105 protein-coding genes, 4 tRNA genes, 2 rRNA genes, 1 pseudogene and 2 riboswitches (2 of these 114 running past the window's edge) are annotated in these 114,856 nt (G+C 64.8%); of the genes and pseudogenes, 69 read left to right on the forward strand and 43 right to left on the reverse strand.

The genetic code is table 11. The annotated features are described in order from the left end of the window. A 23S ribosomal RNA gene (locus tag LWC34_RS44515) occupies window positions 1–977 on the forward strand; it begins 2,143 nt to the left of the window's first position. A 66-nt stretch (window positions 978–1,043) separates the two neighbouring features. Next, a 5S ribosomal RNA gene (rrf, locus tag LWC34_RS44520) occupies window positions 1,044–1,160 on the forward strand. Between the two features lie 174 nt (window positions 1,161–1,334). Here rrf and LWC34_RS44525 read toward each other — a convergent pair. After that, window positions 1,335–2,654, reverse strand: a complete 1,320-nt coding sequence (locus LWC34_RS44525; protein ID WP_233731341.1) for a hypothetical protein — start codon at window positions 2,652–2,654, stop codon at window positions 1,335–1,337. Window positions 2,655–2,840: 186 nt separating this feature from the next. Here LWC34_RS44525 and LWC34_RS44530 point away from each other — a divergent pair, with 186 nt between their 5' ends. The 10 genes from LWC34_RS44530 (at window position 2,841) to LWC34_RS44575 (ending at window position 13,126) form a co-directional block, all read left to right on the forward strand. Then, window positions 2,841–3,587 carry a tetratricopeptide repeat protein gene (locus LWC34_RS44530; protein ID WP_233731342.1) on the forward strand — a complete coding sequence of 249 codons (747 nt, stop codon included), beginning with the start codon at window positions 2,841–2,843 and terminating at the stop codon, window positions 3,585–3,587. Further along, on the forward strand, window positions 3,584–4,609 hold the full coding sequence (locus tag LWC34_RS44535) for an HAD-IIA family hydrolase (RefSeq protein WP_233731343.1): 1,026 nt from the start codon (window positions 3,584–3,586) through the stop codon (window positions 4,607–4,609). The genes LWC34_RS44530 and LWC34_RS44535 overlap by 4 nt, the downstream gene beginning before the upstream one ends. Before the next feature lie 4 nt (window positions 4,610–4,613). After that, window positions 4,614–4,805: a hypothetical protein gene (locus LWC34_RS44540; protein ID WP_037272132.1), complete on the forward strand. Its 192-nt coding sequence runs from the start codon at window positions 4,614–4,616 to the stop codon at window positions 4,803–4,805. 10 nt (window positions 4,806–4,815) lie between these two features. Next, on the forward strand, window positions 4,816–5,631 hold the full coding sequence (locus LWC34_RS44545; RefSeq protein ID WP_233731344.1) for a TlyA family RNA methyltransferase: 816 nt from the start codon (window positions 4,816–4,818) through the stop codon (window positions 5,629–5,631). Continuing rightward, window positions 5,628–6,521 carry an NAD kinase gene (locus LWC34_RS44550; protein WP_233731345.1) on the forward strand — a complete coding sequence of 298 codons (894 nt, stop codon included), beginning with the start codon at window positions 5,628–5,630 and terminating at the stop codon, window positions 6,519–6,521. Before LWC34_RS44545 ends, LWC34_RS44550 begins: the two co-directional genes overlap by 4 nt. 30 nt (window positions 6,522–6,551) lie before the next feature. Further along, window positions 6,552–8,336, forward strand: coding sequence for a DNA repair protein RecN (recN, locus tag LWC34_RS44555; RefSeq protein ID WP_233731346.1), 1,785 nt, complete (start codon window positions 6,552–6,554; stop codon window positions 8,334–8,336). Between the two features lie 257 nt (window positions 8,337–8,593). Then, window positions 8,594–9,778 carry a putative cytokinetic ring protein SteA gene (gene steA / locus LWC34_RS44560; RefSeq protein WP_233731347.1) on the forward strand — a complete coding sequence of 395 codons (1,185 nt, stop codon included), beginning with the start codon at window positions 8,594–8,596 and terminating at the stop codon, window positions 9,776–9,778. Further along, window positions 9,775–10,701 carry a copper transporter gene (locus LWC34_RS44565; protein ID WP_233731348.1) on the forward strand — a complete coding sequence of 309 codons (927 nt, stop codon included), beginning with the start codon at window positions 9,775–9,777 and terminating at the stop codon, window positions 10,699–10,701. Before steA ends, LWC34_RS44565 begins: the two co-directional genes overlap by 4 nt. 98 nt (window positions 10,702–10,799) lie before the next feature. Then, window positions 10,800–12,506 (forward strand): CTP synthase, encoded by a 1,707-nt coding sequence (gene pyrG, locus LWC34_RS44570; protein ID WP_233734055.1) that lies wholly within the window; start codon window positions 10,800–10,802, stop codon window positions 12,504–12,506. Further along, entirely contained in the window at window positions 12,503–13,126 is a 624-nt protein-coding gene (locus LWC34_RS44575) for an NUDIX domain-containing protein (protein WP_233731349.1), read from the forward strand. The genes pyrG and LWC34_RS44575 overlap by 4 nt, the downstream gene beginning before the upstream one ends. A 55-nt stretch (window positions 13,127–13,181) precedes the next feature. Here LWC34_RS44575 and LWC34_RS44580 read toward each other — a convergent pair whose 3' ends face one another. From LWC34_RS44580 to eat, 3 genes are read right to left on the reverse strand one after another with little or no spacing between them, the layout of a single operon-like run. After that, window positions 13,182–13,829: an anti-sigma factor family protein gene (locus LWC34_RS44580; RefSeq protein WP_233731350.1), complete on the reverse strand. Its 648-nt coding sequence runs from the start codon at window positions 13,827–13,829 to the stop codon at window positions 13,182–13,184. Continuing rightward, window positions 13,826–14,224: a sigma factor-like helix-turn-helix DNA-binding protein gene (locus LWC34_RS44585; RefSeq protein WP_308200235.1), complete on the reverse strand. Its 399-nt coding sequence runs from the start codon at window positions 14,222–14,224 to the stop codon at window positions 13,826–13,828. The genes LWC34_RS44580 and LWC34_RS44585 overlap by 4 nt, the downstream gene beginning before the upstream one ends. A gap of 46 nt (window positions 14,225–14,270) precedes the next feature. Beyond that, entirely contained in the window at window positions 14,271–15,698 is a 1,428-nt protein-coding gene (gene eat, locus LWC34_RS44590) for an ethanolamine permease (RefSeq protein WP_233731351.1), read from the reverse strand. Between the two features lie 189 nt (window positions 15,699–15,887). Between eat and LWC34_RS44595 the strand changes: the two genes are divergently transcribed. The 11 genes from LWC34_RS44595 to LWC34_RS44640 all read left to right on the forward strand — a co-directional run bounded on the left by LWC34_RS44595 (window position 15,888) and on the right by LWC34_RS44640 (window position 23,314). Beyond that, window positions 15,888–17,252, forward strand: coding sequence for a glutamine synthetase family protein (locus LWC34_RS44595; RefSeq protein WP_233731352.1), 1,365 nt, complete (start codon window positions 15,888–15,890; stop codon window positions 17,250–17,252). After that, the gene (locus LWC34_RS44600; protein WP_233731353.1) at window positions 17,233–17,958 is read left to right on the forward strand and encodes a gamma-glutamyl-gamma-aminobutyrate hydrolase family protein; all 726 of its coding nucleotides are present in this window, start codon (window positions 17,233–17,235) and stop codon (window positions 17,956–17,958) included. Before LWC34_RS44595 ends, LWC34_RS44600 begins: the two co-directional genes overlap by 20 nt. Further along, window positions 17,955–19,319 (forward strand): aldehyde dehydrogenase family protein, encoded by a 1,365-nt coding sequence (locus LWC34_RS44605; protein WP_233731354.1) that lies wholly within the window; start codon window positions 17,955–17,957, stop codon window positions 19,317–19,319. The genes LWC34_RS44600 and LWC34_RS44605 overlap by 4 nt, the downstream gene beginning before the upstream one ends. 9 nt (window positions 19,320–19,328) lie before the next feature. Then, window positions 19,329–20,090, forward strand: a complete 762-nt coding sequence (locus LWC34_RS44610) for a 3-oxoacyl-ACP reductase (RefSeq protein ID WP_233731355.1) — start codon at window positions 19,329–19,331, stop codon at window positions 20,088–20,090. A gap of 13 nt (window positions 20,091–20,103) precedes the next feature. Then, a tRNA-Asp gene (locus LWC34_RS44615) sits at window positions 20,104–20,176 on the forward strand. 42 nt (window positions 20,177–20,218) lie between these two features. Continuing rightward, window positions 20,219–20,287 (forward strand) — tRNA-Gly (locus LWC34_RS44620). 1 nt (window position 20,288) lies between these two features. Next, the gene (locus tag LWC34_RS44625; RefSeq protein ID WP_308200236.1) at window positions 20,289–21,173 is read left to right on the forward strand and encodes an SDR family NAD(P)-dependent oxidoreductase; all 885 of its coding nucleotides are present in this window, start codon (window positions 20,289–20,291) and stop codon (window positions 21,171–21,173) included. 19 nt (window positions 21,174–21,192) lie between these two features. Beyond that, entirely contained in the window at window positions 21,193–21,504 is a 312-nt protein-coding gene (locus LWC34_RS58390) for a Rossmann-fold NAD(P)-binding domain-containing protein (protein ID WP_308200237.1), read from the forward strand. Further along, window positions 21,501–21,776, forward strand: coding sequence for a hypothetical protein (locus tag LWC34_RS44630; protein WP_233731356.1), 276 nt, complete (start codon window positions 21,501–21,503; stop codon window positions 21,774–21,776). Before LWC34_RS58390 ends, LWC34_RS44630 begins: the two co-directional genes overlap by 4 nt. 77 nt (window positions 21,777–21,853) lie before the next feature. Continuing rightward, window positions 21,854–22,564, forward strand: a complete 711-nt coding sequence (locus LWC34_RS44635) for a leucine-rich repeat domain-containing protein (RefSeq protein WP_233731357.1) — start codon at window positions 21,854–21,856, stop codon at window positions 22,562–22,564. Between the two features lie 12 nt (window positions 22,565–22,576). Continuing rightward, on the forward strand, window positions 22,577–23,314 hold the full coding sequence (locus LWC34_RS44640; RefSeq protein ID WP_233731358.1) for an SDR family NAD(P)-dependent oxidoreductase: 738 nt from the start codon (window positions 22,577–22,579) through the stop codon (window positions 23,312–23,314). Here LWC34_RS44640 and LWC34_RS44645 read toward each other — a convergent pair whose 3' ends face one another. Then, window positions 23,315–23,722, reverse strand: a complete 408-nt coding sequence (locus LWC34_RS44645; protein WP_233731359.1) for an OsmC family protein — start codon at window positions 23,720–23,722, stop codon at window positions 23,315–23,317. 87 nt (window positions 23,723–23,809) lie between these two features. On the opposite strand from LWC34_RS44645, the gene LWC34_RS44650 reads away from it, so the two are divergent. Beyond that, window positions 23,810–25,102 (forward strand): APC family permease, encoded by a 1,293-nt coding sequence (locus LWC34_RS44650; RefSeq protein WP_233731360.1) that lies wholly within the window; start codon window positions 23,810–23,812, stop codon window positions 25,100–25,102. On the opposite strand, the gene LWC34_RS44655 is transcribed toward LWC34_RS44650, so the two are convergent. After that, a complete protein-coding gene (locus LWC34_RS44655) occupies window positions 25,083–25,739 on the reverse strand; it encodes a response regulator (protein WP_233731361.1) in 657 nt (218 codons plus the stop codon). The two genes, LWC34_RS44650 and LWC34_RS44655, sit on opposite strands and share 20 nt — an antisense overlap. Before the next feature lie 546 nt (window positions 25,740–26,285). Further along, window positions 26,286–27,461 carry a sensor histidine kinase gene (locus LWC34_RS44660; protein WP_233731362.1) on the reverse strand — a complete coding sequence of 392 codons (1,176 nt, stop codon included), beginning with the start codon at window positions 27,459–27,461 and terminating at the stop codon, window positions 26,286–26,288. Window positions 27,462–27,587: 126 nt separating this feature from the next. Beyond that, window positions 27,588–27,674, forward strand: a riboswitch (glycine riboswitch). Next, a riboswitch (glycine riboswitch) is annotated at window positions 27,675–27,769 on the forward strand. A gap of 27 nt (window positions 27,770–27,796) precedes the next feature. On the opposite strand from LWC34_RS44660, the gene glyA reads away from it, so the two are divergent. Genes glyA through LWC34_RS44675 form a run of 3 tightly spaced genes read left to right on the forward strand, consistent with a single transcriptional unit; the run spans window position 27,797 to window position 31,153 of the window. After that, a complete protein-coding gene (glyA, locus tag LWC34_RS44665; protein ID WP_233731363.1) occupies window positions 27,797–29,038 on the forward strand; it encodes a serine hydroxymethyltransferase in 1,242 nt (413 codons plus the stop codon). Beyond that, entirely contained in the window at window positions 29,035–30,408 is a 1,374-nt protein-coding gene (locus LWC34_RS44670; RefSeq protein ID WP_233731364.1) for an L-serine ammonia-lyase, read from the forward strand. The genes glyA and LWC34_RS44670 overlap by 4 nt, the downstream gene beginning before the upstream one ends. 16 nt (window positions 30,409–30,424) lie before the next feature. Continuing rightward, complete coding sequence (locus LWC34_RS44675) at window positions 30,425–31,153, forward strand: FadR/GntR family transcriptional regulator (protein ID WP_233731365.1); 729 nt, start codon at window positions 30,425–30,427, stop codon at window positions 31,151–31,153. A 12-nt stretch (window positions 31,154–31,165) separates the two neighbouring features. Here the strand turns inward: LWC34_RS44675 and LWC34_RS44680 are convergent, their stop codons facing one another. From LWC34_RS44680 to LWC34_RS44690, 3 genes are read right to left on the reverse strand one after another with little or no spacing between them, the layout of a single operon-like run. Next, complete coding sequence (locus LWC34_RS44680) at window positions 31,166–32,605, reverse strand: DUF4153 domain-containing protein (RefSeq protein ID WP_233731366.1); 1,440 nt, start codon at window positions 32,603–32,605, stop codon at window positions 31,166–31,168. 58 nt (window positions 32,606–32,663) lie between these two features. Next, window positions 32,664–33,647 (reverse strand): HAMP domain-containing sensor histidine kinase, encoded by a 984-nt coding sequence (locus tag LWC34_RS44685; RefSeq protein ID WP_233731367.1) that lies wholly within the window; start codon window positions 33,645–33,647, stop codon window positions 32,664–32,666. Continuing rightward, entirely contained in the window at window positions 33,644–34,324 is a 681-nt protein-coding gene (locus LWC34_RS44690) for a response regulator transcription factor (protein ID WP_233731368.1), read from the reverse strand. The genes LWC34_RS44685 and LWC34_RS44690 overlap by 4 nt, the downstream gene beginning before the upstream one ends. Before the next feature lie 157 nt (window positions 34,325–34,481). On the opposite strand from LWC34_RS44690, the gene LWC34_RS44695 reads away from it, so the two are divergent. Then, complete coding sequence (locus tag LWC34_RS44695) at window positions 34,482–35,423, forward strand: SMP-30/gluconolactonase/LRE family protein (protein WP_233731369.1); 942 nt, start codon at window positions 34,482–34,484, stop codon at window positions 35,421–35,423. Here the strand turns inward: LWC34_RS44695 and LWC34_RS44700 are convergent. Together LWC34_RS44700 and ilvD are read right to left on the reverse strand one after the other, a co-directional pair. Then, a complete protein-coding gene (locus tag LWC34_RS44700; protein WP_233731370.1) occupies window positions 35,420–36,235 on the reverse strand; it encodes an IS5 family transposase in 816 nt (271 codons plus the stop codon). The genes LWC34_RS44695 and LWC34_RS44700 overlap by 4 nt on opposite strands. A 66-nt stretch (window positions 36,236–36,301) precedes the next feature. Continuing rightward, window positions 36,302–37,966: a dihydroxy-acid dehydratase gene (gene ilvD, locus LWC34_RS44705; RefSeq protein WP_233731371.1), complete on the reverse strand. Its 1,665-nt coding sequence runs from the start codon at window positions 37,964–37,966 to the stop codon at window positions 36,302–36,304. Between the two features lie 66 nt (window positions 37,967–38,032). Here ilvD and LWC34_RS44710 point away from each other — a divergent pair. The 11 genes from LWC34_RS44710 (at window position 38,033) to LWC34_RS44760 (ending at window position 46,899) form a co-directional block, all read left to right on the forward strand. After that, window positions 38,033–38,107 (forward strand) — tRNA-Phe (locus LWC34_RS44710). A gap of 64 nt (window positions 38,108–38,171) precedes the next feature. Beyond that, window positions 38,172–38,759 carry a hypothetical protein gene (locus LWC34_RS44715; protein WP_233731372.1) on the forward strand — a complete coding sequence of 196 codons (588 nt, stop codon included), beginning with the start codon at window positions 38,172–38,174 and terminating at the stop codon, window positions 38,757–38,759. A 19-nt stretch (window positions 38,760–38,778) separates the two neighbouring features. Further along, complete coding sequence (gene xerD, locus LWC34_RS44720; protein ID WP_233731373.1) at window positions 38,779–39,678, forward strand: site-specific tyrosine recombinase XerD; 900 nt, start codon at window positions 38,779–38,781, stop codon at window positions 39,676–39,678. 38 nt (window positions 39,679–39,716) lie between these two features. Beyond that, a complete protein-coding gene (locus tag LWC34_RS44725; RefSeq protein ID WP_233731374.1) occupies window positions 39,717–40,040 on the forward strand; it encodes an ArsR/SmtB family transcription factor in 324 nt (107 codons plus the stop codon). Window positions 40,041–40,394: 354 nt separating this feature from the next. Further along, the gene (locus LWC34_RS44730; protein ID WP_372496834.1) at window positions 40,395–41,219 is read left to right on the forward strand and encodes a ParA family protein; all 825 of its coding nucleotides are present in this window, start codon (window positions 40,395–40,397) and stop codon (window positions 41,217–41,219) included. After that, on the forward strand, window positions 41,216–41,533 hold the full coding sequence (locus LWC34_RS44735) for a hypothetical protein (RefSeq protein ID WP_233731376.1): 318 nt from the start codon (window positions 41,216–41,218) through the stop codon (window positions 41,531–41,533). The genes LWC34_RS44730 and LWC34_RS44735 overlap by 4 nt, the downstream gene beginning before the upstream one ends. Next, window positions 41,530–42,366, forward strand: a complete 837-nt coding sequence (locus LWC34_RS44740; protein WP_233731377.1) for a segregation and condensation protein A — start codon at window positions 41,530–41,532, stop codon at window positions 42,364–42,366. The genes LWC34_RS44735 and LWC34_RS44740 overlap by 4 nt, the downstream gene beginning before the upstream one ends. A gap of 188 nt (window positions 42,367–42,554) precedes the next feature. Beyond that, complete coding sequence (gene scpB / locus LWC34_RS44745) at window positions 42,555–43,385, forward strand: SMC-Scp complex subunit ScpB (protein WP_233734059.1); 831 nt, start codon at window positions 42,555–42,557, stop codon at window positions 43,383–43,385. Then, window positions 43,378–44,127: a pseudouridine synthase gene (locus LWC34_RS44750; protein ID WP_233731378.1), complete on the forward strand. Its 750-nt coding sequence runs from the start codon at window positions 43,378–43,380 to the stop codon at window positions 44,125–44,127. Before scpB ends, LWC34_RS44750 begins: the two co-directional genes overlap by 8 nt. After that, a complete protein-coding gene (locus LWC34_RS44755; protein WP_308200238.1) occupies window positions 44,124–45,149 on the forward strand; it encodes a dihydrofolate reductase family protein in 1,026 nt (341 codons plus the stop codon). The genes LWC34_RS44750 and LWC34_RS44755 overlap by 4 nt, the downstream gene beginning before the upstream one ends. Before the next feature lie 148 nt (window positions 45,150–45,297). After that, complete coding sequence (locus LWC34_RS44760) at window positions 45,298–46,899, forward strand: glycosyl hydrolase family 18 protein (RefSeq protein WP_233731379.1); 1,602 nt, start codon at window positions 45,298–45,300, stop codon at window positions 46,897–46,899. Here the strand turns inward: LWC34_RS44760 and LWC34_RS44765 are convergent. Then, complete coding sequence (locus LWC34_RS44765; RefSeq protein ID WP_233731380.1) at window positions 46,892–47,734, reverse strand: AfsR/SARP family transcriptional regulator; 843 nt, start codon at window positions 47,732–47,734, stop codon at window positions 46,892–46,894. The two genes, LWC34_RS44760 and LWC34_RS44765, sit on opposite strands and share 8 nt — an antisense overlap. Before the next feature lie 258 nt (window positions 47,735–47,992). Between LWC34_RS44765 and LWC34_RS58395 the strand changes: the two genes are divergently transcribed. Continuing rightward, window positions 47,993–49,471 (forward strand): GMC family oxidoreductase, encoded by a 1,479-nt coding sequence (locus tag LWC34_RS58395; RefSeq protein WP_233731381.1) that lies wholly within the window; start codon window positions 47,993–47,995, stop codon window positions 49,469–49,471. Here LWC34_RS58395 and LWC34_RS44775 read toward each other — a convergent pair. Genes LWC34_RS44775 through LWC34_RS44785 form a run of 3 tightly spaced genes read right to left on the reverse strand, consistent with a single transcriptional unit; the run spans window position 49,461 to window position 52,358 of the window. Then, entirely contained in the window at window positions 49,461–51,812 is a 2,352-nt protein-coding gene (locus LWC34_RS44775; RefSeq protein ID WP_233731382.1) for a LuxR C-terminal-related transcriptional regulator, read from the reverse strand. The two genes, LWC34_RS58395 and LWC34_RS44775, sit on opposite strands and share 11 nt — an antisense overlap. A gap of 18 nt (window positions 51,813–51,830) precedes the next feature. Further along, window positions 51,831–51,992 (reverse strand): hypothetical protein, encoded by a 162-nt coding sequence (locus LWC34_RS44780; protein WP_233731383.1) that lies wholly within the window; start codon window positions 51,990–51,992, stop codon window positions 51,831–51,833. A 39-nt stretch (window positions 51,993–52,031) separates the two neighbouring features. After that, entirely contained in the window at window positions 52,032–52,358 is a 327-nt protein-coding gene (locus tag LWC34_RS44785) for a hypothetical protein (protein ID WP_233731384.1), read from the reverse strand. Between the two features lie 3 nt (window positions 52,359–52,361). On the opposite strand from LWC34_RS44785, the gene LWC34_RS44790 reads away from it, so the two are divergent. The 3 genes from LWC34_RS44790 to LWC34_RS44800 all read left to right on the forward strand — a co-directional run bounded on the left by LWC34_RS44790 (window position 52,362) and on the right by LWC34_RS44800 (window position 56,242). Continuing rightward, entirely contained in the window at window positions 52,362–52,550 is a 189-nt protein-coding gene (locus LWC34_RS44790; RefSeq protein WP_233731385.1) for a hypothetical protein, read from the forward strand. Window positions 52,551–52,677: 127 nt separating this feature from the next. Further along, window positions 52,678–55,392: an ATP-binding protein gene (locus LWC34_RS44795; RefSeq protein WP_233731386.1), complete on the forward strand. Its 2,715-nt coding sequence runs from the start codon at window positions 52,678–52,680 to the stop codon at window positions 55,390–55,392. 100 nt (window positions 55,393–55,492) lie between these two features. Continuing rightward, complete coding sequence (locus tag LWC34_RS44800) at window positions 55,493–56,242, forward strand: SDR family NAD(P)-dependent oxidoreductase (protein ID WP_233731387.1); 750 nt, start codon at window positions 55,493–55,495, stop codon at window positions 56,240–56,242. On the opposite strand, the gene LWC34_RS44805 is transcribed toward LWC34_RS44800, so the two are convergent. After that, window positions 56,233–57,018 carry a GAF and ANTAR domain-containing protein gene (locus tag LWC34_RS44805; RefSeq protein ID WP_233731388.1) on the reverse strand — a complete coding sequence of 262 codons (786 nt, stop codon included), beginning with the start codon at window positions 57,016–57,018 and terminating at the stop codon, window positions 56,233–56,235. The genes LWC34_RS44800 and LWC34_RS44805 overlap by 10 nt on opposite strands. Window positions 57,019–57,126: 108 nt before the next feature. Between LWC34_RS44805 and LWC34_RS44810 the strand changes: the two genes are divergently transcribed. Further along, entirely contained in the window at window positions 57,127–58,215 is a 1,089-nt protein-coding gene (locus tag LWC34_RS44810; protein WP_233731389.1) for an NAD(P)/FAD-dependent oxidoreductase, read from the forward strand. Here LWC34_RS44810 and LWC34_RS44815 read toward each other — a convergent pair. Continuing rightward, complete coding sequence (locus LWC34_RS44815; RefSeq protein ID WP_233731390.1) at window positions 58,182–58,667, reverse strand: GNAT family N-acetyltransferase; 486 nt, start codon at window positions 58,665–58,667, stop codon at window positions 58,182–58,184. The two genes, LWC34_RS44810 and LWC34_RS44815, sit on opposite strands and share 34 nt — an antisense overlap. Before the next feature lie 118 nt (window positions 58,668–58,785). Here LWC34_RS44815 and cmk point away from each other — a divergent pair, with 118 nt between their 5' ends. The 4 genes from cmk to LWC34_RS44835 all read left to right on the forward strand — a co-directional run bounded on the left by cmk (window position 58,786) and on the right by LWC34_RS44835 (window position 61,666). Beyond that, window positions 58,786–59,490 carry a (d)CMP kinase gene (gene cmk, locus LWC34_RS44820; protein ID WP_233731391.1) on the forward strand — a complete coding sequence of 235 codons (705 nt, stop codon included), beginning with the start codon at window positions 58,786–58,788 and terminating at the stop codon, window positions 59,488–59,490. Further along, the gene (locus LWC34_RS44825; protein ID WP_233731392.1) at window positions 59,487–60,134 is read left to right on the forward strand and encodes a lysophospholipid acyltransferase family protein; all 648 of its coding nucleotides are present in this window, start codon (window positions 59,487–59,489) and stop codon (window positions 60,132–60,134) included. Before cmk ends, LWC34_RS44825 begins: the two co-directional genes overlap by 4 nt. Beyond that, window positions 60,131–61,528 (forward strand): ribosome biogenesis GTPase Der, encoded by a 1,398-nt coding sequence (der, locus tag LWC34_RS44830; protein ID WP_233731393.1) that lies wholly within the window; start codon window positions 60,131–60,133, stop codon window positions 61,526–61,528. Before LWC34_RS44825 ends, der begins: the two co-directional genes overlap by 4 nt. A 64-nt stretch (window positions 61,529–61,592) precedes the next feature. Beyond that, window positions 61,593–61,666: transfer RNA gene (locus LWC34_RS44835), tRNA-Pro, on the forward strand. A 644-nt stretch (window positions 61,667–62,310) separates the two neighbouring features. Here LWC34_RS44835 and LWC34_RS44840 read toward each other — a convergent pair. From LWC34_RS44840 to LWC34_RS44850, 3 genes are all read right to left on the reverse strand, one after another. Next, window positions 62,311–63,303 (reverse strand): hypothetical protein, encoded by a 993-nt coding sequence (locus tag LWC34_RS44840; protein ID WP_233731394.1) that lies wholly within the window; start codon window positions 63,301–63,303, stop codon window positions 62,311–62,313. A gap of 233 nt (window positions 63,304–63,536) precedes the next feature. Next, window positions 63,537–64,541, reverse strand: coding sequence for an IS3 family transposase (locus LWC34_RS44845; protein ID WP_233723014.1), 1,005 nt, complete (start codon window positions 64,539–64,541; stop codon window positions 63,537–63,539). Further along, window positions 64,538–64,969: a hypothetical protein gene (locus tag LWC34_RS44850; RefSeq protein ID WP_233723013.1), complete on the reverse strand. Its 432-nt coding sequence runs from the start codon at window positions 64,967–64,969 to the stop codon at window positions 64,538–64,540. Before LWC34_RS44850 ends, LWC34_RS44845 begins: the two co-directional genes overlap by 4 nt. Window positions 64,970–65,672: 703 nt before the next feature. Here LWC34_RS44850 and LWC34_RS44855 point away from each other — a divergent pair. The 6 genes from LWC34_RS44855 to LWC34_RS44880 all read left to right on the forward strand — a co-directional run bounded on the left by LWC34_RS44855 (window position 65,673) and on the right by LWC34_RS44880 (window position 73,673). Then, complete coding sequence (locus LWC34_RS44855) at window positions 65,673–66,581, forward strand: hypothetical protein (protein WP_233731395.1); 909 nt, start codon at window positions 65,673–65,675, stop codon at window positions 66,579–66,581. A 60-nt stretch (window positions 66,582–66,641) separates the two neighbouring features. Further along, the gene (locus LWC34_RS44860; protein ID WP_233723013.1) at window positions 66,642–67,073 is read left to right on the forward strand and encodes a hypothetical protein; all 432 of its coding nucleotides are present in this window, start codon (window positions 66,642–66,644) and stop codon (window positions 67,071–67,073) included. After that, a complete protein-coding gene (locus tag LWC34_RS44865) occupies window positions 67,070–68,074 on the forward strand; it encodes an IS3 family transposase (protein ID WP_233723014.1) in 1,005 nt (334 codons plus the stop codon). Before LWC34_RS44860 ends, LWC34_RS44865 begins: the two co-directional genes overlap by 4 nt. A 363-nt stretch (window positions 68,075–68,437) precedes the next feature. Continuing rightward, window positions 68,438–70,168: a hypothetical protein gene (locus LWC34_RS44870; protein ID WP_233731396.1), complete on the forward strand. Its 1,731-nt coding sequence runs from the start codon at window positions 68,438–68,440 to the stop codon at window positions 70,166–70,168. 225 nt (window positions 70,169–70,393) lie between these two features. Next, window positions 70,394–72,205, forward strand: a complete 1,812-nt coding sequence (locus LWC34_RS44875; RefSeq protein ID WP_233731397.1) for an ATP-dependent nuclease — start codon at window positions 70,394–70,396, stop codon at window positions 72,203–72,205. Beyond that, a complete protein-coding gene (locus tag LWC34_RS44880; RefSeq protein ID WP_233731398.1) occupies window positions 72,177–73,673 on the forward strand; it encodes a UvrD-helicase domain-containing protein in 1,497 nt (498 codons plus the stop codon). The genes LWC34_RS44875 and LWC34_RS44880 overlap by 29 nt, the downstream gene beginning before the upstream one ends. 221 nt (window positions 73,674–73,894) lie before the next feature. Here LWC34_RS44880 and LWC34_RS44885 read toward each other — a convergent pair whose 3' ends face one another. The 6 genes from LWC34_RS44885 to LWC34_RS44905 form a co-directional block, all read right to left on the reverse strand. After that, a complete protein-coding gene (locus tag LWC34_RS44885) occupies window positions 73,895–74,890 on the reverse strand; it encodes a DUF4192 domain-containing protein (RefSeq protein ID WP_233731399.1) in 996 nt (331 codons plus the stop codon). An 86-nt stretch (window positions 74,891–74,976) separates the two neighbouring features. Then, window positions 74,977–76,200: a tyrosine-type recombinase/integrase gene (locus LWC34_RS44890; RefSeq protein ID WP_233731400.1), complete on the reverse strand. Its 1,224-nt coding sequence runs from the start codon at window positions 76,198–76,200 to the stop codon at window positions 74,977–74,979. 107 nt (window positions 76,201–76,307) lie between these two features. Next, a complete protein-coding gene (locus LWC34_RS59145; RefSeq protein WP_372496772.1) occupies window positions 76,308–76,595 on the reverse strand; it encodes a helix-turn-helix domain-containing protein in 288 nt (95 codons plus the stop codon). Window positions 76,596–76,979: 384 nt separating this feature from the next. Next, on the reverse strand, window positions 76,980–77,714 hold the full coding sequence (locus tag LWC34_RS44895; protein WP_233731401.1) for a DNA cytosine methyltransferase: 735 nt from the start codon (window positions 77,712–77,714) through the stop codon (window positions 76,980–76,982). Continuing rightward, window positions 77,711–78,631, reverse strand: a complete 921-nt coding sequence (locus LWC34_RS44900) for a TRM11 family SAM-dependent methyltransferase (protein ID WP_233731402.1) — start codon at window positions 78,629–78,631, stop codon at window positions 77,711–77,713. Before LWC34_RS44900 ends, LWC34_RS44895 begins: the two co-directional genes overlap by 4 nt. Next, complete coding sequence (locus LWC34_RS44905; RefSeq protein ID WP_233731403.1) at window positions 78,628–79,425, reverse strand: hypothetical protein; 798 nt, start codon at window positions 79,423–79,425, stop codon at window positions 78,628–78,630. Before LWC34_RS44905 ends, LWC34_RS44900 begins: the two co-directional genes overlap by 4 nt. Window positions 79,426–80,088: 663 nt before the next feature. Between LWC34_RS44905 and LWC34_RS44910 the strand changes: the two genes are divergently transcribed. From LWC34_RS44910 to LWC34_RS44920, 3 genes are all read left to right on the forward strand, one after another. Further along, on the forward strand, window positions 80,089–81,054 hold the full coding sequence (locus LWC34_RS44910; RefSeq protein ID WP_233731404.1) for a hypothetical protein: 966 nt from the start codon (window positions 80,089–80,091) through the stop codon (window positions 81,052–81,054). Next, on the forward strand, window positions 81,045–81,404 hold the full coding sequence (locus LWC34_RS44915) for a pilin (protein ID WP_233731405.1): 360 nt from the start codon (window positions 81,045–81,047) through the stop codon (window positions 81,402–81,404). The genes LWC34_RS44910 and LWC34_RS44915 overlap by 10 nt, the downstream gene beginning before the upstream one ends. Window positions 81,405–81,497: 93 nt before the next feature. Further along, entirely contained in the window at window positions 81,498–83,513 is a 2,016-nt protein-coding gene (locus LWC34_RS44920; protein WP_233731406.1) for a TrbL/VirB6 family protein, read from the forward strand. 29 nt (window positions 83,514–83,542) lie between these two features. On the opposite strand, the gene LWC34_RS44925 is transcribed toward LWC34_RS44920, so the two are convergent. Then, window positions 83,543–85,045, reverse strand: a complete 1,503-nt coding sequence (locus LWC34_RS44925; RefSeq protein WP_233731407.1) for a recombinase family protein — start codon at window positions 85,043–85,045, stop codon at window positions 83,543–83,545. A gap of 261 nt (window positions 85,046–85,306) precedes the next feature. On the opposite strand from LWC34_RS44925, the gene LWC34_RS44930 reads away from it, so the two are divergent. Continuing rightward, complete coding sequence (locus tag LWC34_RS44930; RefSeq protein WP_233731408.1) at window positions 85,307–86,095, forward strand: site-specific integrase; 789 nt, start codon at window positions 85,307–85,309, stop codon at window positions 86,093–86,095. Here LWC34_RS44930 and istB read toward each other — a convergent pair. Further along, on the reverse strand, window positions 86,070–86,840 hold the full coding sequence (gene istB / locus LWC34_RS44935; RefSeq protein ID WP_233723025.1) for an IS21-like element helper ATPase IstB: 771 nt from the start codon (window positions 86,838–86,840) through the stop codon (window positions 86,070–86,072). The two genes, LWC34_RS44930 and istB, sit on opposite strands and share 26 nt — an antisense overlap. After that, entirely contained in the window at window positions 86,837–88,303 is a 1,467-nt protein-coding gene (gene istA / locus LWC34_RS44940; RefSeq protein ID WP_233723026.1) for an IS21 family transposase, read from the reverse strand. The genes istB and istA overlap by 4 nt, the downstream gene beginning before the upstream one ends. A 154-nt stretch (window positions 88,304–88,457) precedes the next feature. Here istA and LWC34_RS44945 point away from each other — a divergent pair. From LWC34_RS44945 to LWC34_RS44955, 3 genes and pseudogenes are all read left to right on the forward strand, one after another. Further along, a pseudogene (locus LWC34_RS44945) lies at window positions 88,458–88,952 on the forward strand (tyrosine-type recombinase/integrase); the annotation flags it as partial. Then, the gene (locus LWC34_RS44950) at window positions 88,949–89,890 is read left to right on the forward strand and encodes a tyrosine-type recombinase/integrase (RefSeq protein WP_233724685.1); all 942 of its coding nucleotides are present in this window, start codon (window positions 88,949–88,951) and stop codon (window positions 89,888–89,890) included. The pseudogene LWC34_RS44945 and the gene LWC34_RS44950, both read left to right, overlap by 4 nt. After that, window positions 89,887–90,879 (forward strand): tyrosine-type recombinase/integrase, encoded by a 993-nt coding sequence (locus LWC34_RS44955; RefSeq protein WP_233724684.1) that lies wholly within the window; start codon window positions 89,887–89,889, stop codon window positions 90,877–90,879. The genes LWC34_RS44950 and LWC34_RS44955 overlap by 4 nt, the downstream gene beginning before the upstream one ends. On the opposite strand, the gene LWC34_RS44960 is transcribed toward LWC34_RS44955, so the two are convergent. After that, window positions 90,880–91,425: a recombinase family protein gene (locus tag LWC34_RS44960; RefSeq protein WP_233734063.1), complete on the reverse strand. Its 546-nt coding sequence runs from the start codon at window positions 91,423–91,425 to the stop codon at window positions 90,880–90,882. It abuts the gene before it with no gap. Between the two features lie 157 nt (window positions 91,426–91,582). Then, a complete protein-coding gene (locus LWC34_RS44965; protein WP_308200239.1) occupies window positions 91,583–91,834 on the reverse strand; it encodes a DUF5372 family protein in 252 nt (83 codons plus the stop codon). A gap of 2 nt (window positions 91,835–91,836) precedes the next feature. Between LWC34_RS44965 and LWC34_RS44970 the strand changes: the two genes are divergently transcribed. The 6 genes from LWC34_RS44970 (at window position 91,837) to LWC34_RS44995 (ending at window position 99,886) form a co-directional block, all read left to right on the forward strand. Beyond that, the gene (locus LWC34_RS44970) at window positions 91,837–92,943 is read left to right on the forward strand and encodes a PrgI family protein (RefSeq protein WP_284051884.1); all 1,107 of its coding nucleotides are present in this window, start codon (window positions 91,837–91,839) and stop codon (window positions 92,941–92,943) included. Beyond that, the gene (locus LWC34_RS44975; protein WP_233731411.1) at window positions 92,940–94,808 is read left to right on the forward strand and encodes a VirB4 family type IV secretion system protein; all 1,869 of its coding nucleotides are present in this window, start codon (window positions 92,940–92,942) and stop codon (window positions 94,806–94,808) included. The genes LWC34_RS44970 and LWC34_RS44975 overlap by 4 nt, the downstream gene beginning before the upstream one ends. A gap of 36 nt (window positions 94,809–94,844) precedes the next feature. Further along, window positions 94,845–97,385 carry a type IV secretory system conjugative DNA transfer family protein gene (locus LWC34_RS44980; RefSeq protein ID WP_233731412.1) on the forward strand — a complete coding sequence of 847 codons (2,541 nt, stop codon included), beginning with the start codon at window positions 94,845–94,847 and terminating at the stop codon, window positions 97,383–97,385. Window positions 97,386–97,404: 19 nt separating this feature from the next. Further along, window positions 97,405–98,460, forward strand: coding sequence for a replication-relaxation family protein (locus tag LWC34_RS44985; RefSeq protein WP_233731413.1), 1,056 nt, complete (start codon window positions 97,405–97,407; stop codon window positions 98,458–98,460). Then, window positions 98,433–99,407 (forward strand): C40 family peptidase, encoded by a 975-nt coding sequence (locus LWC34_RS44990; protein ID WP_233731414.1) that lies wholly within the window; start codon window positions 98,433–98,435, stop codon window positions 99,405–99,407. The genes LWC34_RS44985 and LWC34_RS44990 overlap by 28 nt, the downstream gene beginning before the upstream one ends. A gap of 137 nt (window positions 99,408–99,544) precedes the next feature. Continuing rightward, window positions 99,545–99,886, forward strand: coding sequence for a hypothetical protein (locus LWC34_RS44995; RefSeq protein ID WP_233731415.1), 342 nt, complete (start codon window positions 99,545–99,547; stop codon window positions 99,884–99,886). A gap of 160 nt (window positions 99,887–100,046) precedes the next feature. Here LWC34_RS44995 and LWC34_RS45000 read toward each other — a convergent pair whose 3' ends face one another. The 6 genes from LWC34_RS45000 to LWC34_RS45025 all read right to left on the reverse strand — a co-directional run bounded on the left by LWC34_RS45000 (window position 100,047) and on the right by LWC34_RS45025 (window position 105,814). Then, window positions 100,047–100,769 (reverse strand): MarR family transcriptional regulator, encoded by a 723-nt coding sequence (locus LWC34_RS45000; protein ID WP_233731416.1) that lies wholly within the window; start codon window positions 100,767–100,769, stop codon window positions 100,047–100,049. Between the two features lie 178 nt (window positions 100,770–100,947). Next, window positions 100,948–101,382: a hypothetical protein gene (locus tag LWC34_RS45005; RefSeq protein WP_233731417.1), complete on the reverse strand. Its 435-nt coding sequence runs from the start codon at window positions 101,380–101,382 to the stop codon at window positions 100,948–100,950. Beyond that, the gene (locus LWC34_RS45010; RefSeq protein ID WP_233731418.1) at window positions 101,376–102,272 is read right to left on the reverse strand and encodes a hypothetical protein; all 897 of its coding nucleotides are present in this window, start codon (window positions 102,270–102,272) and stop codon (window positions 101,376–101,378) included. The genes LWC34_RS45005 and LWC34_RS45010 overlap by 7 nt, the downstream gene beginning before the upstream one ends. Window positions 102,273–102,305: 33 nt before the next feature. Further along, on the reverse strand, window positions 102,306–104,048 hold the full coding sequence (locus tag LWC34_RS45015) for a vWA domain-containing protein (RefSeq protein WP_233731419.1): 1,743 nt from the start codon (window positions 104,046–104,048) through the stop codon (window positions 102,306–102,308). 29 nt (window positions 104,049–104,077) lie between these two features. Next, the gene (locus LWC34_RS45020) at window positions 104,078–105,241 is read right to left on the reverse strand and encodes an AAA family ATPase (protein ID WP_233731420.1); all 1,164 of its coding nucleotides are present in this window, start codon (window positions 105,239–105,241) and stop codon (window positions 104,078–104,080) included. 147 nt (window positions 105,242–105,388) lie between these two features. After that, complete coding sequence (locus tag LWC34_RS45025; RefSeq protein ID WP_250109470.1) at window positions 105,389–105,814, reverse strand: hypothetical protein; 426 nt, start codon at window positions 105,812–105,814, stop codon at window positions 105,389–105,391. A gap of 250 nt (window positions 105,815–106,064) precedes the next feature. On the opposite strand from LWC34_RS45025, the gene LWC34_RS45030 reads away from it, so the two are divergent. Continuing rightward, entirely contained in the window at window positions 106,065–106,583 is a 519-nt protein-coding gene (locus LWC34_RS45030; protein ID WP_233731421.1) for a winged helix-turn-helix transcriptional regulator, read from the forward strand. Here LWC34_RS45030 and LWC34_RS45035 read toward each other — a convergent pair. After that, the gene (locus LWC34_RS45035; protein ID WP_233731422.1) at window positions 106,570–109,767 is read right to left on the reverse strand and encodes a BTAD domain-containing putative transcriptional regulator; all 3,198 of its coding nucleotides are present in this window, start codon (window positions 109,765–109,767) and stop codon (window positions 106,570–106,572) included. The two genes, LWC34_RS45030 and LWC34_RS45035, sit on opposite strands and share 14 nt — an antisense overlap. Window positions 109,768–109,950: 183 nt before the next feature. Here LWC34_RS45035 and LWC34_RS45040 point away from each other — a divergent pair, with 183 nt between their 5' ends. Beyond that, window positions 109,951–110,811, forward strand: a complete 861-nt coding sequence (locus LWC34_RS45040; protein WP_233731423.1) for an AfsR/SARP family transcriptional regulator — start codon at window positions 109,951–109,953, stop codon at window positions 110,809–110,811. Window positions 110,812–111,208: 397 nt separating this feature from the next. Here LWC34_RS45040 and LWC34_RS45045 read toward each other — a convergent pair whose 3' ends face one another. The 4 genes from LWC34_RS45045 to LWC34_RS45060 form a co-directional block, all read right to left on the reverse strand. Continuing rightward, the gene (locus LWC34_RS45045; protein WP_233731425.1) at window positions 111,209–111,706 is read right to left on the reverse strand and encodes a hypothetical protein; all 498 of its coding nucleotides are present in this window, start codon (window positions 111,704–111,706) and stop codon (window positions 111,209–111,211) included. A gap of 134 nt (window positions 111,707–111,840) precedes the next feature. Continuing rightward, window positions 111,841–112,113, reverse strand: a complete 273-nt coding sequence (locus LWC34_RS45050; RefSeq protein WP_233731426.1) for a hypothetical protein — start codon at window positions 112,111–112,113, stop codon at window positions 111,841–111,843. Window positions 112,114–112,183: 70 nt separating this feature from the next. Next, window positions 112,184–114,790, reverse strand: coding sequence for an AfsR/SARP family transcriptional regulator (locus LWC34_RS45055; protein WP_233731427.1), 2,607 nt, complete (start codon window positions 114,788–114,790; stop codon window positions 112,184–112,186). Window position 114,791: 1 nt separating this feature from the next. After that, on the reverse strand, window positions 114,792–114,856 hold the 3' end of the coding sequence (locus LWC34_RS45060; RefSeq protein ID WP_233731428.1) for a hypothetical protein. 373 nt of this gene lie beyond the right edge of the window; only the last 65 of its 438 coding nucleotides appear in the window; its start codon lies off the right edge, out of view — the gene reads right to left on this strand; it ends in the stop codon at window positions 114,792–114,794.

Here is a 114,856-nt window from a genome sequence, read left to right on the forward strand (position 1 = left end):
ATCCTAAGGTAGCGAAATTCCTTGTCGGGTAAGTTCCGACCTGCACGAATGGCGTAACGACTTCTCGGCTGTCTCAACCACAGGCCCGGTGAAATTGCACTACGAGTAAAGATGCTCGTTACGCGCGGCAGGACGGAAAGACCCCGGGACCTTTACTATAGCTTGGTATTGGTGCTCGGTTCGGCTTGTGTAGGATAGGTGGGAGACTGTGAAGCTCTGACGCTAGTTAGGGTGGAGTCGTTGTTGAAATACCACTCTGGTCGAATTGGGTGTCTAACCTCGGACCATGATCTGGTTCAGGGACAGTGCCTGGTGGGTAGTTTAACTGGGGCGGTTGCCTCCTAAAGAGTAACGGAGGCGCTCAAAGGTTCCCTCAGCCTGGTTGGCAATCAGGTGTTGAGTGCAAGTGCACAAGGGGGCTTGACTGTGAGACTGACGGGTCGAGCAGGGACGAAAGTCGGAACTAGTGATCCGGCCATGGCTTGTGGAAGCGTGGTCGCTCAACGGATAAAAGGTACCCCGGGGATAACAGGCTGATCTTGCCCAAGAGTCCATATCGACGGCATGGTTTGGCACCTCGATGTCGGCTCGTCGCATCCTGGGGCCGGAGTAGGTCCCAAGGGTTGGGCTGTTCGCCCATTAAAGCGGTACGCGAGCTGGGTTTAGAACGTCGTGAGACAGTTCGGTCCCTATCCGCCGCGCGCGTAGGAGACTTGAGGAAGGCTGTCCCTAGTACGAGAGGACCGGGACGGACGAACCTCTGGTGTGCCAGTTGTTCTGCCAAGGGCATGGCTGGTTGGCTACGTTCGGAAGGGATAACCGCTGAAGGCATCTAAGCGGGAAGCTCGTTCCAAGATGAGGTCTCCCACCCTTTGTGGGTTAAGGCTCCCAGCTAGACGACTGGGTTGATAGGCCAGAGATGGAAGCACGGTAACGTGTGGAGTTGACTGGTACTAATAGGCCGAGGACTTGCTCACAAAGATGTTACGCATCCACTGTACGGTTCTGAGACACTGAACCGGTTGGTCATTGTTTCATGGTTTTACCGTGGTCATAGCGAAGAGGAAACGCCCGGTCCCATTCCGAACCCGGAAGCTAAGCTCTTCAGCGCCGATGGTACTGCACTGGGTACGGTGTGGGAGAGTAGGTCGCCGCGGTAATATTTTTTCGAAGGGCCCCGCGAGAAATCGCGGGGCCCTTTCGGTATGTCACGTCATTCCGCTGCGGCCGCCTGCGCCTCTTGCCTGGTCGGCCGGTTGTTACCATGGTCGATGGCCTGCTGGCCAACTTGAGAATGTTTCAGCCCCGCCCGACGGGGCGTGGAGGTCTAGGTGTCAGAGTTCGAACGGCCCGCCGACGGCCGCGGCGATCAGCCGCGCGGTCGTGGAGCCGGCGGTGATCGGCAAAACGATCGCCGTAAAGACGGTCGTCGTGGGTTCGCCGGCGACCGTAAGCCACGTGGAGCTGGCGCCGACCAGCGGCACGGTGGCCGTTCCCGCGACGAGCGAGGCGGCGACCGCTACACACCCCGCGACGACTCCGACCGCCGTGACTTCCGCAGGGGCGATCGAGACGACCGGCCGTTCCGCAAGCCCGCCCGCGACAACAACGCACGCGGTTTCGACCGCGGAGACAAGCCGCGCCGCGACTTCACCCCCCGAGACCGCGACAACACCAGGGGAGGAGACCGCCGCAGCTTCGGCCGAGACGACAAACCTCGCCGGGACTTCGGCGACCGCGGCCCCCGCAGGGACTTCAACAGCGACGACCGCCCACGCCGGAACTTCGACCGCGACGACAAACCTCGTCGTGATTTCGGTGGCGATCGCCCAGCGCGCAGCTTCAACCGGGATGACAAGCCACGACGTGACTTCGGCGACCGCGGCCCCCGTCGCGATTTCGGTAGTGACGACCGGCCGGGCCGCAGCTTCAACCGCGACGACAAACCTCGCCGCGATTTCGGTGGCGATCGTCCGGCCCGTAGCTTCAATCGCGATGACAAGCCGCGCCGCGATTTCAGCGACCGTGGCCCCCGCCGGGACTTCGGTGGCGACGATCGTCCTCGCCGGAGCTTCGACCGCGATGACAAGCCGCGCCGGGACTTCGGCGACCGTGGCCCGCGTCGTGACTTCAACAGCGGCGACAAGCCGCGGCGCGACTTTGGCGACCGGGGTCCGCGTAAGGACTTCAGCCGGGATGACAAGCCGCGCCGCGATTTCGGCGATCGCGGTCCGCGCCGTGACTTCAATGGCGGTGACCGCCCGGCCCGTAGCTTCAATCGCGATGACAAGCCGCGCCGGGACTTCGGCGACCGTGGCCCCCGCCGTGACTTCAATGGCGGTGACCGCCCGGCCCGGAGCTTCGACCGCGATGACAAGCCGCGCCGCGATTTCGGCGACCGTGGCCCCCGTCGTGATTTCGGTGGCGATCGTCCGGCCCGTAGCTTCAACCGGGATGACAAGCCCCGGCGCGATTTCGGCAGCGATGACCGTCCTCGCCGGAGCATCGACCGCGACGACAAACCTCGCCGCGATTTCGGCGACCGGAGTCCGCGTAAGGACTTCAGCCGGGATGACAAGCCGCGCCGCGATTTCGGCGATCGCGGTCCGCGCCGTGACTTCAATGGCGGTGACCGCCCGGCTCGCAGCTTCCACCGCGATGACAAGCCGCGCCCCGAGTTCAGCAGCGATTCTTCTCGTAGCGACTTCAACCGGGATGAGCGCCCGAGCAGCGATCTCGATCAGACCGCCGACGCCCCTCGCCAGGAAGGCTCCAGCGAGGAGCTGCCGAGCAGTGACGTCGAGTCGTCGCAGGAGGTTGCCGGCCGCGACGACCTGCCCGTGACCGAGGCTTCCGACGCCGATCTGGAGGAGGACGAGCCGGAGGCCACGCGGGAGCCGAAGAAGCCGACCAACCCCGACCTCGAAACCCTTCCTGAGGGCGCGGACATCTCCAAGCTCGACCCGGAGGCCCGCGAAGAACTCAAGAGCCTGCCCAAAGCCCAAGCTGCGGATGTCGGCCAGCACCTCGCCGCAGCGGGCATGCTGATCGACGAAGACCCCGAGTTGGCCCTGAAGCACGCTCGCATCGCGCGCGGCAAGGCTTCGCGGGTCGCGATCGTCCGCGAAGCGGCCGGTCTGGCCGCCTACCACGCGGGTGAGTGGGCCGAGGCGCTCTCCGACCTCCGCGCGGTCCGTCGCATGACGGGCTCCAACGCGCACATAGCCGTGATGGCCGACTGCGAGCGAGCACTTGGCCGTCCTGAGCGTGCGCTTGACCTCGCTAAGGAAGCGGGCGCGGACATCCACCCGGCCACAGCCGTCGAGCTGCGTATCGTCGCGGCCGGTGCGCGCCGGGACATGGGACAGCTGGACGCTGCCGTTGTCGCGTTGCAGGGGCCCGACTTGGACCCCAAGCGACGGGATCCGTGGAGCGCGCGGCTGTTCTACGCGTACGCCGACAACCTTGAGGCTGCCGGGCGTAATGACGAAGCTATTCGTTGGTTCCTCAACGCGGCTCAGGTCGATGACGAGGAAGAGACTGACGCGGCCGAGCGGGCCGTGGAACTTGGGGCCGCTCTCCAGTGAAGCGTCGGCTGCTCGACATCTATGACGCGCTGCTGCTCGACCTGGACGGAACCGTCTACCGCGGTGGTGAGGCGGTTCCGGGAGCGGCAGATGCCGTACAGGCAGCCAGGGAGAACGGCACAGCCGTCAGGTTCGTGACCAACAACGCCTCGCGTAGCCCTGAGGATGTCGCTGAGCATCTGACAAGCCTCGGTGTCGTCGCCAAGCCGACAGAGGTGAGCACGAGCGCGCAGGCCGCGGGCTCCGTGCTCAAAGAGCGTCTGCAACCGGGCGACGAGGTACTTGTCGTCGGCACGGAGTCGCTCGCTGACATCGTGACCGCCGCTGGCCTGCGCCCGGTGCGCAAGGTCAGCGACACCGTGAAGGCCGTTGTCCAAGGACTCACGCGCGAACTGGTCTACAACGACCTCGCCGAGGCGACGCTCGCCATCCGCGCGGGCGCGGTGTGGGTCGCGTGCAACATGGACGCGACGCTGCCGACCGAGCGTGGCGAGCTGCCCGGCAATGGAGCTCTCGTCGCCGCCGTACGGGCCGCGACAGGGCAGGAGCCTGTGGTCGCGGGCAAACCTGCGCGGCCGTTGATGGACGAGGCGATCACGTCAGCCAACGCCAGCAGCCCTCTGGTTGTCGGCGACCGTCTGGACACGGACATCGCGGGCGCTGTCACCGCAGAGGTCGACGCCCTGCTCGTACTGTCTGGTGTCACGACGGCTGCTGATTTGTTGGCCGCGCCCGCGTGGCTGCGGCCGCGTTATGTCGCGGCGTCAGTTGGTGACTTGTGCGGCCCCGCAGCTGGACTCGAGATTGCGGCACAGCGTGCATGGGAAGTCGACCGCACCGATCATCTGCTGACCGCCCGATCGACCGGAAACGGTTCCGCCACGGACGAACTGGCGTTATTGCGTGCGTTGTGCGCGGCGCACCGGCCGATCGATGGCGGCGAGATCAAGGTCCGTGCCGAGGACGATGCGACACGGGCCGCGCTGAGCGCACTGGGAATTGCCAGAACGGCGGTACCGTAAAGTGGTGCAGTTCAACTCCGAAGGCAGCTGGCACGCGCCCGTCCCCGGGCCGCCACCCGACCCGACAGCTGCGATAGACGCCGCGCTCGCCGGCCTCGAAGGGCTCGACCAGCTCGAGCCGGTCGAGCACGTCGGCCGGTTCGACGCGGTGCACACGGCGCTGACCGAGGCGCTGTCGAGCATCGACAAGGTCTGAGACACCACTCATGCCCCGCCGCTCAAGGCTTGATGCTGAGCTCGTGCGCCGTGGTCTTGCCAGGTCACGCGAGCACGCGTCCCAGCTGATCGTGGACGGCCACGTCCTTGTGAAGGGCGTCGTGGCGAAAAAGCCCGCGACCGCCGTGGAAACCGACGCGGCCGTGGTGGTCAAGGACGACGTCGACGACCCCGGCTGGGCGTCGCGCGGCGCGCACAAGCTGATCGGCGCGCTCGAGGCGTTCGGGCCGGATGGCTTGACCGTCAACGGAAAGCGTTGCCTGGATGCGGGCGCGTCCACCGGCGGGTTCACCGATGTGTTGCTCCGCAACGGAGCCACGCAGGTCGTCGCCGCGGATGTGGGACGTGGCCTGCTGGTCTGGCGGCTGATGACCGACGACCGGGTGGTCGTGCTGGACAAGACCAATGTCCGCAACCTGACCCCGGAACTCACCGGCGGACCGGTCGGCCTCGTAGTCGCCGATCTGTCGTTCATCTCGCTCAAACTCGTCCTGCCCGCGTTGCTGGCGTGCACGTCCGACGGCGCCGATCTGGTGCCGATGGTCAAGCCGCAGTTCGAGGTCGGGAAAGAACGTCTGGGCTCCGGGGGCGTCGTGCGGGACCCTGGACTACGCGCCGAAGCCGTCATCGAGGTACTCACCGCTGCCGGGGAGCTCGGCCTGCGCCCACACGGCGTGGTGGCCAGCCCCTTGCCGGGGCCGTCGGGCAACGTCGAGTACTTCGTCTGGCTGCGGCGTGGGGATCGGCTCGAACCCGAGCAGGTCGCCGACATGGTTCACACTGCTGTGCAGAAGGGGCCGCAATGACCGAGAAACCACCGATCTACGAGATCTTGATGGTTGTGCACACCGGTCGGCACGCGAATCGGCGGACCGCCGAGCTGGTCGCGGAGCAGTTCGCCAAGGCGGGCGTGTCGATCAGGGCACTGGAACTGGAAGCCGGTGACTACAGCCCCGGCCTGTCGACCGTGTGCGCGGACGAGAACGCGGCAAAAGGCGTCGACCTGGTGTTCGTGCTCGGTGGCGACGGAACCCTGCTGCGCGCCGCGGAACTGGCGCGGCCCGCGGGCGTGCCGGTGCTCGGCGTGAACCTCGGCCGTGTCGGCTTCCTGGCCGAGGCGGATTCCGACGACCTGGACGTGGCCGTGCGGCGCGTGCTCGACGGCAAGTTCCACGTCGACGAGCGGATGACGCTGGAGGTCGTGGCGACCCATGAAGGCGAAGAGATCGCCAGGACGTGGGCGCTGAACGAAGCCAGCGTGGAGAAGAGCAGCCGCGACAAGATCCTGGACGTGCTGATCGAGGTCGATGGGCGTCCGGTGTCGGCATTTGGCTCCGATGGCGTGCTGTGTGCGACCCCGACCGGGTCGACGGCGTACGCGTTCTCCGCAGGTGGACCTGTTCTTTGGCCGGACGTGGAGGCTCTGCTCGTGGTGCCGAGCAACGCGCACGCGATGTTCGCTCGGCCGCTCGTGGTTTCGCCGTCGTCGGTCGTGGCCATGGAGGTTGATCCGGGCGGGCACCCGGCCGTGCTGTTCTGCGACGGCCAGCGCACGTTCGACCTGCCGCCGGGCGCCCGTGTGGAGGTTTCGGCGGGATCAGAGCCGGTCAGGCTGGTGCGGCTGTGGGACGGGCCGTTCACCGACCGGCTTGTGAATAAATTCGGTTTGCCCGTACAGGGGTGGCGGAAGCGTTGACCGTCGGAGGGTGTAGGTAGGGTTCCTACTGTGCTGGCCGAGATGCGCATCCAGGGCCTCGGCGTCATCGACGAGGCGACCCTGCAACTGGACCCCGGATTCACCGTCGTCACTGGTGAGACCGGGGCGGGTAAGACCATGGTCGTGACCGGGCTGCATCTGCTGTCCGGTGGCCGTGCGGAAGCGTCCAGAGTGCGCTCTGGTGCCAGCCGCGCCGTGGTCGAGGGCCGTTTCCACGTGCCGCCAGACTCAGCAGCGGCGAAGATCGCGGCAGAAGCCGCGGCGGATCCGGACGAAGACGGCAGCCTGATAGCGCTGCGTACGGTCGGGTCAGACGGACGATCGCGCGCCCACCTCGGCGGCCGATCGGTGCCGGTGGGCGTGCTCGCGGAAATCGCCGAGCAGCTGATCGCGGTCCACGGCCAGAACGACCAGCTGCGCCTGTTGCACCCAGCAGAGCAGCGCGCGGTCCTGGACACGTTCGCAGGTGACGCGGTCGCGAAGGCATTGGCCGAATACCGGTCAACCCGAGCCGAGTGGCTCGACGTGATCGAAGAGCTGCGCGAGAAGACCGAGCGCGCCCGTGAACTGGCAAAGCAAGCGGACATGCTGCAGCATGGCCTGAAGGAGATCGAGGCCGTCGACCCGAAGCCGGGAGAAGACGCGGCACTGGTCGACGAAGCCCGACGGCTCGCTGACGTGGACCAATTGCGTGAGGCAGCGGCTGGCGCGCACTTCTCGCTGAGCGGCTCGCCGGAGGACCCATCCGACGGCGCGGGCGCGATGGCGTTGATCGACGAGGCCCGGCGGCGCCTTGCCGCATCGGAAGACCCGAAACTGCGTGATCTTGAGCCGCGTTTGGCCGAGGCCGCGGTGTTGTTGAGCGACGTGAACAACGAGCTCAGCGGCTATTTGGAGGGTTTGGAGGCCGACCCAGCCCGCTTGGAGCAAGTGCTTGCTCGCCAAGCCGAGCTGAAAATGCTGACCCGCAAATACGCCACGGACATCGACGGCGTTTTGGCGTGGGCCGCGGACGCCGCGCAAACCCTGACGGGCTTGGACACCTCGGAAGAGGCTTTGGCCGCGCTGGCACACCGCCGTGACGAGCTCGCGGCGGAGTTGGCACGGCACGCTTCGACGCTGTCTGAGGAACGTGAGCGGGCCGCGCAGGAGCTGTCTTCCGAGGTGACCACGGAATTGGCTGGCCTCGCGATGGGCGCGGCGGGTATCGACGTCGCTGTTCGGCCCAAGGTTGCGGCGGCGGATGACGCTCATGCGCTGCAGGTCGGTGATGTCCTGCTCTCCGCAGGGTCGGATGGCGTCGACGAGGTCGAGATCCGGCTGCGGGCGCACGATGGTGCCCAGGCGCTGCCGATCCACAAGGCTGCTTCCGGCGGTGAACTTTCCCGGGTGATGCTTGCGATCGAGGTTGTCCTCGCGCACGCCGACCCGGTGCCCACGATGGTGTTCGACGAGGTCGATGCCGGTGTTGGTGGCCGCGCGGCCATCGAGATCGGCCGTCGTCTCGCGCGCTTGGCGCGCAGCCACCAGGTCGTCGTGGTCACGCACCTGGCTCAGGTGGCGGCTTTTGCCGACCGGCACTTGGTTGTGGACAAGTCCGCCAAGGGCGGGTTGACGAAGTCCGGCGTGAAAACCTTGTCTTCCGAGCAGCGTGTTGTCGAGCTCGCCCGAATGCTCGCTGGCATGGAGTCAACGGAAACCGGTCGCGCACACGCCGAAGAACTCCTCGGCCTGGCCGAGACAGTGAAACGTGAAGCCATCAACGGCAAGAAGGGGCGCCGCAAGCGCTCCTGAACAGGCAACGCCCTGCCCCCAACGGTCGTGTCCACCATTGCGACACACCGAAATGCACTTTGCTGCACCCTGAAATCCCCGAACCGGCCAGGCGAGGGAATTTCAGGGTGCCGCAACGGTGGACACGGTGTGCTGGAACGGTGGACACGCGCGGGGTGGTGACCTGGTGTAATCCGGTATCCCTCAGGTGAGTGACCGTCCACATGGTACGGCGTGGCGTGAGCACTGTGGACTGTCCATTTGTCACCATCGGAAGTATGAAGCTTCCGGGAGTGCTCAACCGTGCGAATCAGAGTGAGCCCGGGGTGACCGGGGTGGCCAAGGTCGACCGGCGCACTGGGGATCTTCTGCGCCGGATCGGTCCTGGCGATGTCGTGGTCCTTGACCAGCTCGACATCGACCGGGCGACGGCTGACGCGTTGGTCGCCGCGGGTGTCGCCGGCGTCGTGAACGCATCTCCTTCCATCTCAGGGCGATTTCCAAACCTCGGCCCGGAGCTCCTTGTCGAAAAAGGTATTCCGCTGATCGACGGCGTCGGAGTGCACGCACTGCGGGAAATCCGTGAGGGCAGCAAACTCCGCCTGCACGCCGGAATTGTCTACTGTGGAGATAGGGAGGTTGCGCGCGGAACTCAGCAGACCGCCGAGACCATCGCTGATCAGATGATCGAGGCGAAGGCTGGCATGTCCGCTCAGCTGGAAGCCTTCTCCGCCAACACAATCGAGTTCCTCAGGCGGGAGCGGTCGCTCATCCTCGACGGCATCGGTGTGCCGGATTTGAAGATTGCGCTCAAGGACCGGCAGGTCCTGATTGTCGCGTCCGGTGTGGACCATGTCGAGGACCTCAAGCGGCTCAAGCGCTACATCTCCGAGCACAGGCCCGTGCTGATCGGCGTCTCCAGCGGCGCCGATGCTCTCAGGGACGAGGGGTACAAGCCGGACATCATCGTCGGCGACCCCGATCGGATCAGCACCGACGCCCTGATCGGCGGCGCGGACGTCGTAATCCCCGCGGACACCGACGGGCACGCCCCTGGCCTTGAGCGCATTCAGGACCTTGGCATCGGCGCGGTCACGTTCCCAGCCTCGGGAAACCCGGAGGACCTCGCCCTGCTGCTGGCCGACGCGCATGGCGCATGCCTGGTCGTCACGGTCGGATTCCAGGCCACGCTCAGGGAATTCCTCGACAGTGGCCGGTCGGGCTCGAACCCGTCGACATTCCTCACGCGACTCAAGCTCGGCAGCAAGCTGGTTGACGGCAAGGCCGCCGCGAGCCTGCACCGCACCAGGGTTTCCACCGCGGCCATCGTGCTGCTCATCATCGCCGCGCTGATCGCGGTGGTCGCGGGTCTCGCGGTCTCTGGAGTCGGTGGCACGTACATCGACTGGATTGTCAGCACCTGGAACGACTTCGCCGCATGGATCAAGGGGCTGTTCACGTGATCTCGCTGCGCTACCACATCGTCTCGATCGCCGCCGTCTTCATCGCCCTTGCCGTCGGGGTCGTGCTCGGGTCGAGCACCCTGAGCCGCACCCTGCTCTCCGGTCTGTCCGACGACCGGGACGAGCTGGCCAAGCAAGTGGCCGATTTGCAGGCCGAACGCAACGGCCTGAACGCCAAACTGACCAGTTCGGACGGTTTCGCGGGCTCGATCGGCCCGATGGCTGTGCGTGGCGAACTCGACCAGCGCACGGTCGTCATCGTGACCACGCACGACGCGCGCCCAGCGGACCGGGACGCGGTGAAATCCCTCATCGGCAACGCGGGCGGCACGGTCACGGGCGAGCTCCAGCTGACCGACGCGTTCTCCGACCCCCAGAAGGCCGATCAGCTCAGGGACGTCGTGACGCGCCTGCTCCCGGCCGGGCTGCAGCTGCCCACCGCGTCGGATCCGGGCACGTTGGCTGGCGGTCTGCTCGGGTCACTCCTAGTGATCAACAAGGACACGAACCAGCCACAGGCCAAGCCGAACGAGATGACCGCCGCGTTCACCGGCCTGTCCGACGGCGGCTTCATCCACATGCCAGCCGACCTGAGGCCGGGGCAGCTCGCGTTGATCCTCACGGGCAGTTCCATGGCGGGCAATGGCGCCGGGGACCGCGCGTCGACGATCGCCAGGTTCGCCGCACAGGTCGACCGATCAGGTGCTGGCGCTGTGCTGGCGGGTGATACCGGTTCGGCGGACGCCACGGGCGCGGTCGGTATGGTGCGCGCCGACACCGCCGCGACGTCCATTCTGTCCACTGTGGACAACGTTGAGCTGAACGCGGGCCGGGTGGCAACCGTGCTGGCGTTGAGCGAGCAACTGGAAGGCAAAGCCGGGCGCTACGGCACCGCTGGCACCGCCCAATCCGTGGTGCCTTGACCGTTACTGACGGTTATCACCGGGACACGCTTATACCCTGTTCCCCACTGGACGGCAAGAAGGTGTTACCGTGAAGCCCCGTGGAAAACAGTAGGCGGCTGCCTCAAGCGCGGACGACAAAGCACGTTTTCGTGACGGGAGGCGTCGCCTCCTCCCTGGGTAAGGGACTCACCGCTTCCAGTCTCGGTCAGCTCCTGACCTCCCGTGGTCTGCGGGTCACGATGCAGAAGCTCGACCCGTATCTGAACGTCGACCCCGGCACGATGAACCCCTTTCAGCACGGCGAGGTGTTCGTGACCGAGGACGGCGCGGAGACCGACCTGGACATCGGGCACTACGAGCGGTTCCTCGACCGCGACCTCGCGGGTACGGCGAACGTGACGACCGGTCAGGTGTACTCGACGGTCATCGCCAAGGAGCGGCGCGGCGAGTACCTCGGCGACACCGTGCAGGTCATCCCGCACATCACCGACGAGATCAAAGCCCGCATCCAGGCGATGGCCCTGCCGGACGCGAACGGCGTCGTGCCGGACGTGGTCATCACCGAGGTCGGCGGCACGGTCGGTGACATCGAGTCGCTGCCGTTCCTGGAGGCCTGCCGTCAGGTCCGCCATGACGTGGGCCGGGACAACTGCTTCTTCCTGCACGTCTCGCTGGTGCCCTACCTGGCGCCCTCGGGTGAGCTGAAGACCAAGCCGACGCAGCACTCCGTTGCCGCGCTGCGCAACATCGGTATCCAGCCGGACGCGATCGTCTGCCGCGCCGACCGGGAGATCCCGGACGCGTTGAAGCGCAAGATCGCCCTGATGTGCGATGTGGACACCGACGCGGTCGTGGCCGCGCCGGACGCGCCGTCCATCTACGACATTCCGCGCGTGCTGCACGGCGAGGGCCTGGACGCCTATGTGGTCCGTCGCCTCGGCCTGCCGTTCCGTGACGTGGACTGGGCCGTGTGGGGCGATCTGCTCGGCCGGGTGCACAACCCGAAGGAGACCGTCCGGATCGCAGTCGTCGGCAAGTACGTCGACCTGCCGGACGCGTACCTGTCGGTCACCGAGGCGTTGCGTGCGGGCGGGTTCGCCAACCGCGCCAAGGTCGAGATCGTCTGGGTCGCCTCGGACTCCTGCGAGACGCCGTCCGGCGCGGCGCACGCTCTGTCCGGTGTGGACGGTGTGCTGATCCCCGGCGGGTTCGGCGTGCGTGGCATCGAGGGCAAGCTCGGCGCGATCAGCTTCGCCCGTGACCGCAAGATCCCGCTGCTGGGCCTGTGCCTCGGCCTGCAGTGCATGGTGATCGACGTTGCCCGCAACCTGGCTGGTCTGACCGGCGCGAACTCGGCTGAGTTCGACGAGAACACCGAGCACCCGGTCATCTCCACCATGGCCGACCAGGAAGACGTCGTCGCCGGTGAGCGCGACATGGGCGGCACGATGCGGCTCGGCGCCTATCCGGCTTCGCTGATCCCGGGCTCGACCGTGGCCAACTCGTATGGCTCCAACGATGTCTCCGAGCGCCACAGGCACCGCTACGAGGTCAACAACGCCTACCGCAAGCGTTTGTCCGAGGCCGGTCTGGTCTTCTCGGGCACCTCGCCGGACGGTCACTTGGTCGAGTTCGTCGAGCTACCAACCGACAAGCACCCGTTCTACGTCGGCACGCAGGCGCACCCGGAGCTCAAGAGCCGCCCGACGCGCCCGCACCCGCTGTTCTCGGGCTTCGTCAAGGCCGCGCTGGCGTATCGCACGGCTGACCGGCTGCCAGTGGAGCTCCCGGAAAGCAACCACGTCGTGAGCGTGGGCTCGTGACCGAGCGGCACACGTTCGATGTGGTGTCCACTAAGGACATCCACATCGGCAGGGTGGTCGGCCTGCGGATGGACGAGGTCCGCATGCCAGGCGGCGGAACGGCGATGCGTGAGGTCGTCGAGCACCTCGGTGCCGTCGCCGTTGTCGCGCTGGACGAGGAAGACAAGGTGGTGCTGATCCATCAGTACCGCCACCCGGTCGGCCGCAGGCTGTGGGAACTGCCTGCGGGCCTGCTGGATGTCGACGGCGAAAGCCCCGCCACGACTGCGGCGCGTGAGCTCGAGGAAGAGGTCAACCTGGCCGCGTCCGAGTGGGCCGTGCTGGTGGATGTCGCGGCCTCGCCCGGGTTCACCGACGAGGTCGTGCGGGTCTTCCTGGCGCGCGGCCTGTCCGAGGCCAACCGGACCGAGCCCGAGGGCGACGAGGAAGCCGACATCGTCGTCGAACGGTTCACGCTGGCTGACGCGGTCGCCAAGGTCTTCGCGGGCGAGATCGTCAACGCGTCCACTGTGGCTGGTTTGCTGGCCGCCCATGCGGTCCTGAACGGCCAGGCGCAAGCCCGCCCAGCAGACGCCCCATGGGACGACAAACCCACCGCGTTCGCCCATCGCCGCAGGTAAAAGCTCGTGAGTGGTTAGTCCGGTTAGAACCGGACTAACCACTCACGAGGTCTTTTTAGAACTTGGCTTCCAGGACGGTTTTGTCGATGGTGGCCAGGCGGATCTCGATTCGGGTGATCCTGTTGCGGGGCACGTCGGTCGTTGCCGTTGGCGTCATCGATGTGCCAGGGCCCGCGCTCCAGCTGCCGACCCGCGTGGAACCACCGGATGCGTCGGAGATGAACAGCGTGTACGGCAATGCCCGGCCGCCGGGTTCGCCGCCGTAGTCACACTTCACGTCGATCCGCGTGCCCCACGGTTCCTCGACCAACGTGACCGACGCGGTGACCGGGCTCGGAATCGTTTGCGCCAGCTGTGTGGTCACGCCAGCAGGCGGCTCGTCGCTGGGAACCAGTACAGACGTGAGCACAGCAGCCACGGCCGCGGCGCTGACAACCGCCGCGGCGATCCGGATCCGCGTCCACCGACGGGATTTACGGGCCGCTTCCAGCAGCGTCGGCATCGGGACAGGCTCCGGCGGATCCAGCAGCTGCACGGCCTGTTCCTGCGGCAGCGTCGACAGGATGGCCGGGATCCCGGACAGCTCGGCGACTTGGCCCTTGCAGGACTCGCAGGTCTCCAGGTGCTCTTCGTACTCGCGGCGCTCGTCTTCGGAGAGCGCGCCGAAGACGTACGCGGCATCCCATTCGCGGTAGGACTTCACGGCCCGGTCACCCCTCTCTCCTGCAGTGCGAGGCGCAACGCGCGCATTCCGTAGTGCAGCCGCGAAAGGATGGTTCCCTCCGGTACGTCCAGCTCCGCAGCCAGGTGCGACACCGATTGTCCCATGTAATAGGCGCCAATGATCACCGTTCGGTGCTCGGAAGTCAGCTGGGCCAGTGCGTCGGAGATCAGCCATGAATCCAGCGCGGGGTCGGCGGCGCCGACGACCTCGCGGGCAACGGTGTACAGCGAGGTCGCGACGTCGTGCTCGCCAAGCAGGTCCGGGTTCTTCGACGCGCGCAGCAACACCTCCTGCACGACATCCTGCGCGCGTTGTTCGTCGTGGGTGAGGCGCAGCACGTACCGCAACAGCGTTGCCGCGTGCTCGTCATGCAAAGCCCGCAGTAACGCGATGTGGCTCTCGTTGATGGCTGACCTCCCGCTAGCTACCCAGCTCCTGCTCCGCCCTGGCGATGGCAGCGAACTCCTCTTCAGGAGCATTGGCCACCAAGTGGTGCCGGCTGTAGAACCAGAAGTATGCCAACGCCACGACCATGATCCCCGCAGTGACCGCCGCAGCGACCTTGTCGACGAAGAAAGTCGCGACAACCGCGGCCACCGCGAGCACCGCCGCGACGCCTGTCGTGACCACGCCACCAGGCGTCCGATATGGCCTTTCGAGGTTCGGTTCACGGATGCGCAGCACGATGTGCGAGACGTTGAGCAGCACATAGGACACGGTCGCGCCGAACACCGCGATATTGATCAGCTTGTCGCCGTTCTGGATGATCACGGCGAGCACGAACCCGATCGTGCCCGGCACGATCAGCGCGAGGTACGGCGTCTTGCGGCGACCGGTCACCGACAGCCAACGCGGCAGATACCCGGCGCGCGACAGGGCGAAAAGCTGCCGCGAGTACGCGTAGATGATCGAGAAGAAGCTCGCGACCAGACCGGCGAGGCCGACGTAGTTGACGAACTGGGCAAGGAAGTTGTCGCCGCCGAAGGCCGTGCGGACCGCGTCGGGCAACGGGTTCTTCGACTCGGCCAATGCCGCCGAGCCCGCGCCGCCCGGCGCGAAGACGAGGATGAGCGCGGCGAACAGCAGCAGCACGGTCATCCCGGCGATGATCCCGCGTGGCAAGTCTTTGCGAGGGTCACGGGCTTCCTCGGCCGCGAGCGGCACGCCTTCGATGGCCAGGAAGAACCAGATGCCGTAGACCAATGCGGCCAGCGCGCCCGCGATGCCGAAGGGGAGGAACGAACTGGCGCCGATGGCGTCGGTCATCGGGATGTCGAACAGTTTGCTCGCGTCGAACTTGCCGATCATCCCGATCACGAAGGCAATGAGCGCGACCGTGGCGATGCCGGTGATCACGAACATCGCCCGCAGCGCCTCGCCGACGCCCCACATGTGCGCGCCGACGAAGATCAGGTAGCACACCAGGAACACCGGCCAACCGCTGGTGAGTCCGAACAGTCCCAACGCTTCGACGTATCCGCCGATGAACACCGCGATCGCGGCCGGCGCGATGGCGTACTCGATCAGGATCGCGATCCCGGTCAGGAATCCGCCCGTGGGACCGAGGGCACGCCGGGCGAAGCCGTACCCCGCTCCCGCGACCGGCAGGGCGGAGGCCATTTCAGCGAGGCCGAAGACCATGCACGTGTACATCACGGCCATCAGCACGGTCGCGATCAGCAACCCGCCCCAGCCGCCTTGCGCCAGGCCGAAGTTCCAGCCCGCGAAGTCGCCGGAGATCACGTAGGAGACGCCGAGACCGGCGAGCAGCACCCACCCGGCGGCGCCGCGTTTGAGTTGCCGCTTTTCCAGGTATTGCTGATCGACCGTCTCGTACTGCTTGGACATCGGTGCTCCCTGCTCGCGGACCAATGGGTTAGCGTCAGTCCTTTTAGTTGCCCGGAAGAGTGATACGGGTTACATCTTCATGTCAAGAGTGTGCTCAGGGGTATAAGTGGCGCCGTTGACATGCACGTTGTCACTCGGGTAGCAATGACCAGCAATGGATCGGGAGCGATCCTTTGGATAGGGGTGCCGATGCGACACACCGACGGCTTCTTGAACGTCGAGCAGCTGCGCGAGCTCGTCGATTCCGGTGAGATCGACACAGTCCTGATCGCCGTGACCGACATGCAGGGCCGGTTGCAGGGCAAGCGGTGCTCGGCCGAGTACTTCATGGAGGAAGTCCTCTCACACGCCACCGAGGCGTGCAACTACCTGCTCGCCGTCGACGTCGAAATGAACACGGTCGGTGGATACAAGATCTCCTCGTGGGACACCGGTTACGGCGACTTCGTGTTGCGCCCCGACCTGAACACCCTGCGTCGCATCCCCTGGTACGACGGCACCGCGCTGGTGCTCGCGGATCTGGAATGGGTACAGGGCGGGCCGGTCGCGCCATCGCCCCGGCAGATTCTGCGCCGCCAGCTCGACCGGCTCGCCGAGCATGGGCTCGAAGCGTTCGTCGGAACCGAGCTGGAGTTCATCGTCTTCGAAGACACCTATGAGGCCGCGTGGCACAAGGGTTACAGCGACCTGACGCCGTCCAATCTGTACAACGTGGACTATTCGATGCTCGGCACCGGCAGGCTGGAGCCGCTGCTGCGCGACATCCGCAACAAGATGACCGGCGCGGGCCTGTACGTCGAGTCGGCCAAGGGGGAGTGCAACCCCGGCCAGCACGAGATCGCCTTCCGGTACACGAACGCACTGGCCACCTGTGACAACCACAGCATCTATAAAACCGGCGCCAAGGAGATCGCGGCCAGTCATGGCAAGAGCCTGACATTCATGGCCAAGTACAACGAGCGTGAGGGCAATTCCTGCCACATCCACATCAGTGTGCGGGACAAAGACGGTAACGCCGTCATGGCAGGAGATCGCGAGCACGGGTTCTCCAAGCTGATGGAGCACTTCCTGGCCGGGCAGCTGGCATGCCTGCGCGAGTTCACATACATGTTCGCGCCCAACATCAACTCCTACAAACGTTTCGTGCCAGGCAGCTTCGCGCCGACCGCGGTCGCGTGGGGCGAGGACAACCGGACGTGCGCACTGCGCGTAGTCGGCCATGGACCATCGCTTCGGGTCGAAAACCGTGTTCCAGGCGGCGATGTGAACCCGTACCTGGCGGTCTCGGCGTTGATCGCGGCCGGACTGCACGGGATCGAGAACGAACTGCCGTTGGAACCGGTCTTCACCGGCAACGCTTACGACTCTGACAAGCCACACGTACCGCATACACTCAGGGACGCGGCCGACCTGTTGGCGGAGAGCAAGCTGGCCAGGGCCGCCTTCGGCGACGACGTGGTCGATCATTACCTGAACGCGGCGCGCGTCGAGCTGACAGCGTATGAAGCCGCGGTGACCGACTGGGAGAGGGTGCGTGGGTTCGAACGGCTCTAAGGTGCCTTTGATCGGCATCACGTCCTATTTGGAACAGGCCAGATTCGGCCTGTGGGATCTGCCATCCGCAGTGCTCATGCGGTCTTATTTGGACTGCATTGTCGCTGCAGGCGGGATGCCGGTCATGCTGCCACCCGTGGGCCGCTGGCTGCCGGAACACGTGTCGCGATTGGACGGACTCGTGCTCTCCGGCGGCGCGGACATCGACCCGAGCCGATATGGACAGTCGCCGCACGCCGCGACCGGAACTTTGCGGCTGGAACGGGATATGTCCGAGTTCGGGCTGTACCACCTCGCTCTGGAAGCTGACATCCCGGTACTTGGCGTGTGCCGCGGCCTTCAGTTGATCAACATCGCTTCGGGCGGAACGCTGCACCAGCACGTGCCCGAAGTGGCCGGTTCCGACACGCACAACCCCTCGCCGGGGGTGTACGGCACCAACGAGATCAAGCTCGCGCCCGGCAGTGTGGTCGCGGGCCTTGTCGGCGAGCACACGACCGTCCACTGTCACCACCACCAGGCGATCGACCAGCTCGGTTCCGGCCTGTCGGCCGTCGGCTGGGCGCAGGACGGCACGGTCGAGGCGATCGAGCTGCCCGAAGCCAGTTTTGTCGTTGCCGTGCAATGGCATCCGGAAGAGAACGGTACGGATGTCCGCCTGTTCCAAGGCCTCGTTCAGGCCGCCATTCGGAGGAAGTCCCAGTGACCACAGGGTTCGACGTCATCAACCCGGCCACAGAAGAGATCGTCGAGACAGTCCGGCCGACCTCCGCGGAGGAAACCGACGCGGCGATCGCCCGTGCGCACGCCGCGTGGCCAGCCTGGCGAGCGCTTGCTCCGGCTGACCGGGCCAGGTTGCTTCGGCGGTTCGCGTCCGCTGTGGACGCCGACATCGAAAACCTTGCCCAGCTGGAGGTCCGCAACGCCGGGCACACGATCGGCAACGCCCGCTGGGAAGCTGGCAACGTCCGTGACGTCATCGACTACTACTCGGCCGCGCCCGAGCGCTTGTTCGGCAGGCAGATCCCGGTGCCGGGCGGCGTGAACATGACCTTTGCCGAGCCCCTCGGCGTGGTCGGCGTGATCGTGCCGTGGAACTTCCCGATGCCGATCGCAGGCTGGGGTTTCGCGCCCGCGTTGGCCGCGGGCAACACGGTGGTGTTGAAGCCCGCCGAGCTGACGCCGTTGACCGCCATCCGAATCGGCGAACTGGCCCGTTCCGCTGGTATCCCCGAGGACGTCCTGCAGATCCTGCCAGGCAAGGGATCTGTTGTCGGGCAACGGTTCGTCGAGCATCCACTGGTCCGCAAGATCGTGTTCACCGGCTCGACCGACGTTGGCAAATCGATCATGGCAGGCTGCGCTCGCCAGGTGAAGCGGGTAACGCTGGAGCTGGGCGGAAAGAACGCGAACATCGTCTTCGCCGACGCCGACTTGGAGAAAGCAGCAGCCACGGCACCGTACGGCGTGTTCGACAACGCGGGTCAGGACTGCTGCGCGCGATCCCGGATCCTCGTGCAGCGCAGCGTTTACGACCGGTTCATGGAACTTCTCGAACCAGCGGTGAAAGGTGTCGTCGTCGGCGATCCCGGTCTGCCGGAGACAGAAATGGGACCGCTGATCTCGGCGGCGCATCGGTCGTCGGTGGCGTCCTATGTGCCCAGTGACGCCCCGGTGGCGTTCCGTGGCAGCGCGCCGACCGGCCCAGGCTTCTGGTTCCCGCCAACGGTTCTAGCCCCGGTGTCGCCTTCGGACAAGGTGGTGACCGAAGAGGTCTTCGGCCCGGTGGTCGCCGTGCTAACGTTCGATGACGAGGAAGAGGCAGTGCGGCTGGCCAACGACACCGAGTATGGCCTGTCCGGCTCGATCTGGACGCGAGACGTCGGACGCGCGCTGCGCGTGTCGCGCGGGGTCGAAGCGGGCAACCTGTCCGTCAACTCCCACTCGTCGGTGCGGTATTGGACGCCCTTCGGTGGCTTCAAGCAGTCCGGCCTCGGCAGGGAGCTCGGGCCGGACGCGGTCGCGGCGTTCACCGAGACCAAGAACGTGTTCATTGCCAACGACTGAGGAGCTTGAATGAGGTTGCAGGACCGGGTCGCGGTTGTCACCGGAGGCGGCAGTGGCATCGGCCTTGCGTCAGTGCGGCGCCTGGCCAGCGAAGGCGCGAAGGTAGTAGTCGCCGACATTGACACGGACACCGGAAAAGCAGCGGCGGAAGAAGTAGACGGCCTGTTCGTCCGAACGGACGTGACGGACAGAGTGCAAGTAGAAGCCCTCTTCCAGTCCGCAGTGGACACATACGGAAGTCTCGACATCGCCTTCAACAACGCGGGAATCTCGCCGCCGGAAGACGAGTCCATTTTGAACACCGAGCCGGACGTCTGGCAGCGAGTGCAGACGGTGAACGTGAACTCGGTCTACCTGTGCTGCAAGGCTGCGATTCCGCACATGCAGCGCCAAGGAAAAGGCTCGATCATCAACACGGCGTCCTTTGTGGCCGTGATGGGCGCGGCGACATCGCAGATCTCCTACAGTGCCTCAAAAGGCGCGGTACTGGCGATGACCCGAGAGCTGGGAGTCCAGTTCGCCCGCGAAGGCATCCGCATCAACGCCCTGTGCCCAGGGCCGGTGAACACGCCCTTGTTGAAGGAACTGTTCGCTTCGGACTCCGAACGTGCCCAGCGCCGTTTGGTCCACGTGCCGATGGGTCGTTTCGCCGAACCAGAGGAAATCGCGGCCGCGGTGGCATTCCTGGCAAGCGACGACTCGTCATTCATGACCGCGTCCAGCTTCTTGGTCGACGGAGGCATCAGCTCGGCGTACGTGACTCCGATGTAAGGTCCTTCGCGCAGGCCAGGTAGCGCAGAGGTCGTCGCGTCTCGACGTCATCGGGAAAGACGCTGGTTCGAATCCAGCCCTGGCCTGCGCTTCGGCTTCACCCACGCGCTACCCTTCCCGCGCGGATTGGGTAGCGCAGAGGTCGTCGCTCCGCTTTGCCCAAGCGGAGGACGCTGGTTCGATTCCAGCAGACCCCGCGTGATCGATGACGGGGAATTCGAGGCGTGCTTGGCCATGCTGGCCCAGGTGCGTGCGTTGCCGGTTGATCACCCGCAGCGGCTGGCGATGGAGCGGGCCGTCGACGGCTTCGTCAAGGACAGCAAACGCCGTCGTACCAGCGAACGGCGCCGCAAGTCGGCTGCCGCCGACCGGGCCCTGATCGCGCAGACAAGCATGGGCGCCACCGATCGGGTCGAGGATGTTTCAGTCTCTGCCGACGGTATCGGCGGCATCTTGAAGCGCAGCAAACAGTGTTATGTCTGCAAGGCGCCGTACTTCGAGCTCGATGCGTTCTACCAGTGGATGTGCCCGGACTGTGCTGGGGAGAACCGGGAGCGGCGGGAGGCTTCCGCTGACTTGGCTGGGCGGCGGGCGTTTGTCACCGGTGGGCGGGTGAAGATCGGGTTTCATCTTGTCCGGATGCTTGTTCGGGATGGCGCCGAAGTCTTTGTCACCACTCGGTTTCCCGGAGATGCGGCGCGGAGGTTCGCTGCTGACGCTGTCCTTGGGCAAGCGCTTGATCGGGTTCATATCATCGGTATCGATTTGCGGGATCCTTGTCAGGTTGTTGGTCTGACGGAGAAACTTCGGGCTGATGGCGAGCCGTTGGATATTCTGATCAACAATGCCGCGCAGACCGTTGAGCGTCCAGCGTGGACTTACGCGCAACTCATCGAGGCTGAGGTGCGGGAGACGCGGTTGAGCATTGACGCCGCTCCTGGTTTTCAGCCCGCGCTGCCTGATCCGGGATTGGCTGCGGTTCTTGGTGATGAATTGGTTGACGCGAGTGGATTGTTGGTTGATCCGGCGTCGCGGAATTCGTGGACTGCCAGGCGTCGCGGTTCGCGCGCCGATACATTGTGAACGTTTCCGCGGCTGAGCGGTGGTTCGCGCGAAGTACAAGTCCGGCGCGCATCCGCATACCAATATGGCGAAAGCCGCGTTGAACATGCTCACCCGAACCAGCGCTGGAGACCTTGCGGCGCAGGGAATTTATGTGACCAGCGTGGACACTGGGTGGATCACGGACGAGAACCCCACACCTACGAAGGAACGAATCGCTGACGAGGGCTGGCGGACACCGCTTGACGTGGTCGGCGGCGCTGCCCGGATCTACGACCCGATCGTGCGTGGCGAAGCTGGTGACCCGCCGTCGGGTGTGCTCCTCAAGGGCTACCGGGAGGTGGCGTGGTGAGTCTGGAACCGTTGCTTGCCTGGCTGCGTAGCGGCGAAGAGGCCTCGCGCCGCCTCGATTTCCCCATCGGCACTGCGTTGCCGGATGGGCGCCTTGACTTGTGCAAGTCCAACCTTGGGCCGATTGGTGCGCAGTCTGTTGTGGACGCGTTGCCGCATGGTGGCCCGGTTCGGCATCTTTTGCTTGGTACCGACGGTTTGGGTGATGCTGGGGCGACCGCGGCGACTGAGGGCGCGTTGAAGGCTGGCCCCTCGACTGTCTACTTGGGATGAAATGGGATTGGTGAGGGCGGGTGTGTTCCATCGCGGAGCGGATCGTGGCATCGCCGGGAGTCGTTCGCGGACTGTGGTTGAAGCACAATCCCATTGGTGCTAAGGGAGTTCGCGCGATTGCTGATCTGATCGCGACCGGGCATGCGCCCGCAACGATCGACCTTGTCCAAACAGGAATTGCGGCGCCGGTCCTCAGTGGCTTGGTTGATGCGCTCGCGTCAACTCGTGTGGTCAAGCGCTTGTTCCTGTCCGGTAATCATCTGGGTTCTGCCGATGTGCTCGGACGCCTGGTTTCGGACTGTGGCCTGGAGGAGTTGTATCTGTCGGCGTGTGGGCTTGGTGACAATGGCGCGCTGGTGCTTGCGTCAGGATTGAAACCAGGCATACGGCGCCTTTCCTTCGCAAGCAATAGAATCGGACCGTCGGCTGCTGTTGAAGTTGTTCGTGCTGCGGCTCTTTCTGGGGTTGAAGTTCTGGACATGGGTAGGGTCAAGACGGCTGGTGTGCTTGGCGCGGGCGACAATCGGTTCGATGCCGTCGGTATCGCCGACGCTTTGTGTGCTTCCGCGCATCGGTTGTGGCACTTTGATTTTCGACACACCGGGATGGACAGCCGCGGTGCGCTGGCGTTGCTTGGCGGTGAGCGGAAAGATTCCAGTGCGACGCGATTCGTTCTTGGCGCTGGGATCGCGCGGCGAGTGAAACGCGAACTCGGGCAAATCGCCTTGGGGTTGCCGGAATTGTTGCCGCACTCGGATGTTGCCGCGATCAGGAGTGTTCACCGCTGATAGCGTGGACGCATGTCTTTTGATGGCAAGGTAGTTCTGATCACGGGTGGTACGGGCGCGCTCGCGCGGGCGATCCTCGACGCGTTCGTCAATGCTGGCGCTCAGGTCGTGCTGGCTGGACGTGACGCTTCCCGACTCGCCGAAGCCGCGCAAGGCAAAGCGGATTGGGTGGAGGCGGACGTCACCAACCCCGACGATGTTGCCCGGATGGTGAACACCGTGGTGCAGCGGTACTCCCGGCTCGACGTTGCGGTGAATGCCGCAGGGGTGTTCGGCAAACCCGGGCCAGTGGCCTCTTTGGACGTTGAAACATGGACGTCGGTGGTGAACGTCAACCTGACCGGCGTGTTCCTGTGCATGAAATACGAGATCGCTGCCATGAAGGACAACGGCGGCGGCGCCATCGTGAACCTGGCATCGAACATCGGCGCCCACGGCCGCCGTCCAGGACTGAGCGCCTACGCCAGTTCGAAGGCCGCGGTCAGCGTGCTCACCCAGACTGCCGCCCGCGAGTACATCGCGGACGGCATCCGGATCAACGCGGTGAGCCCCGGGGCCAGCGACACCCCGATGTCCTACCGGCCGGGAGAGACCAAAGAGGACCGTGACGCCCGGGTCGCCTCAGCCGTGCCCGCTGGCCGTGTCAGCGACCCCGCTGAGGTCGCGGCGACCGTGCTCTGGCTCGCTTCGGACGAGGCAAGCTTCGTCGTTGGCCACGACCTCGTGGTGGATGGCGGCGCGACGGCGTGATCAGGCGAAAGTGACGGTAACCGGCGTGCCGGGTTCCACCGAGTGACTGACCGTGCACGTGAGCTCGACGGCCTTGGCGACAAGCTTGATCAGCTTTGCCTGCTCGGCCTCGCTGAGCGACGAGGCGTCGATGTCGAACTTGGTGTCGACGCTCGTGACGCGGTCGGCTTCCTCGTCCTTTTCGGCTGTGACGACCATGTCGAGAGGGGCGTCCTCGCCGAGCCTGCGGGTGACGATGCTGTCGGCTGACAGGGTCGCGCATGCCCCGAGCGCGGCCATCAGCAGTTCGACCGGGGAGAAGTCCGCGCCGTCCTGCGAACGGCCGATGGTGATCTCGGCGCCGCGGGCGTTGGTGGCGACGAACTTGGCCGGTGCGGCCCGCCGGATCTGGACCGGGGTCGGGTTCATGGAACGTACTCCCATCAGGTGGTCATCGGTGGCCTCACCGCGTCGAACGTGGTGAGGTCCGAACATGTTCCACCAACAGGGGGCACAGTGAGCGAGATCCCCACCCTCAAACGCACACTGACTCTACGTGACCTGATCGTCTACGGTCTGCTGTTCATCGGGCCGCTGGCGCCGGTCGGCGTGTTCGGCGTCCTCGACGGGCGCAGCGGTGGCGCGGTCGCACTGGTCTACCTGATCGCCACGATCGCCATGGGGCTGACTGCGTACTCGTACGCGACGATGTCGGCGGAGATCCCCAAAGCGGGCTCCGTGTTCTCGTATGCCTCGGCGGGTCTTGGCAAGACGGCCGGGTTCTTCGCCGGGTGGCTCGTGCTGCTGGATTACCTGCTGATCCCGAGCGTCGCTTATCTGTTCACCGGGATCGCGACGAATGCGTTGGTGTCCTCGATCCCGATCTGGCTCGCGACTGGTGTGGCGATCCTGGTGACGACCGCGGTGAACCTTCTTGACGTTCGGCTGGCCGCGGTCGTTGGTTTCGTTGTGCTTGTCGTCGAGATCGTGTTGTTGGCTGTTTTTGTCGTTGCTGCCGTGGCGGTGTTGGTTTCCGAGGGCGCCCAACGGCCGTGGTTGTCGCCGTTCACTGGTGTGGCTGGGTTCGACACCACGGCTGTGATCGGCGCGGTGTCGGTCGCGGTGCTGTCGTACCTCGGCTTTGACGCGATTGCTTCCTTCGCTGAGGAGAACGTGGGGCCGAGCCGAATTGTCGGGCGTGCGACGCTGTTCTGCCTTGTGCTGGCCGGGGTTTTGTTTGTGGTTCAGACGTATCTCGGTGCTTTGCTGACACCGGTTGATCCTTCTGGACCTGACGGTCAGGTTTTCTATGAAATGCTGCGTTCGAGTATTGGTCCATGGCTGGCGGTGATGATCACGACTGTCAAAGCCATCGGGCCTGCTTTCTCGGCGATGGTGGCGCAGGCCGCGGTTGGCCGTCTGCTCTACAGCATGGCCCGTGAGTCTCGGCTGCCTCGGCAACTGGCCTCAGTGGACAGTCGTACCAAGACGCCGTGGACGGCGATCTTGGTTTCCGCTGCGGTTACGTTGGTGATCGCGGTTTGGGCTGCCGGTCGTGATGACGGCCTGGACATCCTCGTGTCGATTGTGGACGTTGGCGCGCTGGCCGCTTTTACATTGCTGCACTTGTCGGTGATTGGCTATTTTCGGGGCAGGTACAGGGTTTTCGCGCACCTTGTGGTGCCGGTTGTTGGCGCCCTGGTGATGATTGCGGTGCTGGCTTTGTCGAGCACGACAGCGCTGATCGTCGGCGCGATCTGGCTGGCCGTGGGGATTGTCGTCGGTACCCTTACTTCGTCGACGGGGTGATGAGGGCGGTTTCGTAGGCGACGATGACGAGTTGGGCGCGGTCGCGGGCTTGGAGTTTGGACAGCAAACGGCTGACGTGCGTCTTCACTGTCGCCAGGCCGACGTGGAGGTGCTCGGCGATCTCGGTGTTGGACAGGCCGCGGGCGATCAAGGCGAGGACTTCGCGCTCGCGGTCCGTGACACCTTCGAGTTCGCGGGCGGGGACGTTCGCTGGCTCCGGGCGGTTGGTGAACTCGGCGATCAGACGTCGGGTCACGGTCGGGGCCAGCAGGCTTTCGCCCGCGGCGATGATCCGGATCGCCGACAGCAGGTCCGCGGGCGGGGTGTCTTTCAACAGGAAGCCGCTTGCCCCGGCGCGCAGGGCGCCGTAGACATACGAGTCCAAGTCGAACGTTGTGAGCATCAGGACTCGAGTGTTTGTCGAGGCGCAGATCTGCCTGGTCGCCTCGATGCCGTCCATCTCGGGCATCCGGACGTCCATCAGCGCGACGTCGGGTTGTTCGCGGCGGACGAGTTCGATCGCCTCGATGCCATTGCCCGCCTCGCCGACACTTCGCAGGCCGTCGGCGGTGTCGATGAGCATCCGGAAGCTGCCGCGCAGCAGCGCCTGATCATCAGCGACGACAACACGGATCACAGCAGCACTCCTGAGGCATGACGTTGTTCATTGGTGTGTCCACCATTCCAGCACTCCGTGTCCACCTTTGCGACACACCGAGTTGCACTTTGCGGCACCGTGAGATGTCCGTTCCAGCAGGGTGAGTTGGCACGTTGCGACACGGTGAGCCCGGGTTGAGGGACCGGGGCGCTATGCCGTAGGCGGCCATTTCTGGGAGACGCGGCGCCCCTGTGTCGCCTGGTGGCGTGGGGAGCTGTGGGTGGCCAGCGGAGGCTGGTGGGTGGGCGTGGCTGGGCAATGGGTGAAAGAAATGGTTCGTGGGATGGGCTGTGTGTAGGGAGCGGGCGATCTCCGGTGGTTTGGGGGTGGGATGAGCATGGCAAGCTCCCGACGGGCTGGTGGCGTCGGTGACTGGGGAACCTGGGGATGGCCGTGCTTGGGGGAGTGGCCGACGTGGGGTGGCTGGTGGTGTGGGTGAGTTGTGGGCATGCGAAGGAATTCGCTGGGATGGCGGCTGATGTGGCATGCAGGTGAAACCCATAACTGCGGCCGTGCCTGCTGTGGTCATGGGGTTTTGCCTGCATACGTGAGAGTGGCGGTGATGGCGAAGCCGCCTGTGGGTAATGGGCCTGCGGTGAATTGGCCGCCGTACATCATGACGCGTTCGCGCATGCCGATGAGGCCGTGGCCGGTACCGGCGGTGCCGTTGGGGGCAGTGCGTACACGGAGTGCGTTGGGACCGGGGCCGGAGTCGGTGACGGAGATGCGGACAAGGCCATCGGAGGCGCTGACATCCACCGTGCACGGGACCGGACCGGCGTGCTTGACGACGTTTGTCAGGGCTTCTTGGACTATGCGGTACACCGACATCTCCAGGCCGGTTGGCAGTGGGATCGATGGGGTGGTCATGGTTACGTCCACGCCCGCTGTCCGGGCGCGTTCGGCGAGGTCGGGGAGACCGGACAAACCGGGGGCGGGTGCGAGCTCCGGGCTGGAGGAGCGCAGGACGCCGAGCATTCTGCGCATGTCGTTGAGGGTGTCTCTGCTTGTCTGTTCGATCACCCTCAGTGCGTCGCGGGCTTCCTCTGGACGTTGGTCGGCTACGTGGTTCGCTATGCCTGCTTTCACCGCGATCAGGCTCATGCTGTGGGCCACTATGTCGTGTAGTTCGCGGGCTATGTGCAGGCGTTCTTCGCTGACCATCGAATGGGCTAGTTGTTGGGCTGAGCGGGTTGCGTATGACCGGCGGGCTTCCACCCAGCGGCCTACGGCCCAGGTGGCGACCATGACCAGGGCTACGAACGCGAGGATGTCGCTGGGCATGCCCCAGAAGGATCCGTTGTTGACGGCTGTGATTGTCGATGCGACTACGCCACTGCCTAGGGCTGTTGCCAGGGACAGCACAGGTCTGCGGTTGGTGACTGCGAGGATGTAGAGCGCGGCCGCTGCCGGTACCCATGGCTCGCGGGTGGCGTTGAAGATCGTCGTCAGGACGGCGCCGAGCAGGGTTAGGGCGAATACGGGCACTGGCCACAGCCTGCGGGCCGCCATCGGGACGGTTGCCAGGATTGAGATCAGCCAGCCGAACCACAGCGGCCCGGTAAAGGGTGGCTGACTGTCGTCCACGGTCGACAGGAACGAGATGTGCGCGACCAGCATCGCTCCCGCGGCCACCGCGTCCACCGCCACGAGTTCCCACAGGTTCAGTTTTCGGGCTAGGAGGGGGCGGTGTTCGGGCATAGAGTTAACTTATCGGGGCTGGTCAGAATGGGCATCGGACTACGGTCCATCATTCTCTGGGTGGACTCGGCCTGGCGTCTGAGCGTAGGTTGACCAGGGTCTTAGACAACTTCATAGGGGCCGCTACGAGCCGCGGCGGGAGAGTCTTCGCAAGAAGCACCGAAGGAGCAAGCCTCCCCGCAATCTCTCAGGTACAGCTACCGCCATGGCCAGGCCACTCTGGAAAGAAGGCTGCGATATGCCTCGCCAACGGTGAAAACCGCGCTACCGCGGTGAAGCTCTCAGGCAAAAAGGACAGAGGGGGAGTTCCCGACCGTACAAGGAGGAGCTCCCGGATGTTCGACGCCGAATTGTCCACAGTAGACCCTGAGGTGTCCCGAGCGCTTGCCGCTGAGCTGGCGAGGCAGCGGGGGACGCTGGAAATGATCGCATCGGAGAACTTCGCACCGTTTGCCGTGCTGGAAGCACAGGGCTCGGTGCTGACGAACAAGTACGCCGAGGGCTACCCTGGCCGCCGCTACTACGGCGGCTGTGAACACGTCGACGTCATCGAACAGCTGGCCATCGAGCGGGTGAAAGCCCTGTTCGGAGCCGAGCACGCGAACGTCCAGCCGCACTCAGGCGCGCAGGCGAACGCCGCCGCGATGTCCGCCCTGCTCGAACCGGGCGACACCATTCTCGGCCTCGACCTGGCGCACGGCGGCCACCTCACGCACGGCATGCGGATCAACTTCTCCGGCCGCCTGTACAACGTCGTGGCTTATCACGTGGACAAGGACACTGGCCTAGTCGACATGGCCGAGGTCGAGCAGTTGGCCAAGGAGCACAAGCCCAAGCTGATCGTCGCGGGCTGGTCGGCCTACCCGCGCCACCTCGACTTCGCGAGGTTCAAGGAGATAGCCGAGGCGACCGGCGCCAAACTGATGGTCGACATGGCGCACTTCGCCGGTCTTGTCGCCGCTGGCCTGCATCCCAACCCGGTGCCCTTCGCCGACGTCGTCACCACGACCACCCACAAGACCCTTGGCGGCCCGCGTGGCGGTGTCATCCTGACCGGCAAGGACCTGGCCAAGAAGATCAACTCTTCGGTGTTCCCCGGCCAGCAGGGCGGGCCGTTGGAGCACGTCATCGCGGCGAAAGCGGTGGCGTTCAAGATCGCGGCCAGCGAGGAGTTCAAGGAGCGTCAGCAGCGCACCCTCGATGGCGCACGCATCCTGGCCGAGCGCTTGCTCGGTGCAGGATTCACCGTGCTCACCGGCGGCACCGATGTGCACCTGGTGCTCGTGGACCTGAGGGAGTCCACACTGGACGGGCAGCAGGCCGAGGATCTGTTGCACAGTGCCGGAATCACGGTCAACCGAAACGCCGTGCCCTTCGACCCGAGGCCGCCGATGGTCACCTCCGGCCTGCGGATCGGCACCGCCGCCCTGGCGTCACGGGGATTCGGCACAGTCGAGTTCACGGAGGTTTCCGACGTGATCGCAGAGGTACTCCACCCAGGAGCCGACCTCGCCGGGGCACGGGCCCGTGTCGAGGCGCTGGCCGGCAAGTATCCGCTCTACCCTGGCCTGTCATGACCATCAGCGTCTTCGACCTGTTCAGCATCGGGATCGGGCCGTCCAGCTCACACACGGTCGGCCCGATGCGAGCGGCGCGCACGTTCGCCGCCGGGTTGGCTGAACACGGTCTCATCGAGAACACCGAAACGATTCACGCCGAGCTGTTCGGCTCGCTCGGCGCGACCGGTCACGGGCACGGCAGCCCGAAAGCCGTCCTGCTCGGACTGGAAGGCGAACGTCCGGAGGACGTCGACACCGACACGGTTGACGTGCGCGTCGCGGAAATCCGTGACCGCCAGCGGCTGAAGTTGCTCGGGCAGAAGGAGATCGTGTTCGTCGAGGACACGGATCTGGTGATGCACCGGCGAAAGTCGCTGCCCGCGCACCCGAACGGGATGAAGTTCGCCGCGTTCGACGCGCAGGGCGAGCAGATCGCCGCGCACATGTACTACTCGGTCGGCGGCGGCTTTGTCGTGGACGCCGAAACCACCGGCGAGCTGCGGATCGTGCCCGACACGACAGCCGTGCGGTACCCGTTCCGGACCGGTGCCGAGCTGCTCGATCACTGCGCGACAACAGGATTGCCGATCAGCCAGGTGATGCTGGCCAACGAGCTGTCATGGCGCACGGAAGACGAGATCAAGTCCGGCCTGTTGAAGATCTGGAACGTGATGCAGGAGTGCGTCCGCAACGGATGCGCGAAGGAAGGCGCGCTGCCTGGTGGTTTGAAGGTGCCGAGGCGTGCGAAGGCCTTGCACGACAAGCTGATCCACGAGGATGGCGCGCTGGATCCGTTGCACGCCATGGACTGGATCAGCCTGTACGCGCTGGCCGTCAACGAGGAAAACGCATCCGGCGGCCGTGTCGTCACGGCGCCGACCAACGGCGCGGCGGGCATCATCCCGGCCGTCCTGCACTACTACGAGCGATTTGTGCGCGATGCGGACGACGAAGGCGTGATCAGGTTCCTGCTCACGGCCGGCGCGATCGGCGTGATCCTCAAGGAGACAGGCTCGATCTCGGGCGCCGAGGTCGGCTGCCAGGGCGAGGTCGGGTCGGCGTGCGCGATGGCCGCCGCTGGCCTCGCCGAGGTGCTCGGCGGGACGCCGCAGCAGGTCGAGAACGCCGCCGAGATCGGACTGGAACACCACCTCGGCCTGACGTGCGACCCGGTCGGCGGGCTCGTGCAGATTCCGTGCATCGAACGCAACGCGGTCGGCTCGACCAAGGCCGTGCACGCGGCCCGTATCGCGTTGCGCGGCGACGGCTCGCACATAGTTCCCCTGGACAAGGCCATCAAAACGATGCGGGAGACCGGGGCGGACATGAGCACGAAGTACAAGGAAACCGCCCGTGGTGGCCTCGCGCTGAACGTCATCGAGTGTTGATGCCTACACTGCTGCCGTGACCGATTCGGACGTTTCGACACTGGCCAGCGCCGACGAGGCGCTGTTTCGGCCTGTCCGGACGGGCAACGCGTTCGAGGAAACGGTGGAACGCCTGCTTCAGGCCATCAGGCTCGGCGTGGCCGGGCCAGGGGAGCGGCTGCCAGCCGAACGTGACCTGGCGACCCGGCTGAACATCAGCCGGGTCACGCTGCGCGAAGCGATCCGCGCCCTGCAGGAAGCCGGGTACGTCGAGTCCAGACGCGGCCGGTACGGCGGCACGTTCGTCAACGAGACCCTGCCAGCGGCCCAACCCGCAGGCAGGCGCGTCGCGCCGAACGAGCTCGAAGACGTGCTGACCATGCGACGCGTGCTCGAAGTCGGCGCGGCGGAAGCGGCCGCGTCCCGTCCGCTGACCGACGCCGACCGCGCTCACCTGCGGGATCAGCTGGCCGAGGCGAGGACCGACGACCTGTCGGAGTACCGGCGTAAGGACTCCCGGCTGCACCTGGCGATCGCCGAGGTTGCCGCGTCACCGACGTTGACATCGGCCCTGGCCGACGTGCGGGTCCGGCTCAACCAGCTGCTGGACGCGATCCCCCTGCTGCACACGAACATCGACCATTCACACAGCCAGCACGCGGCCATCGTCGAGTACATCCTCGCTGGTGACGCGGTCGGCGCGCGGGACGCGATGGCTGAGCACCTCGAAGGCACCGCGTCCCTGCTGCGCGGGTTCCTGTCCTAGTGATCGCAACCACTAGTAACAGCGCCCCGGGTTCGTGGCGAGAATTGGCCGCGCGGTCGCGCGACTGACATTCCAGCTCTGCCACGAGCGGTCGGCCATCCGGATATCGGCTCCGGACAGCGCGCACGCCCGGTGCTGCAACGGAAGCTTGGCCAGGGCTGGCGCCGCGTCCGCGGAAAGCCGGGACAGGTACTCGACGTCGATATGCCCGGTCGCGTCCAACCGCTGCACGTTGTGCTGTGCGATCAGCTTTTCCGGGTTGAGCACGGCGAAAACCAGCAGCCCCGCCAGCGCGGAGCCGATGATCGCGCGCGGCAGCCACCGCGCCTCCAAGCGGACACCCGCGACGAGGATCATCACGTACACCAAGCCAAGCCACAGCTCGAAAGCCTCGACCGACAGGCGCAGCACGGTGAAGCCATAGGCCTGTTGATACGTCCACATGCGACCGAGCGCCGACGCGACGATCACAAGGACGAGCAGCGACAAACCACCGAGCAGGCCCCGCAACCAGGCGCGATCGTTGGACGTTCGGCGCGGCGCCCAACGAATCACGGCGGCCACGACGCCGAGCGTCAACACCGTGACGGCGAGGAGTTGCCAGAAACCGCTACGGGCGTACGTGGCGAAACTGACGTCCGCGGTGTCCAGGACGTAGTCGATCCCGCCGAACAACGCGGTGAACTGGACGGCCGCGAACCCGGCGAACAGGATCACCAGGATTCCCACGGGCATCGCCCACTCCATGACCGAAAGCCGGGACGCGGGCCGACCTTCGTCGGGCAGCTCGGGCGGTGCCGTGATCACCAGGCTTGCCCCAGCGGTACCCACCGCGACCAGGACGAACGTGAACACTGTGCGGGCGGTGAAGTCGCCGTCCACCTCGGGGACGATGTTCGCGAGGATCTTGGCGAACGCGGCATCCGCACCCGCGAGCAGCGGCACGAACACGACCAGCAGGGCCGCGCTGATCAGCAGCGAGTTGGTCAGCCGGAGGGTTTTCCTGGTTGTCTTGCGGCGCAACGCACCCACACCTCGTACGACCCAAGGCAACGCGAGCACGCTGCCAAGGACGATCGTGACCGAGCCGAGCAGCATGCCCCAGATCGACCGGCCGCCGGTGACGGCCAGCGATGCTGCGGCGATCGCGCCAAGCAGGCACGCGTCGAACAGCCAGCCCGCGTCACGAAACACCGTCACAGCAACCAAAGAAAGCGACAGCGTGCCCCAGACGATCGTCCACGGTTTCAGCCTGCCCATGGCCCGCCAGGCGACTATGGCGCACACAATCGCGACGATGAAGAACCCGATCCCCGATGAGGTCTCGGGTAAGGCAATCGCACCCGCGGCGCCCGCGATGCCTATGGCCAGCAGGGTTCGTGGCGGCGCGGGTTCGGCGGGCTTCTCCCAGTGCATGACGGTCGAATAGGTGATCACAGCTGGGGGATGCATGCATTACTCCAGGTAGATGGTCGTGAGTGGTTACGCGTGTTCTAACCCTGCTAACCACTCACGAGGGTTGACCAGGCAGAACGAGGCGGATGCCGGCTGGTTCGACGACTGCGATCTCGCCGCCGTGCAGGTCGGTCACCCAACGGGCGATGGCAAGGCCGAGACCTGTGCCACCGCCCGCCCTCTCCCCTCGGGTGAACCGTTCGAACACGCGCTCACGGTCGGCTGGCGCGATGCCCGGGCCTTGATCACGTACTTCGATCACCACACCGCCGTCGCCGACCGGACGGGACACGATGACGATCTCCCCGCCGTGCGGGCCGTGCCGGATCGCGTTGTCCAGCAAGTTCCAGATCACCTGGTGCAGCCGGGCACGGTCGGCGAAAACCTTGCCCGGCCGGACATCGAGCACGAACCGGGCGTCCCGGCCGGACACCTCGGCCTCGGCGACGACCTCGTCGAGCATCGGCGAGATCTCGAAGTACTCACGGTGCAACGGCGTCACACCAGCGTCCACACGGGACAGATCGAGCAGCTCGGAAACCAGGCGCCCCAAGCGTTCCGTCTGGGACAGCGCGGTACGCATGGTCACCGGATCCGGCTCGGCGACCCCGTCGACCACGTTCTCCAGCACCGCACGCAGGGCGGAAATCGGCGTACGCAGCTCGTGCGACACGTTCGCGATCAGCTCACGGCGCTGCTGATCCGCGGCTGCCAGGTCGGCGGCCATCGTGTTGAACGCCCTGGCCAGCTCGCCGACCTCGTCGCGGGATGTGGCCCTGATCCGGCGGGTGTAGTCGCCGCGAGCCATCGCCCGCGCGGCGGCCGTCATCTGGCGCAACGGCCGTGTCATCCCGTGCGCCAGGATCTGCGAGGTCACGATGCCGACGAAGATCGCGATCAGCGAGGTGTACGTCGGCAGCCAGCCAAGCCGCAGCCGGAAGTACGCCAGCGCGGCCGCGCCCGCACCGGCGACCAGCAGGCCGATCTTCAGCTTGATCGAACGGATCGGGTCAAGCGGCCGCGGCAGGCTTCTTCTCATTTAGGCACCTCAAGGGCGTAACCGACACCGTGCACAGTGCGGATCAGATCGGCGCCGAGCTTGCGGCGCAGCGCCTTGATGTGGCTGTCCACGGTCCGGGTGGCGGCCGGGTCCGTCCAGCCCCAGATCTCGCTCAGCAAACGTTCGCGCGGCACCACCGCACGCGGCTTGCTTGCCAGGTGAGCCAGCAGTTCGAACTCGGTCGGCGTCAGGTGCGCGGGTTCCCCGGCCCGCCGCACCCGGCGTTCCACCGGGTCGATCTCCAGGTCACCGAGCACGATCGTGGACCCAGGCCGCTGGCTACGGTCCACGCGCCGCAGCAGGGCGTGCACACGTGCCGCGAGCTCGCGGATCGAGAACGGCTTGGTCATGTAGTCGTCGGCGCCGACGGCGAGACCGACCAGCAAGTCGGTCTCGTCGTCTCGCGCCGTCAACATCAGTACAGGCACAGGGCGGTGCGCCTGCACCCGACGGCACACCTCCAGGCCGTCGAAGCCCGGAAGCATCAGATCGAGCACGATCAGATCCGGCTGGACCTGCACGGCCTTGTCCACAGCCGACGGCCCGTCGTGCGCGAGGTCGACCTCATACCCTTCCGCACGCAGCCGCGCCGCGATCGATTCGGCGATCGTCAACTCGTCCTCGACGACAAGAACCCGCCGTTGCCCCTCCCGCATGCCACGACCATATGCGCCGGGTATGGACGCGGCCGGGGCGAAGTGTGAAGGAATTGTGGATATGTGTGGCCTGTCGGTTTGCTGTCGATTCGCCCGGTAAGAGCGTGACTACGGAAGGATCGCCGGGTCATTCCACATGCAAACGATAGGAGTGAGCATGTACCGAAGACTTGGTGTGCTGGCCGTGGTGTTGGCGGGAGCCGCCCTCGTCGCACCGGCGGCGGCCGCCGAGACTGACCGGTCTGATCGTTTTCCGACCGAGTTCGCGCTGCCCAACGGGTTCATGCCCGAAGGCATCGCGATCGGCGGATCGACGGCGTACTTCGGCTCACGGCGTGACGGTTCGCTCTTCCGGGTCGATCTGCGGACCGGCAAGGGAGAGGTGTTCTCCCAAGGCCCAGGTACCCCGTCGGTCGGTGTCAAGATCGACTCGCGCAAGCGGGTGTTCGTCTCCGGCGGTGCCGGCGGTGACGCGCGTGTGGTGGACGCGCGTTCCGGCGCCGTGCTCAAGAGCTACAAGTTCGCCGACACCGACACGTTCGTCAACGACGTGATCGTGACCGACCGGGCCGCGTACTACACCGACTCACGTAGGGCGGTGCTGTACAAGATCCCGTTCGGGCGGCACGGCAAGCTGCCCGAGACCTTCACGCCGATCCCGTTGTCCGGGGATTTCGTGCTGGCACCCGGCGTGAACAACGCCAACGGCATCGCTGAGACGCCGGACGGCAAAGCCCTGCTGATCGTGCAGAGCAACACCGGGTTCCTGTTCCGGGTCGACCCGGCGACCGGCGTGGCCAAGCGGGTCGACCTCGGCGCGGAGGTGCTGACCAACGGCGACGGCCTGCTCGTCGAGCGCAACACGCTCTATGTCGTGCAGAACCGCCTGAACACTGTTGGCGTGTTCAAGCTCAACTGGTCGGGGACCACGGGCACGCTGGTCACCAAGATCACGGACACGCGTTTCGACGTGCCGACCACGGTGGCGTCGTTCGGCAACCGTCTCTACCTGCCGAACGCGCGTTTCAACACGCCACCGGAGCCGACCACGACGTACAACGCGGTCGCGATCCCTAAGAGGGCATCTGATCTTAGTTAGGCAAGAATGTCTGCTTTGGGTGGATCGTTTCGCCAGGTTTGGGTGGATTCCCCGGTCAGGGTGCGGCTCATTATGTTAGTCATCGCCCAGTGGACCATCGTGCGCGACCGCTGGGGCAGGGCTTCGTAGTCGCGCGCGAGTCGGCGGTGTTGCATCAGCCAGCCCAGACTGCGCTCCACTACCCACCGCCGGGGCAACACGTGGAATCCCTCCCGCTGGGCTCCATGACGGATGACTGTGTTGTTGTAGCCGCCGTCCACCCATGCCGCCGACACGGTCGGATGCGCAGCGGCGAGATGATCGAGAACCTGTTGCCCGCCAGCGGAATCCTGCACCGACGCCGCGGTCACGATTACCGCCAGCAGCAGGCCGAGCACATCGGTGGCGATGTGCCGTTTGCGGCCCTTGATCTTCTTGCCCGCGTCGATACCCTGACTGGATTCGCTGACATTGCAGGAGGTTTTCACGCTCTGCGAGTCGATGATCGCCGCCGTCGGGGCAGCAGCGCGGCCTTTCGCGACGCGGACTTGGTCACGCAACAGGTCATGCAGCGTTTCCGTTGTGCCATCGGCTTCCCACTTGGCGTAGTAGTCATAAACCGTCTTGCAGGGCGGGAAGTCGTGCGGCAGATACTCCCAGGCGATCCCGGTCCGGCACACGTACAGGATCGCGTTCACGATCTCCCGCAAGTCATGCACGCGCATCACGGTTCCCGGCCCACGCCGGGCAGCACGCCACGCCGTCAGCGTTGGCTCGATCAACGCCCAGCGAGCATCGGACAAGTCGCTGCGGTACGCACGCCGGGACCCCACAAGTTGATCAAGGTATCAGCCGTCACCCGACACAGACATATCGCCCCAACCAAGATCAGATGCCCTCTAAGAGCAAATAGCTCCCTGAGCCGCAGAGCCGACGAGACGGGCGTATTTGGCCAGAACACCGGTCCGCCTCGTCGGCTCTGGTGCTGTCCAGCCCGCTTTGCGCTTCTCCAGCTCTTCCGGCGTGATCTCCAGGTCCAGGGTCCGGGCTTGCATGTCGAGCACGATCCGGTCGCCGTCTTGCACGAACGCTATCGGTCCGCCGTACGCCGCCTCAGGCGCCACGTGTCCGATGCACAGACCTGTTGTGCCGCCTGAGAAACGGCCGTCGGTGAGCAGCAGGACGTCTTTGCCCAGGCCTGCGCCCTTGATCGCTCCGGTGACCGCCAGCATTTCGCGCATGCCCGGGCCGCCGCGCGGTCCTTCGTAACGGATCACAACGACGTCATTGGGTTTCAGCGTGTTGAGCGCATCCATCGCGGCCTTCTCGCCGTCGAAAACCCTTGCGGTGCCTTCGAACCGAGAGGAGTCGAAGCCCGCGCTCTTGACCACCGCGCCTTCCGGCGCCAGGCTGCCGTGCAGGATCGTCAGGCCGCCGGTTGGGTGGATCGGGTTGGCCAGCTTGCGCACCACGTCGCCGTCGAGCTCCGGTGGCGCGAGCGCGTCCAGGTTCTCCCGCAGCGACTTTCCGGTCACGGTGAGACAGTCGCCGTTCAGCAAACCGGCGTCCAGCAAGGCTTTCATCACCACAGGCACGCCGCCGACCCGGTCGACAGCGGTCATCACGTGGCGCCCAAAGGGTTTCACGTCCGCGAGGTGCGGTACGCGGTCACCGATCCTGGTGAAATCGGCCAGCGTCAACTCGACTTCGGCCTCGTGTGCGATCGCCAGCAGGTGCAGCACGGCATTCGTCGAACCGCCGAGGGCCATCACGACCGCGATCGCGTTCTCGAAGGCTTCGCGCGTCAGAATGTCCCGTGCGGTAATGCCTTTCGCGAGCATGCCGACCACGGCTTCGCCGCTGGCGCGCGCGAACGTGTCACGGCGCCGGTCGACCGACGGCGGGCTCGCCGAACCTGGCAGCGACATTCCCAGCGCTTCGGCCGCGCACGCCATCGTGTTCGCCGTGTACATCCCGCCGCACGCGCCCTCACCAGGGCAGATCGCACGCTCGATCTTGTCGACCTCTTCCCGCGTGATCAGGCCGCGGGCGCACGCTCCGACCGCCTCGAAGGCATCGATGATCGTGACTTCCCGACCGTCCACAGTGCCCGGCAGGATGGAACCGGCGTACAGGAAAACCGCGGCGACATCGAGCCGCGCGGCCGCCATCAGCATGCCCGGCAGGCTCTTGTCACACCCGGCGAGCAGGATCGCGCCGTCCAGCCGCTCGGCCTGCATGACGGTTTCCACGGAGTCCGCGATCACCTCACGGGACACCAGCGAGAAATGCATGCCCTCGTGGCCCATGGAGATGCCGTCGGACACCGAGATCGTGCCGAACTCCATCGGGAACCCACCGGCCGCGTGCACACCCTGCTTGCTCGCCTGGGCAAGGCGCTGCAGGGAGAGGTTGCACGGCGTGATCTCGTTCCACGAGGACGCGACGCCGATCTGCGGCTTGGCGAAGTCCTCGTCACCCATCCCGACTGCCCGGAGCATGCCCCTGGCCGCCGCCCGTTCCAACCCGTCCGTGACATCGCGGCTACGCGGCTTGAGATCCATGTCAGGAGCCTAGTGCGGAAATTCGGGTGCGGCGCGTCTGTCGGGCCGTTACGATCTTCGCTGCGTCGTGGAGTAGATCAGTGGTAGATCGTCCGGCTGAACACCGGGGTGGCGCGGGTTCGATTCCCGCCTCCATGTCCACCTGGTGCGGATCACCCGGCGGTTCAAACGTCCTATCAGGACACTGTGGGTCGGGGAGTTCGAGGTGATCCGTACTGCCAGGCAGGCGTTGGTTGAGGCGGTCCTGGGTGCGATCACCGAGTCTCCTGAGGCGATCCTGGCGAGCCGGACCATGGCAGGCACGTTGTACGCCAACTACTACGACCTGCCGCCGGAGTCCTTCTGGGCGACCGCGGATTTCGGCGATTTGTGCACGTCACGTGCCAAGGAAGCAGGCCGGGCGAGCTGCGCGGCCGTGGCAGGCACCGAGACGGTCATCGAGCGGGGCCAGATCCTGACCACGTACAACCTGGCAACGCAGGTGTTCGAACTCGGCTTGGCGGATCGGGGCGAAGAACGCGGCTCACGCGTGGCGGCAGGCGATCTTCCTACTCAGCTTTTGCCCGCCCGAGCAGCAGTTCGACCTCGCGGGGACAGTGCATGCGATGGTCTCGCATGTCTGCCGCGAGCTGTCACCAGCGCGAAGCGTCATCGAAGGGGAACGGTTCAGCAAAGTCGGCACCGTCAAGAAGGGCGGTCGACGGTTCCTCGGCAGTTGGGTCGGTACGCACTGGGTCATGGCGCGCTGAGGCAACCGACAGGTCCAACTGGACCGGACCGCATTCAAAGGTGATCAACTGTAAGGTCTGCTCATGTCGGTCGCCGGGGTGATCGCCGGGTACCTCGATCATCTCGCGGTCGAGCGTGGAACCGCGCGCAACACGCTCGACAGCTACCGCCGCGACCTCGCCAGGTACCAGGACTACCTGGGCACGACCGACTTCGCCGCGATCACCGAACAGACCGTCTCCGAGTTTCTCGCGGTCCTGCGCGAAGGCGACGAAAACCACCCGCCGTTGGCAGCCTCGTCAGCCGCGCGTGCACTGGTCGCTGTGCGTGGCCTGCACAAGTTCGCGGTACGAGAAGGGCTCGTCGAGAACGATCCGGCGCGTCAGGTGAAACCTCCGCAGACCCCACGACGCTTGCCGAAGGCGTTGCCCCTCGACGATGTGCTCAAGTTGCTCGACATCCCCGGCGACGGCCTGGCCCAACTCCGCGACCGGGCCCTGCTGGAGTTGCTGTACTCAACCGGCGCCCGTATCTCCGAAGCCGTTGGGCTCGACCTCGACGACATTGACACGATCGAGCGAACCGCGTTGCTCGACGGCAAGGGCGGCAAACAACGGCTCGTACCAATTGGGCGTCCCGCGCTCGCGGCGCTCGACGCATACCTCGTACGAGCGCGACCGTCCTTGGTCAAGCGGGGCACGCCCGCAGTGTTCCTCAACCAGCGTGGGGGACGGTTGTCGCGACAGAGCGCGTGGCAGGTTCTGAAGGATTCGGCGGAGCGCTGCGGCATCGACAAAAAAGTTTCCCCCCACACACTTCGTCACTCTTTTGCCACACATCTCCTGGAAGGCGGGGCAGACGTTCGGGTGGTTCAGGAACTTCTTGGCCACTCTTCCGTAACCACAACGCAGATCTACACGCTAGTAACGGTGAATACGCTCCGCGAGGTCTACGCGACCGCCCACCCTCGCGCCAGCGGATAATCTGACAGAGGCCGGACAAAACGGAGGTGTTGCGGACGATGTTTGGGGTAGATGAGCCCGCCCATGAGCAGCTCACCCTGACCGACGTACTGCACGCGCTCAGCGACCCAACCCGACTCGCCGTCGTCGCACAGCTTGACCGCGTCGGTGAGATGTCATGCGGCTGTCTTGAGGTCACCGTCGCCAAATCAACGTTGTCACAGCACCTGCGCGTGCTGCGGGAAGCAGGCGTGACACATACCAGACCGGATGGCAACCAACGCTGGTTGTCGGTGCGTCGTGCAGCACTGGACAGCCAGTTCCCGAACCTTCTGGACTCCGTGTTGGCCGCGCACGCCCGCGCGGCGGCGTTCGTTTCCTGATCTGCGGATACGACGCTTTACCGGCGAGGCGCGTTGCCACTTGGGTTGGTCGCCCTTAGTCTGCGCCAAGACCGGACGACAAGGAGCTAGGTCGGCATGTCGACATTCGAGTCAGCGGCGCAGCCTTTCGGCGTGCCGGGGCACGCCTCGGCACCGCCTTACCCAACCGCGTCCGCACCAGCGCCTTATCCGCAGCCACAGCCCCAACCGTCCCCACCGACTTATCAACCGCAGGAGCGCCCGCCCGTCACTGCAGTTCCGGTCGTGCGCCCCACCGAGGATCCATTGAGTCTTCCCGCCAAACCCGCGACAGACGCCGAAGAAGACGACCCGTCGACCGGGCCTGACGGCTCGATCGGCCCGACCGGTCGGCCGAAACGGCACATTCCCGAACCGGCCATGCTGGAAAAGCACGGTCCGGCGAAGGTGCTGGCGATCTGTAACCAAAAGGGTGGTGTCGGCAAGACGACATCGACGATCAACCTCGGCGCGGCGCTGACCGAGTTCGGCCGTCGCGTGCTGCTGGTCGACTTCGATCCGCAGGGCGCGCTGTCCGTCGGCCTCGGCATCCCCGCGCACCAGCTGGACCGCACGATCTACAACGTGCTGATCGAGCACGGGCCCAACCTCGACGAGGTGGTCATCCGGACCACGGTCGAGGACATGGACCTGCTGCCGAGCAACATCGACCTCTCCGCGGCCGAAGTGCAACTGGTCGCGGAGGTTGGTCGGGAACACGCGTTGCTGCGCACGCTGCGTCCAGTGATCGACAAATACGATTACATCCTGGTGGATTGCCAGCCCTCGCTTGGACTACTGACAGTGAACGCGCTGGCGGCAGCCGATGGTGTGCTGATCCCGCTCGAATGCGAGTATTTCAGTATGCGTGGAGCTGCGCTGCTGATGGACACGATTCAGAAGGTCCAGGAGAGGCTGAACCCGAGGCTGGAGATCACCGGCATTCTCGCGACCATGTTCGACCCCCGTACCCTGCACTCACGCGAGGTGATGGCCCGCGTTGTGGAGAGGTTCGGGGATATCGTGTTCGACACCGTGATCAACAGGACTGTGCGCTTCCCGGAGACGACTGTCGCCGGTGAGCCGATCACGCGCTGGGCGCCGCGGTCGGCCGGTGCGAAGGCCTACCGGGCGCTTGCTCGCGAGGTGATCGCCAGGTGACCCGCCGCGCCCCTTTGCCGGGTGCGGCCGAGCTCTTCCGTCCGACAACTCCACCAAAGCCGGAGACCCGGCCAGAAGTGGTCCGGGGTGGCTCGCCGCGCCAGAAACACGACACGAAGATCACGGTCTACGTGTCCGACGAAGAACTGCTCGCACTAGAGCACGCCCGCCTGACGCTGCGAGCGAAACACGCGCTCGCGGTGGATCGAGGCAGAGTCGTGCGGGAAGCGATCGCGGTTTTGCTGGCTGACCTTGAGGAGTACGGCGAGGAGTCGCTGCTGGTGCGCAGGCTCCGCCAGGAAAACGGGCAGTGACGACCGCGTTGGACACCCCCGACCAGGCCGCGTCCCCGAAGTTCACGGTGAAACTGTCGAACTTCGAAGGCCCGTTCGACTTGCTGCTGCAGCTGATCTCGCAGCACGAGATGGACGTGACGGAAGTGGCGTTGCACCGGGTGACGGACGACTTCATCGCGTACATCAGGGCGATAGGCAAAGACTTCGACCTCGACGAGACCACCGAGTTCCTGGTGGTCGCGGCGACCTTGCTGGACCTGAAAGCAGCCCGCCTGCTGCCCGCGGGCGACGTCGAGGACGAAGAAGACCTAGCCCTGCTCGAAGCCCGCGACCTGTTGTTCGCCCGACTGTTGCAGTACCGGGCGTACAAGCAGGTGGCGGCGCTGTTCTCGGAGCTCGAAGCCAACGCTTTGCGGCGTTACCCCAGGTCTGTGGCCTTGGAGGAGCGCTACACGTCGCTCTTGCCCGAGGTGATGCTCGGCGTCTCACCGGAGAAGTTCGCGGAGATCGCGGCCGCGGTGTTCCGGCCGAAGCCGCCGCCTACGGTGTCGTTGGCGCACGTGCACGTACGCGCGGTGTCAGTCAAGGAGACCGCGGGCATCCTGCGGGTGCGTCTGGCCGAAGCAGGCGAGTTGACCTTCGCCGAGCTGGTGGCGGACTGCGAGCACATCACCGAGGTGGTCGCCCGGTTCCTTGGGTTGCTCGAGCTGTACCGCGAGGCTGTGGTCTTGTTCGAACAGGACGAGCCCCTCACCGAACTGCGGGTGAAGTGGACCGGCGGCAGCGTCGAGGAGGCCAAGGCAGCCGCCGAGGCCGCCAAGACCTCCGCCGAGGAGGAGGAATACGGGTGACGACGCCCGAAAACGGAGCCGAGGGAACCGAGCCGACTGAAGCCGAGGCGACCAGTGCCCGGATCGCGGCCTTGGTGGCCTCGTTCGACGAGCGCAGCAAAGCGGTTGCCGAAGCCGAGGCGGCCGAGGCCGCTGCGGAAGTCGAACGCGGCCAGGTCGATGCCGATAGTACGGCTGAGCCGGAGTCCGTGGGGGAGCCGACCGAGGCCCCCGCTGCTGACGCTGGGCCTGAGGTGGGGGTGGTGTCTCTCGCCGAGCCGGAGACTGCCACCGGGCCGAATGAAGCTGGTCAGTCGAGCCCTGAAGCCGAGCCCGCCGACTCTCAGTCGGCCGAAGCTTCAGCGGGAGCCATCGATGGCGAAACCCCCGAGCTGCTAGACGCTCCTAACGCCACGGCGGCACCCGAAGCCGAGAGCGGAAAGGAATCCTCTGGCGACGACGAGGACCCGACAGCCTTCGCCTCCCGCCTCCCTGACCTCACCGACGACGAAACGCTCCACTCCGCCCTTGAGGCACTTCTGCTCGTCGTCGACTCCCCAGCCGAGGTCGAATCCCTGGCCGACGCCCTCGACGAGCCGGTCAAGCGGATCCGGGCCGCACTGAAAACCATGGCCGCTCAGTACGCCGAGCAGAACCGGGGCATCGACCTCCGGGATGTCGGCGGTGGATGGCGGTTCTACACCCGCGACAAATATGCCCCCTTCGTGGAGAAACTTCTGCACGATGGCCAACGAGCCAAACTCACCCGGGCCGCGTTGGAGTCGCTGGCGGTCATCGCGTATCGCCAGCCTGTCACTCGGGCGAGGGTCGCCGCTGTCCGAGGCGTCAATGTCGATGGTGTCATCCGTACCCTGCTTGTGCGTGGTCTGATCGAGGAGACCGGCACGGACAAGGACACAGGTGGCATCCTTTACCGGACGACCGAGCTGTTCCTGGAGCGGTTGGGGCTGTCCTCGCTTGAGGATCTGCCGCCCATCGCCCCCCTGTTGCCCGAAGTGGATGCGATCGACGATGTCTGAAAGTCCGGAAGGTGTCCGGCTGCAGAAGGTGCTCTCCAAAGCGGGAGTCGCGAGCCGGCGCGCGGCCGAGGACCTGATCGCGGAGGGCCGGGTGAGCGTCGACGGCGAGATCGTGCGCGAGTTCGGCCGCCGGGTCGATCCGCGCAACGCCGTGATCCATGTGGACGGTGTCCGGGTCGTGCTCAGCGAGGACCTGGTGTACCTGGCGTTCAACAAGCCGCTTGGCGTGCACACCACGATGACTGACGACCGCGGCCGCCCGTGCGTCGGTGACTGGGTCCACAAGTACGAGCGCAACGCCAACGCGGGCATCTTCCACGTCGGCCGTCTCGATGCGGACACCGAGGGCCTGCTGCTGCTGACCAACGATGGCGACCTCGGTCACCGGTTGACGCACCCGTCCTACGAGGTGCCCAAGACCTATGTTGCCGAAGTCCCCGGGCCGATTCCCCGGGAGCTCGGCAAGCAGCTCAAGGAAGGCGTCGAGCTGGACGACGGCTGGGCGCGCGCCGACGCCTTCCGGCTCGTCGACTCGATGCCGGGCAAGGCGATGGTCGAGATCGTCCTGCATGAGGGGCGTAACCGGATTGTCCGGCGGATGCTTGAGCACGTCGGTCACCCCGTGGAGCGGCTTGTCCGAACGGCGTTCGGTGACGTACGACTGGGCAATCAGCGGCCGGGCACGATGCGGGCGCTGAACCGCAACGAGATCGGCGCCCTCTACTCCGCTGTGGGCCTGTGAACCGGCCGTACACGATCCTCAGCGCGGCGATGTCGGTCGACGGCTACATCGACGACGCGACCGACGAGCGCCTGATCCTGTCCGGTGACGAGGACTGGGATCGGGTGGACGAGCTGCGCGCGAGCGTTGACGCGATCATGGTGGGCGCCAACACAATCCGCCGTGACAACCCGCGCCTTGGCGTCCGTTCGGACAAGCGTCGTGCCGAGCGGGAAGCGCGCGGGCTGCCGAGTAACCCTTTGCGCGTAACGTTTACCGCGTCAGGTGCGCTTGACAGATCTGCCGAGTTCTTCCGTGACGACAACTTCGTCGTGTACGGACCGCCTGCGGTCCCACTGTCCATAGTGGTTGAAGACCTGGCCAGACGTGGTGTGCGAAGGCTGATGGTCGAGGGCGGAAGTGCTGTGCACACAGCATTTCTGACTCAGAACCTGGCCGACGAGATTCAGCTCGCCGTCGCCCCGATCTTCGTCGGGGACAGTCGCGCGCCTCGGTTTGTCCAAGATGGACAGTTCGGCGCCGATCGGATGGTGTTGGACGGCATCCAACAGGTCGGCGACTGTACGGTGATGCGGTTCTTCCCTGATGCCGATCGGTACTGGTTGCGGGAGTGCATTGAGGAATCCCGCAAGTGTCCGCCGTCGGAAACGGCGTATCCGGTCGGCGCGGTGATCGTCGACAGCGAAGGCAGGGAGATCGCGCGGGGTTACTCTCGGGAGACCGATCCCAAGGCGCACGCCGAAGAGGAAGCGCTTGGCAAGATCCCGGTCAATGACCCGCGTCTCAAGACCGCGACCATCTACAGCTCGCTTGAGCCATGCAGCAAACGCATGTCCAGGCCGCGTAGTTGTTCACAGTGGATTATCGACGCCGGTATTCCCCGGGTGGTGTTCGCGCTGCGTGAGCCGAGCCGGTTCGTGGTCGGCGAAGGCTTCGAGATGCTTGCCGCGGCAGGCGTTACGGTCGTCGAACGACCAGATCTGGCGCCAGAAGTCAAGAACGTGAGTGCTTTGTACCGTTAAGACTGCACGAAGTACTCATCCCAGACGCGCTGGGATTTTCCTCTGTTACTCCATTCGGGTAACAGGTTGGTCTAGACCCTTGCTCTCAACGTGGTCTAAACCACATCGTTTCTTGCATCGCTCCGACCCCTGCCGTTTGAGGAGACTGATGTTCAAGTTTCGATGGCACCACGCCGCGGCCTTAACGGCCGTCTCGGCTTCGGTGGTGCTTGGCCTGGCCGTCGTGCCGGCCGCGGGCGCCGGTGGCGTCTCGGCCACCTTCAGCAAGGGTTCCGACTGGGGAACCGGCTACGAGGGCAAGTACACGATCACGAACGGCAGCACCAGCGCCCGTACATCGTGGACGGTCGAATTCGACCTGCCAGCCGGCCACCGCCTTTCGGGCCTGTGGGACGGCAACCAGACCACCAGCGGTCAGCGCGTCACGGTGAAGAACACCTGGAACGGCACCATCGCACCGGGTGCGTCGGTCAGCTTCGGCTTCAACGTGAACTACAGCGGTGCCTTCACCGCGCCGACCAACTGCAAGCTCGACGGTGGCTCCTGCTCGGCAACCGGCCAGCCGCCGACCGACCCGCCGCCCACGGACCCGCCGCCAACCGATCCTCCGCCGACCGACCCGCCGTCCGGCAAGATCAACCTGGGCTACTTCGCACAGTGGACGGTCTACGCCCGCAACTACCACGTCAAGAACATCCACACGAGCGGCTCGGCCGCCAAGATGACGCACATCAACTACGCGTTCGGCAACGTCCAGAACGGCCAGTGCGTGATGGGCGAGCGTGACCCGGACATCGACAAGTTCTACGACGCCGCGTCCAGTGTGGACGGCGTGGCTGACTCGTGGGACGCCGGCGCGCTGCGCGGTAACTTCAACCAGCTGCGCAAGCTGAAGAAGATGTACCCGCACCTCAAGGTGCTCTACTCGTTCGGTGGCTGGACCTGGTCCGGCGGCTTCGGCCAGGCGGCGCAGAACCCGGCCGCGTTCGCCGAGTCCTGCTACAAGTTCGTCGAGGACCCGCGCTGGGCCGACGTCTTCGACGGCATCGACATCGACTGGGAGTACCCGAACGCCTGTGGTCTGACCTGCGACACCAGCGGTCCGGCCGCGTTCAAGAACATCGCGCAGGCACTGCGTAACCGCTTCGGCCAGAACTACCTGGTCACCGCGGCGATCACGGCCGATGGCACCAACGGCGGCAAGATCGACGCGGCCGACTACGGCGGCGCCGCGCAGTACCTCAACTGGTACAACGTGATGACGTACGACTACTTCGGCGCCTTCGCCGCGCAGGGCCCGACGGCACCGCACTCGCCGCTGAGGTCGTACCCGGGCATCCCGACGCAGGGCTTCGACTCGGACACCGCGATCCAGAAGCTGAAGAGCAAGGGTGTGCCGTCGAACAAGCTGTTGCTCGGTATCGGCTTCTACGGCCGTGGCTGGACCGGTGTGACGCAGAGCGCACCGGGCGGCTCGGCGACCGGACCCGCACCGTCCTCAGTGGAACCCTCTGGCGGTATCGACGACTACAAGGCCCTCAAGACCCGGTGCCCGGCCAACGGCACGGTCGGCGGGACGGCGTATGCCCACTGCGGCAACGAATGGTGGAGCTACGACACCCCGGCGACGATCGGCGGGAAGATGACGTACTCCAAGCAGCAGGGTCTCGGCGGCGCGTTCTTCTGGGAACTGTCCGGCGACACGACCAACGGTGAACTGATCACGGCCATCCGCAATGGCCTCAACTAGATAGACATTGCGGCCCCGGGGAGCTGCCTGCGAAAGCCTCCGGGGTCGCAAACCCAACCGAGATCAGGCCTCGTGAGTGGTTATACGGGTTAGAACCCGCATAACCACTCACGAGGCGATTTGCTTGTCCGGTCAACACAGCTTGGTGTGCCTGCCGTAGGCCCGGTCCTGGATCCACGCCCAGCTCGTCGACAAGCCGTTGCCGCACAGTCGAATAAGCGTGCAACGCGTCCGCTTGACGGCCACACCGCGACAATGCGGTGATCAGCAAGGCCCAGAACCGCTCCCGCAACGGATATTGAACGGCCAGCTTCTGCAGATCCGGTAGCGCGCTGTCATGCAGCCCGGCTCGCAGGTCCAGTTCGAGTTTCCGTTCCAGCACCTGCAATCGGCGGTCCCACCACAGATCGGCCAGCTGCCGCAAGTAATCCGACGGCACGTCGGCCAACGCCTCGCCACGCCACAGGCCCAGCGCTTCCGTCAGCATCTCGGCTTCCCGCCAGCCAGCCGTCCGCGCGCGGAGAATCAGCGCCTCGAACCGCTTCACGTCCACTCTGGACTCGCCGACGACGATCCGGTATCCGCCGGAGCCTGCTTCGATACGGACTTCTCCGGCAAGCGCGCTGCGGAGCCGTGCCACACACGTATGGACAGCCGGTCGCGGATTCACCGGAACCGTGGTGCCCCAAATTGCTTCGACCAATTCGTCGAATCCGACGAACGTGTTGGCGTTGACCACCAGAACAGCCAACAGGCACTTCAGGCGCCCTGATCCGATCGGGATCGTCCGATCGTCCGTGGCCACCTCAAGCGGACCAAGAAGCCGAAAGTCCACACTCCCCCTTACTCGCCAGCGACAGATCCCCCGATGGGGGAACCATATGGCACCGGGATGTCATGTCAACTCTTCTGCATCACGGTGTTTCAGACCACTCGAATCGGCTAGGGGTAACCGCGTACGGGCATAAGTGGTTCGTCCGTTCGGGCTAGGTGTTTCGGCATCCGACAAATACATGCTCCCGCTCATGGTGTTTCCGGTGAAAAGCGCCGAAGGTAGTCAGCGGGTCGTGCCGTTGCGCAGAAGGGTGAGGTTGTGGACGGATATGACTACGTCGTGGTTGGCGGGGGATCGGCTGGTTGCGTGCTCGCCACGCGCCTGTCGGAGAACTCCGACGCGCGGGTATTAATGGTCGAGGCTGGTAGTGGCCAGGTGTCGGAGACTATGGCGACACCGGGGGAGTGGTTGTCGTTGCGTGGCGGCCCCCTTGATTGGGCCGATACAACCGTGCGTCAGTCCGCATTGGGGAAGTCTGTTGAATGGCCGCGCGGCCGTGCGCTTGGTGGTTCGTCGAGCATCAATGGAATGGTTTTCGCTCGTGGGCACCGATCCAGTTATGACGCCTGGGCGGAATATGGCGCCAAGGGATGGGGTTTCGACGACCTGCTGCCGTATTTCCAACGCAGTGAACGAGCCGAGGGGCGCGATCCCGCTGTCCGCGGCACGGATGGGCCATTGGTTGTGAAACCGGCCGGACAGTCACACCCGACCACGGCCGCGGCCATCGAGGCCGCGGTGGAGGCCGGGCATGGTCGTGCGGCCGACATCAGTGGTGGGCTTGAGGAAGGGTTCGGCTGGGTCGACCTCAACATCGTTGACGGCAAAAGGCAAAGCGTGGCCGACGCTTACCTCCGGCCGGTGCTCGACCGTCCTAATCTGACAGTCGTGACCGATGCGGTCGCGACCGGTTTGCGGATCGACGGTGATCGATGTACCGGAGTCGAGTACTCCGTCGGTGACCAGCTTCTCCGAGCGGAATGCTCGGGCGAGGTGGTGCTGTGTGCTGGCGCGGTTGGCTCAGCCAAGCTGATGTTGTTGTCCGGCCTCGGGCTTGCCGACCACCTGAGACAGGTCGGGGTCGATGTGGTCGCGGATTTGCCTGGTGTGGGAACGAACCTGCACGACCATCCGCGGTTCGTGCTTGTCTACACGGCGAAGCAGCCCGTGCCTGCCGGTGCCTACAACGACATCGAGGCAATTGGGCTGGCCCGCAGCGACTCTTCGTTGACCGCGCCGGACGTACAGGTGTTCTTCATGGCTCCTGTCCCACAAGAGTTCGGAAACGGCTTTATGATCGGGGTCTCCGCCATCACACCGCGCAGCCGTGGCCAGTTGCGACTGTCTACTTCAGACCCGCACGCGGCTCCTTTGCTCGATCCGAACTACCTTGGCGACAGTCGTGATCTGGAGGCACTGATTGTCGGATTGAATATGGCGCGGGAGATCGGGCAGGCGTCAGCGTTGGTGCCCTGGCGGGACGCGGAGGTCGTGCCTGGACCGGGAACCGACGATCGTGAATTTGTCCGAGCGAGCATCGAGTCCTACTACCACTACGCCGGGACTTGCCGGATGGGGACGGATGAGATGGCTGTTGTCGACGATGATCTTCGTGTGCGTGGTCTCAGCGGGTTACGCGTCGCTGACGCCTCGGTGGTGCCCTCGGTTCCGTCCGCGAACACCAATGCGACGGTTGTTGCCATCGCGGAACGCGCGGCAGCCCTGATCAGTGGCTGATTCCGTTGTGCTGCCACCATCTGGCGAGTGTGGCGCGATTGGACACCCAGGCCTCGCCGGTGTTGTTGACTTTCTGGATGATGTTGCTGACGTGTGTCTCGACTGTGCGCGGGCTGATGTGCAAGGCCTGCGCGATGTCCTTATTGGACAAGCCGTCGGTGAGCAACCCGATGATCTCCCGTTCGCGGTTGCTCAATCCGCCAACGTTCCTTTCCTTGACGGGCAACGTCATGGCCTGCTTGGCGAGTTGAATGGCCTCTTGGTCCGTCTTGGCCGCGCCGATCGCGACAAGCCTGTCCCATTCACCGGGACGGAGATTCTGTTTCGCGCGCTCTTCGGCCGCACGCTCGCACCTCCGGTACGGCTTCAGCCCGGAGATGTCCGCGCTCCCTTCCCGGAGCAGCTGTTTCGCGGCCCCGAAAACCTGTGCGGCCGACGAGTATTCGCCGAGCTTCGACAACAGGACGAAGAGCCAGAAGACCGTCCACGCCACGCCCCACATGTCGCTGATCCGGACCTGGATGTCCAGTGCCCGCCGCAGCAACCGCATCGCCTCGGCCAGGTCACCATGCAACGTCTCGGCGACCGCGTAAACCCAATAGCCCCAACTGATTGCCCACACCGCGCCGACCCGCTCGGCGTTCGCCAGCACCCGCGGCGCCTCGGTCATCGCCGTGGCGCGATCACCGTACAGCGCTCCAACGGCCCCGGTGAACAGGATGGCCATGCTTTTCAGGCCTTCCGTCGGGAAACCGTCCTCGACGGCGTGCATCTGCGGGATCAACGTTTCCCACGAAAGGTCCGGAGTGTCGAAATCGGACATCCAGGCGAACCCGACGCGCGCCTGCTGGAGCACGGGATGCGACTCGCTGCACCCGAGTGCACGCGCGACGTCCTCGGCTCGAGCCAGCAACGGCCGTGCGGTTGCCGGATCACCCTGGATTTCCGCCAGATGCGCGAAGATCGACAGCATCGTGACCAGTCGCTCGGAGTCATTCGGCAATACCTCGATGCTGAGCGTCAGCATCGATCGAATCTGCCCAAGCTTGCAGCCGTAGAAGTGGAAACGGCTCTCCGCCGCGTCGGCGACGAGGTCCGCGGCATCCTCGATCCGTCCGGAACTCGCCAAAACCCGGTGTGCCGCACGGATATTGGCTGTCTCCCGATCCAACCGCTTCATCCAGTAGATCTCATTGGCCCCGAACCACGCGCGGGCACCGGTGTGCACGAGATCACGGAAGTGATCAGCATGTGCCATGCGCGCCGCGGCCATCTCGCCGGATTCCTTGAGCACAGCCAAGCCGTAGTCACGCAAGACCTTGAGCAGCCGGTAGCGGGGATCATCGTGATCATTGACTTCCATCCGGACAATCGAACTGTCGATCAGTTCGGTGATCAGTCCAGACACTTTCCCTGCGCCGATCCCCATCCGGGTGCAGACAGCGGTGGCATCGTCGATGTTCATCCCGTCCTCGAACAACGAAAGCAGTGCCCACATCCGCCGCGCGCTTGGGCTGAGAAGCCGATAGCTCCACTCGATCGTGGACAGCATGGTCCGATGCTGCGCCCGATCGGACTCACCGCCAACCAAAACCCCGAGCGTGCCAGCCTTTTCGACATCGTCAAGGATCCTGGCAAGACTGAACGACGACAGCCGCGTCGCAATCAGCTCGTAGGCCAGCGGCAGACCCTCCAAGAGGACACAAAGCCGTTGCGCGCGCTCAAGGTCTCTCGGGTTTTTCGTGATGTCCCTGCCCACCAACTTGGCGCGGTTGATCAGCAGGGCCATTGCCTCGGAATGCTCACCACCCGCGACCGACATCGGGCGTACCGCGATCCGGACGCCGCCCTCCACCCCGATCTTGTGGTCACGGCTGGTCGCCAGAACCCGCAGCGAATTCGTCCCACCGAGCAAGTTCCGCACAACCCGCGGCAGCGGTCCATCCAGGTCATCGCCCACGAGGTGCTCACAATTGTCCAGCACCAGAAGAAGGCGGCGATCGCGCAGATGCTCAACCAAGCGGGCCACAATGGGCGTTCGGGCGTTGTTGTCGCGTAGTCCCACACTGACCGCGATCGTGGCGGCCAGCTGCCGTTCATCATCCGCGGCCGCGACCTCGTCCAGATAAACAACCCGCACGTCTTCACGATCTTGGTTGACGAGCTTCACCAGCTCCTGCATCAACCTGGTCTTGCCGACCCCGCCAGGCCCCCACAGGGTCAACAGCCTGATGGTGTCGTCCCGTAGCACTTCTTGGCATTCCTCAAGCAGCGCTTCACGACCGATGAATGACGTCAGGCGTTGCCGAAGCGGCACCAGCCGGTCGTGGTCGATGATCACTCAGCGCATTCTAGCCGCTCACCGGACCACCGCGGATACGTGCGAAACGTCACGAGGCCGACGCGTGGCTGTGCCCGGCCCAACCCGCAGGAACTCGTGTACGTCCACATTGGTTCCCGCCAACGCCTTGCGCGCCATCGTAGCCAGGTACAGGTTCATTGCCGACTGTTCGGCCTTCATCAGGATCGCTTGTACCGCAGCACGATTCTCCGCGGCGGGTCACTTGCTGAACGCGGCCTTCTTGCAGTCGTTCTCGATCTTGCGTTCCTGGTCGTACGGAACGGTCGACTGACGACTGTATGTCCATCCGCTGCCCAGCGGCTGCGTCGCCTCGACCGGCACCCCGTGCTCGTTCATGCACGTGATCCACTCGTGGTAGTCGTCGAGGTAGTGCGGGTTTTTCGCCTCGTCCATCTCCGGTGGCTGAAGGGGAAGGCGTCCCTGGCACTTCTGCACGGCGCCTTTGCTCGCCGGACTCTGGTCGTTCATGTCCGGCGTCTGGACGGTGCTGCCTCCCGGCGTCGTGCGCTCTCGGCCGTTGATCATCACATGGCCGTTTTGCTTGAGGCAGACGTAATAGTCGCCCAGGCCGCTTGCGTTTCCTCGTCGCTACTGTCCAAACGCAACTGTGGTCGCCGCGATTCGTCCGACGGTGGCGCCGAACTAGGCGCGGCGGTGCTGCTGTTAGGCCCGGTCGTCGGCAGCGACGCCACTTCCTTTGGCGGGTCGGCTGGCTGAGTGCAGGCCGTGAGAACGGCCGCCGCGCCACACACCGCGACCACGGCACGGGAGAGGTTCATGCGGCCATGATGGTTGACGCTTGTCAGGACGAGCGACGGGATCACGTGGCATTAGGCTCTTGGCCATGTTGGTCGGCCGGAATGCGGAACGGGACCGCGTCGAGCGATTACTGGAGCAGGCGTCTTCCGGTCGTAGCGCGGCACTGGTCATCCGCGGCGACGCGGGGATAGGCAAGTCCGCGCTGCTTGATCATGCGGTGGCGACGGCTCAAGGCATGCGTGTGCTGCGCGGCGTCGGCATCGAATCCGAGGCGGAGCTGGCGTTCGGTGCTCTGCACTTGCTGCTGTACCCGTATCTGGATCGGCTCGACCTGCTGCCCGGCCCCCAAGCAGCCGCGTTGCGGGGCGCGTTCGGGTTGAGCAACGACGCCGCGACCAACCCTTTCCTGATTGGCGCGGCGACGCTCACGTTGCTCGCCGAGTTGGCGGCGGAGAAGCCGTTGTTGTGCGTGGTCGACGACGCGCAATGGCTTGACCGCGGTTCATCGGACGCCTTGTTGTTCGCCGCTCGACGGTTCCAGGCGGACCCGGTCGCGATGCTGCTCGCGGTCCGTGACACCGCAGTGCCGTTTCAGACACCCGGCATCGAGGAGCTGAGACTGTCGGGCCTGTCGCCAGAAGCGGCGGCCGGGGTGCTCGACCACAACAGCCCTGGGCTGACTGCGCCGATGCGGGCACGGGTGTTGGAAGAGGCCAACGGGAACCCACTTGCCTTGCTGGAACTCGGTGCGGCACGTCTGGCCGCGCAGCGTGAAGGTCGTGCGGAGCCCGCGCACCAGGTCGGACCGTTGCCGGTGACCCGACGTGTGCAGGACACGTTCCGCGACCAGATCGTCAGCCTGCCCGAGGCGTCCCAGTCGATCCTGCTGGTCGCCGCAGCCGACCGCTTCGCCGGGATGGACACGGTGCTGCGCGTCGCCCGCGTGGTCGGCACGGACACGTCCGACCTCGACGCGGCCGAACGCGCAGGTCTGATCAGCGTGACCGATGGGGAACTGGCGTTCCGGCATCCGCTCGTGCGCGCCGCTGCCTATCAGTGCGCCACCCACCACCAGCGGATCGCGGTCCACCGGGCCTTCGCCGAGGCACTCACCGCCCCTGACGTCCTCGACCGTCGGGCCTGGCACCTCGCGGCAGCTACCACCGAGCCGGACGAGGCCGTGGCCGCCGAACTCGAACGGACCGCCCTGCGGGCAGAACGCCGTGGCGGGGCCATGGCCGTGTCGGCCGCGTACGACCGCGCTGGCCGGTTGAGTGTGGATCCGGAGCTCAAAGCCCGTCGCATCGCCAAGGCCGCGCTCGCCGCCTACGACGCGGGCAAACCCGATCGCGCGGCGCGTCTGGCCGTTGAAGCCACGTCGCTCACCACCGATCCGAGCATTGTCGCGGAGGCGACGTTGCTACGTGGCCAGATCGAGTACGAGCGAACCTCACCCGAAGCGGATGCCGCGCTCGCGTGCGAGGCGGCGCGGCTGGTCATGGACAGTGATCCTGAACGAGCGGTCGTCATGTTGACCGAGATGATCTGCACAGGTCGCGACGCGGGCGCGTCGCCGCTGATCGCCGAGGGCGGACGGCTGATGGGGCAGTTGCGGCTGCAGCCGGAGTCCGCGACGCGTGCGTCCGCCGACGCGCAGATCAGCTGGGGCGACCTGCTGAGTGGCCGACCAGAGAACGCGGTCGGCCCGCTCCGCGCCATGATCGAGATCGGCCGCCAGGAGAAGGCGGATCTCATGCATCGGGTCGTGGCCGGGTTCAGCGGGCTGATGCTGGCCGAGGATGAGGCAACCATCGCGGTGATGGACCTGATGCTGGCCGAAGTACGCGCCAGCGGAGCGTTGACGTGGATCCCGTACGCGCAGGAAGTCATCGCCTTCGCCCAAGCGCTGAGCGGTGACTTCCTCACGGCACAGACCTCCTTGGCCGAGGCAGTGGGGCTCAGCACCGAGTTCGGGATGAACATGGAAGTCGCGGTGTTGCGTTCGACGTCCGTATGGCTGGCCGCGGTGACGGGCGACGAGCCGCGATGCCGTGAACTGGCCGCCGAGGTGCTGCCGGTGCTCGATGGGCGTCACGCCGTCGGCACTGCGATGGTGTCCTGGGGCCTGGGCCTGCTCGACCTCGCTGCCGGACGGTATGGCGCGGCCTTCGACGCGCTGCACGCCGTGTGCGTGGGCCCGGCCAAGTACGACTTCCTCATCCGCGCGGTCGCCGACCTGGTGGAAGCGGCGGTCCGCGACGGCAATCCGGACCGGAGCGCCGATCAGTTCACGGCGTTCAAACGGTGGGCCGAACATGTGGACAGTCCGGTCGCTTCCGCGTTGTTACGGCGCTGCCAGGCGATGCTCGAGGACTCGGAGGAGCACTACCAGGCAGCGCTCGACCTGCACAGCGGCCGATTCGACCAGGCAAGGACCCAGTTGCTGTACGGCGAATGGCTACGCCGCCGACGCCGTCGCAGCGAGGCACGAACCTCACTGGAAGCCGCGCTGACCGGGTTCAAGCGTATGGGCGCGTCGATCTGGGCAGCACGTGCGACGAGCGAACTCACCGCCCTGGGCGAACGCCCGACGCTCGACCCCGTCGCCGACGACCCGCTCAAGAACCTGACGCCGCAGGAGGTGCAAGTCATTCGACTGGCAGCGACCGGGCTGAGCAACAAGGAGATCGGCGCGCAGCTGTTCCTCAGCCCGCGCACGATCGGCCACCACCTGTACCGCGCGTACCCGAAACTGGGCGTCACCAGACGGATCGAACTGACACAGCTCGGCCTCGGATGACTTAGCCGCCGGCCTTGGCGCCGGTCGCACGCCAGTCGCGTGACCGATGTGAACGGATGTGACCAGGTCATAGCTTGTCTGGCAACGAAAGGAGCAGCTGATGTTGCTTGAGAACAAGACCGCGGTGATCTACGGGGGCGGCGGATCGATCGGTGGCGCGATGGCCACTGGCTTCGCCGCCGAAGGCGCCAGGGTCTTTGTGGCAGGCCGGACACCGGCGACGCTCGAGACGGTCGCGGACAGAATCCGCGCCGAGGGCGGCCAGGCCGAGACGGCCGTGGTCGACGCGCTGGACGCGTCCGCTGTGAACGACCACATCGACGCCGTTGTGGAGAAGTCCGGCAGCGTGGACATCTCGATCAACCTGATCGGCCTCGATGCCATCTTCCAACCGCTTGCCGACATCTCCACGGCCGACTTCGTCGCGGCCATCAGCAAGGGCCTGACCACGCAGCTGATCACCACAAAGGCCGCAGCCAGGCACATGGTCAAGCAGGAATCGGGAGTCCTGCTGTTCTTCGGCGGGTCGGACCACGCGAACAGCCTCCCCGGAATGGGCAACGTGCAGATCGGCATGGACGCCGTCGAGTCGCTGCGCAGGCAGTGGGCGGTCGAGCTGGCGCCGCACGGCATCCGCACAGTGACCCTGCTCACCGGCGGAATCGTCGACACCTTCCCGGACATTCCGGAAATGGCACCCGCCAGGCAGAGCATCATCGACGCGTCGCCGCTCAAGCGCGCCGCGACCATGGCCGACGTGGGCAGCGTCGCCGCGTTCGTCGCGTCGGACAAGGGCCGCAGCATCACCTCGACCCAGGTCAACATCTCCGTCGGCGCGTGCTACGGCTGATCGGCATCGAGTTCCATATGCCGGTCGGTTAGCGTCTTGGCCAACTCGCTCAGCTTCACGTTGAGCGACTGCGAGGTCTCCCGCAACACGTCGAACGCCTCATCGGCGGTGATTTTCCGGCGCTGCATAAGGATTCCCTTGGCCTGGCCGATCACGTCACGGCTGTCGATGGCCTTGCGCAGGTGTGCTTCCTGCAGCTGGGCGAGGGTGATCGCGCGAGTGGTCGACAGTGCCAGTGATCCGTGGGTGGCCAGCAGCAACATGATGTTCCGATCGGCCCGGTTGAAGCTGTACTGATGGCGTGAGTAGACGTTGAGCGCGCCAGACAGCGCCGGTGGCTGTGGATCACGGATCAACGCGGTGGACAGTACGGCGTGGAAACCGAGGTCTGTCGAGGCCGAGGCGAACTCCGGCCATGTTTCATCGGCGGTGAGGTCGTTGCTCAGCGAGAACGCGGGTCCGTCAGGATCGACCGCGGTTATGCACGGGCCGCGCTCGCTGTCGTACTGCACCTCGTCGAGCCGCACGGCCAGCGGATCGGTGGAGACCGGGGTGTGCAGGCTGCCATCAGCGTCACGCAGCGTGACGCTGACCAAGTCGGCGCCTGGGACGAACCGGACCGCGGTCATCACCAGTTCATGCAGCACTCCACCGACGGTTTTCGTGGTCAGCAGGGACCTGGTCAACGCCGCGAACTGCTCGCCAAGCGGGCCGGGAATGTCGTCCCGGCCCGCGACGAACTCGGCTTTGTCGTGTCGCCACTCGGACTCGCTCACCGCTCGTCGCCTTTCCGTCTCGGGTAGAAGCCTTGGGTACCCCGAGGGCCGGGATGTTCACACTGTGACCATTGGCCTGCTGGCGTGTGGTGCGGTTAGCTGGTCGATATGCGCGTGATCGTGGTCGGTGGCGGCATTGTTGGCGCGGTGGCGGCGTATCGGCTGGCTGCCGATGGCGCGGAAGTCCTGGTCGTGGACGCTGGGCACGACGGCCAGGCAACAGCGGCGGGCGCGGGGATCGTATGGCCGTGGCCGCTCGGCGAGCCTTCGCTTGGCACAACGGATTTCTGGTGGGCCGCGGCGGCCCAGTACCCCGTTTTGCTGAACCAATTGGCTTGTGACGGCGAATCGGAGCCGGGTTACGCGCAGGTCGGCGGAATCACCATCACCGATGACGAGAGCGGCTTGCCCGAAGCAGCCACGATGATCCGCGGGATTCAGGAACGTGACCCGTCCATCGGTGCCGTCGAAGTGCTGTCAACGGGCGAACCCGCGCGGCGCTTTCCCGTGCTGCGTCAGGATCTTGCTGGGCTGTATGTCAGTGGCGTCGGTCGGGTCGACGGGCGGGTGATGCGGGATTCGTTGCTGCGCGCGGCGGAACGTCACGGCGCGCGCCGGATGCATGGCGAGGCCAGGCTTGTCCGTGCGCTTTCGCGGGTGACTGGCGTCGAGATCGACGGTGAGGTGGTCGGTGCGCACGTTGTCGTTGTCACGGCAGGCGCTTGGACGGCCAAGCTATGTCAGGCCATCGGTGTCGAGGTCGCCGTTGAGCCGCAGCGGGGCCAGATCGCGCACCTTCGCCTGTCCGGAGTGGACACTTCGGACTGGCCGGTTATTCGGTCGATGAGTGACCATTACCTGCTTGCCTTTCCTGGCGGCAAGGTCGTGGTCGGTGCGACGCGGGAGGCTGGGTCCGGCTTCGATTTCCGGCAGACGGCCGGTGGCGTGCACAAGATCCTTTCGGACGCCCTCGGTGTGGCGCCGGGGCTTGCCGACGCCACCATCGAGGAGATCAGGATCGGATTCCGGCCGTTGAGCACGAGCGGGCGGCCGGAGATCTCGTCGCCCGCTGACGGCCTGGTCGTCGCGACCGGCCTTGGCCCGAGTGGGCTGACTTTGGCTCCGCTGACCGGGACCATCGCGGCTGAACTCGCGCTCGGTCGTCAGACCTCTTTTGCCAGCAGCGAGACCAGGTAAGTTCCGCCTTTTGTGCGCTGCTGGCCGACCTCGACGAACCCGATCCGCTTGTGAAACCGCAGGCTGCCGGGGTTCGGCGGCTCAAGGTTCACCTCGCACAGCACACGCTCGCCGCCGTGCTCCTTCGCGAATTCGCTGACGATGTCGTAGAGCTTGACGCCGATGCCGCGGTTGCGCGCTTCCTCAGCGACCACGATCCGGTCGACGTACACGAACTGGTCGTAGCGGCTGCTGAAGAAGGCGTAGTTCTCGCTGGCGTAGTCCACGCCTGGCGGCAGCGTGAGCACGAAACCGAGTACCGTCTCACCGTCCTTGAGCGCCACGGTCAGTTCGGACATCTCGATCAACGCGGCCAGTTCCGCCTCTGTGGCCTCGTTCACGTTCGGCACCGCGGCGTTGTTCATCGCCAGGATCAACTGGGCGTCGGACGGCTTGAGCATCGCGCTTTCCATGGCGCGATCTTGGCACAGCGATGCGGTGCAAACGTTTGCAGCCGTCCTGACCGGCTCGCGTTCACAACGGCCAGGCAGAATAGACGGCTGAGGACGGTTTTCGACGGGAGGCGGCAGGGTGGTACTGGGTGATTTGCGTGGGGTGATCGCGCTTGACGGCCCCTCCGGCACCGGCAAGTCCACCGTGGCGCGCCGGCTAGCCAGTACTTTGCGGTCCGGCTACCTGGACACGGGCGCGATGTACCGGGCAGTGACGCTCGCGGTGCTGCGTACCGGGGGAGACGCGGCCGAGGTCGCCCGAACCGCTCGCTTGGACATCGGGACCGACCCGCTCGACCCGACAGTCCTGCTGGACGGTGTCGACGTCGCGGCCGAGATCCGTGGCCCCGAGGTCACGCTGGCCGTGTCCGAGGTGTCGGCGGTGGCCGAGGTCCGGCGGATCCTTGTCGACCAGCAGCGCGCGATCATCGCCTCGGTCGTGAACACGCAGGGCGGCATCGTCGTCGAGGGGCGTGACATCGGAACCGTCGTCGCACCGGACGCCGAACTGAAGGTGTACCTCACCGCGTCAGCCGACGCGCGTGCTCAGCGCCGCACCCGCCAGGACACCGCTGCGGGACGTACCGCGACCGTCGAGGGCACGCTCGCGGACGTGCAACGGCGCGACAACTATGACTCGTCGCGCGCGGTGTCCCCGCTGCGTAAGGCTGACGACGCGGTCGAGTTGGACACGACAGACCTTGACCTTGCCGGAGTGCTGACGTCCCTGCTGGCCATTGTGGACAGTCGAGGGCTGCGGACGGGCCAGGCGGTGAGTCCGTGAGCACGGCGCCAGACCTGCCAGAGGACGCGATCCCGTGGTTGCACGAAGTGGGCAGGGTGATCGGCAGGTACCTGTACCGGCCGGCATTCCGGTTCGAGGTGCACCACATGGACCGGCTCCCGAGGACCGGTCCGGTTGTGCTCGTGGCCAATCACAGCTCGATGATCGAGCCGCAGGTGCTGTTCGGAATAGTGCCGAGGCGAGCGGTGTTCCTCGTCAAAGGTGAGCTCTTCAAGGGGATAGCGGGTCGTGGCCTGCGGGCGATCGGGCAACTGGCGATCCGCAGGGGAGAACCGGATCGCAAGCCGTTGCTCGCTGCCGTGCGCGTACTGCGCGGAGGCGGTTTGATCGGCGTGTTCCCCGAGGGAACCCGTGGTGACGGCGACGTGCTGAACGCTGAGCAGGGCGCCGCCTGGCTCGTGCGGCAGTCCGGTGCGACCGTGCAGCCGGTGGCCGTGCGCGGGACCCGTAGGCCCGAGGGATCGGGCAGGCGGTTCCGGCCGACGGTGGACGTGCTGGTCGGCAAGCCCTTTGAGCTGACCGTGGGACCTGGCCGTTCCGGGCTTGTCGCCGGAACCGAACAGATCAGGACCGCGCTCGCGGACCTGGTCGGTGAACTGGATCGAATGCGAGACTTGCGATGACTGAGCTGGACGGTACCTGGGTCGATGAGTCCGATTGGGACATCACCCCCGGTGCCGATGAAGAAGCCGAAGGTGCGGCGGCCCAACCGGTGCTCGCGGTGGTTGGCAGGCCGAACGTCGGCAAGTCGACGCTGGTGAACCGGATACTGGGCCGCCGTGAAGCGGTGGTGCAGGACGTGCCAGGGGTGACACGCGACCGCGTGGCGTACGACGCGTTGTGGAACGGCCGGAAATTCACGGTGCTGGACACCGGAGGCTGGGAGCCAGACGCGGCAGGACTGCAGAAAGCCGTTGCGGCCCAAGCAGAATACGCGATGTCCACAGCGGACGCGATCCTGCTCGTAGTTGACGCGGCGGTAGGAGCAACGGCAACGGAAGAAGCCGCGGCCAGAATCCTGCGCCGATCGAAGCGACCGGTGCTCGTCGTAGCGAACAAAGTGGACGACGACAGGCTCTTCGCAGACGCGATGGCACTGTGGAACCTTGGCCTCGGCGAACCCTTCCCGGTGAGCGCCCTGCACGGCCGCAACAGCGGAGACCTGCTGGACAAGATCCTTGAGGTCCTGCCCGAAACGCCCCGCGACGACTTCAACAGAGTCGGCGGCCCGCGAAGGGTGGCGCTGGTAGGAAAGCCGAACGTAGGCAAGTCCTCACTGTTGAACAAACTGACCGGCGAAGACCGAGCCGTAGTGGACTCGGTAGCAGGGACGACGGTCGACCCAGTCGACTCCCTGGTAACCCTGGACAACGAGGTCTGGCGCTTCGTGGACACAGCAGGCCTTCGCAAACGCGTGAACACAGCAAGCGGAGCCGAGTACTACGCCTCCCTGCGGACAAAGGCAGCGATCGACGCGGCCGAAGTAGCGATCGTCCTGCTGGACGCGGCAACCCCGATCAGCGAGCAGGACCTGCGAGTCCTGACGATGGTGGTCGAATCCGGAAAAGCCTGCGTAATAGCGATGAACAAATGGGACCTGGTGGACGAAGACCGCAGGCACCAACTGGTGAGGGAGCTGGAGCGAGGCCTGGTCCGCGTGCCGTGGGCAGAGCGCGTGAACATCTCGGCCCTGACGGGCAGGTCGGTCCACAAACTTGCGCCACATCTGCGTACCGCCCTGAAGTCCTGGGACACCCGAGTGCCGACAGGCCAGCTGAACTCCTGGCTGAGCGACCTGATCGCAGCAACCCCACCCCCAGTAAGGAGTGGAAAGCAGCCAAAGGTCCTGTTCGCGACACAAGCACAGGCCAGGCCGCCAACACTGGTCCTGTTCACCACGGGCTTCCTGGAAGCAAGCTACCGACGCTTCATCGAACGAAAGTTCCGTGAAGAGTTCGGCTTCGTCGGCAGCCCAGTCCGGGTGTCGGTGCGCGTACGTGAGAAGCGCAAGAAGTAACCCGGTGTAAGGCGGCTGCGGGCGTGCGCTAAGCTTCTCCTCGCACCGGGAAACCGGATGCGGCCGGGACGTGGCGCAGTTTGGTAGCGCACTTGACTGGGGGTCAAGGGGTCGCAGGTTCAAATCCTGTCGTCCCGACGGTCGCAAGAAGCCCGCTGACTCTGGGTAAACATCCAGGTCAGCGGGCTTTTTCATGCTCGCGTGATGATCATGCTCCGACTGTCCACAGTGGCCTGAATCAAGATCAACAGGCCGATTCTGGAGCGAAACTGGAGTGGATCATGAAACTTTTTGACCCAACGGCCAAACAGGGTCGCCAAACTGGTCGCTCCAGGGTGTCATTTCGGTAACAGTCCCAGAGTGTCATCAACTGCGCTGAACGCGTGCGTCGGTTTGGTCGGTTCGTTGTGGTTGCCGCGTACTGGCCGTCCCGGCGGAACGTTGTGAGTCGTTCACGGGTCCTCGGGCTCGTTGAGACCGTTTACTGACGGTTTGTCGTGGCATCGGGCCAGTGGTGAACCTGCTGATGAGCCTTTGGTGGTCCTGCGTCCTCAGCCGGAGTGGTGGTCCAGCGCGGCCAGTGAGGTGCGCAGAGGTCTGGTCATGTGAAGCCAATGAACCGCGGCCGTGCCTGGCATCCGATTTGACCGGGTTGGTGAATGTGGGTCGCAGTCTGGCGACGAGGCGCTTGATAGAGCGTGACGCCCACTGAGTCGGGCAGCGAAACGACTTGTTGGCTTCGCTGCTCGACTCAATGGCGACGTGTGGCTGAGGCTCGCTGACTAATCCTCAATCGCCGAACTGGCCTCGGCCATTTCAAGGAGCATGGTTCGCATCTCGAACACGATCTCCTCGGCGGTGAGGTCCTTGAAGCGGCGGGGTGGTGGGAACCAGCTGTCCAGTCCTGCGGTGAGAAGACGATGTCGCCGGGATTCCTTCATTGGCGCTTGGCCGTTCCAAACTCGATAGCGCCGCAAAATGTTATTGTTTGAGTCACTCCGTAGGTGCCGTAGGTTCGCCTTGACGCCTGCAGCTCGGAGCAGCGACGTGTACATCTTCTCTGCCTCTAGAGTCGCGATCAGCAGAAGTCGGTGGTCGCACAGGAGCTGTGCCTCACGGGTGAAAAGCCAATCGGGGAGGTCCTCGTTGGCGACTGTACCCATGAGGATCTCGATTTCGTCGGGGAACTGCTCGGCGGGCACGGTTTGGTCGAGTACTACGGTCCCCGATACGTCTTCGATCCGGATCCGGAATGGAGCAGGCCCTGACGGGCCGAGCATCGCTACGAGCACGGTTGAATCGTCCTCAAGCGCTTCGCGGGCCCAATCAGCGCATGAAACACGGTCACGAGCTTGTTCTGCTGCAAGTGCTCGCTTGTTTGCCTCGTCGATGTGGCTGTCGCAGTACCGTTTGCCGTCCCGGGCCTCTGTGAACGGCTCTTGAGAGATATGGCCGCATTGTGCGCACGTTCGGCGTCGCTGTATTTGTGTGGCCTGCTTGCTGGATGTGGTGGGGATCGGCTCGGTGTCGGCGATGGCGTACAGCGGGATGGATCGCCCTGAGCGCCGAGTTGAGCGTTGCGTTGCGATTGGCGCCTGTAGGCGGCCGGGCCGGAGCCTGCGCAGCCGAAGTGTCGACTCTGTTGCGAGTACAGCGGGTACGTCGCTGGACTCGTAGATCGGCCTGCCGACGGGGCAGTGCGTTCGCCCCGATTGTGAAGAATCAAGGTCTGTCGGTGTCGGATTCATCTGCCAGCGCCGTACTTCGAGGGTCATGACGTCACCCGCTTGACGAGTTGATGGTGGGGTCACCAAAGCAAGTCGAAGCAATGGCCTGGCTGGTTTTCCCTTAACTTCCGGGAGAACGACCCCCATAAGCGACTCTGTGAAGCCGTCGACGCTTCGCTCGAAGGCGACGCACATACCGTACAACGCAGACCATTGCACACCAATGGGTTGGACGACGGGGAACGCCGGTAGTTGTCAAGTCCAATTGAGACGGTTTGTGTCTACAGGGCTGGTTGTGACTGTGGAATGGGTTGGTTGATCCAGACTGCCTCGGGCAGTTTGGGTGGCCGGGGTCGGCGGGTGAAGCGTTCGGGGTGTGCGGCGTAGGCCCGGTTGAGGGTGGTTTGGCGTTGGGTCTGGATCTGCTCGGCGGTGCCGAAGTGGACCGAGGCCGGGGTGTGCATCCCGATCCCGGAATGCCGGTGTTCGTGGTTGTAGGCCAGGAAGAAGCTCTCGCAGAACGCGCGGGCGTCGGCCAGTGACCCGAACCGGTCGGGAAAATCCGGCACGTACTTCATCGTCTTGAACTGGGCTTCGGAGTACGGGTTGTCGTTCGAGGTTCGGGGGCGGGAATGCGACCGCAGCACGCCGAGATCGACCAGGAGGTCGGACACTGGTTTGGAGACCATCGCCCCGCCGCGGTCGGCGTGGATGGTGTGCGGCTCGACCCCGTTGCGGGCGACCGCGTCAGCGAGGAAATCCTTGGCCACGACCGCGTCCTCGGCCGCGGCGACCAGCCAGCCCGTCACATAGCGGGAGAAGATGTCCAGCACGACATAGCACTTGTACCAGACGCCTTTGACCGGTCCTTTCAACGCGGTGATGTCCCAGGACCACACCTCGCTGGGGCCGCGGGCGATCAGCTCCGGGCGGACCCGGGGTGGATGGGTGGCCAGCCGGCGGCGTTCGGACACCTGCCCAGCCGCGCGGGCGATGCGGTACATGGTGGAGATCGAGCAGTGATATCGGCCCTCGTCCAGCTCGCGGGCCCAGACCTGTGGGATCGCCAGATCCGCGTAGGTCGGGCTGGTTAGCAAGGCCAGCACGGCTGTGCGTTCGGTGTCGGTCAACGCCGAGGGCGGTGGTTGGCGCGGTAGCCACGGACCGTGCTTGGCCGGCGGCGGGTTGGCGCGCCGGTAGTAGGTCGCGCGGGAGATCCCGGTCAGCGCGCACGACTGCTGCACCGAGACCTCGGCTGCGCGTAGTTCGGTGAACGCGGCCGTCATGACGTCCTCGGCGGCTCGTCGTTCTCCGCGCTCTCGGAGAGTCCTTCCAAGAGCGCGTGTGCTTTTCCCATGATGTCCAGCGCTATCCGGGTTTTCGCCAGGTCGGATCGCAGTTTCTCGTTCTGGCGGCGGAGTTTCTCCAGCTCGATCTGCTCGGCTGATTTCTTCGAGCGTTTCGCCGGTGTCGACGGGTCCGCCGGGCCGCTGGTCAGGGCGGCCGCGTCGCGGGCGCGTGTCCACTCGATGATGTGCGAGGAATACAGGCCTTCCCGGCGCAGGATCGCGCCTTTCTCGCCGTTGGGGGCGTTCTCGTACTCGGTGACGATCGCCAGCTTGTACTCCGGGCTGAACACCCGCCGGGACGGACGCGGCGCGGGATCGCCCGCCGGTGTCGACGGGATGGGCTGGTCGTCAGCGGGAGTGGACACGTACACAAGGATCTCCGATCCCGCCCTTGGTCAGGAACCCCGGTACTCACACCGGGTGTCTCACACGATCCTGACAAAGAGGGCGCTGACTCTGGAGCGAGGACGTGCGGTTTACAGAGCACTTCATTCAGGGCATTGGTGTACGTGCCACCGTGTGCCGTCTTGTGCTCCGCAGCAACTTTGTGTACCCGCTGCAGCATCCCTTTGGCATGTCCGAGAGCCTCTTCACCCAACTGGCCACGCAGAGTTTGGGCGGCCTCCAAGCGACTGGCGCCCAACAAGAGCATTAGGATCTGAATGTCTGCATTCTGGGCATGGTTCTTGTCGTCCGACATGGTTCTTCGCCTGTTCCAGCACCGGCGCCCACGCCCGCCTGCGCCTAGACGATGGTCATCCGGACAGGTTTCACTGCTAGCGCTGGACCGTGGGACCTCTGGCCGAGCTATGCATCGGTCCGGCGTGGGACGGGATGACAGCGGCCGGGAGCTTGCGCGTCCTGACTCCAGAATGAATATATCGCACCACTGATCGGAGGCTGGACAGGGCTCCTGACGCAACAAGATGTTTAGGCGAAGCAACTATCGCTGTAGTCGTGTGCCACCAAGCTCGCCTCCGTTTGAATACTTCGAACCGGCACTAGCTCCTACAGACACGCGGGTGTGATGAAGCAAAAACAGTTGGCAGCGGGGTTCACACTAAGCGAATGAGCCTCGGTTCGAAGATCGTTCGGTTCGAGCAGGACCACGAGCGTGGTGTCCACACGATCGTGTTGGCCGACGGTCGCGAGGTGTCCGAACCAAGCGAGCAATCCTTCGATCCGAGGCTGGGGATCCGCTCAACTGTCTATGAGGTTGCTAGCCGGACGCTGATTCTCCATCTTGTCGAAGGCCGTTATGTGACCGTGGAGGTGGGCCACGGCCGCGATGACCAGTCTCGCGCGGCCAGGCATGTGGTCTACCTGGATCAGTGTCATTGGGTCAGTCTTGCTCGATGCCTGCACAGTCCGGAGAAACTGAACGAGACTGAGCGGCATGCCGCAGCCACGGTGATCGGATGGGCGCGCAATAAGCAGATCATCCTTCCCTTGTCGAGTGCGCATACGTCAGAGATCGGTTCGGCGCGTCCCACGTACCGAGCCACCCTCATTCCGCTGATGCTTGAGCTCTCAAGTGGCTGGCAGATGCGCTGCCCATTGCAAGTTCGGCGAGACGAGCTGACGGCGATGTTCCGGGCGCGCCAACGTGGCACGTCGGCAGACTCGAGCCGTGCTAGCTCGGTGTTCACTCTAGAGCCGGGTGCATTGTTTGATAAGTACGAACCAGTGACGAGTTCGTTGCCGAATGCGTTGGCTGACCTGCATCGTCGGCTTACTTGGGTTACGGCTTTGTACTCAGCGCTTCTCGATGAAGAGCCGGTTGATGCGACTGTTGCGATGGAGATGGCCGACCGATGGGCCACCTCGTTTCACGAACTGTCACAGCAGCTTCGCGACAACCTGACTGCGCGCGAGCACTCGCGTGAAGTCGTCTTGGTGCGTGTGCTGATGGACATGCGGGACGATGTGGTGTGGGCGGCATTGGCGGCCGGTACCCTCTTTGTCAGGATCGTGTGAGACACCCGGTGTGAGTACCGGGGTTCCTGACCAAGGGCGGGATCGGAGATCCTTGTGTACGTGTCCACTCCCGCTGACGACCAGCCCATCCCGTCGACACCGGCGGGCGATCCCGCGCCGCGTCCGTCCCGGCGGGTGTTCAGCCCGGAGTACAAGCTGGCGATCGTCACCGAGTACGAGAACGCCCCCAACGGCGAGAAAGGCGCGATCCTGCGCCGGGAAGGCCTGTATTCCTCGCACATCATCGAGTGGACACGCGCCCGCGACGCGGCCGCCCTGACCAGCGGCCCGGCGGACCCGTCGACACCGGCGAAACGCTCGAAGAAATCAGCCGAGCAGATCGAGCTGGAGAAACTCCGCCGCCAGAACGAGAAACTGCGATCCGACCTGGCGAAAACCCGGATAGCGCTGGACATCATGGGAAAAGCACACGCGCTCTTGGAAGGACTCTCCGAGAGCGCGGAGAACGACGAGCCGCCGAGGACGTCATGACGGCCGCGTTCACCGAACTACGCGCAGCCGAGGTCTCGGTGCAGCAGTCGTGCGCGCTGACCGGGATCTCCCGCGCGACCTACTACCGGCGCGCCAACCCGCCGCCGGCCAAGCACGGTCCGTGGCTACCGCGCCAACCACCGCCCTCGGCGTTGACCGACACCGAACGCACAGCCGTGCTGGCCTTGCTAACCAGCCCGACCTACGCGGATCTGGCGATCCCACAGGTCTGGGCCCGCGAGCTGGACGAGGGCCGATATCACTGCTCGATCTCCACCATGTACCGCATCGCCCGCGCGGCTGGGCAGGTGTCCGAACGCCGCCGGCTGGCCACCCATCCACCCCGGGTCCGCCCGGAGCTGATCGCCCGCGGCCCCAGCGAGGTGTGGTCCTGGGACATCACCGCGTTGAAAGGACCGGTCAAAGGCGTCTGGTACAAGTGCTATGTCGTGCTGGACATCTTCTCCCGCTATGTGACGGGCTGGCTGGTCGCCGCGGCCGAGGACGCGGTCGTGGCCAAGGATTTCCTCGCTGACGCGGTCGCCCGCAACGGGGTCGAGCCGCACACCATCCACGCCGACCGCGGCGGGGCGATGGTCTCCAAACCAGTGTCCGACCTCCTGGTCGATCTCGGCGTGCTGCGGTCGCATTCCCGCCCCCGAACCTCGAACGACAACCCGTACTCCGAAGCCCAGTTCAAGACGATGAAGTACGTGCCGGATTTTCCCGACCGGTTCGGGTCACTGGCCGACGCCCGCGCGTTCTGCGAGAGCTTCTTCCTGGCCTACAACCACGAACACCGGCATTCCGGGATCGGGATGCACACCCCGGCCTCGGTCCACTTCGGCACCGCCGAGCAGATCCAGACCCAACGCCAAACCACCCTCAACCGGGCCTACGCCGCACACCCCGAACGCTTCACCCGCCGACCCCGGCCACCCAAACTGCCCGAGGCAGTCTGGATCAACCAACCCATTCCACAGTCACAACCAGCCCTGTAGACACAAACCGTCTCAATTGGACTTGACAACTACCGGTATGACGCAAGAGCAACACCGCACATGGCTATTTGAACACGCCCAACAAGACGTGTCATCAGTGCCGTTCGTCGGGACAGTCTACGAAGCCACTCATGTTCGGCTTCGCAATGCTGGGGATGCTTGGAACAGTCACGATCTGACGGATGTGTTCTACTTGGCTTGCGCCAGCGCATATGCGGATGTCGTGGTCTGCGAGAAGAAGGCGGGCGATTATCTCACTCGTGCCTGGCGGGGTAGGAATGGCGGCGCGCGTCTCGTGACTAGCCTGGCCGCTGCCGTAGCAAGCCTTGAGGCGCGGGTCGCGGGCTCTGTCAGGACGTACTGATGAACAACGAAGAAAGCTTGTCATCGCAACGTGACTATCCCTGTCTGGGCAGTGCGCTTGCGCTGCTGAGAATTCCCTTTGTCTTCACGCAGGATGATCTTCTCTCATCGGGAGATTTCGTTAAGAAGGCCAAGGAACGCGGTCTGGACCTGAAGATCGAGGACTTGGCGGAGTTGCACCGCTGTGGATTGTTTCTGCCGCTATACCGAGTGAGCCGCATTCCCGTTGAGGGCCGTCGCATCGAGGTCCGACGGGGCATGGGGGAGAACCCGCACGGCTGGATGTTGGACGCTGCGGCTGAGGGGCGTCTTCGCGACTCGGCCGACGAAGGTTACTCCGTCGCCTGGCCGTATCAACGACCTCCGGGCGAAGATCCTCGCCGGTGGTGGAACGGGTTCATCTACTCTTCGTGGCAGTTACTTCACGTCCGAGATGCGATGGACGAGTACCGGTACGTCCGAAGAGGACACTTGGTGCCGCTGAACTTTCACAAACAGCGAGTCGTCCGCCGGCGAGTAGCTCTCGTCTTGGCCGCACTGGCGACACACTATTTTCCTGCCGTAGTTGGGAAGTTGAAGTTGCCGCCGCTCACGGAATGGGAAGAGCTGCAAAAGGCCCGGGCTGCTTCCGACGTAGCAGAACTTCTGCGAGTGACAGGGTCTGAGCCTGCCGACCTTGCGCGGCAGGCTGACAGGCTGCTCGTCCAGGCGCATCGTGAACCGCTTGCGAAGTGGCTGTCTCTGTTGCGGTACGCCAGTTATGACGCGTGGTCGAGATTGCGCGGCGAGCCGCTCGATGCGATGTGGCGACGAATCGCTGCTGAGATTCTGTTGAGGGCACACGAAGATCTCGCAGTGGCGAGTGTTGTGGATCCGCTGCCTGATCTCACCGGAGCGCGTGTCTGGACGGCGCAGCACGACAGGCTGACGCCTCGGTACCAGGAGGCGTCGACGCTCGAACGGGCGCTTGCCGATCTTGGTCTCTCGCCGTATCCGAAGGTCATTCTCCTGGTCGAAGGTGAGACAGAGCTCTGCCACATCCCGCGGCTGTTGGCCGAGATCGGCATGACTCAACCTCAAGATGTTCGCGTCCAACAGACCAAGAGCTCACGAATCAACGCACACCTGATCGCTCGTTACGGGATCACACCCCGCATCGGTCGTCGAATCGATGATCGATGGCTTCTGGACGCGTCACTCACGGCGCTTGCCATAGCAATGGATCCAGAGAACGACTTCGCGACCCAGGTAGATCGGGACAAGATCCGCCGCAATCTACAGCAAGCCATTCGTGAGGAAGTTCGCCATCAAGAAGCGGACATCGGCGACGACGTCCTCGATGCCTTGGTACATGTCCGAGTGTGGGGTGACGACAAGTACGAACTGGCGAACTTCAGCGACGACGAACTTGTTTCCGCTCTCACGACACTCGCAGTTCGACAAAACAACCAACTGGTCAGCTCGCCGAGTTGGGAACGTGACCTGCGAGCGAAACTCCAGGAAGCGCGAGCGGTGCACGCGGACATCAAGGTGCCCATGGGGCGGTTGCGCATCAGAGAGGACAAGGTTGAGCTTGCTGAACTCCTGTGGCCAGCGCTGTTTGTAAAGTGCCAGGCCGAAATCGGTGTGAATGAGCCGAAAACGCCGGTGTTAAAGGTTGTACTCGAGGTCGAGGGCGTTGCGTCTAAAGTGGCCGGAGTTCGAGCTCTGCTTGATCCAGCAGGGCTCTGATAGGAGGATAAGGACATGTAGAGCAGGATGCCCGTGTTGAGTTGGTCGTCACGGCAAGCGCTAAGTGCATTGTGTAACGTTCTTGGATCCTACGGTTCGTGGTGACTGGGCTCTGGCCTTGCGTGGTAGATGGGCACCTGCTGCGGTCCAAGGCATCGGTTTAGCTTCGTTCATGGAGGACGGGTGTACTTACGGCAGGTCGTTGTCCGCGGTTTTCGGGCGGCAGTGGACGAGGAGATCGTCTGCGAGTTTCCGGGGCGGTTCTCATTGTTGGTGGGCGCGAACAACGCGGGTAAGAGCACAGTGGCTGATGCTTTGTACCTCGCTCATCCACACTGTTTTCCGCAGATTCCTCGGCCAACTGTCGCCACCCTCTCCGTAGACACATCGAGGCAGATCGATGTTGCGTACACCTTCAGCGCCGAGGCGAATGACGAAGGGCCTGTCGGGCAGATGCTGCAGAACCTCGCCATGCCGGCGCCGACTTGGACCCGACAGCTTGAACGGAACCTCGGGAGGGTCCGCGCTAGAACGGTGGGTACAGAGCCGGAAGCATTCGACGCGTTGCGGGTCATCTATCTCCCGGCCTACCGCAACCCGCTCGACGAACTGGCACGTCGGGAAGCGCAAGTCCTGATCGAGCTCTTCCGTGCAGAACAACAGGCGCGCCAGGGGCACCGAAATCTGGTCGACCTTCGTTCTCGTGCCCGCCGTTTGCTGGATGCGCTGATCAAGACCGGCCTAATCGCGGCTGTGGAACAGCGCGTTCGCGGACACCTCAGCGCACTGTCTTCGGGTGTCAGTCATCAGTTTGCGTTCGTTGGAGGCCAAGTTGTCGACGACGCGTATCTCGCTAGAGTATTGGAACTGCTTCTCGGCACCATTGACGACAGAGCTTTCGCGCAGAGGTTGGAAGTGTCTGGTCTAGGCTACGTGAACCTATTGCACATCGCTGTCACACTTGCGGCCATCCCAGACTTGGCCAAGTCCGCAACGAATATCGGCGCCGACGACGATGAGTCGGTTGGATCTGACGAGAGTGACGACGTTGAAGCAGGTGCACCAACCGAGACCGAACGTGCTGTTCAGCGTGAAGCGGAGGCCGAGTCGAGAGAGGACGCGTTCTTCCCTGATCGGTTTCATGTCACGGTCGTCATTGAAGAGCCCGAGGCCCATCTGCATCCCCAGCTACAGCATGGTCTGACCCGGTACCTTCGACACATCACAGCAGCACGACCAGAACTCCAGACGATCATCAGCAGTCACGCGGGTGACATTATCTCTGCCTGCAAGCCCGAAGAACTTGTGGTACTGCGGCGGCAGCAAGACGGGCGACGAGTGTCCCGCGTGTTGGCGACCATGCCCATTCACGACAAGAAGCGCACACTTCGAATGGCGCGGTTACACCTTGACGCCACTCGTTCATCAGCATTGTTCGCCGAACGCATGATCATCACAGAAGGAGTAACCGAAGGTGCGATCCTGCGACAGCTTGGACGTGCATGGGCAGGTACCGATGATCTCAAACGACGGTTCGTCGAGGCACTCACCATCACTGTCATGGGCTGCAAGCCAGGACGTTGGCCGGTTGATCTCTTGGCGGCTCCAGGGTACGAGATCGCCGGCCGGATTGCTGTGTTCACGGATACCGACAAGAGACCTCCCGAATCCTTCACCGAATCCAAATGGATCACTGCATGCGATCGCGCGACTGTGCAAGGCTTCTACAACTGGCCGACCCTCGAACCCGCCATCATGATCGGCAATGATCAGGCTGTGCGCGCGGCCCTGACACAGATTGGGGTAGATGTACCAGATCCGTTCAACGTGACCACAATCGACGCGTTGTTCTCGACGACCGCTAGGCCACGCAAGGCGGAATTCGCGCTCGCGCTCGCCGACGAGCTGTTACGTCGTGAGGAGACAGGCGAGCCTGTCGTTGTGCCGGATCACGTGGCAACGATGTACGACTTTCTTTATGAAGGCGCTAACGAAAGCGAAGACGAGGATGCCGATCCGCTCGCCGCTGACCGCTGAGCAGCGGACGGCCGCGGAGACCATGGCCACCCGGACGTTCATCGTGGCTGCGCCAGGGTCGGGAAAGACCACCGTTGCTGCTGAGCGTTTCGGTGTGATTCGATACGACTCAACTTTAGACGCCCGCAGAATACTTGCTCTAAGCTTCACTCGATCGGCACGAGGCGAGCTCGCGGCCCGAATCCGTCGGCGGTGGGGAAGCCGTGCCTTGTCTTGGCCGCAACAAGCGCTCACAATCGACACACTGCATTGCGAAATACTGATGTTTCTTTTGCGGCGCAGGGTGATCTCGTGGATGGGTGGTCATACTGAACTCACGGTGCTCGACACTTGGCGAGGTCAACAGGGCGCCCGGTTGATGTCACAGGGTATGGGATATCGGCGAATTGCCGTCCTGTGCGAGACGAGTGTGTATTCGGGCTCGCTGAAGGTCACGAGAGCCGATTACCACATAGGGACGAAAGGTGATTTTGAGAAGCACCTAGCGGCCGGACGATGTACCCACGCAGAAGTCCGGCAGGTGATCGCTGCGGTCCTCGACCGAGCCGAACTCCGGGCTGAGGTGGCGAACTACCTAACTTCTACCACCAAGGCCATCATCGTCGACGAGGTGTTCGATGCCAACGAACTTGACCTTGAACTCGTACGCTTGGCGGCATCCGCCGGAGTCAACACCACGCTGATCGGCGATCCCTGGCAAGCCCTGTATGACTTCCGCGGCGCGCGACCAGAGCTCGTGCCGCAACTCGTCGAGAACGAAGGCTTTGAGTCTTTCCCCGTTACAACATCCTTTCGATTCAAGACCTCCGGCATGGTCGAGACCGCGGAGAAGGCTCGAGCTGGACAGTCCATCATGCTGGATGCCACCTCCGACCCGACCGAGTGCGATGTGGTCCTCTCTCACAAGTGGGACAATCTCTGGACAGGTCCAGCCTGCGTACTGCCTTTGTCCTTCGGACGTCTCGACAACCAAACTGACGCGGCGATCGCTCTCCTGTTGGACCGGCTGATACAGGGACACTTTGGACACTCGGCGATTTACGCCGACGAAGCAGCAGCCATACTGGGGCTCGACTTCGATGTGCTTCGCTCCAATGGAGCTGTGATGGGATCGATCCTAGAAGTCCTTCGACCGGCTACTCCGCAAGCAGCCACAGCAGCCATCACAGCTTTGCGAGCAATCTTACGTGTACTAGGTAGTCCCAGCCGACTTCGCCGCTTACCCAAAGCAGGAGAAGCTGTGCAACAGGCGAGACTACTCGCGATAGCTCGGCGCATGGGCGAGTCGCACTTGGTTCCTGGAATGACGGTGCACCAATCGAAGGGACGCGAATGGCCTGTAGTCGGCGTACGACTCGGCAAGGCCGAATTGGCGCGGCTTGCCGCAGGTCTGGAGGAGCACCGCTTCGACGATCGAGTGTTGTACGTCGCGCTGACACGTGCCGAGAGGAAGGTTGTTCTCTGCTGACTTGTGGTTGTCGGTTGGCCTTCCATTGCAGCATCAAGCGGCAAGCTGGGACCTGACCTTGTTCTCTGCTCTCCAGAGGCATGCATCGAAGCCCACTGGAGTTGGACCATCGGCATCTGCGGTCTGACACGATCAATCCTTGAGCGAAGTCTCCTCGAAGCAGTCAGATTCGTCCGTGAACCTGCCGAGACAGCCAAGGGGATCAGCGCGGCCGCGATCAACTATGGCTTCTGCTGAGGGAATGCGATTGCCAGCGCCTCCGCCACAGCGTCGGGTCGCAGGCCCATGTCCATGGCGTGGCGCATAATGCGGGTCGCGCGGTGAGCAGGGTTGGCTTGCCGGGCGACGTCAAGCGCGATTCCGGCGAGTGCTCCGTCGCCACGCAGGTAGGCGGTGACGGCGAGCAGGAAGGCTGATTCGGCTCGGTAGGGGGCGGGCAGTGCGCGTGTTAGGTCGACCCAAAGCTGCTCGATACGAGCATCCCGCCGGGTGACTTCCGGTTTGAGGCAGTGGTCTCTGACATGGACGTGTGTCAGGGCGACGGCGAGGTCCACGATGCGATTGTCGTCCAAGTTGAGTGTCTCGTCGCTCGCTTGGGTGAGAGTGTCGTCGACAAGTTTGAGCGAGCTGGTCTCGTTGGGGCTGTGGCGCAGTGCGGCGGAGATTCGTTTGCTTCTGTGGCTCAGCAGGTTGGCGTCGCAGGGTTCCAGGGATGCGCGCATGTCCGCTTTGCTGTCGTACGTGATGGAGCCGGACATCGTGGAAGCTATGGCTATGGCGGAGGCCTTCGGGTCGGGGATCTGGCCGCTTCGTTCTGGGTTGGAGTAACACGACCACCGTGCTCCCGCTGTGATGTCTGGGGCCCAGAGTGCGTCGTGGACGGTCACACTGTTGGCGTTGAAGGTTTCGGTGAGGGCGTTGACGAGAGCTCTGTGTGGTGGGGCGTGTTTGGCTGAGTCGTTGCAGATCACCAGGATCGTTGCGCTGGCAGCGTCTGATCCGGTGATGGGAATCTTGAGCTGTTCGGCGAGTGACTGGTACAGGTGTTCCGGTGGGATGTCGGACCGCAGGCACAGAGCGATGTTCTGTTGTGGTTTTTTGGTGTGTGTGGTGACGACGAGGGAGTTCTCGGGGCGGTAGCCGAGCATGTACGGGACTGCGGCGATGAAGTCGCCCTCGTCGTGGAGGTGTATGCGGGGGCGTGGTTGATGTGACATGGCGGTGTCCGCTTCGCGTGGTTGTTTGTTGAGTCGAGGTGAGATCGGGTCGAACGTGACGTCGTTGCCCCGTTAGATTTGGGGTTTCAGGCTGCGGTGAGGGTCAAGGAAGGAAGGAGTTCGAGCATGTTCGGGCGGTGTGTTGTGTCTGGCGTGTTGGCAGTGTCGAGCATGGTGGCGACTGCGTTGGCCCAGCGGGTTTCGAGTGCGTTGAGAAGGCGGACTTCGACTTCGGGGGCGATGTGTGAGTAGATGCGTTTGACTTCGTCTTGGATGATGTGGCCGAGTCGGAGGGCTTGGGCTACTTCGGGGATGGCGTCGGCGATGAGCCAGGTTTTGTGGCTGTGCCGTAGTTGGTGGAAGGTCAGGCCGGGGACGACTGGGTGGACCCAGATGGGTGGGCGTTTGCGGTTGAGGTTGCCGTCGGCGGCGGGTCGCATCGCGCGGCGGGCGAAGTTGGATCGGCGGAGGAGTTGGCCGTCGGTGGTGACGAATACGTGTGGGTGGTCGTGGCTGTCGAGAAGCCACTGCAGTAGCCGGATGAGGAATGACGGCAGTGTGATGGTGCGGATCGACTCGGCGGTTTTGGGCGGTCCGAGGTAGAGCGAGCTGCCGACTTCGTGCAACGCGCCGATGTCGGGATCGATGACGATGCGGCCGTCGTCGAGGTGGGTGTTGATGCGCTGCAGCCCTGTGAGTTCTCCCCAGCGGGCGCCGGTCCATGCGGCGGTGATGATGAGGATCGCGGCGCGGATTCCGACGAGTCCTGCTGCTTGTAGTGCGATCCGGAGGACTTGCTCGGGGGTGGCCCACAGTGCCTCTTTGCGTTTGGCGTGCTGTCGCTTACCTCGGCGCTGGGGCTTGATGGGGTTGGCGGCGATAAGTTGTTCGTCGGCCGCGTCCGCCAGCATCATCGAAAGAATCTTGACGATCGTCTTTATGGTCGATTCCGCATAGCCTTGGGTGCGTAGTTTCTTCTTCCAGCTGCGGACCCCGATCCCGGTGATGCTGTCGAGACAGGTGGTGCCCCATCGGGGAATGATGTGGTTGCGGATCAGGCTGTCATATTGTGCCTCGGTGGAGCGGGCGACGTCGATGCTGTCGAACCAGGGTGTGGTGAATTCGCCGAGCAGCAGCTTTCCTGCGCTGGGGTCGAGGAAGGTGCCTCGCCGTCGGTCCGCGTCGATCTCGTCGGCCTTGTCCTGTGCGGTCGTCTTGGATGTGAAGCCTGGGATCGACCCGATCGTGCCGTCGTCTTTGGTGTAGCGGACGCGCCACGAGTTTTTGCCGATTTGCTCTACGAAAGCCATGTTGTTCCTTGGCGCGGTGGTTGTTTTGACGAACACATGGACGCTCCGTGTGCGTCAAAAATCAAGCGGTTCGTGCGAAGATGTTTTGGTGTGTCGAAGGTGTGCGGTCATCTTTGGTTTCGTTTTGCCGCGCTGATGTCTGTGATGGTGAGCAAGTCGGTTCGGGTGAACCGGAGATGTTTGCCGATGTACCTGCATGGGATCGCGCGGGCTGCCGCTTTGCGGCGAAGCCAGGAGGCGGGCACCTGCAACAGAGCAGCCGCTTGATCGGCGGTGTAGACCAAGGGCTCGTCGCTGTCCGGTTGGTGATGGCGCGGCTGTTCTTGCTCGGCTGGCGCCGGCTGAGGGCTGGGGCGAATGATGCCTCGTGACCGGCGCTGAGGAGTTGAAGTCATGCTGCATCGACCACCTGCCGGACGTCGTTAATGGTGAGTGCCGCGAGGTCGTCCAAGAGCAGTGAGATGGCGTAGGCAGCTTGTTGTGGCACAACCCCGTTGCCCAGTGCGCGGAGTTGGGCGGTACGCGGCAATGGCAGGGACGTGACCCATCCCGAGGGGAGGCCCATGAGGTGTTCGACGAATGCGGGGGCCAGCACTGGGCGCCCGTGTTGTCCTGGCTGTGTTGGTCGCGGTGTCGGTCGGCCGAGTCGCCGTTCCCAGCGATTGACTGCTGCTGCGTATACGCCCCAGTCGATGAGGCTGGCAGACGTTCGGCTGCGGTCTATTTTGGACGTGGTGTTGTTCGGTGAGGACACAGTCGGATGACTGCGGATGGCAGCATCAAGTCGCCTTTGGAGCCACGTTGGGCGGGACATCCTTTGGTGCCGTCGGTCGCTCGGGGCGTTGGCAGCAGGCGCAGTTGCTCCAGCAGAGATGGGCCACTGCTCCAGCAGAGATGGGCCACCCTGACGACTCAGCGCGCTGATGCCGTTGGAGCTTCCGTCGTGCGCGGTCGGTGTGGGGAGCATCTTGGTCCCATACATGTCGTGGCCACGCGAGCAGGAACACTCGTTGTCGCTCGTGTGCGGCACCGACTTCGGCGGCGCCGAGGCTACGCCAGAGCGCGTCGTACCCTGTTTCGGCCAGGTCGCCGAGTACACGGTGGAGGCCTCCGTTGCGCCAGCGAAGCGCGGCGACGTTCTCCACGATGAGCAGCGCGGGTCGTAGTACGCGAACGCCCGCCATGATGTTGGTCCACAGGCCACTGCGTTCGCCTTTCTCGATGCCGACGCGGCGTCCGGCGGCGGAGATGTCCTGACAAGGGAAGCCCGCGGTGAGGACGTCGATCGGCTCTACCGCAGCCCATTGGATGGCACGGATGTCACCGAGATTGGGTACGCCCGGCATCCGCGCGGTGATGATCTTCGCGACGTGTGGATCGGTGTCGGCGCACCAAGCGATTCGCCCGCCGCCGAGCGCGGTGAGCACGCCAATGTCGAGGCCGCCATAGCCCGTGCACAGCGATCCGAGTATCGGTCCAGGGCTCGTGGTGATGAAAAGCGAGTTGGAGTTCATGCCGCTTGGCTTTCAGAAGCGTGGCGTACTTCGCCCGACTCGGCCGGGCGTTGAAGTGGTGTACGAAAGACAAGGACGTCTTCGTGCGCGATCAAATGCAGAGGCAATCCGGCGTCGCGCTGTTTGCGGAGGAAGTCGCGTTGGAAGAAGCTTCCGCGTGCGACGAGGTCGTGTTCGGCTGCCCTGGCGAGTAGGGCGACGCAACGCTCGACCGGGATCAGGCCGGCGTCGCGGCCGCAATCGAGGATCTGGGCGGGCAGGTCGATGAGTTCGGCATGCTCGCGCCAAGGACGGATCGTGATGACGATGTGCCCGCCTGGCCGGAGGAACACGGTGGCGTTGGTCAGGACGCGAGTGAACCCGGCGAGGAGTCGGTGGTGGCCGATGTTGGCGAGGTTTCCGCGGTCGAGGGTGTTGCCGTAGAGGTGGTAGTACTTCTGGATTCCCTCGCCGGGCGCTACGGCGACTCGTCCGTGGGTGGATGGCCCGTACGGGGGTGAGGTGACGACGAGCGCGGCCTGCCCGATGTACTCCGGCGGCAGCAGCGCTGTGAGTTGGCGGGCGTCACCGCGGAATACCCGTGCGTTGTGGTTGATGCCGTGCTCGGTAGCGAGTTGAAGGTTGGCGTGAGTGACGTTGGCCCAGTGTGGTTCGTACTCCACGCCAACAGCGCGGCGTCCGAGGTGGACTGCTTCGACGAGGGTGGTGCCGATGCCGCACATCGGGTCCAGAACCAACTCGCCGGGGTGCGTGTAGTGGCTGATGGCGTAGGCCGCGACAGCTGGAAGCATCTTGGCGGGGTGTGGGGTCGACTCGGGTACGTAGCGGCCTTTGCGTTGCGTCGTTGGCGCGGTTTGCGCTGTGGTCCACACCGACAGTGCGGGGACCGGCGTTATGGATGCGGGTGTTGTCCTCATTGGATGACTCCCGTCTCGCGGGCGGCCGTGGCGGGCGTCATGGGTGGCGGCTTGTGGTCGTGGGGTTGGGCGAACACGAGGATGTCGGAATGCACGCGCAGGTGTGGTGCGGGCAATCCACGTACGACCGCGCGATGGCGCGTGCGGGCGTGTTCAGCGGCATCGCGTCCGTCCACTGTGGTGGCGATGTGGCCGTCGCGGATAGGGGTGTGCAAGGCGATGATGTGCTGGAGGTAGAGCAGGTCTGCGTTCTGGCCTGCTGTGACGATCCGGCCGGTCGGATCGGTCAACTCGCCTCGTGACCAGTCACAGTGCGTGAACACGGTGAGGATGCCGCCGACGCGCAACGAGTGGGCTGCGAGATGTGCCAGCAGTTCGCTGGTGTCGGTGTGCTCGGGACGCACGCTGGCGATGAGCAGATCCGTACTCGCGGGCTCGGTATCGATCATGTTGAGCACGTCATCATGCGACGGATCCGCGAGGTCGGCACGCTTGACGGCGAGGTTCCCAGACATCGACGAAGCGGTCTGTTCGGTGGGCGATGATGCTCGTGGAACGTGGACCACACGAGCCGCGCGGTCGAGGTCTTCGGCGATCTTCATAACGGCTGTGAGGCTGTCCCGACCGGCCGCCCTGATGGCGTCGTTGTCGGGTTCGGTCGATGCGTCCCGGGTCGTTGGCCATGCCAGTACGGTGACGTGTTCCTGTGGCTTGCTGAATGACTCGACGATTCTGGCGATGATCGGTGCGGGCCAGTTCGCATCGGGATTCGTCGCTGTGTCACACGCCCACACTGTCGCGGGGGTTGGTGTTGACGCCGACCTTCGTGAGCGCGTTTGAGTGTTCGTCTTGCCGGTCTTCGGAAGGCTGACGCGGGTGGTTGTTGGCGCGGTGGGATAGGGCCTGCGGTCACCGCCAGGCCGTGATGATGGTCGGGAACTTATTGCCCGTGCGGCGGTGCTGCGCCGCCGCCGAGCGGGTTGTTCGGAGTGGGTCACGGGTGCCTCCGCGAAGCCGGTGCGCCACGCGATGTACGCGGCGCCTGCTGACACCTCCGAACTCCGGAATAAGACCGTGCAGGGGACAGGCCGATCGAGAATTTTTCGGTGGAGACCGTGCAACCGAAGTTATTTGCGAATAGACGCAATATTGGGGTCAACCACGGCATGGCGGCGTGATACTCACAGTGCTCACCGGGCTCGTGAACCTCGGTCTTACCGGAGTGGTACTGAACTAGTACTGGATCGACAAATCGCCTGGTAGTCGCCGGTAATCGAGATCGAAAAGTCGATCTTCGATCGTTCACCTTGTCGATCTTGAAGTCCGCCGATGCCATGGCATTGCGAGCGTCAGTACCAGTTTGGTATTTGGTTTGTACTAATCCGGTCAGCGGTTGGTCATATCCCTCATGGCCTCCTTGTGGCGTTGCTGTTTCCACATTCCACGAGGAGTCGTACATGACTTCCAAATACTCAATTCCACGTGCCGGACTCAGGCGTGACGCAGCACCCTTGGATGCCGCACGAACGGCCTTCGAGTGGCTCATCACGGGGCCTCATCCCGTCGCTGTGGACGGTCAGTTGTTCCCCGGTCTGCCGAACCGTCGAGTGCCGTTGAACGAGCTGCGTGACCGGTTGCTCGCGCGCCGCTGTCCACAGACTTTGCGCGACGCGGTCTGGGCGCATCTTGTGCTGCGTTCACGCACCGAGGGCGCGACCTGGACAGTCGGTGCCACGGGCGTAGCGCTGCCGGCGCTCACCGCGATCGCCGGCAAACTCACGGCCCGGTTCGCTGGGGATCCCGCCGATATCGACGCCGCCGTGCTGACTGGTTTCCTCGCCGAACTCACCACAATCGATCTGCGCAAACCGCGGATCATGTTGCGGCTGCGGTGGGCGGCCTACCGCGCTGGATACGTCGCGGTACGCGAAGCCTTCGACGCCCCGGCGCCGTCCTTCAGCGCGTTCCGCTCACACCAACCACCACCGCCATGGGGCCACCCAGATTTCGTCCTTGCTCGCGCCGTTGCCGAACGAGCGATAACCGCTGAGGAAGCCGAGCTGATCGGTACGACTCGGCTGGAAGGCACACCGCTCAAGGTCGCGGCGGAGTTGCGCGGTGCCACGTATCAGGCGGTCAAGAAGGCCCGGCTGCGTGCGGAGCACCGCTTGGTCGCGTACCTGCTGGGCGACGCCCCCAGCAGTCACGCCGACAGTGATGTAGCCCGTCAGGCGGCCGACGCGGTGGTCATCACCAGCGCGGCGCGCACTGCCTCGGGTTCACCGAGCGTGACCGGCGTCGAGGTGGAGAAAGTCCGCCGTCGCGTGTCCCCGAAGGGCTCCGAAACCGGAGTTCGGGGCTGCGGGAGGAAACCGGCCGGTCCCGCGCACACCACGACTTCGGAGGTGCCGCGATGCGCCTGACTCCACGCCAGCCCACGCCCGCTCGCCGTCGGCATTGGGCGCTGCTGATTCACGTTGCTGTTCTCGCCTTCGCCGCGGCGGAACCCGCGTACGCACAAGGCACTGTGCTCGCGTTGGCGGGATCGGTCGATCAAGTGCTGGACAACATCCGCAACTGGTTGATGAGCATCTTGGCCGCTCTCGCGACCGTCTTCCTGACAGTTGGTGGTGTCCGTCGGGTGATGGGTGGGGGAGATCCTGGCGAGCAGGAGAAAGCCAAGACCTGCTTCAAAAGCGCCGCCATCGGCTACGGGCTGGCCGCGCTGGCGCCCCTGGTCGTGAGTGTCCTCAAAGGCATCGTGGGGGCGTAGGCGATGCCCACGGCCAAGCCTTACCGAAGGATGCTCGCGCCTCCCCCTATGCACGGTCCGTGGCGTGGCCGGGCAATCGCGTGGTTGCTGACAGTGAGTCTGACTGTCCTGTGTGGAGCTGCGCTGGCCGTCAACGCCGGTGCGGCGCCGCTCGGCCCGGTGCACGCGCAACCCTTGCCGACTCCGCCGCCAAGCTCGAGCACGTCGACACCGAACCTGCCGATCCCGACAGGGCCTCCGACGTCGGTGACGTGTTTTCCGGGATCACTGCAGTACGAGTGTCTCAACCAGACCACCACGACACCTCGGCCGCCGTGCACCGGCGAGGGTTGTATCCCGCAGCCGCCGAGTTCCCCGCCGCCGAGCGGCCCCGGTTCGGGCCAACCCGTTCCTCCAGGCGAACAAGAAGATGACTGCGGGCTCACCAATATCGGTGCGTGCATCACCGAAGCGATCAACGACTTCTTCCGCACTCTCGTTGAGGCTGCGCTAAACCCGTTGCTGGACCTGTTGGGCCGCACACTGCTGACCACACCGACACCGGATTCGCTGCCACGGGTCGGCGAGTTGTGGCACAACTCGTGGGACATCCTGCTGGTCAGCTACGGGCTGCTGGTGATGATCGGCGGCGTGCTGATCATGAGCTATCAGACACTGCAAGCCCGGTACACGGTCAAGGAAATCGCGCCTCGGCTGGTGGTCGGCTTCGTGGCCGGAGCGCTGAGCTTGTGGGTGGCGACCAAAGCCATTCAGATCGCGAACGGGTTGTCGCAAGCTGTTTTGGGCGACGGCATGGACCCCGCCAGAGCGAGCAAGGCACTCACTGAACTTGTGCTGGGTTCGCTCACCAATGGTGGCATGTGGCTGGTCTTCATTGGACTGGTCGTCGCCGTGATGCTCGTGCTCCTTTTGATCACGTACATCGTGCGGGTGGCGATCACGATCATCCTGATCGCCGGTGCGCCGTTGGCGTTGATGGGCCACGCGCTCCCGCAGACCGAAGGCATCGCGCAGTGGTGGTGGAAAGTCTTCGGCGGTTGCCTGGCGATCCAGGTTGGACAGAGTCTGGCATTGGTCGCGGCGATCAACGTCTTCTTCACGCCGGGTGGCTTCACGCTGTTCGGCCCGACCGTGTCCGGGTTGGTCAACCTGCTCATTGTCTTGGCGCTGCTATTCATCTTGTTCAAGATTCCGTACTGGTTCTTGAGCCCGATGCGCTCGGGTGGACGGTCGCTGTTGAGCAGCCTCGTACGCGGTTTCATCGCCTACAAGACCTTCGGCCTGCTCGGCCGCATGAGCCGCGGTCATGGCGGGTCCGCGCAGCCGCGGCGCCTCGCACCGTCGGCACCTAACGGCGGCAGCGACGGCAAGGCATGGTCGCAGCCACTGCCGTGGTGGTCATGGCGACGCCGACGTGCGGCGAAGTGGATCCGTCCCGATGCGAACATGCTGCCGTTGAAACTGCGCCGCGGGGCGTCCGCGGTAGGGCAGCCACGGCACACGCTCGCCGACGAGTTGCACGATCCCGGCCGTGACACGCCTGGGCAGCGCCCGACGCCAGCAGACCATCCCGACCTGTTCGGACCCGAAGGTCAAGTCCGGCGGCACGCGCGACCCGTGAGAGTCGATCGTCCACTGATTCCGCCAACGCCGGGCATGCTCCCACTGCGACTACGGTCCTCCGCGCCCGGCACCACAAGGTCCACGCTCGCCGACGAGCTGGCCAACCCGCATCGAGCTCATCCCGGCAGTGCACCGATGCCGCCCCACTCGCCCGGATTGGTGACCCGACACGGGCACGTCAACCCTGCGGCCAGGCCACCGCACGTGCGTCACCCGCTCATCCCACCCGAGCCCGGGATGCTGCCGATGTACGTCCGGCACGCCGACCCGATCACCCCTCGAACCACGGTGGGCGACGAGTTCGACGCCCGCCCCACGGGCTATCCGCCCAGCCCACCGACGGCGCCTGGCCTGTTCATGCGCGACGGGCGGCCCAACCGCCGCGCAACGCCGCCCAAGAAGAAGCCACACACGCCGCCGAGGAGACGCGCGTCGCCTCCGAGCGGGCCGCTTCCGCCACCACCCAAGCCTGGAGGTAAGCCATGACCACGCCTGTCCGTATCCCGACGGTCGTTTCATACTGCACCTCCTGCGATTGTTGGGGTTGTTCGCTTGCCGCGCGATGTGGGTTTGGCGGCTTGCTGTCGGTAGATGGCTTGGGTTTCCTCGTTCCAGGGGATGCACCATCGTCGGCTGGTCTCGACGCGCCGGACGGGCACGAGGTCGTGGCGGATCCAGTAGTAGATCGCTTTGGTCGACACGCCCAGCAGCTTGGCTGCTTGGGTGACGCTGACCTCGCCGTCCTGGACGGCTGCGGTGCGCGGGGCGGGGATGCCGTAGGTGTCCCGGATCCTCGCAACGGCCGCGGTGTCGAACGGACGCCCCTTGCCGGTGGTCAGCCCGGCGGCGTTGAGCTGCTCGGCGAGTTGGGCGCTGGTCTTGGCCGCACCATAGCGGCTGATGATCTCCACTGCGGTGGTGGGGGTGCGGCCGGGGCCCTTGCGGTTGACCGTGATCTCGTCGGTAGCGCCGGTGTGCCACCGCACCCCGATCCGCACCTGCCCACGCTGCTCGATCGGCAGCAGGGTGATGTCGGCGATGAGTGTGCGCAGCAGTCGCTTGCGATCCCGCGGGCTCGTGTCGGGGTCGTCCCACAACCGCGGCAGGTCCGCCGCCAGCGCCTCCAGCGTCGAGCGGGGCGGCAGCGGCGGCTTGGCCGCCCGTGCGGTCTCCAACGCCGTCTCCGCCTCGGCCAGCGCGGCGAGTTTGGCCTCCCAGCGGGACTCCAGACTCCGTGCCACCAAACGGTTCTCCGGTTCCACCTGACTGAACGCGCGCTCAGCGCGGTCGGCCTCGTAGCGGGCGCGCTCGACCGCGAGTTCGGCGGCCCGATGGCTGCGGACGTGTCGTTCGGTGACTTCGTCGGCCACCGCCAACGCCGCGGTGATCTGCTCGGGCGTGACCGCCTCAAGCAGCAACCGGCCGACCACGTCGTCCACGGTGGCCACCGCGACCGAACGGCAGCCCGTGGTGCTCGCCTGGTCGCTGGCGCTGGTGCATACGTAAAACACGTAGTGGCGGTTGCCGTACCGGGTGCCCATCCGCGCACCACACGCGCCGCAGTAGATGATGCCCTGGCACAACGCGCTGCCCTCGCGTGGCGGGCGAGCACCGCGGGCGGTGTGGTTCGCGGCGAGTTTGGCCTCGTTGTCCAGGAACTGCTGCCAGCTGATGTAGCCCTCGTGATGGTCGTGGATGAGCACCGTCCACTCGTCGCGGGCGCGTTTGCGCCGCGCGGAGCGCACTGTGCCGTCCGGTTGCACCCGGCGCTTGTCGTAGCTGCGCCCGTAGGTGTAGGCACCGGCGTAGGCGGGGTTCTTCAGCGCCTGCAACACCCGATAGTGGCCCAGTTTTCCCCACTTCAGCCGCCCGGCCCATGCCCCGCCGTAGGCACGTTGCGGGAACAGACGGTCGGTGTCGGCGAACGCCTTGACCACGCCGTAGGCCGAGCCGGTGCGGGCGAACTCGGCGAACAGGTCCTCCACCGCGGTGCGGACCTGCTCATCCGGGTCGATCACCACCTGTCCGTCGAGGTCGTAGACGAACCCGACCGCGAGCTGGGCACGCAGCTCACCTCGATGTGCGGCAGCCAGTTTCGCGCCGTGCAGGCGGCCAGCCAGCAGGTGGAGCTCGGCCTCCTATGCGAACCCGTCCGTTATGCCGACCTGGCGGGGGAAGTTGTTTGCTCCCAGCAAAATCTGGCTACCAAGTTCGGCGTAATCAGCGTCCTTGATCAGCGTCTCCTTTTCGCTCAACACCTTGATGGAGAGGAGAAGGTCATGACGACAGTTCCGTGTTGGGCTCGGGTGTGCCTACCGTTAGCTCCTTATGCTGATGGTTACCGGGCTGAGCTGGAGCGATTGGGTTACACGCCGCTGACCGCGGCGGCGCATGTGCGGTTGATGGCGCACCTGAGCCGATGGCTGGCTCGGGAGGGTCTGGAGACGTCGGAGTTGACCCCCGCGACGGTGGATACCTACTTCGTTTACCGCCGCGCGGCCGGCTACGTCAACGAGCGCACCGCACGAGCGCTGCGGCCGCTGGTGGGCTACCTGCAGCATCTGGGGGTGGTTTCAGCGTGGGTCCCTGCGGCCGCGACAACCCCGGTGGAGCAGTTACTGGTCCGCTATCGCGACTACCTCACCACTGAGCGAGGACTGGCCCAAACGACGGTCGCGCTGAATGTGCGCCTGGTACAACCGTTCCTGCTAGAGAGGGCGAACAAGACCGAAGATGACGTTGATCTGGAGCGCTTGACCGCGGGTGAGGTGGCCGCGTTCGTGGTGGTGCAGTGTCGGAAGCGGCCTCGGTCTGCTCAGCGGATCGTGACGGCTCTCCGGTCCCTGCTTACGTTTCTGTATCTGGAAGGTGTCATCGACCAGCCGCTGGCCACAGCCGTGCCTTCGGTAGCGGGCTGGACGCTGAGAGGTCTGCCTCAAGCGCTGGAAGCCGACCAGGTGGTCGCGTTGCTGGCCTCGTGTGATCAGCTGTCGGCGTATCCGGTGATGTGTCCAGGTGAGTACGAACTGATGTGTCCAGGTGTCAAGCGACGGTGGCGGTGTCCGTGATGGCGGCGAGTCGGTTCTTCAGCCGGTAGCTGGGGCCGTTGATGGGGATGACGTCGCAGTGGTGCAGGAGCCGGTCGAGGATCGCGGTGGCGAGGACCTCGTCGCTGAAGACTTGGGCCCATTCCCCGAAGTTCTTATTCGAGGTCAGAATGACGGAGCCTTTCTCGTAGCGCTTCGAAATAACCTGGAAGACCAGGTTGGCTTCGGCGCGTTCGAGGGGCTGATAGCCCACCTCGTCGATCACGAGGACGTTGGGCCGTAGGTAGGTGCGCAGAGTGCTGGTGAGCCGTCCGATCGCGTCGGCGGCTTTCAGGCGGCGGACCATGTCGTCCAGGGTGGTGAAGTAGACGGTGTAGCCGGCGCGGCAGGCAGCGACCGCGAGAGCGACGGCGATGTGTGTTTTCCCGACTCCGGGCGGCCCGAGCAGAGCGGCGTTGCCTTTGTCCTCAATGAACGAGAGCGTGGCCAAGTCTTTGATCTTCCGCGGATCCAGCTCGGGCTGGAAGGAGAAGTCGTAGTCGTCCAGGGTCTTGTGGTGCGGCAGTTTCGACAGGCGCAGGGCGCTGCGGAAGCGGCGTTCGTCGCGGACGGCGGCTTCCTCTTCCAGGACCAGGTCGAGGAACTCGAGGTATCCCATCTGGTTGTCCTCGGCGCGGCGGGCGAAGGTGTCGAGCTGGCTGGGCAGGTGGTTCAGGCCGAGCCGGGTGGCGGTGGAGCGGATGCGGGTGGTGACCAGCTCGTTCAACGGTGATCCTTCGTCTGCGGTAGTGCTGTGGTCCTGCTGGGTCCGGTGCCGGTGAGTTGTTCATAGACCGACAGCGGGCGGTGTTCGACCTTGATCTGTGCGGCGGCGGTGCGGGTGAGCAGCGCCTCCAGTGACCGGGGCCACGACTGTTCAGGCGCGGTATTGGGCCGCAGCGGGATGACCTTCCCGTCGTGGTCGTCGTCCTCGATGCTGGTGGTAACCGCGCGGGTGTGGCCGTCGGGCAGACCGTCCCAATGGGTTTCGTCGACGACCCGCTGGCCTCTGGTCGTGGCCCGGGGATGGACGGCCAGCAGGGTGCCGTCGGCTAGGTTGCCGGTCGTGGCCGCGTCGATGGATGTGGCATGCAGGCTGATGGTGTCGGCGGTGGCGCGGATCTCGACCAGCTGGCGGTGACGGACCTTGCGGGCAGGAACTGAGTAAAGGCTGGCGTCGAACGCGACCAGGCAGTCCTTGCCGACGTGCCGCAGATGCCGCTGCGTGACCAGATACGGACTGACTGGGATTGGGTGCAGGGCCGAGTGGTCACGGGCGGCGCGGTGGCCGATGACCTCGCCGTGCGTGCTGTGGACGCGCTTGCGCCGCAACGGGACCCAGGCGGTGAACGCCGAGTCCATCTCCTCCAGGCTGGCGAACCCACGACCGGCCAGGACGTGATCGCGCACGATCGCGACTTGGCGCTCGACCCGGCCCTTGCCGGTCGGGCGGTATGCGGCCAGCACGTCGATGTCGAAGTCGTAGTGCCCGGCGAACGCCACGGCTTCCGGATGCAACGGAACGGCCTTGCCTGGGGCGACATGCCGACGCACCACGGTCTTGGTGCGGTCGTAGACGATCGCCCGAGGCACCCCGCCGAAGTGCTCGAACGCCCGGCGATGGCAGGCGAAGAAGGTCTCCAGGTCCTGACTGGTGGTAAAGCAGCAGAACGGGTCGCGTGAATAGGACAAGGTCATGTGGAACGAGTAGACCTTCGGAATGCCGACATGCGCGAGGATCTGACCCTCGTCCCCCCAGTCCACTTGGGCCTGCGCGCCTGGGATCACCTCGAACCGGCGGTGCAGGAGCCCCAGCTCGTCCGGGGCGATACCCAGCTCGGCCGCGATCCTGGGACGGGCCTCCTGCAAATACAGCTTGACGCGCTGATAGTTGCCGGTGAACCCGTACTGCTCGACCAGCCGCTCGTGAATAACCGTGCCTTTCAGCAGCAGCTCTGAGCGCAGCCACGCATCGATCACCGGCGCCATCGCGGCGATCACCGGCGTGCGGGTCCCCTTGCGGCTGCTGCCTCGCGGCGGTCCTGGCCGCGCGTCGCTGGCCAGGTATTTGCGGACAGTCTGCCGGTGCAGCCCGGTCTCCCGCGCGATCGCAGAGATGCTCATCGCGCCGGACTCATACAAGCCACGGAAGCGACGCAGCTCCGCCCACCGCTCCTCGTCCAAGATCACCAGTGCCGTCCCTATACACACCCGCCAGGTCGCACGACAGCTTGACGATCACCAGCGCGTACCGACACCCCGACACGCTACAAAGTGGACACATTAACCCGTACGTGGCTGGTCACATGAGTCCGTACGCCGACATCAGCAGACCTCGACAGGGCGGCGGGATCTGGCGATCCTCACGTTGCTGTTTCGGCTCGGGCTGCGCGCTGGTGAAGTCGCCGCGTTGGGATTAGACGACATCGACTGGCGACTCGGTGAGATCACGGTGTGGGGCAAGGGTAATCGGCGTGATCGGATGCCGCTGCCGGCTGATGTCGGGGAGAAGATCGTCGCCTATCTGCGCAACGGACGCCCTGCCGCTGCCCAGGGCCGGACGGTGTTCGTTCGTGCGCAGGCTCCGTATCGGGCGTTGAGCACCGGCGCTGTCACGACTGCGGTGGCCTCCGCGGGCCGACGGGCTGGTATTGGCGTGGTGCACGCTCATCGGCTGCGGCACTCGGCGGCCACCGCCATGCTGCGTGGAGGTGGCTCGCTGAGCGACATCGGCCAAGCTCTACGACATGTTCGCCCGCTGACCACCGCGATTTACGCGAAGGTTGATACCGAGGCGCTACGGGCACTGGCCCGGCCTTGGCCAGGTGAGGCGGCATGACACAGTCACGTCCCCCGCTGCGCCGCGCGCTCGCGGACTACTTGGATTTGCGTCGCGCTGTGGGTTTCCGCTTGGCCAACGCCGGCCGCTTGCTGGGTCAGTTCGTCGACTACCTCGAACACGACGGCATCGACACCATCACCACCGAGAACGCGTTGGCCTGGGCGACGCTACCCGCTGGGACATCCCTGCATTGGCTGGCGATCCGCGTCAGCGTGGTGCGCGGCTTCGCCGCCTACCTGCACAGCCTTGACCCCTGTGTGGAGGTTCCGCCGGCCGGGGTGATCCACGCCGTGGGGCCCTGCCGGGCTACTCCGTACTTGTATTCCGAGGCTGAGATCCGGTCACTCATCCAGGCCGCGGCCATGCTGCGTCCGCGCCTTCGGGCCGCCACCTACCAAAGCCTGATCAGCCTGCTGGCGATCAGCGGCCTGCGGATCAGTGAAGCGATCGCCCTTGATGACGAGGATCTCGACGTCGAGCACGAATTGCTGATGGTGCGTGACACCAAGTTCGGCAAACACCGCCTGGTTCCCTTGCACCCCAGCGCGATGCGAGCCCTGACCCGCTATCGACAGTGTCGGCAGGAACGGCTGCCACGACCGGCCAGCCCAGCACTGTTGCTCTCCAGCAGGGGGACACGGTTGCTACACAGCAACATCAGCCTTGTCTTCGCCCGCCTGGCCGAGGGGTGCGGGATCACACGCCGCTCAGCGTCCTGCCGGCCACGAATCCACGACCTCCGGCACAGTTTTGCGGTCGCGACCGTGCTGGACTGGTACCGCCAGGGCGCCGACATCCCGGCCATGATGCCCAGGCTGTCGACCTACCTGGGCCACACCGACCCGAAACACACATTTTGGTACCTCTCTGCCGCACCGGAACTGATGGCCCTGGCCGGGCAGCGCCTGGCCGAACACCTGGCAGGTGGCGCATGAGCGGCACTCTGGCCCCGACCCTGCAAGCATTCTTCACCGACCGACTGGCCCGGCAACGCCAGGCCAGCGGCCACACGATCGCCGCCTACCGCGACACCGCCAAGCTATTGCTGATCTTCACCGAGAAACAGACCGGCAAACAACCCTCCACTATGGACATCACCGATCTGGACGCTCCGCTGATCGGCGCGTTCCTGACCCATCTGGAAACCGACCGCGGCAACAGCGTCCGCACCCGCAACGCCCGACTGGCAGCCATCCACTCGCTGTTCCGCTACGCAGCGCTGCACCATCCCGACCAGGCCGCGGTCATCCAGCGGGTCCTGGCAATCCCACCCAAACGGTTCGACCGCACCCTGATCACCTACCTCACCGAGGACGAGATCACCGCGCTGCTGGCCGCCCCGGACCCGAGCAACTGGACCGGACGCCGCGACCACGCCCTGCTCATGCTGGCCTGCCAGACCGGGCTGCGCGCCACCGAACTCACCCGCCTGAGGATCAGTGATCTCCACCTGGGCACCGGCGCGCACGTCAGTTGTCTGGGCAAGGGCAGAAAACAGCGGATTACCCCACTCACCGCTGGCGCCGTCATGGTGCTTCGTGCCTGGCTTGCCGAACGCGCTGGTTTGCCTGCCGACCCGTTGTTTCCGACCCGCCGCGGCGGCCCCATGAGCCGGGATGCCTTGCAGCGCCGGGTTTCCATACATGCAGCCACTGCAGCGCGATCCTGTCCCACCTTGGGTGAGAAGAAGATCTCACCTCACGTCCTGCGGCACTCCGCCGCGATGCGGCTGCTCCACGCCGGTGTTGACATCTCCGTCATCGCGTTGTGGATGGGACACGAAAACACGGCCACCACGCAGGTTTACATCCATGCCGATCTTGCACTCAAGGAGCGGGCGTTGGCCCGAACCGCACCCCGCGACGCACCACCAGGCCGCTACCAACCCCCCGACACCATCCTCGCGTTCCTCAACGGTCTGTGACTATAACGAACTTGGTAGCCAGATTTTGCTGGGAGCAAACAACTTCCCCCGCCAGGTCGGCATAACGGACGGGTTCGCATAGGAGGCCTTATGTGGACGTCCACATAAGGCCTCCGACATCGATCCCTTGAGCCCCAACAACAAGCGGTCGTTGACGTCGCCCAGGTCGTAGACTCCGTCGCCGTCGATGAGCAACGTGTCGGTCAGGCGCGCGAGTTCGAGCAGCCTCGCGAACTCGGCCGACGAACGCGCCAGCCGGGACACCTCCAGCCCGAAGATGGCGCCGACCTCGCCCAGGCACACCCGCGAGATCAGCTCGCGGAACCCGTCGCGTTCCGACCCGAACCGGCCCGACACGCCGAGATCGGCGTCGACGACCATGACCTGTTCGGCCGTCCAGCCCAGCTCCACCGCCACGCCCGACAGGCCGTACTGGCGGGCGGTCGACTCGGCGTGCTCGCGGACCTGCATCACCGTCGACTGCCGCACGTACACCACCGCCGACCGTGCCCGGTGTTCCGTGGTGATCTTCGACGCGCCGTTCATCGCCACCACCGAGACTGTTGCGGCTTTCCTTGCGCAGCAACGATTCGACCATGTTCGCGACGGCCATCACCGCCTCGCAGCCCTGGGCCGCGGTCACCACGCCTCACTCCCGGCTCGGCTGAACCGTCGCTGTCGATATCGAGCACCATCAAGATCATCATTCACCCACCCGGTGGTCGCTCGAACAGTGGGCGGTCATCGCGTCGATCACCGCACGCAACGCGGTCAGCCCTTCGGCTGCGAGCCGCTGATCGGCCGCCGGCACGCCGCGATCGGTCCATTCCTGCCGCAGCGTCGCCCGCTGCTTGCCGTCGACCTCGCACACGAACCACAGCCCTTGCCGCGTGCGCCGCTCGAACAACACCGGCAACTCTCGGCCACACAACGGATGAAACGGATGGGTGACCACCAATGAGCTACCACGAGACCCGGACGAGCGGGTCCTATGCAGTGCGTATCCCCGCGGATGTCGACATGGCCGACCGGGTCATCGGCCCGCTGACCGCCCGACAACTCGCGATCCTCGCGGTGACCGGTCTCGTCCTCTATGCACTGTGGATAGTTACACGTGCGTTCATGCCGCTGCCGGTGTTCCTCGCCTTCGCGGTTCCGGTTGGCGCCGCCGCGACGATGCTCGCCGTGGGCCAGCGGGATGGCGTGTCGCTGGATCGCGTCGTGCTGGCCGCGATCCGCCAGCGCCTCGGTCCGCGACATCAGGTCGCCGCACCCGAGGGCGTGCGTCCCGCGCCTGACTGGCTCACCACCACTGCGAACACCGCGAGTGCGGTCGACGAGCAGATCTCGCCATCCGCGCTGCGGCTGCCGGCGGAAGCGGTCACCGACACGGGCGTGGTCGACCTCGGCAAGGACGGCCTCGCGGTGGTCGCGGTGGCCAGCACGGTCAACTTCGCTCTGCGCACACCGAACGAGCAAGAAGCGCTCGTCGCGAGCTTCGGCCGCTACCTGCACAGCCTCACCGCGCCGGTCCAGGTGTTGGTGCGCACGGAACGACTGGACCTGTCTGGGCAGATCGCCGAGCTACGGCAGCAGGCTGGCGGCTTGCCGCACCCGGCTTTGGAACAGGCCGCGTACGAGCACGCCGATTACCTAGCCCAGCTGGGTGAACAAAGCGACCTCTTGCGCCGCCAGGTCCTGCTTGTGCTGCGCGAGCCCATCGGCACCACTACACCCACTGACGGCCTCGGCGGACCATCACCATTGGCGACATTGAAGGCGCGATCGCGACGGCGTCGCGAGCAAGCCAGCATTCCCGTCGCGGCACGGCGTGCGGCCGAATCCCGGCTGGTTCGTCGGCTCAGCGAGGCGATCGAACTGCTCGCACCGGCCGGCATCGTGATCACACCGCTGGATGCCGGGCAGGCCACCGCCGTGCTGGCCAGCGCGTGCAATCCCGACACGTTCCTATCGCCCTCGGCCGGACTCGCCGCAGCGGATGACGTCATCACCACCGCCACGGACGACTGGGATGACGCCGAGGAGAGCGGGCGAGTTCGATGACGCGCCGATCCACGACACTGCACGCGTCCAGCGCGTTTACCCCGGACGCTCTGTCCGTTGGCGCACGTCATCTGGAGGTCGGTGGCGAGTGGGTGGCCAGCTTCGCGATTACTGGCTTCCCTCGGGAGGTTCACCCCGGCTGGTTGTCGCCGTTGCTGACCTATCCGGGGCGCCTGGATGTGTCGGTGCATGTCGAGCCGATCGACCCGGCAACGGCCGCGTCGCGGCTGAAGAAGCGACTGGCCAAATTGGAGTCTGGTCGTCGGCACACCGCCGAGCACGGTCGGTTGCACGATCCCCACGTCGAGGCCGCGACCGAAGACGCCTACGAGCTGTCCGCGCGGGTCGCGCGCGGCGAAGGGAAGCTGTTTCGTGTTGGCCTGTACCTGACCATCCACGCCCACTCCGAGCGGAGCTTGGCTGACGAGGTCGCCGCGCTGCGATCGCTGTGCGCGTCGTTGTTGCTGGATGCCAAGCACACCACCTATCGGTCCTTGCAAGGCTGGGTCTCGACCTTGCCGATGGGGCTGGACCTGATTGGCATGCGCCGAACGTTTGACACCAGCGCGCTGGCCGCGGCCTACCCGTTCACCTCGCCCGATCTGCCCGCACCGGATCCGACCAGTGTCGCCGCGCCGTCCGGGGTGCTCTATGGCTACAACGTTGGTTCCCAGGGGCTGGTGCATTGGGATCGGTTCGGCGAGGGCATGCACAACCACAACAGCGTGATCCTCGGTCGCTCTGGTGCCGGGAAGTCCTATTTGGTCAAGTTGGAGCTGTTGCGCAATCTGTACCGCGGCATCGAGATCGCCGTGGTCGACCCCGAGGACGAGTACGCCCGTTTGGCCGCCGCGGTCGGCGGAACCTACGTGCACCTCGGCGGCGATGCTGTCAGGCTCAACCCGTTCGATCTCCCTGTCCACACTCGCGCGGATGGGCGGCGGACCGCGCCTAAGGACGCGCTGGTGCGCCGCAGTTTGTTCCTGCACACCGTGATCGCGGTTCTGATCGGCAGGGAACCGGACGCTGCCGAGCGCGCCGCTTTGGATCGAGGCATCGCCGCGACCTACCAGTCCGTCGGCATCACCGCCGACCCGCGCACATGGACGCGGCCTTCGCCGATTCTGCGGACCTTGCGCGACATCCTGACCGCGGCCGGTTCCGCCGGCGACACCGCAGCAGGCGAGCTCGCCGCACGGCTGCACTCCTATGTGGACGGCGCGTTCAAGCAGCTGTTCGACGGTCCGACGACTACCACGCCGGAAGGTCACTTGGTGGTGTTCTCGTTGCGGGACTTGCCGGACGAACTCAAGTCCATCGGCACGTTGCTGACGCTCGACACGGTGTGGCGTCGGGTCAGCAATCCCGCGATCCGCCGCCCACGGCTGGTCGTGGTGGACGAGGCGTGGTTGCTCATGCGAGACCAGGCGGGGGCGGAATTCCTGTACAGAATGGCCAAAGCGTCCCGTAAACACTGGGCCGGACTGACTGTCGCCACGCAGGATACCGCCGACGTCCTGGGCAGCGATCTCGGCAAGGCCGTCGTCGCGAACGCCGCGACACAAATCCTGCTCCGGCAAGCGTCGCAGGCGATCGACGAGATCACCCGGACCTTTGATCTGTCGGCGGGGGAGCGGCAGTTTCTGCTGTCCGCGGATCGAGGACAGGGATTGTTGTCCGCAGGCACGCAACGCGTGGCGTTTCAAAGCATCGCTTCACCGACCGAGCACTACTTGGTCACCAGCAATCCCGCCGAGCTGGCCGAGTACGCCGAGCACACGCACACCGCGGACGGTGATCAGCCTTACGTGGACTTGGGTCTCGTTGAGGCCGACGACGAGCAGATCGATCTCGACGCCGCCTGACCCCGCTTCTCGCCCTTCGGTGAAAGGGAACCAATGATGCCTGGCTGGATACCTACTGCCCCGAACACGGGACCACTTCTCGGCGGCTTCGCCAGCAGCGCCACCGACGGATGGATCGGCGAGTACCTTCGCGACCCAGGCGGTACGGTACGCGCGCTCGTCGCGGGTCTGCGGGACTGGGCACTTGAGTGGGGGCCTGTTGCCGCACCTGCGCTTGCCGTCGGGATCACAATGGTCGCGCTCGGCCGTCGAGTCTGGGCTCGACGTTGCCACGCGCGGCTGATCGCGGATGCTCGGCAGATCACCGTGCTGCCACCGCCCGAGGTCGACCCTGCAGGTGGGGAAGCGTTGTGGGCCAACCTGGTTGGTCTGCTCCGCCCGGCATGGCGCCGCCTGGTCACCGGGCAACCACACGTGGCGTGCGAATACCTATTCTCCGAAGCAGGCGTCGCCATCAAGCTGTGGGTCCCGGGTGTCATCCCGCCCGCCCTTGTCGAACGCGCCATCGAGGCGGCCTGGCCCGGCGCGCACACCAGCACCAGCTCACCACCAGACCCGCCACTGCCGCCACCGTCGTCGGGACAACGCAGATTGGTCGTCGGGGGCGAGCTGCGGCTGGCGCGCCCGGAAGCGCTGCCGATCCGTACCGCCTTCGACGCCGACCCCATTCGCGCTTTGATCGGCGCACCAGTCGGACTCGGGCGCAACGACTACGCCTGTCTGCAGATCCTCGCCCGGCCCGTCACCGGCCGCCGCGTTGCCCGAGCGCGTCGGGCAGCTAGACGAGTACATACCGGCGGATCCGCACACGTCGTCGGTCGCCTGCTCGACCTCATCACCCCCGGCGTCAAGACCAGCAGCCGCCCGCCCGACCACAAACCCCGAAGCGACCCGCAGACGTCCCTGGAATACGGCGCGCAGAACCGCGCCATCGTCACCAAACAACGCGGCTCCCAGTACGAGACCATGATCCGCTATGCCGTCGCCACCCTCCTGCCCGAACACAGCACCGACACCGAAATCCGCACAGCCCACGACGTCGCCCGCGGACGGGCTCACGCACTCGCGGCCGCATTCGCCGCCTACACCGAACACAACCACTACAGGCGCACACGTTTGCGGCACCCAGGCGCCGTCCTCGAGGTTCGCCGTCTGGGTCGGGGCGACCTGCTCTCGGTCCCGGAACTCGCGGCGCTGGCGCATTTGCCCGTCGACGCGTCCATCCCGGGCATCCAACGCGCCGGAGCCCGAGCCGTCGCACCACCACCCGGGATCGCCACACCCGGTCCCGAAGCCAAACCCCTCGGCATAACCGATACCGGACACTCGCGACCTGTCGCGCTCCGCGTGCCCGACGCGCGTCATCACCTGCACGTCCTGGGCGCGACAGGCTCGGGCAAATCCACGCTGCTCGGCAACATGATCCTGGCCGACGCCGAAGCAGGCCGCGGCATCGTGCTAGTCGACCCCAAGGGCGACCTCGTCACCGACATCCTGTCTCGGCTGCCGAAATCAGCGGGTGAGCGGGTAGTGCTGTTCGACGCGGACAGCCGCACCCGTCCGCCGTGCATCAATCCGCTCGACGGTGGCAACACGGACCTGACCGTCGACAATCTCGTCTCGGTGTTCCGACGCGTCTACTCCGCGTTCTGGGGACCCCGCACCGACGACGTCATGCGCGCCGCCTGCCTCACCCTGCGCGCCCAAGAAGGCGTCGCCACCCTGGCCGATCTCCCCAAACTACTGGCCGATCCCGCGTTCCGGTCCCGTATCACGGCAGGTATCACCGATTCGGTCTTGCGTGGATTCTGGTCCTGGTACGAAGAACTCACCGACTCTGGCCGTAGCCAAGTCATCTCACCTTTGATGAACAAGCTGCGCGCCTTCCTGCTGCGCCCGTTCGTCCGTGACGCCATCGCCGGTGGACCTTCCACAGTAGACATGAGCGCCGTGCTTGACGGCGGCATCTGCCTGGTTCGCATCCCCAAAGGGTCACTCGGTGAAGAAACCACACGGCTCGTCGGCTCGTTGGTCGTCACTCGAACCTGGCAGGCCACCACAAGCCGCGCCCGTATTCCGCAACGCCAGCGCCGTGACGCCAGCCTTGTCATCGACGAGTGCCACAACTTCCTCAACCTGCCTTATCCAATCGAGGACATGCTCGCCGAGGCCCGCGGATTCCGGCTCGCCATGACCCTGGCGCACCAACACCTTGGCCAGCTCCCACGCGAACTACGCGAAGGCATTTCCACGAACGCCCGCAGCAAGATCTACTTCAATGCCTCTCCGGAGGACGCCCGCGAACTGTCGCGGCACACTGCACCGCGACTCACCGATCACGACCTCGCACATCTCGGCGTCTACCACGCCGCCGCACGCCTCGTTCTGCACGGCGAAGAAGCACAGCCGTTCACGCTGCTCACCCAGCCGCTGGCACGCGCCATCCCCGGCCGAGCTCGCGACATCCGCGGCATGGCCCGTCGCGCCTTGCGTGCCCACACATCGCCTTTGCCTACGACATCAGATCCCCGGAATGTCCAGCGGCCTCACAGTTCTGACCCACGTCGCAGCAGTTGAACCATCGGAGGTTTTGCACATGATCACCAACCCGACCAGGCAGCGCGCCTTGCGCGGCCACAAACCCGCTCGTCCCACACCACGCATCGCCAACTCCGCCGAGCACCAAGCGGTTCTAGCCTTTCGACTGACGCCGAGGGATCGGTGGATCATCCGGATGCTGCATGAGCACCGCGTGCTTACCTCTCACCAGATCACCGCCCTGGCCTTTCCGTCGTTTCGGTCAGGCCGCATGCGACTGCGCGAGCTGTACCAGTGGTCGGTCGTCGACCGATTCCAGCCCTACATCTCGGTCGGCACCGCACCCATGCATTACGTGCTCGCTCCAGCGGGAGCGGCGGTATTGGCCGCCGAAGACGGCATCGATGTGAAAGAGCTGGGATACCGGCACGACCGCGCCCTTGGTGTCGCACACAGTCTTCGGCTCGCCCACACCGTCGGCGTCAACGAATGGTTCACCGCACTGATCGAACGCGCACGGCATGACCAGCACGCCACGGTGCCAGCGTGGTGGTCAGAAACCCGGTGCGCCAAACACTTCGGCGACCTGATCAAACCCGACGCCTACGGCCGCTGGCGCTACGGCGACCACGAGTCCGAGTTCTTCCTCGAATACGACTTCGGCACCGAGACGCTCAGCAAGCTTGCCGGGAAACTCACTGGATACGCCGCGCTCGCCGAGTCCACCGGCATCACCACACCCGTGCTCATATGGTTGCCGACCTCACGGCGCGAAGCCAACGCCCGCCGGCTGCTGTATCGCCTGTGGCACGAGCTCGACAAGCCGAGCACGGTCCCTGTTGCCACCGCCGCAGCGGAGCTTCTCGATCCGCAGTCCTCGCATCCCAGCCCGGCAGACGCGGTCTGGCTGCCCCTCGACTCGACTGGCCACACGGGACGCCAGCAGCTGCATCACCTTCTACGCGCATGGCCTTACGTCCCACCCGTCCTACCCGACTTCGCGCCCGCCCGAACCGCCGCGCAGTCGCCGCCACCGCATCCCATGCCACCAACACGCGGGCCCAACGGCACCGAGGAGGGCAACTCATGGCTTCGAAAGCCGTCATCGGCGTAATCGCCCTGCTGGTGCTTGTGCCTGTGCTGATCGCCGCGGCAGGCAAGGGAGCTGTCGAAGCTGTGCTCGGCAGCACGTCGAACGGCACGATCGTCAACTGCGGCACGCCGATCGCCGACATCCCATCCGACTACTGCGCCCTCTACGTTCAGGCCTCCGCGGTCTGCCCCGGACTGGACTGGAGCATCCTCGCCGCCATCGGGAAGATCGAAACCGACCACGGCCGCTCAAACCTGCCAGGAGTCCACAGTGGAGAGAACTTCGCTGGTGCTGGCGGTCCGATGCAGTTTCTCCACGCCACCTTCAACGGTGTCGTCTCGCGTCACACCATCCCGCCGGGAGGCGCGAACCCACCGTCCCGCTACAACCCGCACGACGCCATCCACGCTGCCGCGTTCTACCTCTGCGACTCAGGTGCGCCAGGCGACCTGTACAAAGCCATTTTCGCTTACAACCATGCTGACTGGTACGTCAAAAAGGTTCTCGAGCAAGCAGAAACCTACTCTAACGCCGCAGCGGCAGCAGGCGGGGCCGGTGACTGCAACGCCATCCAAGCACCCAACGCCCCCGCTGCGGCCGCCATCAACTACGCCTGCGGCCAACGCGGCCTGCCCTACGTCTGGGGTGGCGACGGCCCTTCCGAAGGCGGCTTCGACTGCAGCGGCCTAACCAAAGCGGCATACTCCGCCGCCGGAATCAATCTGCCACGCACCGCCCACACCCAATACCACGCAGGCCCGCGAGTTCCCGCCGGACAACCACTCCTGCCTGGCGACCTCGTCTTTTACGGTCCACCGAGCAAAGTTCGCCACGTCGGCCTGTACATCGGCGCTGGGAAAATGATCCACGCACCCACCTTCGGCGAGCGCGTCCAGATCGGTTCCTACCGGTGGAACCGAGACGGATACCTCGGTGCGACTCGACCTGCCACGTCAGCCGAGTTGTAGCTGTCGGTCGCTGAAGACTGCCAAGATAGCGTTCGTCGGAATGGCTTGAAGGTCATTGGGGGCTAGCGTTGAGCGACGGAAGACTGTTTGTCGAAGTCTGGGGTTATGACTATCCATGCAAATCCTGTGGCAGCGAGATGACGTGGGTATTTGGGTTGCGGCCATGGCATCGTCCGAAGGTCGGCGAACTGGTGACATGCGACCAGCCCAACGCCGTGGCCACCGCGCGTTCGATCCTCAACGAGGCCGGATGGGCTGACCTTGCGGCGCAGCTCCTGCCACGTCCACCGGGTGCGCGCGGAGCCAGTTTCAACCCGAACTCGTGCCCTTCCTGCCACAAGCAGGCTGTCTGGCATGACCTCGATGGCGTGACCATTCGCGCTCTCCACGAAGGCTGGGTGATTCTTGCCCGAGCCCGGATTCCCATCCCGCAGTGGCGGGCGCTCCTGGCCGAAAGGCATGGCGTGTACGCGTTCTAGCGTTGTCACCCGGCTACGGCCTGGCGTGCTCATCGACGAGCGGCTGGCTCGCTGCGTCACGCAGTGACGGGTTATTGTCGCGTTCTGCCAACCGTTGTTGACGTGTGCCCCAAGCTACATTGGTTCGCCTAGGGCACACGAAGCTGCCGTCATAGTTGATTTAGCTGGTGCCGGTTGGTGCGAGCGTGTAACGCTTCGGGCGGTCGCTGGTCCTTACGGCGTAGCCGTCATGGACGAGTTTCTCCAGAGCGTTGTGTACCGCGCCTGCAGACCGAGTCAATTCTTTGCCGATCTTGTTCGGGCTGAACTCTTCGGTGGGGTGATCGCGTAGCCAGTCCTCGACCAATCCTCGCAACCCTCCAGGAGGAAGCCGTAGCTGCTTCGATGGTGCCTCACCTGCAGAGTCGTCGGGCTCCGATTTCATGTCGGTGTCACTGGAATCGGCGGCGTCTGTGACTGCCACGTCCTCAACCTCGTCTGCCGTGTCATTCCCCAGGCCCTCATCGTTCTGCTCTGGCGTGCTCGCAAGGGGTTGCTGTTCGACGGCTGGGGCCAGCTGGTCTGCCGAGACGTCGTTGGCTTCGGTGATTGACCACAAGTCGGCTGCGCGTCGGTTGCCTTCGGCGGTGCCGGATGTTCTCGTGGCGCTACCTTCATTCGCCCAGCGGGCAAGGATCTTGCCTGCGGTGGATTTGCCGATCCCGGCGATCACGGACAGTTGGGTGGTGGTGTGGTTGGGGTGGGCGCGTAGCGCTTTCCACAGTTTGTCTTCGGTGCCAGTGCGTACGGTGGCGTCGGCGCCTTGATCGATCGTCCGTTGTGGATGGTTGGCGCCATTCGGGCTGGCGGTTTCGGTCGTTGAGGCGGAGGTTTTCGTGGACATGACTACCTCGATTCTCGTGTGACTGTTGGTGGGTAGTTCATGCCCTGGCCAGGGCGGTGCGGCCCCCGGTTGCGCTGCCGGTGTGCTGGGCCACATGACTATGGACGCTTCCTTCGGCCGTGAAGTCAAGCAGTTCGATGCAAGATGTCTGTCTCTTGTAGACGGGATGATGCCTGTGTTATGAGGTCGGTTGGAGGAGGTGGTGCATCCGTATGTATCGTGGTCTGTTGTTCTGATCGACGAAGAACAGGGCGCCAGAGTATTGGCGGAGTTGTTCGGGCGTAAGGTCATTCGTGCTGTGATGATCGATGCTGTACAGGGTTTCAGCTGTGACGTTCTTGCGCGCGATGGTGTGCTCGGGTTCGGTGAGCCCGGTGAATCGGATGTGTAGAAGCAGTACGATTGGGCCGTCTTCGGGTTCCCATAGCGGCGTCAGTATCGAGGCGCTGAGCGTGATCTCGACATCGGCGGGGATGTCCCCGACGACTTGGGCAGCAAGAAGGTCTTCGTGAACGTGGTGAGCGAAGGTGCCGAAGGCATCCGTGGTGTCGGTGTTGGTCGATTGGTGTCCGTCGATCCATACGCCCGGTGTCCAGTGTTGTTCTATCAGCATTGGTGGTGTCCTTTGTGGTCGTGTGTACTCGACCGATCGAGGTGGTCGCCGAGGTCGGCGAGCGTGGCGATGCGGCCAACGGGAATGTGGGCGGCACACCTGAGGCAGTGGCCTAGGAGTTGCCACCCGATCCCCGGAGTGTTGTCGTCGGGGATGAAACGCCACTTTTGTTGTGTTGATGGGTCGGTGACGGTGATGAGGTCGCCTGGTACCGGTCCGGTGCGGGTGTGGTAGGTGCGATGTGGGTCATCAGTGACGAGTACGGCGTCGGTTGTGACTTGTAGGGCGGCAGCGATGGTGCGTGCGACTCGGGCCCGTCGTGCCCATTGATTCCAGTTGTCGTGACGGTTGTGGAATCCGTCAGGGTCGGCGGCACGGTGGGCGTATGCGGCTTGCACTGCGCGGGCAGCCAATCCAGTGTGGGTATTGGCAGCTGTGGACACTTCCGGTTGGCGATGCGTGGTGAGCCGGGTTTCGTTGCTGACACTAGACAGGGCGTCTCTGACGCGGTGCCAGTCGCCAGCGTGCCACCACCACACATAACCGTCGTCGAAGGCGTAGGCGTGGTCGAAGCACCTGTCATAGAAGGCTTCGTCGTAGTGCTCGCTGGGGTCGGGGCACCAGTCCCCGATTAGTCGTCCGGCGTCGGCGGCGGTTTGGGCCGACCCAAGTCCAGCGGCATCCCATCCGATGATCATCCGGTGCACGGCGTGTTCGTACGCCTCGTCGGAGGTGGCACTCAAGATAGCGCGGGCGATAGGCAGGATGGACAGGGACGCCGGGTCTAGTTCGAAGTCTGGGGTGCCGAAGGTTTCGTTGGACGACAACACACACAGCAGGGCTGCTTCCGGGGGACGGCCGTTGAAGAACAGGGCGCGGTTCGTGGTCATGGTAGGCGTTTCCTTTCGAAAAGGCTTGGCGGTTCAGCGGCGCGCGGTGGCCTGTAGTGCCGTGGTGGCGGCGCGTCCGATGGCTTGGGCGGTGTTGGTGGGGTCGGTCAGTTGGTGCACGGTCACGCCATCGAACGGATTGTCGTCAGGGTCGGTGGTCAGCCACAGCACGGCGCAACCGTTGGCGCGTAGGCGGTTGACGCGTTTCTGGCCGTCGCGGTATTGGTTGTAGGCAAAGTGTCCGTCGGACACGATCACCAGTAGCCGTGCGGCACCTGGGCGGGACAGCCTGAGTGCGCCGTCGAGGGCGTCGGTTGCCTTGGTGATGTCTTCCCAGTCGTCGGAAGCGGCGAAGGTGGTGACGACGTCGGGGGCGTTGCCGGGATAGGTGATAGGGCGGACGTATTCGCCGAAGATGACGGTGGCGGTCTCTACGGGGATTGTGGCGTGGTGTCCGGCGTGCGCGAGGATCCATGCTGTCGAGGCGACAGCCCCGCGCAGATGGCTCATGGATCCGGACACGTCGCATGCGATCCCTAGGCGCAGTGGTGGGGATGGCGCGATTCGCCGGGAGGTGCGGGTGAACGGCTCAGCTGTGACGATCGCTCCGGCGGCGCGCTGGGCGTCGGCGGCGAGTGCGCCACGCATGCGCAATCGCCCCGGTGGCGCTGCGGACGTGGACTTGATCGTGACGCGTTCGCGGACTCCGGCCGTGGACAGGGCGCGTGCCAACACACGCGCGGCGCTGCGTTCTTGGGCATTGGGTTTGCGCGTGCCCGTTGTCCGTGTGCCTCCGGTTCTGCTGCGGTGGTGCCCGCCGGAAAACACCGTCCGGGCGGCCGCTTCGGCTGCTTCGCGTGCGGCATCTTCGGAGGCTTGTTCCGCGTCCGTGTCAACGGCGGGGGTTGGTGGTGTCTCGTCGGCCACCGCTTGCGCGACCGCGCCGAGTACAGCGTCGAGGGCGTCGGCCAACGCCGAGCCTGCCGACGGATCCACGTAACCGCCTGGCGCGGCAGTCGGGTTGTCGGGGTCGATACCCAGAGCCCCGCACCATCGCCGTCCGAGGTCGATCATGGTGTCGGCGTCATCATCGGATACTTCCAATGCCTGGCGCCACAATCCGCGTAGGGTGTCCAAAATCCTGGCACCGAGTATGTCGACGAGGAGACGTGCCAGCGGTGCGGTTTCGGTGGCTGTGAGGATGCCGCCGTCCACCCTGCCCAATACCAGCGCGGCGGTTTGGGCAGCGTCCATTGTGGTCAATCCTGGTCCGTCGGCGGGGTTGTCGGCTGTGAAGTTCAGGTCGGCCACGGCTATGTTTAGCGCTGAGGCTCGCAACCAATGCCGGTCATCGGGTCGGCGGCGGGCCTGCGCAGCCTCCATTCGGGGCTCTTCCAACAGCAACGCGGCCTCGACCACGGCGGGCGGGGTGCCGTCGGGCGGCTCCCAGCGAGTGTGTGCGGCGTGCCCACACTCGTGGGTCAGGAGTCCCCACGTTGGCGCGTATCGGGTGCGGTCGGAGAGGTCGGCTGGTCGGACGGTGCCGGGATCCACGCCGAGGTAGGTGCCGTCGACTTCGATCAGGGCACGGGCAGGGTAGAAACATGCCGGGGCACCGCCGCCTGCGCCGGGCGCGATAGTGACTAGCAGGTCTTCCCGGTCGGCGATCATCGGTGCCTCGTTGGCGAGTGCGGCTGACAATGTGAGCCATTCGGGACGGGCGGGGAACACGGCGGTACCGGTCGCGTCCGGGTCGGCTACCAGATGGGTGGTCATGCTGAGTGTCCTTTCCAGACAGTTGACCGTTAGATGCGTGCGCCGAGTGCAAGAGGTTTGACGGCGGTGCCGAAGGCAGCCCTGACAGCAGCGGCGACGGTGTCACGGTCTTCTTCGGGGGCGATGCCGACCAGGTTTCCGGCGGCGGCTTCGGTGCCCAGTACGCCTGCGATCTTTTGGAACGCGATCAGTTCCCGCAGTTGTGGTGCCCAGCCGATCTCGCCTTTGATCTGTTGGGTGGCGAGGTTACGGGCAGCCCTCACCGCGCGCTTGTCGATCTTCAGTTGGTCGGCGAGGTCGTAGTCGGTGGACACGTGGATCTGTGCGGAGAACCGGGACGACAGGGCGTCGGTGAGGATCGCGCCGTGCACACCGGGGTTGTGTCCGGCGACCACGTAGAAGCCGGGTGCGGCGTCAACGACTTCGCCGCTGTTGGCCTTGATGATGATTTGGCGGCGGCCGTCCATTGCGGGGTAGACCACTGCGAGCACGGTGGGTGGGATCAGGGTCGCGTCATCTATGAACAGCGGCACGCCTTCGCGCATCGCGCGTACCAGTGGCCCGTGCACGAACACGTAACGTCCGTCGTCGGTTTGGGTGTACTCGCCGACGAAATCGCCAACTGTGGTGTCACCGTCGCCTTGGACCGTCAGCAAGTTCGGGAACGCGGCCTCAACCACAGAAGTCTTCCCAGTGCCGGGCGGTCCGTACAACAGTGCGGCAACTCCGGCGCCGCGCAACCGCCGTAGCGCGGTCACATCGGGAACGCCAGACAACAGGCGTGGGTGGTACTCGGTGCCATTGGGACGCATCACCGGTCCGGTCACCGCCGCTGACGCGGGCGGGGTAGGTGACGATGCCGTGGTTGTCGTGCGACGTGACCGGGTTCTGGTGGTTGGGGTGGCGCCGGGTGTGATGCTGGTTGCGGCAACGGACGTGGTGGTTGCCGTGGCCCGATAGGCCAGCGGCGCTGTTTCGACGACTGCCGCCTGGCCACGGTCCGCCAATACCTTCAGCGCGTTACCAACTGCGCCGGACGATCGGTTCATGGCGTGCGCAATGGCGCGCGGGGTCAGGGCGTCATCTGGGTGGTCGGCCAGAAACTTGGCGACCATCGCGCGCAGTTCGCCGTTGCGCAACCGGGGCATCGAACCACTTGCGGTAGTGGTGGTCGTGTGGGTGGGCGTGGTCATCGCGGGCAGTCCTTTCAATGCTGCTGGAATGTTCCGCCATTTCCCGGTGGCAACGTTCGGGCATGGCTCGCGCCAGGTGTGGTATTCGGTGATTGTGTTCCGCTTTTCCTGGCGACACATCAATTATCACTCTGTCACATGCCCAAATCAATAGAAACGGCGAGTCTTTTCAAGACTCTTTTCCCGATTTTGTGCGACCCGATTGAGGTTGAAATCGAAAGCAAACCATTTATCTATCGTTTTCCGTGCGCTGACGCGTGGGCGATACAGTTTGGAAGGGATTGAAAAAATATAATAAAATGAGGCTGGAAGGTGAGGGTGGTGACTTAGAGATTCACGGTATTGGCGCGCTTGCCGATTGGCGCGTATTCCCCGCGGCCCAAGCCGCCCCGATGTGATCACCTGCTTGTGGCCAAGCGAGTCTGGGACATCGGTGGATCCCCGTATGATGCCGCCGAGCAGGGCTTTACCGCTGCGCAAGAGGTGGCGTTCTAACGTGAGCCCCGCTCTGAGCCTCAAGATGATCCCTTGTATGAACCTCTGGCGGATGTCACCGTGCGTGTAGATGGTCACCGGTTGATCACTTTTCGTGACACTCTGACGCTTGATCGGATTGAGTAGACATACCCTGGAGCTGTTAGGCCGTTCGGCGTAGCGTAGAAGTGTCATTGCACGTAGATGAGGCGGTGAAGTGACTGCGGCAGCTTGCTGGGCGAACACGGCGACCCCGATGGTGGTCCATTCGAACGTGGTGGAGCACTGAGGCCGGGGAGAGTGACGCGGGTGCGGCCGGGCGGCCGGGCCGATGTACAGGGGAGGCATCATGGCGACAGGGGATGAGCGGTTCCAGGCGGACGAACAGTTCCTTCGGGACCTCTATAACGTGAAGTACCTTTTTAGTGACAAGTGGGCGCCAGCGATCAACGTGACGCTGACGCATGGGCCTATGCGGCGGTCTGAGATTTTGTCCACGATCGAGTCGTATTCGCTTGGTGAAGAATGGTCGGGTAAGCCGGTCGTTTTGCACGATAGCATCCTGACGCGAACACTGCGAAAGATGACTGAACAAGGTCTTTTGGTGCGTCAGCGTGACACGTCGACTTTTCCGCCGAAGGTCTTTTACTCGCTGACTCCGCAAGTCGCTGAATTTATGAGGATTCTAGAGCCGCTTGCCGAGTGGGTAAGGCGGAACCCGGAGCTCGTCGAACGGGCGCAGGCGCACGGTCGGCACCACGGTGATGATGGCGAGGCCGACACGGATACGTCTTCGCTGGACGATGACTTAAGTCAGAAAAGACGAAAAGAATGCAATAGACGCAGCTCCTTCGTTAGATTTGCTTGAGCAGTGCGGCGGTTCGTTGTTCGCCGGGCAGGTGCCCAGTGCTGCGATGTAATTCCAATGCTTGCCAGGCGTGTGCTCGGGCAGCCACTGAATTCCCTTGGCGCAGTGCTGCTTCCGCGGCCGTGGTCAGAGCTTGGCCGGCCAACAGGCGATAGCCGGCCGGTTGAGCCAGCGCTAGTGCGGCGTCGACATAAGACATGGCGTCGGCGTAACCGCCAGTGTGCAAGAAGGTCCGGGCCAGGCCGATCAGCGTATCGGCCTCTCCGTAGCGGAACCCGACCTTGACAGCCAGGGCATGGGACCTGGTGTGCTGCTCGATTGCGGTGTCGAAGTCGTCGGCTTTGCGTGCGACCCGGCCGGCAATGGCGAGGACATCCGCCTCGCAGGCGACGTTGCGGACTTTGCGGCTGATTTCGATCGCCTGCTGGACGAGGACCTTCGCCGCTGTCCAATCGCCTCGTGCACAGATGAGCTCGCCGATCGCGGCGAGGTTGCGTGCTTCGTCGCGATGCGCACCGTGATCCCTTGCCGTTGCGAGACTCGCGGCGTAGCTCAGTTCAGCGTCATGCACGCGGCCGAGCATCGAGTAGGCGCATCCGATGGCGTGTTGTGCTTGGGCCATCACGATCTTTGATCCGGATTCCTCGGCGAGCCGCAGACCTTCGGCCAGGCAGTTGAGCAACTGGGCGAGGTCGCCGTCCTGGCCATGGGCCAGTCCGCGAATGACCAGATTGTGTGCAAGGCCCGTTGGTGTGGAAGTGATCGGGAACGCCTGATCCATCGCCTCGTGCGCCGCGCGTGCGTTGCCCAAGGCCAGCTGTCCGAAGCCGAGCATTGTCAGCGCCCGCGATTCGACCACCTCCCAATGCGTACGCCGGGCCAGACGCAACGCGCGCTCACTGTAGATGACGAGTTGGCGAGGATCTCCCGTGTCGGCGTAGGCCATTCCCGCGCTGAGCAGCATGGCCGCTTGCGCACGTTCGTCCCCGCTCGCGAACGCCGATCGCAGACCGGCCTGGGTGCACATCTCCCAGTCGTCCGGGCTTGACGTTCGCTGCATGAAGAAGCCACTTGTCGCGTCCGCGAGCAGCCATGGCATCGCGGGAGCTTCGAATTCGGCAGCTTCGTGTACCGCCGCGGCGATGTTCACGTGTTCCGCGTCGAGCCAGGCCCATGCCGCTTGTTTGCCGGCGAATACCTCGGCAGGCGCGACCTCGTCGTCGAGGTACTGGAAATAGTCGTACAGCAAACGAGCGGCCGCCCGCGCGCCCCGCAGGTACCACGCGTGCAGACCGGTCAGCGGACAGTCCACTGTGGCGGCATCTTCGGCGCGATACCGTTCCTTGGCGTAGAGCCGGACCAGATCGTGCAGCCGGTACCGGCCGGCGGCGTACGACTCCACCAGGTTCGTGGTGACGAGCTGATCAAGCGCGGCGGCCACGTCCCGGCCGATCAGGCTGGCCGCGGCCGCCGCGGTGAAGTCCGGCCCGGGAATAATCCCGAGCCTGCGCAGGAGCAGACGCGCGGCCTTTGGAAGGGCTACATAGGACAGATCGAATGCCGCGCGTACGCCTGCGCGCCGATCGCCATTAAACTCCAGCGCTTGCAACCGGTGGCTGCCGCTCAGTTCAGTGACAGCGTCCGCAATGGATTTATTCGGGTGCAACCGGAGTTTGCCTGCCGCGATCCGCAACGCGAGGGGAAGGTAGCCGCAGAGGCGGGCCAATTCGGCCGCGGCGGAGCGTTCCGCAGCGACCCTGGACCGGCCAAGGACGTGCTCGATGAGCTCGATCGCCTCAGCGGGCCCGAGGACGTCGAGGGTCGTCTGATGCGCACCTTCGACCGCGACAAGCCCACCGAGCCTGCTGCGGCTGGTGACCAGCACGAGGCACGAGGACAGGCCCGGCACCAGCGGACGTACCTGCTGCTCGGTCTCCGCGTTGTCCAGCACGATCAGCACCCGCTTGCCTGCGAGCGCGGATCGGTAGAGAGAGGCGCGTTCGTCGGTGTCGTCCGGGATCCGGTGCGGATCGACGCCAAGCGCCCGCAGAAAGCGGCCAAGCACTTGCCCAGGGTCGTGGCCGTGCACATCGGCGAAGAGCTGGCCGTCAGGGAATCGATGAGTCACGCGGTGGCCCCAATGCACCGCGAGAGCGGTCTTGCCCATGCCGGCCACGCCGTCCACCGCGGAAATCACCGTGATCCGCTTTTCCAGCAACGAGTCGAGCCTCGCCAGGTCGATGGTGCGGCCGGTGAATCCGGCGATGTCGGCAGGCAGTTGCGCGGGAATCGGATGGTGGGGGCGCGGCGGTGCGGGGATGTCGCCGCGCAGGATCTTCACGTGTGCATTCCTGAGTTCCGCGCCTGGTTCGACTGCGAGTTCACGGCTGAGCCGCTGCTGGATCAGGGTGAACAAGGTCAACGCCGCCGCTTGGTGCCCGCCCGCGGCCAGTGCCAGCATCAGCCGGGCATGCAGGGCCTCGTGCAGCGGTTCTTCGTGGACGAGCACTTCGAGCTGGGCTTTTTGGTCCTCGCCGAGGTCCATCGCGAGCGCGGCGGACAGTCGCCGCTGCTGAGCCGCGATCGCCGTCGGATGATTCCGCAGCTGCTGCGGCATGCCCTCAAGAATCGGACCGCGCCAGCAGCTGACTGCCGCCAACGGGTCCCGCTCGACGAGATCGTTGAACCGCAGCAGGTCCAGTTGGCTGGGAGCGATTCGAAGCAGGTAACCGGAGTCCTGCCGGACGATCGCGCCCGCGTCCCGCAGACTCCTGCGTAACCGCGACACCAGCCCGTGCAGCAGATCCCGGTACGTGGCCGGCGGGCCGCCGTCCCACAGCACGTCCACGACTTCGGTGTATGGCACCACTTGGTTGGCATGCAAGGCAAGTAGCGCCAGCAGGCACCGCTGCTGGGTGGAAGTCAGGGCAACCGCCGCGCCCGCGCGATCCACGATGAACGGTCCCAGCACACCAATACGCAATCCTCCACTGGGCTCCGGTTTGTCTGCTCGACTCAATACAGCTTCCAGCTGCCGGATCGACGCTGCTCGCGGCCGCTGCACATCCCCCTGTTCGATGTATCGGATCGTGCGCACGCTGACCCCGGCCAGGTCCGCCAGCTGTTGCTGGGTCAGCCTGGATCCTGCCCGGTGCGCGCGCAACGCGGCCCCGAGTCTCCGCACGTCTGGATTCGCCATTTCGCCCCCCAAACGGCAATTTTGCCGCTGATCATCATCGCGCCGCGCTTGTTAGCCCTGTTAGGGCCCAAAGACCCTCCACCCAGGTTCTTACCAATCTCCTTCCCCTAGCGTCGATAACCGGCATCCGCCCAGGGTCCGATTCCGTGGCGGTGAGGGGGTGTGCGGGTGGCTATCGAGTTCCGGCTTCTCGGCTCTGTCGATGCTCGTGCGAACGGCGAGGTCATCGATCTTGGACCGCGGCGGCAGCGGTCTGTGCTCGCTGTGTTGCTGATCAACGTCACGCAAGTCGTGCCATTGGACCGGTTGATGGACCGGATCTGGGGCGAACGCCAGCCTCGCAGCGCTCGTGGCACGTTGCACGCCTACGTGTCACGGCTTCGCAAGGCCCTCGCAGGGACCGATGATGTGTCTATCGTGCAGCAGTCCGGCGGTTACCTGATTGCTCTGGAGCAACTCGCGGTGGACGTGCACCACTTCCGTCGTTTGATCGCGCAGGCCCGCATCGCCGATGGCGAGCGCGCGCTCGCGTTGTTCGAACAGGCACTGGGATTGTGGCGAGGCGAAGCCTTCGCGAACCTGGACACGCCGTGGTTGAACCAGGCCCGTGACACGCTGAACGCCGAACGACGTGCTGCCGAGCTGGCCAGGGGCGAGGTCAAACTCCGTCTTGGCCAGCATCTCGACCTGCTCGCCGAACTTCCCGCCCGGATGGCCGAACATCCGCTTGACGAGGGCCTGGTCAGTCAGTTCATGCTCGCTCTCTACCGCAGTGGACGCCAAGCCGACGCGCTGAACCACTACCAGGAGACTCGGCTGCGGCTGGCCACCGAACTGGGCGCCAGCCCCAGCATCCTGCTGCAGACGCTCCATCATCAGTTCCTGACAGCAGATCCAGCACTCGATGTGCCACAGTCCGCATCGGCACGAACACTCCGGCAACTACCCGACAGCTCCAACCACGTCACCGGACGCACAGCGAACTCGCCGCATTGCAGGGCCTGCTCGCAAGACAGCAGATCGCCGTGATCGCCGGCATCGGCAGAGCGGCGCTCGCGGTGAACTGGGCGGGCGTCGGGGTCCGCGACCGGTTTCTTTACTCCGATCTACGAAGTTTCGACCCGTGGGTGTCCCGGCCAAGACGAACGAGATGCTGGTGGATTCCTGCGCGCCATAGGCCTGACCGGCATCGTGATTCCCTGGGCATGGCGGAACGAGCGGCCTGGTACCGCTCGATGATGGCGGGGCACAGAATGCTGATTCTTCTGGGCACGCAATCATCCGGGCTCGTTGCGCGTGATGGTGCGGGACGAATCGTGCTGGATCCGCCATCTCTTCAGCAATCGGACGCCGTACTTCGCGATGTCGCGGATGATGCGATCACGCGGCCCCGGAGTGTGCTCCGGGGCCGCAGTCACGGACTAGGCTAGCAGTGGAACCAATTGGACCAGCCGCCGTTATAAACCTTGCAGTGTCCATTGGGGTCCTGGCCGACAACCCCGACCAATGGTCCGGTCGAGGTAAAGCCGAAGTAGTAGACTCCAGAGTGGGCGATGCCACCCTGGGGCGCCCATCCGCTCCATTCGGTGTCGCCGGCCCACCGTTGCCAGATGTGGTGCACGGTGAGGTCGATGCCGACGATGAAGGTCTCCAATCGGCCGTCCGGCCATTGGAAGTTGGCCTCTCGCCAAATGAAAGACTCGCACATCGTCCGGCCCTTATGAATGCCGCGCCAAATATCGCAGTGGCCGGAGGCGTCGACGGCCACCGGTTTGGGGAGCTCGACGCCGGCTACCTCGTTTCCCAGTGTGGGTGTGGTTTCGGGGCGTTCGACGGCCATCACGGTGGCAGCGGGTGCCAACATCAGCGTCATGGCCACGGCGGCGATTCCGCCTGTGATCTTGGTCCAGAGTCTTCGTGTCATGAGAACTATTCCCCTCGTCTGGCTGACGTGCTGGACGACAAGGGGAATAGTTCTCCGCCGCGCATGTACAACCCTTGCAGGCCGCTGAAATCCAGTTCGTCAGGTGCCGTAATTGGCGACCCGTCAGAGGTGCTTCACGCCGAGGACCAGCGATACGCCGTTGGCGCCGAGCTCGAAGTCTTGTACGAGCGCGACTCCGTTCCCCGTGCCATCGGTGGCCACACCGTGCAGATTGCCCAGGCGCTTGACAATCCGTCTTGCGCTGCCCGGCCGACGCGGTAGATCGGGCCCGGCTCACGGTCGCTGCCAAGGTTGTGGCTGCGGCCGAGCGCGTAGTCGCACATCCGGGCCATGCTGGGATTGCACAAGTCCATGTCGTCCGGCTTCCTGGCATGCGTTTCTGACACGGCAAGCTCCAATGGCCGTTCCGTAAGCGCACAGAACGTGCTGAGGTTGAGCGCTCTCAGATTCGGCCCGTTACGGTTGGCGCACCTCTACCCCTAAGCCCCGTGACAGCGATTCTTCGTGGCGCTGCTGCAGCCTCGTGGCCAGGCTGATCGCGTGCGGCGTGGGCTGGTCACCCAACTCGGCCAGGCGGGTGGTCAGCAGGGCGAGAGTGCGCGGGATGGCGTCCAGGCGACCAAGGCGTTCTTGCAGTCTCATGATGTCGCGGTAGAGCAGCTCGTTGTACGGATCGAAGGCTCGCGCGGTCTCGAGAAGATCTAGTGTCTGTTCCGGGTCGTCGTCGACCAGCGCGCGGGCAAGCGCGGCAACAGCGTCGAGGGCGTCGCGGCGGATGGCCTCGCGTGCGGACTCGATCCACTCTGTCGACATCCCGTCGGCCAATGGACCGGTGTATGAGTTGACGACAGCTCGATAGGCGGCGATTCGCCCCTGTGTGGCTGCGGCCATACGGCGTCTTGTGATGGCGCGGTCGAAGTGCCAGTAGTCAACGTCGACTACGTCGGCGTCCAATCGGTAGGTGCCCTCGCGTGTAATGACGATGTCAGCGAGCGTGTCGTTTGTGGCCTTGGTGAACGCGGTCCTCAGGCGTGAGAGCGCTGTGTTCATCGCGTTGGTGGTCTTGTCCGGTGTGCTGTTGGCCCACAATGCCGCGGTCAGTGATTCGCGCGTGGCACCCTCAGGATGCAGTCCCAGAAACACCAGCAGTTCCCGCTGTCGCGGTTGGAACGCGCCCGTGATGTCCTTCTCCTCGTCTGCGGCTGGAGGACGCCAGAACACACGCGGCTTACCGAGCACACTGAGGCGAATCGCGGTCGCCGCTACAGGTCTGGGTTCCTCTGCAGGAGGGGCATCAACAGCTTCGACCGCGTTGGGGACGTCCCCTCCGACGTTGTTCGCGGCGGTGACTTCCAGGCCTGTTTCGGTTGTGAGAACTGCGTTGTCTTCAACAGGGGATTCGCGTTGGGCTTGCTGAAGCAGATCGAGCAGGTGCGTGGTGTGGTCGGAGCCGATCTGGAACATGTGTGTTCCTCGAAGGGCTTCGCCGCGGCCCGGACTGGTGGCCGAAATGGTCCCGTCCTCGCGGACATAGGCCGTGACGCCAGCCTGCCATTGCCCGAGCAGGACCCCGATGATCCCGAACGCAGCTCCGTTGTCCAGAACAGCTTGTAGCCGCTGGACATTGTGTAGTTGTGGTTGTGCCACAAGCACTACCCGAGGTCGACAGTCCCAGGCATGGTCGCGCGCGCAAGTCAGGATGTCAGCCTCGAGTTCATCCAGCGCCGCGTCGAGGTTGTCAACCAGCCGCAGACGGTGTGGCAATTGGGCACGGGCCGCGCTATGGCCGAGCAGTAGCGGAAGGTCGTCGGCTGGGACCAGGACGTTCAGGGTGGTCGATGTGGCCAAAGCGGTTAGCAGCAGCGCTCGCGCTGCGGCTGAGGCACCAGCACCGATCAGCCCGAGACCGCGCGCCGCGGCGAGGTCCAACGCGATCTCCCGGCCGTCACGTACTCCGAGCTTGTGCTCTAGCGATGTGTTATGCGGTTCGGGTATCTGTTCGACGTTGTCCAGTTCGAACTCGTCCTGCGACGCTTGGAGGTGCGCCAGCTGGAGTTGGTAGACCACCGGCGCAACAGGCAGGTCGATGTCGTCACGTCGGCCACTGCCCGGTTGATAGCGACTGTTGCGACGGCGCCGCGCGACCAGCAGCGCCGTGCTAACCGCAGCGGCCAGTCCGAGTCCCACGAACAGCTCGAGTTCCCAGGCGACGGCGGGCTCGTGCGTTGGGGATGCCGCCGGAGCGTGTGTCGGCTCAGGTGGCGGTGTCGGGGCTGTCGTGGTGTGTGGCGGTGCTGCGGGAATTGGTGGCGGCGGTGGATCTGGTTGAAGAGCGACCGGAGCTGCGGCGTCGGGGGGAAGCGTGAGTTCCTCCCCGGGAAAGACTAGGTGCGGGTTGGTGAAGGGTTTGCCGTTGGGTTGCGGCTTTCCCTTGTTGAGTTCAAAGATGTCAGGCCATCGTGTTTGTGTACCCAGCGTGCGCTCGGCGATACGCGACAAGGAGTCGTAGACACCGGTCTGCGGATCACGAGCACGCACAACCACTGACCGCGGGGTCGCGGTCTGGGCGAAGTTGGTTCGCGCCTCGGGCGCAACAACGGTTCGTGTCGAGGCCACAGTGGACACATCGGGCCGCGCCGTTGCAGTCGCGACAACCATCCCTGTATCGCCTGTGATGGAAAATGTATGGGCTGCCGTCGGTGCAGTCCGTTTGCCGACGACGGACAGCATGATCGCGGCAATGAGCACCGCCGCGAGGGCGTGCATGGGCCGGCGCGCTGAGACGTGAGGCCAGCGTAGGGCGTGTACACCGACCTGGATGGCCTGAACAGCACAGCGGACCACGTCAATCACGAACGCCGCCCAGATGGGCCAGCACAGGCAGGCGAGGAAGTCCAGCAGGAACGTCGCGGTCATGGGACTGAGCAGGAGCGTCTCGATTTCGACCCAGGTCGGCATGTGATCAGGCAAGGGCCAGCCGACGTAGTACCACAGGGCCCAAGGCAGACCCGCCACCAGCCCGAGCAGGATGGTGGCCGCGATCAGACCTCGCAGGATTCGCATGTCACGGCACCGTCGCGACGACCCGTGCGCTTGTCTCCGAAGAGTCGGTACGGGCTACGGCACGTT

The sequence above is a fragment of the Kibdelosporangium philippinense genome (genome assembly GCF_021390435.2).
Classification (GTDB): Bacteria; Actinomycetota; Actinomycetes; order Mycobacteriales; family Pseudonocardiaceae; genus Kibdelosporangium; species Kibdelosporangium philippinense.

Bases quoted from the DNA above. Each gene is read 5' to 3' on its own strand.
- LWC34_RS44545 (WP_233731344.1), top strand. From the start codon at position 4,816: ATGCCCCGCCGCTCAAGGCTTGATGCTGAGCTCGTGCGCCGTGGTCTT.
- LWC34_RS44550 (WP_233731345.1), top strand. From the start codon at position 5,628: ATGACCGAGAAACCACCGATCTACGAGATCTTGATGGTTGTGCACACC.
- steA (WP_233731347.1), top strand. From the start codon at position 8,594: ATGAAGCTTCCGGGAGTGCTCAACCGTGCGAATCAGAGTGAGCCCGGG.
- eat (WP_233731351.1), bottom strand. From the start codon at position 15,698: ATGTCCAAGCAGTACGAGACGGTCGATCAGCAATACCTGGAAAAGCGG.
- LWC34_RS44595 (WP_233731352.1), top strand. From the start codon at position 15,888: ATGCGACACACCGACGGCTTCTTGAACGTCGAGCAGCTGCGCGAGCTC.
- LWC34_RS44610 (WP_233731355.1), top strand. From the start codon at position 19,329: ATGAGGTTGCAGGACCGGGTCGCGGTTGTCACCGGAGGCGGCAGTGGC.
- LWC34_RS44640 (WP_233731358.1), top strand. From the start codon at position 22,577: ATGTCTTTTGATGGCAAGGTAGTTCTGATCACGGGTGGTACGGGCGCG.
- LWC34_RS44645 (WP_233731359.1), bottom strand. From the start codon at position 23,722: ATGAACCCGACCCCGGTCCAGATCCGGCGGGCCGCACCGGCCAAGTTC.
- LWC34_RS44660 (WP_233731362.1), bottom strand. From the start codon at position 27,461: ATGCCCGAACACCGCCCCCTCCTAGCCCGAAAACTGAACCTGTGGGAA.
- glyA (WP_233731363.1), top strand. From the start codon at position 27,797: ATGTTCGACGCCGAATTGTCCACAGTAGACCCTGAGGTGTCCCGAGCG.
- LWC34_RS44670 (WP_233731364.1), top strand. From the start codon at position 29,035: ATGACCATCAGCGTCTTCGACCTGTTCAGCATCGGGATCGGGCCGTCC.
- LWC34_RS44680 (WP_233731366.1), bottom strand. From the start codon at position 32,605: ATGCATCCCCCAGCTGTGATCACCTATTCGACCGTCATGCACTGGGAG.
- LWC34_RS44685 (WP_233731367.1), bottom strand. From the start codon at position 33,647: ATGAGAAGAAGCCTGCCGCGGCCGCTTGACCCGATCCGTTCGATCAAG.
- LWC34_RS44690 (WP_233731368.1), bottom strand. From the start codon at position 34,324: ATGCGGGAGGGGCAACGGCGGGTTCTTGTCGTCGAGGACGAGTTGACG.
- LWC34_RS44695 (WP_233731369.1), top strand. From the start codon at position 34,482: ATGTACCGAAGACTTGGTGTGCTGGCCGTGGTGTTGGCGGGAGCCGCC.
- ilvD (WP_233731371.1), bottom strand. From the start codon at position 37,966: ATGGATCTCAAGCCGCGTAGCCGCGATGTCACGGACGGGTTGGAACGG.
- xerD (WP_233731373.1), top strand. From the start codon at position 38,779: ATGTCGGTCGCCGGGGTGATCGCCGGGTACCTCGATCATCTCGCGGTC.
- LWC34_RS44725 (WP_233731374.1), top strand. From the start codon at position 39,717: ATGTTTGGGGTAGATGAGCCCGCCCATGAGCAGCTCACCCTGACCGAC.
- LWC34_RS44750 (WP_233731378.1), top strand. From the start codon at position 43,378: ATGTCTGAAAGTCCGGAAGGTGTCCGGCTGCAGAAGGTGCTCTCCAAA.
- LWC34_RS44760 (WP_233731379.1), top strand. From the start codon at position 45,298: ATGTTCAAGTTTCGATGGCACCACGCCGCGGCCTTAACGGCCGTCTCG.
- LWC34_RS44780 (WP_233731383.1), bottom strand. From the start codon at position 51,992: ATGAAGGCCGAACAGTCGGCAATGAACCTGTACCTGGCTACGATGGCG.
- LWC34_RS44785 (WP_233731384.1), bottom strand. From the start codon at position 52,358: ATGATCAACGGCCGAGAGCGCACGACGCCGGGAGGCAGCACCGTCCAG.
- LWC34_RS44790 (WP_233731385.1), top strand. From the start codon at position 52,362: ATGGCCGTTTTGCTTGAGGCAGACGTAATAGTCGCCCAGGCCGCTTGC.
- LWC34_RS44795 (WP_233731386.1), top strand. From the start codon at position 52,678: ATGTTGGTCGGCCGGAATGCGGAACGGGACCGCGTCGAGCGATTACTG.
- LWC34_RS44800 (WP_233731387.1), top strand. From the start codon at position 55,493: ATGTTGCTTGAGAACAAGACCGCGGTGATCTACGGGGGCGGCGGATCG.
- LWC34_RS44810 (WP_233731389.1), top strand. From the start codon at position 57,127: ATGCGCGTGATCGTGGTCGGTGGCGGCATTGTTGGCGCGGTGGCGGCG.
- LWC34_RS44815 (WP_233731390.1), bottom strand. From the start codon at position 58,667: ATGGAAAGCGCGATGCTCAAGCCGTCCGACGCCCAGTTGATCCTGGCG.
- der (WP_233731393.1), top strand. From the start codon at position 60,131: ATGACTGAGCTGGACGGTACCTGGGTCGATGAGTCCGATTGGGACATC.
- LWC34_RS44840 (WP_233731394.1), bottom strand. From the start codon at position 63,303: ATGACCCTCGAAGTACGGCGCTGGCAGATGAATCCGACACCGACAGAC.
- LWC34_RS44845 (WP_233723014.1), bottom strand. From the start codon at position 64,541: ATGACGGCCGCGTTCACCGAACTACGCGCAGCCGAGGTCTCGGTGCAG.
- LWC34_RS44855 (WP_233731395.1), top strand. From the start codon at position 65,673: ATGAGCCTCGGTTCGAAGATCGTTCGGTTCGAGCAGGACCACGAGCGT.
- LWC34_RS44865 (WP_233723014.1), top strand. From the start codon at position 67,070: ATGACGGCCGCGTTCACCGAACTACGCGCAGCCGAGGTCTCGGTGCAG.
- LWC34_RS44870 (WP_233731396.1), top strand. From the start codon at position 68,438: ATGAACAACGAAGAAAGCTTGTCATCGCAACGTGACTATCCCTGTCTG.
- LWC34_RS44880 (WP_233731398.1), top strand. From the start codon at position 72,177: ATGCCGATCCGCTCGCCGCTGACCGCTGAGCAGCGGACGGCCGCGGAG.
- LWC34_RS44885 (WP_233731399.1), bottom strand. From the start codon at position 74,890: ATGTCACATCAACCACGCCCCCGCATACACCTCCACGACGAGGGCGAC.
- LWC34_RS44890 (WP_233731400.1), bottom strand. From the start codon at position 76,200: ATGGCTTTCGTAGAGCAAATCGGCAAAAACTCGTGGCGCGTCCGCTAC.
- LWC34_RS59145 (WP_372496772.1), bottom strand. From the start codon at position 76,595: ATGACTTCAACTCCTCAGCGCCGGTCACGAGGCATCATTCGCCCCAGC.
- LWC34_RS44895 (WP_233731401.1), bottom strand. From the start codon at position 77,714: ATGAACTCCAACTCGCTTTTCATCACCACGAGCCCTGGACCGATACTC.
- LWC34_RS44900 (WP_233731402.1), bottom strand. From the start codon at position 78,631: ATGAGGACAACACCCGCATCCATAACGCCGGTCCCCGCACTGTCGGTG.
- LWC34_RS44910 (WP_233731404.1), top strand. From the start codon at position 80,089: ATGACTTCCAAATACTCAATTCCACGTGCCGGACTCAGGCGTGACGCA.
- LWC34_RS44915 (WP_233731405.1), top strand. From the start codon at position 81,045: ATGCGCCTGACTCCACGCCAGCCCACGCCCGCTCGCCGTCGGCATTGG.
- LWC34_RS44930 (WP_233731408.1), top strand. From the start codon at position 85,307: ATGACGACAGTTCCGTGTTGGGCTCGGGTGTGCCTACCGTTAGCTCCT.
- LWC34_RS44950 (WP_233724685.1), top strand. From the start codon at position 88,949: ATGACACAGTCACGTCCCCCGCTGCGCCGCGCGCTCGCGGACTACTTG.
- LWC34_RS44955 (WP_233724684.1), top strand. From the start codon at position 89,887: ATGAGCGGCACTCTGGCCCCGACCCTGCAAGCATTCTTCACCGACCGA.
- LWC34_RS44960 (WP_233734063.1), bottom strand. From the start codon at position 91,425: ATGAACGGCGCGTCGAAGATCACCACGGAACACCGGGCACGGTCGGCG.
- LWC34_RS44970 (WP_284051884.1), top strand. From the start codon at position 91,837: ATGAGCTACCACGAGACCCGGACGAGCGGGTCCTATGCAGTGCGTATC.
- LWC34_RS44975 (WP_233731411.1), top strand. From the start codon at position 92,940: ATGACGCGCCGATCCACGACACTGCACGCGTCCAGCGCGTTTACCCCG.
- LWC34_RS44980 (WP_233731412.1), top strand. From the start codon at position 94,845: ATGCCTGGCTGGATACCTACTGCCCCGAACACGGGACCACTTCTCGGC.
- LWC34_RS44985 (WP_233731413.1), top strand. From the start codon at position 97,405: ATGATCACCAACCCGACCAGGCAGCGCGCCTTGCGCGGCCACAAACCC.
- LWC34_RS44990 (WP_233731414.1), top strand. From the start codon at position 98,433: ATGGCTTCGAAAGCCGTCATCGGCGTAATCGCCCTGCTGGTGCTTGTG.
- LWC34_RS44995 (WP_233731415.1), top strand. From the start codon at position 99,545: ATGACGTGGGTATTTGGGTTGCGGCCATGGCATCGTCCGAAGGTCGGC.
- LWC34_RS45000 (WP_233731416.1), bottom strand. From the start codon at position 100,769: ATGTCCACGAAAACCTCCGCCTCAACGACCGAAACCGCCAGCCCGAAT.
- LWC34_RS45005 (WP_233731417.1), bottom strand. From the start codon at position 101,382: ATGCTGATAGAACAACACTGGACACCGGGCGTATGGATCGACGGACAC.
- LWC34_RS45010 (WP_233731418.1), bottom strand. From the start codon at position 102,272: ATGACCACGAACCGCGCCCTGTTCTTCAACGGCCGTCCCCCGGAAGCA.
- LWC34_RS45015 (WP_233731419.1), bottom strand. From the start codon at position 104,048: ATGACCACCCATCTGGTAGCCGACCCGGACGCGACCGGTACCGCCGTG.
- LWC34_RS45020 (WP_233731420.1), bottom strand. From the start codon at position 105,241: ATGACCACGCCCACCCACACGACCACCACTACCGCAAGTGGTTCGATG.
- LWC34_RS45030 (WP_233731421.1), top strand. From the start codon at position 106,065: ATGGCGACAGGGGATGAGCGGTTCCAGGCGGACGAACAGTTCCTTCGG.
- LWC34_RS45045 (WP_233731425.1), bottom strand. From the start codon at position 111,706: ATGACACGAAGACTCTGGACCAAGATCACAGGCGGAATCGCCGCCGTG.
- LWC34_RS45055 (WP_233731427.1), bottom strand. From the start codon at position 114,790: ATGCGAATCCTGCGAGGTCTGATCGCGGCCACCATCCTGCTCGGGCTG.